General features: G+C 72.8%; 98 protein-coding genes and 1 riboswitch (2 of these 99 cut by a window edge). Of the genes, 47 read left to right on the top strand and 51 right to left on the bottom strand.

All coding sequences use genetic code 11. The features are described 5' to 3' along the window. From ABD332_RS02680 to ABD332_RS02645, 8 genes are all read right to left on the bottom strand, one after another. Positions 1 to 1,467: the 5' end (the start) of an ATP-binding protein gene (locus ABD332_RS02680; protein ID WP_344499098.1), read on the bottom strand. Its footprint begins 1,947 nt before the window's first position; only the first 1,467 of its 3,414 coding nucleotides appear in the window; its start codon is at positions 1,465 to 1,467; the stop codon falls past the left edge of the window. A gap of 46 nt (positions 1,468 to 1,513) precedes the next feature. After that, complete coding sequence (locus ABD332_RS02675; RefSeq protein ID WP_344499096.1) at positions 1,514 to 2,452, bottom strand: ribose-phosphate diphosphokinase; 939 nt, start codon at positions 2,450 to 2,452, stop codon at positions 1,514 to 1,516. A 197-nt stretch (positions 2,453 to 2,649) separates the two neighbouring features. After that, on the bottom strand, positions 2,650 to 3,891 hold the full coding sequence (locus tag ABD332_RS02670) for a glutamate-cysteine ligase family protein (RefSeq protein WP_344499094.1): 1,242 nt from the start codon (positions 3,889 to 3,891) through the stop codon (positions 2,650 to 2,652). Positions 3,892 to 4,705: 814 nt separating this feature from the next. Then, positions 4,706 to 5,185, bottom strand: a complete 480-nt coding sequence (locus tag ABD332_RS02665; RefSeq protein ID WP_344499092.1) for a CAP domain-containing protein — start codon at positions 5,183 to 5,185, stop codon at positions 4,706 to 4,708. Positions 5,186 to 5,346: 161 nt separating this feature from the next. Continuing rightward, on the bottom strand, positions 5,347 to 6,321 hold the full coding sequence (locus ABD332_RS02660; protein WP_344499090.1) for a hypothetical protein: 975 nt from the start codon (positions 6,319 to 6,321) through the stop codon (positions 5,347 to 5,349). A gap of 1,041 nt (positions 6,322 to 7,362) precedes the next feature. Next, on the bottom strand, positions 7,363 to 8,070 hold the full coding sequence (locus tag ABD332_RS02655; RefSeq protein ID WP_344499088.1) for a hypothetical protein: 708 nt from the start codon (positions 8,068 to 8,070) through the stop codon (positions 7,363 to 7,365). Further along, complete coding sequence (locus ABD332_RS02650; RefSeq protein WP_344499086.1) at positions 8,067 to 8,567, bottom strand: SigE family RNA polymerase sigma factor; 501 nt, start codon at positions 8,565 to 8,567, stop codon at positions 8,067 to 8,069. Before ABD332_RS02650 ends, ABD332_RS02655 begins: the two co-directional genes overlap by 4 nt. A 62-nt stretch (positions 8,568 to 8,629) precedes the next feature. Continuing rightward, the gene (locus ABD332_RS02645; RefSeq protein ID WP_344499082.1) at positions 8,630 to 8,890 is read right to left on the bottom strand and encodes a CBU_0592 family membrane protein; all 261 of its coding nucleotides are present in this window, start codon (positions 8,888 to 8,890) and stop codon (positions 8,630 to 8,632) included. 15 nt (positions 8,891 to 8,905) lie between these two features. Beyond that, positions 8,906 to 8,972: riboswitch (guanidine-III (ykkC-III) riboswitch) on the bottom strand. Between the two features lie 99 nt (positions 8,973 to 9,071). Between ABD332_RS02645 and ABD332_RS02640 the strand changes: the two genes are divergently transcribed. Further along, positions 9,072 to 10,304, top strand: coding sequence for an outer membrane protein assembly factor BamB family protein (locus tag ABD332_RS02640; RefSeq protein ID WP_344499080.1), 1,233 nt, complete (start codon positions 9,072 to 9,074; stop codon positions 10,302 to 10,304). 141 nt (positions 10,305 to 10,445) lie between these two features. Here the strand turns inward: ABD332_RS02640 and ABD332_RS02635 are convergent, their stop codons facing one another. Both ABD332_RS02635 and ABD332_RS02630 read right to left on the bottom strand, forming a co-directional pair. Then, the gene (locus tag ABD332_RS02635) at positions 10,446 to 11,786 is read right to left on the bottom strand and encodes an FAD-dependent oxidoreductase (RefSeq protein ID WP_344499078.1); all 1,341 of its coding nucleotides are present in this window, start codon (positions 11,784 to 11,786) and stop codon (positions 10,446 to 10,448) included. 58 nt (positions 11,787 to 11,844) lie between these two features. Beyond that, positions 11,845 to 13,305 (bottom strand): serine/threonine-protein kinase, encoded by a 1,461-nt coding sequence (locus ABD332_RS02630; protein WP_344499076.1) that lies wholly within the window; start codon positions 13,303 to 13,305, stop codon positions 11,845 to 11,847. A gap of 93 nt (positions 13,306 to 13,398) precedes the next feature. Between ABD332_RS02630 and ABD332_RS02625 the strand changes: the two genes are divergently transcribed. The 4 genes from ABD332_RS02625 to ABD332_RS02610 all read left to right on the top strand — a co-directional run bounded on the left by ABD332_RS02625 (position 13,399) and on the right by ABD332_RS02610 (position 17,304). After that, positions 13,399 to 14,406, top strand: coding sequence for a methyl-accepting chemotaxis protein (locus ABD332_RS02625; protein WP_344499074.1), 1,008 nt, complete (start codon positions 13,399 to 13,401; stop codon positions 14,404 to 14,406). Between the two features lie 207 nt (positions 14,407 to 14,613). Then, positions 14,614 to 14,760 carry a hypothetical protein gene (locus ABD332_RS02620; protein ID WP_344499072.1) on the top strand — a complete coding sequence of 49 codons (147 nt, stop codon included), beginning with the start codon at positions 14,614 to 14,616 and terminating at the stop codon, positions 14,758 to 14,760. A gap of 73 nt (positions 14,761 to 14,833) precedes the next feature. Further along, positions 14,834 to 16,234 carry a condensation domain-containing protein gene (locus ABD332_RS02615; RefSeq protein ID WP_344499070.1) on the top strand — a complete coding sequence of 467 codons (1,401 nt, stop codon included), beginning with the start codon at positions 14,834 to 14,836 and terminating at the stop codon, positions 16,232 to 16,234. 8 nt (positions 16,235 to 16,242) lie between these two features. Continuing rightward, positions 16,243 to 17,304, top strand: coding sequence for a carbohydrate kinase family protein (locus tag ABD332_RS02610; protein ID WP_344499068.1), 1,062 nt, complete (start codon positions 16,243 to 16,245; stop codon positions 17,302 to 17,304). On the opposite strand, the gene ABD332_RS02605 is transcribed toward ABD332_RS02610, so the two are convergent. After that, positions 17,285 to 18,100 (bottom strand): hypothetical protein, encoded by an 816-nt coding sequence (locus tag ABD332_RS02605; protein ID WP_344499066.1) that lies wholly within the window; start codon positions 18,098 to 18,100, stop codon positions 17,285 to 17,287. The genes ABD332_RS02610 and ABD332_RS02605 overlap by 20 nt on opposite strands. 238 nt (positions 18,101 to 18,338) lie before the next feature. Between ABD332_RS02605 and ABD332_RS02600 the strand changes: the two genes are divergently transcribed. The 3 genes from ABD332_RS02600 to ABD332_RS02590 are packed head-to-tail and all read left to right on the top strand — an operon-like array spanning position 18,339 to position 21,450. After that, entirely contained in the window at positions 18,339 to 19,646 is a 1,308-nt protein-coding gene (locus ABD332_RS02600; protein ID WP_344499064.1) for an ABC transporter substrate-binding protein, read from the top strand. Beyond that, on the top strand, positions 19,643 to 20,596 hold the full coding sequence (locus ABD332_RS02595) for a carbohydrate ABC transporter permease (protein ID WP_344499062.1): 954 nt from the start codon (positions 19,643 to 19,645) through the stop codon (positions 20,594 to 20,596). Before ABD332_RS02600 ends, ABD332_RS02595 begins: the two co-directional genes overlap by 4 nt. Then, positions 20,593 to 21,450, top strand: a complete 858-nt coding sequence (locus tag ABD332_RS02590; RefSeq protein WP_344499060.1) for a carbohydrate ABC transporter permease — start codon at positions 20,593 to 20,595, stop codon at positions 21,448 to 21,450. The genes ABD332_RS02595 and ABD332_RS02590 overlap by 4 nt, the downstream gene beginning before the upstream one ends. Here the strand turns inward: ABD332_RS02590 and ABD332_RS02585 are convergent. Together ABD332_RS02585 and ABD332_RS02580 are read right to left on the bottom strand one after the other, a co-directional pair. Further along, positions 21,397 to 22,077, bottom strand: a complete 681-nt coding sequence (locus tag ABD332_RS02585; protein WP_344499058.1) for a hypothetical protein — start codon at positions 22,075 to 22,077, stop codon at positions 21,397 to 21,399. The two genes, ABD332_RS02590 and ABD332_RS02585, sit on opposite strands and share 54 nt — an antisense overlap. Before the next feature lie 60 nt (positions 22,078 to 22,137). Continuing rightward, entirely contained in the window at positions 22,138 to 24,357 is a 2,220-nt protein-coding gene (locus tag ABD332_RS02580) for an MMPL family transporter (protein ID WP_344499056.1), read from the bottom strand. 130 nt (positions 24,358 to 24,487) lie between these two features. Here ABD332_RS02580 and ABD332_RS02575 point away from each other — a divergent pair, with 130 nt between their 5' ends. Continuing rightward, positions 24,488 to 25,201 (top strand): TetR/AcrR family transcriptional regulator, encoded by a 714-nt coding sequence (locus ABD332_RS02575; RefSeq protein WP_344499054.1) that lies wholly within the window; start codon positions 24,488 to 24,490, stop codon positions 25,199 to 25,201. A 45-nt stretch (positions 25,202 to 25,246) separates the two neighbouring features. On the opposite strand, the gene ABD332_RS02570 is transcribed toward ABD332_RS02575, so the two are convergent. Beyond that, complete coding sequence (locus ABD332_RS02570) at positions 25,247 to 26,692, bottom strand: fibronectin type III domain-containing protein (protein WP_344499052.1); 1,446 nt, start codon at positions 26,690 to 26,692, stop codon at positions 25,247 to 25,249. 173 nt (positions 26,693 to 26,865) lie between these two features. On the opposite strand from ABD332_RS02570, the gene ABD332_RS02565 reads away from it, so the two are divergent. The 12 genes from ABD332_RS02565 to ABD332_RS02510 all read left to right on the top strand — a co-directional run bounded on the left by ABD332_RS02565 (position 26,866) and on the right by ABD332_RS02510 (position 42,256). After that, positions 26,866 to 27,534, top strand: a complete 669-nt coding sequence (locus ABD332_RS02565; protein ID WP_344500690.1) for a VHL beta domain-containing protein — start codon at positions 26,866 to 26,868, stop codon at positions 27,532 to 27,534. A gap of 40 nt (positions 27,535 to 27,574) precedes the next feature. Then, the gene (locus tag ABD332_RS02560) at positions 27,575 to 28,375 is read left to right on the top strand and encodes an alpha/beta hydrolase (RefSeq protein WP_344499050.1); all 801 of its coding nucleotides are present in this window, start codon (positions 27,575 to 27,577) and stop codon (positions 28,373 to 28,375) included. A 67-nt stretch (positions 28,376 to 28,442) separates the two neighbouring features. Further along, positions 28,443 to 29,126, top strand: coding sequence for a hypothetical protein (locus ABD332_RS02555; RefSeq protein ID WP_344499048.1), 684 nt, complete (start codon positions 28,443 to 28,445; stop codon positions 29,124 to 29,126). 12 nt (positions 29,127 to 29,138) lie between these two features. Then, complete coding sequence (locus tag ABD332_RS02550; RefSeq protein ID WP_344499046.1) at positions 29,139 to 31,073, top strand: sensor histidine kinase; 1,935 nt, start codon at positions 29,139 to 29,141, stop codon at positions 31,071 to 31,073. A 173-nt stretch (positions 31,074 to 31,246) separates the two neighbouring features. Then, positions 31,247 to 31,894, top strand: coding sequence for a response regulator (locus ABD332_RS02545; RefSeq protein ID WP_344499044.1), 648 nt, complete (start codon positions 31,247 to 31,249; stop codon positions 31,892 to 31,894). Between the two features lie 103 nt (positions 31,895 to 31,997). Next, positions 31,998 to 33,794, top strand: a complete 1,797-nt coding sequence (locus ABD332_RS02540; RefSeq protein ID WP_344499042.1) for a GMC oxidoreductase — start codon at positions 31,998 to 32,000, stop codon at positions 33,792 to 33,794. Positions 33,795 to 33,812: 18 nt separating this feature from the next. After that, entirely contained in the window at positions 33,813 to 34,457 is a 645-nt protein-coding gene (locus ABD332_RS02535; protein ID WP_344499040.1) for a hypothetical protein, read from the top strand. A 265-nt stretch (positions 34,458 to 34,722) separates the two neighbouring features. Then, complete coding sequence (locus ABD332_RS02530) at positions 34,723 to 36,015, top strand: effector-associated domain EAD1-containing protein (RefSeq protein WP_344499038.1); 1,293 nt, start codon at positions 34,723 to 34,725, stop codon at positions 36,013 to 36,015. Positions 36,016 to 36,058: 43 nt separating this feature from the next. Then, entirely contained in the window at positions 36,059 to 37,177 is a 1,119-nt protein-coding gene (locus ABD332_RS02525) for an effector-associated domain EAD1-containing protein (protein WP_344499036.1), read from the top strand. Positions 37,178 to 37,179: 2 nt separating this feature from the next. Continuing rightward, positions 37,180 to 38,130 (top strand): AAA family ATPase, encoded by a 951-nt coding sequence (locus tag ABD332_RS02520; RefSeq protein WP_344499034.1) that lies wholly within the window; start codon positions 37,180 to 37,182, stop codon positions 38,128 to 38,130. An 8-nt stretch (positions 38,131 to 38,138) separates the two neighbouring features. Next, entirely contained in the window at positions 38,139 to 39,311 is a 1,173-nt protein-coding gene (locus tag ABD332_RS02515) for a VWA domain-containing protein (protein WP_344499032.1), read from the top strand. Next, entirely contained in the window at positions 39,308 to 42,256 is a 2,949-nt protein-coding gene (locus ABD332_RS02510) for an FtsK/SpoIIIE domain-containing protein (protein ID WP_344499030.1), read from the top strand. The genes ABD332_RS02515 and ABD332_RS02510 overlap by 4 nt, the downstream gene beginning before the upstream one ends. A gap of 69 nt (positions 42,257 to 42,325) precedes the next feature. Here ABD332_RS02510 and ABD332_RS02505 read toward each other — a convergent pair whose 3' ends face one another. Together ABD332_RS02505 and ABD332_RS02500 are read right to left on the bottom strand one after the other, a co-directional pair. Beyond that, positions 42,326 to 45,544 (bottom strand): GH92 family glycosyl hydrolase, encoded by a 3,219-nt coding sequence (locus ABD332_RS02505; RefSeq protein ID WP_344499027.1) that lies wholly within the window; start codon positions 45,542 to 45,544, stop codon positions 42,326 to 42,328. A gap of 225 nt (positions 45,545 to 45,769) precedes the next feature. Continuing rightward, positions 45,770 to 46,024: a YggT family protein gene (locus ABD332_RS02500; RefSeq protein WP_344499025.1), complete on the bottom strand. Its 255-nt coding sequence runs from the start codon at positions 46,022 to 46,024 to the stop codon at positions 45,770 to 45,772. 160 nt (positions 46,025 to 46,184) lie between these two features. Here ABD332_RS02500 and ABD332_RS02495 point away from each other — a divergent pair, with 160 nt between their 5' ends. Next, positions 46,185 to 48,494, top strand: a complete 2,310-nt coding sequence (locus ABD332_RS02495) for a putative bifunctional diguanylate cyclase/phosphodiesterase (RefSeq protein WP_344499023.1) — start codon at positions 46,185 to 46,187, stop codon at positions 48,492 to 48,494. Positions 48,495 to 48,508: 14 nt separating this feature from the next. Here the strand turns inward: ABD332_RS02495 and ABD332_RS02490 are convergent, their stop codons facing one another. The 5 genes from ABD332_RS02490 to ABD332_RS02470 are packed head-to-tail and all read right to left on the bottom strand — an operon-like array spanning position 48,509 to position 51,073. Beyond that, positions 48,509 to 49,006, bottom strand: coding sequence for a hypothetical protein (locus ABD332_RS02490; protein WP_344500688.1), 498 nt, complete (start codon positions 49,004 to 49,006; stop codon positions 48,509 to 48,511). Then, positions 49,006 to 49,242, bottom strand: coding sequence for a hypothetical protein (locus ABD332_RS02485; protein WP_344499021.1), 237 nt, complete (start codon positions 49,240 to 49,242; stop codon positions 49,006 to 49,008). The genes ABD332_RS02490 and ABD332_RS02485 overlap by 1 nt, the downstream gene beginning before the upstream one ends. 55 nt (positions 49,243 to 49,297) lie before the next feature. Then, a complete protein-coding gene (locus ABD332_RS02480) occupies positions 49,298 to 49,759 on the bottom strand; it encodes a hypothetical protein (RefSeq protein WP_344499019.1) in 462 nt (153 codons plus the stop codon). A gap of 53 nt (positions 49,760 to 49,812) precedes the next feature. After that, complete coding sequence (locus ABD332_RS02475; protein WP_344499017.1) at positions 49,813 to 50,220, bottom strand: hypothetical protein; 408 nt, start codon at positions 50,218 to 50,220, stop codon at positions 49,813 to 49,815. Between the two features lie 25 nt (positions 50,221 to 50,245). After that, the gene (locus ABD332_RS02470) at positions 50,246 to 51,073 is read right to left on the bottom strand and encodes an alpha/beta hydrolase (protein ID WP_344499015.1); all 828 of its coding nucleotides are present in this window, start codon (positions 51,071 to 51,073) and stop codon (positions 50,246 to 50,248) included. 133 nt (positions 51,074 to 51,206) lie between these two features. On the opposite strand from ABD332_RS02470, the gene ABD332_RS02465 reads away from it, so the two are divergent. Further along, complete coding sequence (locus ABD332_RS02465) at positions 51,207 to 53,138, top strand: Hsp70 family protein (protein ID WP_344499013.1); 1,932 nt, start codon at positions 51,207 to 51,209, stop codon at positions 53,136 to 53,138. Here ABD332_RS02465 and ABD332_RS02460 read toward each other — a convergent pair. Further along, a complete protein-coding gene (locus ABD332_RS02460; RefSeq protein ID WP_344499011.1) occupies positions 53,119 to 54,375 on the bottom strand; it encodes an SGNH/GDSL hydrolase family protein in 1,257 nt (418 codons plus the stop codon). The two genes, ABD332_RS02465 and ABD332_RS02460, sit on opposite strands and share 20 nt — an antisense overlap. Before the next feature lie 106 nt (positions 54,376 to 54,481). Then, on the bottom strand, positions 54,482 to 54,946 hold the full coding sequence (locus ABD332_RS02455) for an RrF2 family transcriptional regulator (RefSeq protein WP_344500686.1): 465 nt from the start codon (positions 54,944 to 54,946) through the stop codon (positions 54,482 to 54,484). Between the two features lie 105 nt (positions 54,947 to 55,051). On the opposite strand from ABD332_RS02455, the gene ABD332_RS02450 reads away from it, so the two are divergent. Beyond that, positions 55,052 to 55,804, top strand: coding sequence for an SDR family oxidoreductase (locus ABD332_RS02450; protein WP_344499009.1), 753 nt, complete (start codon positions 55,052 to 55,054; stop codon positions 55,802 to 55,804). Positions 55,805 to 55,869: 65 nt separating this feature from the next. Beyond that, entirely contained in the window at positions 55,870 to 57,063 is a 1,194-nt protein-coding gene (locus tag ABD332_RS02445; RefSeq protein ID WP_344499007.1) for a cytochrome P450 family protein, read from the top strand. A gap of 196 nt (positions 57,064 to 57,259) precedes the next feature. Here the strand turns inward: ABD332_RS02445 and ABD332_RS02440 are convergent, their stop codons facing one another. After that, positions 57,260 to 58,699 (bottom strand): glycosyl hydrolase family 18 protein, encoded by a 1,440-nt coding sequence (locus ABD332_RS02440; RefSeq protein ID WP_425552108.1) that lies wholly within the window; start codon positions 58,697 to 58,699, stop codon positions 57,260 to 57,262. Positions 58,700 to 58,863: 164 nt separating this feature from the next. Then, a complete protein-coding gene (locus tag ABD332_RS02435) occupies positions 58,864 to 59,703 on the bottom strand; it encodes a helix-turn-helix transcriptional regulator (RefSeq protein WP_344499005.1) in 840 nt (279 codons plus the stop codon). A gap of 114 nt (positions 59,704 to 59,817) precedes the next feature. Here ABD332_RS02435 and ABD332_RS02430 point away from each other — a divergent pair, with 114 nt between their 5' ends. The 6 genes from ABD332_RS02430 to ABD332_RS02405 all read left to right on the top strand — a co-directional run bounded on the left by ABD332_RS02430 (position 59,818) and on the right by ABD332_RS02405 (position 66,137). Next, complete coding sequence (locus tag ABD332_RS02430) at positions 59,818 to 60,777, top strand: aldo/keto reductase (protein ID WP_344499003.1); 960 nt, start codon at positions 59,818 to 59,820, stop codon at positions 60,775 to 60,777. Positions 60,778 to 60,870: 93 nt separating this feature from the next. Beyond that, positions 60,871 to 61,668, top strand: coding sequence for a hypothetical protein (locus tag ABD332_RS02425; protein WP_344499001.1), 798 nt, complete (start codon positions 60,871 to 60,873; stop codon positions 61,666 to 61,668). Positions 61,669 to 61,973: 305 nt separating this feature from the next. After that, positions 61,974 to 62,705, top strand: a complete 732-nt coding sequence (locus ABD332_RS02420) for a hypothetical protein (protein ID WP_344498999.1) — start codon at positions 61,974 to 61,976, stop codon at positions 62,703 to 62,705. A gap of 52 nt (positions 62,706 to 62,757) precedes the next feature. Next, positions 62,758 to 63,309 (top strand): RNA polymerase sigma factor, encoded by a 552-nt coding sequence (locus tag ABD332_RS02415; RefSeq protein WP_344498997.1) that lies wholly within the window; start codon positions 62,758 to 62,760, stop codon positions 63,307 to 63,309. Beyond that, entirely contained in the window at positions 63,302 to 64,063 is a 762-nt protein-coding gene (locus ABD332_RS02410; protein ID WP_344498995.1) for a hypothetical protein, read from the top strand. Before ABD332_RS02415 ends, ABD332_RS02410 begins: the two co-directional genes overlap by 8 nt. Positions 64,064 to 64,094: 31 nt before the next feature. Then, positions 64,095 to 66,137, top strand: a complete 2,043-nt coding sequence (locus tag ABD332_RS02405; protein WP_344498993.1) for a methyl-accepting chemotaxis protein — start codon at positions 64,095 to 64,097, stop codon at positions 66,135 to 66,137. 22 nt (positions 66,138 to 66,159) lie between these two features. Here the strand turns inward: ABD332_RS02405 and ABD332_RS02400 are convergent, their stop codons facing one another. From ABD332_RS02400 to ABD332_RS02390, 3 genes are all read right to left on the bottom strand, one after another. Then, entirely contained in the window at positions 66,160 to 66,768 is a 609-nt protein-coding gene (locus ABD332_RS02400; protein ID WP_344498991.1) for a nucleoside monophosphate kinase, read from the bottom strand. A gap of 352 nt (positions 66,769 to 67,120) precedes the next feature. Further along, positions 67,121 to 67,597, bottom strand: a complete 477-nt coding sequence (locus ABD332_RS02395) for a GNAT family N-acetyltransferase (RefSeq protein ID WP_344500682.1) — start codon at positions 67,595 to 67,597, stop codon at positions 67,121 to 67,123. A 68-nt stretch (positions 67,598 to 67,665) separates the two neighbouring features. Beyond that, entirely contained in the window at positions 67,666 to 68,547 is an 882-nt protein-coding gene (locus ABD332_RS02390) for an alpha/beta fold hydrolase (protein WP_344498989.1), read from the bottom strand. 81 nt (positions 68,548 to 68,628) lie between these two features. Between ABD332_RS02390 and ABD332_RS02385 the strand changes: the two genes are divergently transcribed. The 4 genes from ABD332_RS02385 to ABD332_RS02370 are packed head-to-tail and all read left to right on the top strand — an operon-like array spanning position 68,629 to position 72,786. Continuing rightward, positions 68,629 to 69,201 (top strand): PadR family transcriptional regulator, encoded by a 573-nt coding sequence (locus tag ABD332_RS02385; RefSeq protein WP_344498987.1) that lies wholly within the window; start codon positions 68,629 to 68,631, stop codon positions 69,199 to 69,201. Further along, entirely contained in the window at positions 69,198 to 69,917 is a 720-nt protein-coding gene (locus ABD332_RS02380) for an ABC transporter ATP-binding protein (protein ID WP_344498985.1), read from the top strand. The genes ABD332_RS02385 and ABD332_RS02380 overlap by 4 nt, the downstream gene beginning before the upstream one ends. After that, complete coding sequence (locus ABD332_RS02375; RefSeq protein ID WP_344498983.1) at positions 69,914 to 72,586, top strand: FtsX-like permease family protein; 2,673 nt, start codon at positions 69,914 to 69,916, stop codon at positions 72,584 to 72,586. Before ABD332_RS02380 ends, ABD332_RS02375 begins: the two co-directional genes overlap by 4 nt. A 59-nt stretch (positions 72,587 to 72,645) precedes the next feature. Continuing rightward, positions 72,646 to 72,786 (top strand): hypothetical protein, encoded by a 141-nt coding sequence (locus ABD332_RS02370; protein ID WP_344498981.1) that lies wholly within the window; start codon positions 72,646 to 72,648, stop codon positions 72,784 to 72,786. Between the two features lie 43 nt (positions 72,787 to 72,829). On the opposite strand, the gene fusA is transcribed toward ABD332_RS02370, so the two are convergent. The 5 genes from fusA to ABD332_RS02345 form a co-directional block, all read right to left on the bottom strand. Further along, positions 72,830 to 74,812 (bottom strand): elongation factor G, encoded by a 1,983-nt coding sequence (gene fusA, locus ABD332_RS02365; RefSeq protein WP_344498979.1) that lies wholly within the window; start codon positions 74,810 to 74,812, stop codon positions 72,830 to 72,832. A 203-nt stretch (positions 74,813 to 75,015) separates the two neighbouring features. After that, positions 75,016 to 76,311 (bottom strand): MFS transporter, encoded by a 1,296-nt coding sequence (locus ABD332_RS02360; protein WP_344498977.1) that lies wholly within the window; start codon positions 76,309 to 76,311, stop codon positions 75,016 to 75,018. Between the two features lie 259 nt (positions 76,312 to 76,570). Continuing rightward, complete coding sequence (locus ABD332_RS02355) at positions 76,571 to 77,074, bottom strand: YfbM family protein (RefSeq protein ID WP_344498975.1); 504 nt, start codon at positions 77,072 to 77,074, stop codon at positions 76,571 to 76,573. Between the two features lie 22 nt (positions 77,075 to 77,096). Beyond that, positions 77,097 to 78,755: a sensor histidine kinase gene (locus ABD332_RS02350; protein ID WP_344498973.1), complete on the bottom strand. Its 1,659-nt coding sequence runs from the start codon at positions 78,753 to 78,755 to the stop codon at positions 77,097 to 77,099. Beyond that, entirely contained in the window at positions 78,752 to 79,441 is a 690-nt protein-coding gene (locus tag ABD332_RS02345) for a response regulator transcription factor (RefSeq protein WP_344498971.1), read from the bottom strand. Before ABD332_RS02345 ends, ABD332_RS02350 begins: the two co-directional genes overlap by 4 nt. A gap of 114 nt (positions 79,442 to 79,555) precedes the next feature. On the opposite strand from ABD332_RS02345, the gene asnB reads away from it, so the two are divergent. Next, positions 79,556 to 81,418: an asparagine synthase (glutamine-hydrolyzing) gene (gene asnB, locus ABD332_RS02340; RefSeq protein ID WP_344498969.1), complete on the top strand. Its 1,863-nt coding sequence runs from the start codon at positions 79,556 to 79,558 to the stop codon at positions 81,416 to 81,418. 19 nt (positions 81,419 to 81,437) lie between these two features. Here the strand turns inward: asnB and ABD332_RS02335 are convergent, their stop codons facing one another. Further along, complete coding sequence (locus tag ABD332_RS02335) at positions 81,438 to 82,004, bottom strand: hypothetical protein (protein ID WP_344498967.1); 567 nt, start codon at positions 82,002 to 82,004, stop codon at positions 81,438 to 81,440. Positions 82,005 to 82,253: 249 nt separating this feature from the next. Between ABD332_RS02335 and ABD332_RS02330 the strand changes: the two genes are divergently transcribed. Together ABD332_RS02330 and ABD332_RS02325 are read left to right on the top strand one after the other, a co-directional pair. Beyond that, complete coding sequence (locus ABD332_RS02330) at positions 82,254 to 83,312, top strand: FIG domain-containing protein (RefSeq protein WP_344498965.1); 1,059 nt, start codon at positions 82,254 to 82,256, stop codon at positions 83,310 to 83,312. Beyond that, a complete protein-coding gene (locus ABD332_RS02325; protein ID WP_344498963.1) occupies positions 83,309 to 84,418 on the top strand; it encodes a toll/interleukin-1 receptor domain-containing protein in 1,110 nt (369 codons plus the stop codon). The genes ABD332_RS02330 and ABD332_RS02325 overlap by 4 nt, the downstream gene beginning before the upstream one ends. Positions 84,419 to 84,617: 199 nt before the next feature. On the opposite strand, the gene ABD332_RS02320 is transcribed toward ABD332_RS02325, so the two are convergent. The 10 genes from ABD332_RS02320 to ABD332_RS02275 all read right to left on the bottom strand — a co-directional run bounded on the left by ABD332_RS02320 (position 84,618) and on the right by ABD332_RS02275 (position 94,667). Then, positions 84,618 to 84,980, bottom strand: a complete 363-nt coding sequence (locus ABD332_RS02320; RefSeq protein ID WP_344498961.1) for a tetratricopeptide repeat protein — start codon at positions 84,978 to 84,980, stop codon at positions 84,618 to 84,620. A 36-nt stretch (positions 84,981 to 85,016) separates the two neighbouring features. After that, positions 85,017 to 85,844, bottom strand: coding sequence for an alpha/beta hydrolase (locus tag ABD332_RS02315; protein WP_344498959.1), 828 nt, complete (start codon positions 85,842 to 85,844; stop codon positions 85,017 to 85,019). A gap of 99 nt (positions 85,845 to 85,943) precedes the next feature. After that, a complete protein-coding gene (locus tag ABD332_RS02310; RefSeq protein WP_344498957.1) occupies positions 85,944 to 86,333 on the bottom strand; it encodes a VOC family protein in 390 nt (129 codons plus the stop codon). 42 nt (positions 86,334 to 86,375) lie between these two features. Continuing rightward, positions 86,376 to 87,869, bottom strand: coding sequence for an L-arabinose isomerase (gene araA / locus ABD332_RS02305; protein WP_344498955.1), 1,494 nt, complete (start codon positions 87,867 to 87,869; stop codon positions 86,376 to 86,378). Beyond that, the gene (locus tag ABD332_RS02300; RefSeq protein ID WP_344498953.1) at positions 87,866 to 88,540 is read right to left on the bottom strand and encodes an L-ribulose-5-phosphate 4-epimerase; all 675 of its coding nucleotides are present in this window, start codon (positions 88,538 to 88,540) and stop codon (positions 87,866 to 87,868) included. The genes araA and ABD332_RS02300 overlap by 4 nt, the downstream gene beginning before the upstream one ends. Then, a complete protein-coding gene (locus tag ABD332_RS02295) occupies positions 88,537 to 90,138 on the bottom strand; it encodes a ribulokinase (RefSeq protein ID WP_344498951.1) in 1,602 nt (533 codons plus the stop codon). The genes ABD332_RS02300 and ABD332_RS02295 overlap by 4 nt, the downstream gene beginning before the upstream one ends. Next, complete coding sequence (gene yjfF, locus ABD332_RS02290; RefSeq protein ID WP_344498949.1) at positions 90,135 to 91,121, bottom strand: galactofuranose ABC transporter, permease protein YjfF; 987 nt, start codon at positions 91,119 to 91,121, stop codon at positions 90,135 to 90,137. Before yjfF ends, ABD332_RS02295 begins: the two co-directional genes overlap by 4 nt. Beyond that, positions 91,118 to 92,158: an ABC transporter permease gene (locus ABD332_RS02285; protein ID WP_344498947.1), complete on the bottom strand. Its 1,041-nt coding sequence runs from the start codon at positions 92,156 to 92,158 to the stop codon at positions 91,118 to 91,120. Before ABD332_RS02285 ends, yjfF begins: the two co-directional genes overlap by 4 nt. After that, entirely contained in the window at positions 92,158 to 93,663 is a 1,506-nt protein-coding gene (locus ABD332_RS02280) for a sugar ABC transporter ATP-binding protein (protein ID WP_344498945.1), read from the bottom strand. The genes ABD332_RS02285 and ABD332_RS02280 overlap by 1 nt, the downstream gene beginning before the upstream one ends. An 11-nt stretch (positions 93,664 to 93,674) precedes the next feature. Next, entirely contained in the window at positions 93,675 to 94,667 is a 993-nt protein-coding gene (locus ABD332_RS02275; protein ID WP_344498943.1) for an ABC transporter substrate-binding protein, read from the bottom strand. A gap of 504 nt (positions 94,668 to 95,171) precedes the next feature. Here ABD332_RS02275 and ABD332_RS02270 point away from each other — a divergent pair. Beyond that, positions 95,172 to 96,287 carry a LacI family DNA-binding transcriptional regulator gene (locus ABD332_RS02270; RefSeq protein ID WP_344498941.1) on the top strand — a complete coding sequence of 372 codons (1,116 nt, stop codon included), beginning with the start codon at positions 95,172 to 95,174 and terminating at the stop codon, positions 96,285 to 96,287. Here the strand turns inward: ABD332_RS02270 and ABD332_RS02265 are convergent. The 4 genes from ABD332_RS02265 to ABD332_RS02250 form a co-directional block, all read right to left on the bottom strand. Continuing rightward, the gene (locus ABD332_RS02265; protein ID WP_344498939.1) at positions 96,284 to 97,366 is read right to left on the bottom strand and encodes a type III PLP-dependent enzyme; all 1,083 of its coding nucleotides are present in this window, start codon (positions 97,364 to 97,366) and stop codon (positions 96,284 to 96,286) included. The genes ABD332_RS02270 and ABD332_RS02265 overlap by 4 nt on opposite strands. Then, on the bottom strand, positions 97,363 to 97,977 hold the full coding sequence (locus ABD332_RS02260) for a GNAT family N-acetyltransferase (protein ID WP_344498937.1): 615 nt from the start codon (positions 97,975 to 97,977) through the stop codon (positions 97,363 to 97,365). Before ABD332_RS02260 ends, ABD332_RS02265 begins: the two co-directional genes overlap by 4 nt. Before the next feature lie 59 nt (positions 97,978 to 98,036). Next, the gene (locus ABD332_RS02255) at positions 98,037 to 99,566 is read right to left on the bottom strand and encodes an APC family permease (protein ID WP_344498935.1); all 1,530 of its coding nucleotides are present in this window, start codon (positions 99,564 to 99,566) and stop codon (positions 98,037 to 98,039) included. A gap of 77 nt (positions 99,567 to 99,643) precedes the next feature. Then, entirely contained in the window at positions 99,644 to 100,285 is a 642-nt protein-coding gene (locus ABD332_RS02250; protein ID WP_344500680.1) for a GOLPH3/VPS74 family protein, read from the bottom strand. A gap of 165 nt (positions 100,286 to 100,450) precedes the next feature. Between ABD332_RS02250 and ABD332_RS02245 the strand changes: the two genes are divergently transcribed. The 6 genes from ABD332_RS02245 (at position 100,451) to ABD332_RS02220 (ending at position 107,209) form a co-directional block, all read left to right on the top strand. After that, positions 100,451 to 101,308 carry a helix-turn-helix domain-containing protein gene (locus ABD332_RS02245; protein WP_344498933.1) on the top strand — a complete coding sequence of 286 codons (858 nt, stop codon included), beginning with the start codon at positions 100,451 to 100,453 and terminating at the stop codon, positions 101,306 to 101,308. 55 nt (positions 101,309 to 101,363) lie between these two features. Next, positions 101,364 to 101,576, top strand: a complete 213-nt coding sequence (locus ABD332_RS02240) for a DUF397 domain-containing protein (RefSeq protein ID WP_344500678.1) — start codon at positions 101,364 to 101,366, stop codon at positions 101,574 to 101,576. A 190-nt stretch (positions 101,577 to 101,766) separates the two neighbouring features. Then, positions 101,767 to 102,219 carry an effector-associated constant component EACC1 gene (locus ABD332_RS02235; RefSeq protein WP_344498931.1) on the top strand — a complete coding sequence of 151 codons (453 nt, stop codon included), beginning with the start codon at positions 101,767 to 101,769 and terminating at the stop codon, positions 102,217 to 102,219. Next, positions 102,206 to 105,433, top strand: a complete 3,228-nt coding sequence (locus tag ABD332_RS02230; protein ID WP_344498929.1) for a caspase, EACC1-associated type — start codon at positions 102,206 to 102,208, stop codon at positions 105,431 to 105,433. The genes ABD332_RS02235 and ABD332_RS02230 overlap by 14 nt, the downstream gene beginning before the upstream one ends. A gap of 82 nt (positions 105,434 to 105,515) precedes the next feature. Then, positions 105,516 to 106,019, top strand: a complete 504-nt coding sequence (locus ABD332_RS02225) for a SigE family RNA polymerase sigma factor (protein ID WP_344498927.1) — start codon at positions 105,516 to 105,518, stop codon at positions 106,017 to 106,019. Beyond that, entirely contained in the window at positions 106,016 to 107,209 is a 1,194-nt protein-coding gene (locus ABD332_RS02220; protein ID WP_344498925.1) for a hypothetical protein, read from the top strand. Before ABD332_RS02225 ends, ABD332_RS02220 begins: the two co-directional genes overlap by 4 nt. A 266-nt stretch (positions 107,210 to 107,475) precedes the next feature. On the opposite strand, the gene ABD332_RS02215 is transcribed toward ABD332_RS02220, so the two are convergent. Both ABD332_RS02215 and ABD332_RS02210 read right to left on the bottom strand, forming a co-directional pair. After that, positions 107,476 to 108,477 carry a LacI family DNA-binding transcriptional regulator gene (locus tag ABD332_RS02215; RefSeq protein ID WP_344498923.1) on the bottom strand — a complete coding sequence of 334 codons (1,002 nt, stop codon included), beginning with the start codon at positions 108,475 to 108,477 and terminating at the stop codon, positions 107,476 to 107,478. 152 nt (positions 108,478 to 108,629) lie between these two features. Further along, the gene (locus ABD332_RS02210; RefSeq protein WP_344498922.1) at positions 108,630 to 108,827 is read right to left on the bottom strand and encodes a VOC family protein; all 198 of its coding nucleotides are present in this window, start codon (positions 108,825 to 108,827) and stop codon (positions 108,630 to 108,632) included. 95 nt (positions 108,828 to 108,922) lie between these two features. On the opposite strand from ABD332_RS02210, the gene ligA reads away from it, so the two are divergent. Both ligA and ABD332_RS02200 read left to right on the top strand, forming a co-directional pair. Beyond that, entirely contained in the window at positions 108,923 to 111,064 is a 2,142-nt protein-coding gene (ligA, locus tag ABD332_RS02205; RefSeq protein ID WP_344498920.1) for an NAD-dependent DNA ligase LigA, read from the top strand. Between the two features lie 1,669 nt (positions 111,065 to 112,733). Further along, the gene (locus ABD332_RS02200; RefSeq protein ID WP_344498918.1) at positions 112,734 to 115,343 is read left to right on the top strand and encodes a putative Ig domain-containing protein; all 2,610 of its coding nucleotides are present in this window, start codon (positions 112,734 to 112,736) and stop codon (positions 115,341 to 115,343) included. Further along, positions 115,303 to 115,343 carry the 3' end of a pyridoxal-dependent decarboxylase gene (locus ABD332_RS02195; protein ID WP_344498916.1) on the bottom strand. 1,141 nt of this gene lie beyond the right edge of the window, so 41 of the gene's 1,182 nt are visible here — the last part of the coding sequence; the start codon falls outside the window, past its right edge — the gene reads right to left on this strand; the stop codon is at positions 115,303 to 115,305. The two genes, ABD332_RS02200 and ABD332_RS02195, sit on opposite strands and share 41 nt — an antisense overlap.

Below are 115,343 nucleotides of genomic sequence, written 5' to 3'. Positions count from 1 at the left end.
CCCGGCGAGCGCGGCCCGCACCGGGTCGAGGTCGGGCCGGGCCTCGCCGGGCCGGTGGGTGGCGACCAGCAGCAGCGGCCGGTCGGCGAACGCGACCGCCACGTGCCGCAGCACCTGCAGCGTCTCGCCGTCGGCCCGGTGGACGTCGTCGAGCACGACGAGCAGCGGCCCGAACCCGGCGAGGTGCTCCCCGACGGCCTGCGCGAGCGCGAACTGCCCGCCGCCGCCCCCGGTGCCCAGCAGCGGGGCCAGCCGCGCGTCGGGACGGTCCGCGGGCAGCGCGCCCAGCACCTCGCTCCACGCCCAGGCGGGCGGCGCCCCGTCGACCTCGGGGCACCGGCCCCACGCGACCTTCCAGCCGGAGCCGAGCCGCGCCGCGAACATCCGCAGCAGCGTCGTCTTCCCCGCTCCTGCCTCCCCGCCGACCCACACGACCCGCAGCCCGTCCCGCAGGACCTCCCCGGCGACGTGGTCGAGCGTGGCCAGCTCCTCCGACCGGCCGAACGTTCCTCTGTCCGCGTTTTCGGCAGATGTACGGCGTAACCCCCCGGACGGATGCGCTTGAGATGACGGCCCGGACGGAGAAGGTCCCAGCGGCGCCTCCCGCCTCGGCGAGTCCGGTGCTGCGGCGCCCGTGCCCGACGCACCCGCCCCGGCCGGCGACGGTTCCCCGGCCAAGCCGCCCGCCTGCCCGGGTGAAGCCGTGCCACCCGCCTGTTCGCGCGGAGCGGCGTCGAGGTGCGGGGCGTGCGCGAGGACGTCCGCCTCGAGCGCCCGCAGCGCCGGTCCCGGATCGACCCCCAGCTCCGCCGCCAGCCGGTCCCGGGCGGACCGCAGCACGGCGTGCGCGTCCCCCTGCCGGCCGGCCGCGTACAGCGCCGACGCGAGCAGGTGCACCGCCTCCTCCCGCAGCGGATGCGCGGACACGTGCCGCTCCAGCGACGGCACGGCCAGCGCCGCCCGGCCGAGCCGCACCGCGACCCGCCCGCCGACCTCCACGCAGACCAGCCGCAGCTCCTCCAGGCGCCCGGCCTCCGGGACGGCCCACGACTCGTCGGCGAACTCCGCGTACGCCGGACCCTCCCACGCGGACAGCGCATCCCGCAGCAGCCCGTCGGCCCGCCCGGGGTCGGCGCCCGCGACCGTGGTGCCCTCCCGCAGCAGCGCCTCGAACCGCCACGCGTCGACGGCGTCCGCGGGCAGGTGCAGCGCATACCCGGGCGCCGCCGTCACGAGCACGGTCGCGGGGGTGCGCGGCGGGCGGCCGGGCTCCAGGACCCGGCGCAGGTTCGACACGTACACCTGGAGCGCGGCGAGCGCCTTCGGCGGCGGCACGCCCTGCCACAGGTCGTCGATGAACCGGTCGGTCGGCACGACGTGCCCGCCGGCGACGACGAGCCGGGCGAGGACGGCCCGCTGGCGGGGGCCGCCGAGGTCGACGGGCCGCCCGCCGATCAGGCCCCGCATCGGCCCGAGCACCCCAAGGAAAGGCTGTTCCATGCGCATGTGGAGGTCAGTGGAACAGCGAGCTGACGGACTCGCCGTTGTGGATGCGGCGCATCGCCTCGGCCATCGCGGGCGCGATCGACAGCACCCGCAGCTTCGGCACCCACTTCCCCTTCGGGATGGGGACGCTGTTGGTGCAGACGATCTCGAGCACGTCGGGCTGGGCGGCGAGCCGGTCGAGGGCGCCATCGGTGAAGAGGCCGTGCGTGCAGGCGACGCGGATGCTGGCGACGCCGCGCTCGCGGAGCCGGTCGATCAGCTCGATGACGGTGCTGCCGCGGGCGATCTCGTCGTCCAGGACGATGACGTCCTTGCCTTCGATGTCGCCGATGACGGCGCTGATCACCACCCGGTCGTCGCTGAAGCGCTGCTTGGCGCCGGCGGCCACCGGTACACCCAGCAACCGCGCGAACGCGGATGCCACCTTCGCGTTGCCGAGGTCGGGCGAGACCACCACGCTGTTGGTGAGGTCGAGGCCGCGGAAGTGGGTGGCGAGCTCGCGCAGCGCGTGCAGGTGGTCGACGGGCACGCTGAAGAACCCGTGCACCTGCGGCGAGTGCAGGGTCAGCGTCAGCACCCGGGACGCGCCCGCGGCGCTGAGCAGGTCCGCGACGAGCCGGCCGCCGATGGAGATGCGCGGCTCGTCCTTCTTGTCGGAGCGGGCGTAGGCGTAGTGCGACATGACCACGGTCGTGCGCGCGGCGGAGGCGCCGCGGGCGGCGTCGAGCATCAGCAGCAGCTCGACGAGGTGCTCCTGGACGGGCGGGACCAGCGGCTGGATGAGGAACACGTCCCGCTCCCGGCAGTTGGCCTGCAGCTGCACCTCGAGGCAGTCGTTGGCGAACCGGTCGACCCGCACGGGCTGCAGCGGCACCTCGAGATGGGTGCAGATCTCCTCCGCCAGCTCCGGATGGGCGCTGCCACTGAACACGGCGATGTCCCGCACTGGTCCGGCTCCTCGGTGTGGTCGCGCGCGTGGGCGCTGGGGATCGTCACCCCGTTGATACCACACCCGGGGTGCCGCGCCACCGTCTCGTCCGCCCATGCCGGGGCCTCATCCGCCCGCGCCGGTCCGGACCTCCGCCACCCGCCCGCAGTGCGTCCGCGGGCGGGGGCCGGACCCTTCCCGGCGCTGCCAGCGGCTCATCCGCCGGCGCCGACCCGGACCTTGCGGCGCTGCTCTCGGCGGTCCTCGCCCGGGCAGGATCCGCGTGCCACATACCGGTCGGTGAACTCGGCGACCGCGTCCCGCACGGTGAGCGGGGCGCCCTGCCGGCGCAGGACTTCACCCGCGACGGTGAAACAGGTCAGGGCGGCGGCGGCGAGCGCCGGGTCGGCGAGGCCTTCGCGGGCTGCGCCGACCCAGTCGCGATGCCGGCGCAGCGGGGAGCGCAGCGGCTCGGCCGCGGCGGCGGCCGCCTCGGCGCCCTGCGGGTCGTCGAGCAGGGCGGTGACGACCGCGACCGGCACGACCCAGCCGTCGCCGGGCTGCTGGTCGATCATCCGCAGCTCCAGGTAGCCGCGGGGGCGCACCGGCGGGACGAGAGTGCCGAGGTGCCGCTCGAGGTCGTCGAGCGTGACGGGCCGAGGGCCGTGGCCGCGCAGCCAGGCGCGCATCGTCAGCCCGGCCGGCACGTGCCAGCGGCCGGGGCCGGCGACCATGGCGACGTTGGCGGCGAGGGCGTACCGGGACCAGGCGGCGCGCGGGTCGTCGGCGCGGCGCGGCGCGCGGGTGCGGCTGGCGTCGGTGCCGAAGCGCAGCCCCTGCCTGTGCGACACCCAGCGCCGGCCGGACTTCGAGCGGTGCGGCGAGTTCGCGAACGCGGCCATGACCACCGGGCCGATCGCGTCGGCGAGCCACCACCGGCGCCGGTAGTGGCCCCAGTCGTCGGGGTCGTCGGTGCCGGCGTCCAGGCAGACCTGGATCGAAGCGGAGTTGCACATGACCGCGAGCCCCTTCGGGCCCGACCGCTCGTGGTATTCGGCGAGCGCGACATACCGCGGGTGGTCGGTGACGAGCAGCGGCGCCCGCACGTCGTCGAGGCCGGTGCCGTCCAGGACGAGGCCGTGGCCGGCGAGGGCGGCGCGGACGAGGGCGAGGTCGGCGGCGAGCGCGGCGACGCAGTCGGCCATCGACGCGCCGACGGCGGAGGACAGCTCCAGCTGCCCGCCGGGCTCGATCGTGACGCCGCTACCGCCGGGCAGCGGGTTGCCGAGGTGGGCGAGCAGGTCGAGGAGGCGTTCCGGATCGGGCCGGTGCATCGGCTCACTCAGGTCGCGCACGCAGTACTCGAGCTCGACGCCGACGCGTCCGACAGGACCGACCCGGAACCCGGCGGCGGCCACGTAGGCGGCGGCGGTTGCCTCGGTGAGGATGTCGTTCACGGCGGCCTCCCGTTCAAGGGTGCGTGCTACCCAGGGTGGTGTTGCGGTTGACTTGAGTGACGCGTGCGGCGGCGGTTTCGGTTGTACTGCGGTTCTACGAGCCGTGCGGGCGCTGCTGCCGGTTCGGCGAATGCCGGATGAGCGGCGACGGCTGGATGAACGGCGGGGGTGGGGCAGGGTTGTCCCGGGTGCTCCGGCGACCACCGGGCTGCGGGTCCGGCGGGGTGCATTCCATTAGGCGGTCCGGCGCCCGATCTGTCCAGCCCACCCGGGCAACACGTGGTGAACCCTGGCTGTGAACTGGCTGAATGCCGCAAGATCTCCCGCGGCCCGCCGCCCCCGCCCTGAATCTTGCGGCCCGCGCCAATTCTGCCGGTCCACCAAAACAAGATCGACTGTTATGGTTTTCTCATCGCTTTCTCAACGACGATTCGGCGGCGTTTGGAGGAAAGTGCGTATTCCTATTCCCACGGAGAACGCCGGCTCCCCCGCCCCGGTCGGCGCGCCTGCTTGAAATGATCGCGAAATACGACGGGGACGAGATCACAATCGGCGCGCGACACCTCGCGCGCCTCGATTCGATCACCCGCATGGAGACGATCCGGGCTCCGTGCGCGGCCCCTTGAGGTCGACCGCGCCGAGTTGCTGCCGCATGTGTTCCGGATGCGGGCCGGCTACTTTTTCTGATCCGCGACGCGCTCCGCCGCCCGGCGCGCCCGTCGCCACCCGACGCGCTCCGCCGGCTGTCCGTGGACGCCGACCGGCGAGGTTCCCGCGGGCGGTCGTCGTGCCCGCGGGAACGCTCGTCCCACCCTCAGCGCGGACTGGCGAAGTCCTGGGTCCAGTAGGGCACGCCGCGTCCGTCGTACGCGACCGCGACCCCGACGTTGCGGAACCGGCAGTTGAGGATGTTGGCCCGGTGACCGGGGCTGTTCATCCAGTCGTTCATGACCTCGCGCGCGCTGCGCTGGCCCCAGGCGATGTTCTCGCCGTACGACGACCACCGGTAGCCCGCGGACGCCACTCTGCTTCCCGGGCCGCTACCGCGGGGCGACCCGTGGGAGAAGTAGCCGCGGTCGGCCATGTCCCTCGAGTGCTGCCACGCGGCGTAGCTCAGCCGCGGGCTCAACGTGACCGGGCCGCAGCCCGCCCGGGCACGTGCACTGTTGGTCAAGGCGACCACGCCGCGGACCACGCCGTAGTCGGCCGCGAACGCCGGCCCGGCATGGACGGCGGCTCCGGCCGCGACGACACCCGCCGCCACGGCGACGGCGACACCCTTCCGGATTCCCATCTCACCTCCACGAAGTAGGGCAGATGACCCGAAGCTAAACGACGATCATGACGTTGCCAGCAATCTGACAAAACTCGCATTTTTGGGCCGTTCGTACGCTACGACGCGCACGAACGGCCCATCGCACGCCCGCCCGTGTCACCCGTTCGGGTGATGCCGGCTCACCCGGCGGCGACCCGGACGTGGTCCTCGGGCACACCGGCGGCCACGACCCGGGCCCGCACCTGCGCGACAGCCGCCGGCTCGTCGGCGACGAACGCGTCGTGGCCGGTCCAGTCCTCGTCGTGCCCCGCGGGGAACCGGCCGCGGATCACGACGGTGCCCTCGGCGGCGACGTCGGCCAGGCGGTACAGGTCCCGCTCCACCGCCGCCGGCCAGAACACCGTCACCGCCCGCGGATCCCCCGTCGCGCGCAGCATCCCCAGCAGCGCCCGCACCGGCGCCACCGCGTCCCGCCCGGCGACGACGAGCAGCGGCCGGGCCGACATCGGGTCGGCGGCGGGCTGCCCGTACACCGGCCGCAACCGCAACACGTCACCGGCCGCGGTCCGCTCGACGAGCGCCGCCCCGACCGGATCGATGCCGTGCGGGACGACGTGCAGCTCGCCGACGTTGCCAGCGGCCGGGTCGGGCACGGCCCAGCAGTGCCGCCAGCGCCCCGGCAGCAGCACCGACTCGACGACCGCGAGCTGCCCGGGCAGGCACGGATACGGCAGGTACGTCCGCACCCGCAGCTCCGCCCCGACCTGCCCGCGCCGCTCGTGCGCGAGCACCGGCGCGCTCCACGACACCGGCTCGTGCGCGGCGGCGGCCGCCCCGTCCGCGAGCCACCGCGCCACGAGCCTGCCGGTCGTCGCCCACGCTTCTTCCTGGTCCCGCCGGACCGGCACCCCGGGCGGGTTGGCCCGCAACATGTCCACGAACAGCACCGCCAGGTTGTCCAGCCGCTGCGGCACCACCCCGAGCTGCGCCACGACCGGCCCGAGCTCCGCACACCGGGCCGCGAGGACCTGCGGCTGGTCGACGTGCTCCACCAGCCACCCGACCGCTTCCCGCAACACCTCCCGCTGCGCCGCCGGCTCACCCGGCAGCAACGCCCGAAGGTCCTCGAGCGGCTGCCGCCCACTTCCGGTCACGGGTGGCGCGGCCGTGTGCGACGAGGGAGGCGGCACACCCCCGGGCAACGCCGGCGCCCCCTCCTGCAACAACGGCAGCGGCACACCCCCAGCCGACGGAGCGGCACCAGGCTGCCGTGCAGGAGAACCAGGTTGTTGCGGCAACGCACCAGGAAGTTGTGCAACAGCACCAGGCTGTTGCGGAGAAGCACCCGTCGGCCGCACGGGAGCCCCAGGCGGTTGCACAGGAGAACCGGCCTGCTGCTGAGAAGCACCAGGCGGTTGCACACGAGCGTCAGGCGACTGCGCCGCAGGACCAGGCGAATGAGCGGGCGCACCAGGCGATTGAGCGGGACGACCAGGCTGTTGCGCGGGTTCACCGGGCGGTTGCGCAGGAGCATCAGGTGATTGCGGGGGAAGACCGGGCGGTTGTGCGGCGGGGCTGGGCTGTTGCGGAGGAGGTGCGGGCGGTTGCGGGCCTGGGCCGGGCGGTTGTGGAGGAAGGCCGGGCTGTGGCGGGGCTCCGGGTGGTGACGGTGGCCCGGGTCCTCCCGGGACCGAGGGCCATCGCCCCGCGACGATGCTTGGACGGATGGCGTCCCACAACGGCAGCGCGGGAAGCGGAGACGGCGCGGGAAGGGGCGAGGGTGCGGGAGCCTGGCCGGGTGTTGCTGGAGCAGCGCCCGCCCTTGGACGGGCAGGTAGACGCTGCAGGTGGGCGATCAGCTCGTCCACCACCGCCGACAGGGCACCCGGCCGGAGGGTCTCCGCGAGCAGCAGGCGCAGCGCCGGCATCGTCAGGAACGCGCCGGCCAACGGACCATCCGCGGCCCGCACCGTCCGCCCGGACACCGCCGCCGGGCCGGACGCGGAAGCCGGCCCAGAAGCGGACGCCGGGCCAGACGCGGGAGCCGGGCCAGACGCGGGAGCCGGAGCTGTGGCCGGCGCCGGGCGGGGCGACTGCGCCGGGTTGGCGGGGCGCGCCTGCGGTGCATCGGGGCCGATCGTCGTCACTCATCCGAGTGTGGCCCGCCACGGACGGTCGCGTCGCGAGTCGGCGTATCAGGGGGCCAGTTCCACGGCGAGGTGGGCGGCGAGCGGGACGAGCTGATCCGGCGGGAGCGGCAGGTCCTTCGGGGACGCCGCGGGCGCGCTGGACACCAGCATCGTCACGCGGGGACCGTGGTCGGGGACGGCGCAGCGGATCTGCGCGACCTTGGCGAAGCCGTCGGGCTCCGGGCGGTCCACGATGGCGTGGACGACGCAGGTGGCGTCGGTGCCCGAGCTGCTGGTGGTGCAGTCGGGCCCGCCGGCGCACAGGACCTTGGCCGTCACCGGCGGGTCCGCGGCCGAGCCTGCGGTCACGGTGATCTCCAGCACGCCGGGGTGGCCGTCGATGATGAAGCCGGTGGCGGCACCCCCGTCGCCGCCACCGGAGATCTCGAGGCGCGGCGCGCCGGCGGGGCCGGTCGCGCCCGGCAGGGAGCGCCACTGCAGGTCCGGCACGAGCGCGTGCACCTCGCGGTCGATCCACGCCGACCACTCGGCGGGGGTACGGTCGCGCGGCGCGGCGCCCGGCGCCGGCGGGGGCGCGGAGGGGCGCAGCACTGCGGCACCGAGGACGGCGGCCAGGCTCAGCACGAGCGCGCCGCCGATGGTGTACGCCCTGCGCCGCGCCGACGCCCGCTCCTCCGTCGCGATGATGCGGTCCAGGTCGACGGAGGTGGGCGGCGGCGTGCCGATGAAGTCGTCGAAGAGCTGGTGGGTCATCGCTGGTCCCCCGTCCCCGAGGCGGCCAGGTCGCGCAGGGCCTGCAGCGCCCGCGCCGACTGGCTCTTCACCGTGCCGGGGGCGATGCCGAGCAGCTCGGCGGTCTGTTCGACGGAGTGGTCGAGGTAGAACCGCAGGACGAGGACCGCGCGCTGGCCCTCGCCGAGGGTGGCGAGGAGGCGGCCGAGGCGTTCGCGTTCGGTGAACCCGTCGGGTGGGTCCCAGCCGCGGTCGGGCAGCACGTCCTGCGGCTGCTCCCGGGTCCACGGGCGGCGGCACTCGTCGAGCCAGGTGCGGGTCAGCATCCGCTGCGCGTACGCGTCCGGGTTGTCGGCGGACGCGACCCGGTGCCAGCTGCGGTACAGCTTGCCCAGCATGATCGAGACGAGGTCGTCGGCGCCGTGCCAGTCCTGGCAGAGCAGGAACGCCGTGCGCCGCCACCGGTCCATGCGGGCGGTGACGAACGCACGGAAGTCCTCCTGGTCCGGCTGTCGCATGCGGCGCCTCCTCGTCGTCCCCCGTACGACGGACGCACCGCCGCCGAAGGTTGCACGACGCGTCAGGTGCGGCTGGCGTCCTGAGCCGGCGCGGCGGTGTGACCGGAGCGGGACGTGAAGAGGGAGCGCAGGGAGACGAGCGCCCAGACGCCCTCCAGGAGCAGGAACCCCCAGTCGTGCCCCAGGGCGGCCTCGACGGCGAGGGCGGTGGAGCCGATGAGGTTGAGCCACACGTACCGGCGCGACGTGGACGTCCACACGCCGAGCTGGACCAGCACGAAGGGCAGCAGGACGCACAGGGAACCGAGGATCTGGACGAGCATGGCATACTCCCGGGCACCACGTCGTCTTGTCGGGCCGGGTACGACGTGACTCGTCCGGGACAGCGCGCCTACCGCGCCGCCACCCTCCGACTATCGCACGCCGTGACGCCCGCGGGCACACGGGCGGGTGGACTGCGACCGTTCTCACCGCCCTGCAACCTGCCGCTGGTTCGCTGACTCCATGATCAGCAGGATGGCGGCGGTCGTCGCCGTGTGTGTCGCCGGCGCGCTGCTCGCGGACCCCGCGGTGGCGGCGACCCCGGGCAACTGGCCGCAGCACGGCGGCGGCGCCGCCAACGACAACTACCAGAGCGGCACCGGCGGCCTCGATGTGCGGCGGCAGGTGTGGCAGCGGCAGGCCGGCGGCGACGACACCGTCGGCGGCGCGGCCGTCGCCGGCGGCAAGGTCACCGTCGCCTACGGCAAGGGCGCGCTGCGCCGCGTCGACGTGCGCTCCGGCGCCGTCACCGTCCTGGGCCGGCTCGCCGGCCGCCGCCCGCTGCAGCTCGCCGACGTCGACGGCGCCCTGTTCGTGCGCAGCCTCGAGGCCGACGGCACGCGTAGCCGGCTCGCGTCGTACACCCGCGACGGGGCGAAACGGTGGGAGGTGCCGCTGCCCGACGACGGGGCGATCCTGCCCTTCACCGTCGCGGGCGGGCACGTCCTGGTCACCAGCGGACCGAAATGCCGCGAGCTGTGCACCGGGTTCCACCTCCGCGCGTACCGCGTCCGCAACGGCACCCTGGCCTGGTCGGGCGCGGTGGACGGCGACGCGGCCGGCGCGCCGGCGGTGGTGGGCGACGTCGTCGTGCAGGGCGCCTACGGCCCGGTCCGCGGCACGGGCGACGGCAGCGGCGGGGCGAGCCTGCTGTTCGCGTTCAACCTGAAGACCGGGCTCCGGCTCTGGACCCGCATGCGGCCCGGGTTCTCGCTCGTCGGGCACCGCGGGTCGCTGCTCGCCTCCGGCGCCGGCCCCGAGGCGCTGTGCTCGCTCGCCCCGGCGACCGGCGCCGTCCGCTGGTGCCGCGGCACCGCCGCCGGCGACGAGTGGGTCGACGGCCTGTCCGCCGGCGACGGTGCCCTGTTCGGCTACGGCCTCACCGGCACCGTCCGCCGCTACGACCCGACCTCGGGCGCCGCCGCCTGGGCCACTCCCCTGGCGCTGCCGGGCTACCAGTACAACGCGCTGCACGCCGCGCTGGTCAGCGGCGGCGGGCACGTGTACGCCGCGGTGAAGCACGGCAACTTCACGCCGTCGTCGGAGTTCACGGAGATCGTCGTGCTGCGCGCCACGGACGGCGCCGTGGTGCGGCGGCTGCGGCTCGCCGCCTACGACGACACGTCCGCCGAGCTCATGCTCGCCTCCGGCCGCCTCCTGGTCGTCGGCGACCGGACCATCCGCGCGCTCGGCTGACGGCGCCACCGCCGCCATGAACGCCAGCACCACCGTCGACGCCAACGTCAACCGTCCGCGCCGCCGTCAACGCCAGCGAGGCGTCAGGGCCAGCGAGGCGTCAGGGCCAGCGAGGCGTCATCGCCAGCACCGGCGCCGGCCTCAGGGCCGGCCGAGGAAGACCCGCCGCAGGATCGCCGGGGCGAAGAGGCGCTCCGGCGGCGCGGTCAGGTTCACCGTGCGGTGGAAGGCGACCGCCACCTCCGGCGAGGTCTCCGCCGCGCGCAGCAGTTTCGCGATGTACCAGTTGAAGAACCGAATCTTCGCAGTGCGCCTGCCGGGCACGGACGGGAACGCGAGGTCGCCGCCGACGGCCATGTCCCACGGCGTGTCGATCACCTTCGACGCCCTGGCGTAGAAGCGCCGGGGCAGGCCGTCGAGCCCGCCGGCGACCGCGGCCCGCAGCTCCAGGGCCTCGAGCGCGGCGACGGTCATGCCCTGGCCGTAGATCGGGTTGAAGGCGCAGATGGCGTCGCCGAAGGCGAGGAAGCCCTCCGGGTGGCGGGGGATCCGCTCGTACCGCCGGCGCACGCTCGCCGGGACCCGGAACGGCCGCGCCGGCCCGAGCGGCCGGGCGCCGTGCACCACCTCGGCGAGGTCGCCGATCGGCAGGCGGGTCGCGTAGGCGGCGAAGCCGGCCTCGTCGGTGGGCGGGAGGTCGTCGCCGAGCCCGGCGAGGGTCAGGATCCAGCGGTCGCCCTCCATCGGCAGCAGCGCCGCGCCGTACGGGTACTCCGGCGTCACCCCGGTCAGCACGCCGAGCATGCCGCTGGCGAGGGGGCGGCGCTCGTACTCGCGGGTGGCGTACACGACGCCGGCCATGACGCTGTCCTGCTCCGGCGGCGCGTAGCCGAGCTCGCCGAGCCAGGTGGTGCCCCGGTTGCCCCGGCCGGTGGCGTCGACGACCAGGTCGGCCCGCAGCTCCTCGATGACGATGGCGGCCGCGCCGCCCGGCCCGGCGCCGGCGGGGACGACCCGTGCGCCGGTGACGGTGCCACCGCCCGTGGCCGGGTCGTGGAGCAGGCCGGTGGCTTCGAGGCCGCCGCGGAGGGCGACGTTGGGGAGCTTGCCGACGCGGGCCCGCAGGTAGTCCTCCAGGGCCGGCCGGCTGACGGCCAGGACGACGAGGTCGGAGGCGGCGCGGGCCATCGGGTTCGGGCCGTTGTGCCAGGCGAAGCCCGCCTGGACGTCGACGGTGAGCGCGCCGGCGGCGACGAGCTCGCCGGTGAGGCCGGGGAACAGGTCCTCGAGGACCTCGCGGCCCTTGGCGAAGAGCATGTGCGCGTGCCGGCCCTGCGGGACGCCCTTGCGGGGGCCGGTGCCGGTGAGGTCGTCGCGGTCGATGACGGTCACGGTGCCGAAGGTGTCGCTCAACGCGCGGGCGGCGAGGAGCCCGGCGATGCTGGCGCCGAGGATCACCGCGTGCGTGGAAGGTCTGGTCATCAGTCCAGCCGACCATTGATCAGCGACAATTCATAGGGAGAAGTACACGCAGCGCGAATCAGCGGGTGCTACGCGTCACATTCATGACAGGTTCGCCGGACGGGCAGGTGAACGTCATCCGGACGAGGGCGTTGCCGTGGCGGAGCTCGACGAACGCGGTCGCGGCCGGACCGTCCTGGCGGGTCTCCGTCTTGTACGGCTTGGTCACCGTCACGGTCACGATCCGGACCCGCCCGGCGCCGGTGCACGCGGCCTGGACGGTGCCGGCCTCGGTGGTGAACGCGACCGGCGCGGTCCCCTGCGGCGTCGGCCCGGCGGTGCGCGGCGGCGTCGTGCCCCCGGTGGGCGTCGTGGGTCCCGTGGGTGTCGTGGGCCCGGCCGGCGTGGTCGCGGGCGTGCCGCCCCACGGCTGCGGGGGCAGGCCCGGCCCAGGGCCCTGCGAACCGGTCGCGCCGGTCGACGCGGTGCCGCCCGGCCCGGCGCCACCTGGCAGCGTGCCGCGCTGGGCATCGGGATGCGCGGGGCCGCTGGTGGCCGCGCCGGCGGTGTCGCGCCGGTTGGCGCCGTCCAGCGCGGCCAGGATCCACGGGAAGGCGGCGGCGACGAGCAGGACGAGGGCGGCGAGGGCGAACCGGCGCCCCCGCCCCGCGCGGTCGGACCCGGCATCGCCGGCGGCGGTGGTGGTGGCGGCGGCCACGGCCGGTGTCGGGACGGCCACCGCGCCGGTCGGTGTCGTCCCGGTGGTGGCGGCCGCTGCCAGTACACCGGCGGCGGCGGAAGCGGAGGGGCGGCCGGCCGGGTCCTTCGCCAGGCTCGCCATGCACAGCCTGGTGACGGCGTCGGGCACCCCGGGCAGCGGCGGCAGCGGCAGCGGCGGCGTGAAGACGTGGTCGCGGATCAGCTGGGTGGTCGTCTCCGCCGTCCACGGCAGCTCCCCGGACAGGAGCCGGTAGAGCAGCACCCCGAGCGCGTAGACGTCCGACGGCGGCGCGACCTGCCCGGTCAGCCGCTCCGGGGCCAGGTACGCGGGCGTGCCGAGGACGTCGTCGGGCAGCCGCGAGCCGGCGGGCGTGGCGAGGCCGAAGTCGACGAGCTTCGCGCCGGCGGGGGTGACCATGATGTTCGCCGGCTTGACGTCCTGGTGGACGAGCCCGGCCTCGTGCGCGGCGGCGAGCCCGGCGGCGACGCCCGCGCAGATCCGGAACACCTCCGCCGGCGGCATCGGGCCGTCGTCCATGTGCTGCTGGAGGGTCCGGCCCTCGACCAGCTCCATGACCAGGAACGGGAAGCCGTCCTCGCCGAAGTCGTGCACCTGGGCGAGGTTGGGGTGCGACAGCGCGGCGGCGGCGCGCGCCTCCGCACGGATCCGGCCGTCCTGCCGGTCGTCGTTCAGGTGCAGCACCTTGACCGCGACCGCGCGGTGCAGGACCTCGTCACGGGCCCGCCACACCACCGACATGCCGCCCGAGCCGAGCAGCTCCTCGAGGTGATAGCGACCCCCCAGCAGCAGCTCACCCATCGGGGTCATCCTGCCTCATCGATGCGGGAAGTCCATCACCGGAACCTCTGGTTTCCTCACGTTCCCGGCCGATGGGAGGACCGGGAGGGCATCATGTCCACGTTTCTGATCGTGTTGGGCGGCGTCCTGGCCGGCGTCGCGGTCGGCTTCCTCGCGGGCCGCCGCGGTGCGGGCGGCGGGGACGAGGCGCTGCGGGTGCTGCGCAGGGCCGCCGCCGGCGACCTCACCGGGCGCGTGCCGGACGGCGCCTCGCCGCTGGCCGCCGCCGTGAACGGCACGCTCGACCGGGTCGCCGGCACGGTCCGCGACGTCGCCGCGTCGGCCGCCGCGCTCGGCGCCGCCGGCCGGCAGCTCGGCGGGATCGTCGAGGAGATGCTCACCTCGGCCGAGCGGTCCGTCGCCGCGTCGCAGCGCGTGCTGGAGGCGGCGCAGCACGTGCACACCCACGTCACCGGCGTCGCCGACGGCGCGCGGCAGCTGGACGCCAGCATCGGCGAGATCTCCCGCAGCAGCGGCGAGGCCGCGACCGTGGCCGCCGACGCCGTCCGGGTCACCGACGCCACCGGCAGGACGATGACCCGGCTCGGCGACTCCTCGTCGGAGATCGGCGCCGTGATCAAGGTCATCACGTCGATCGCGGAGCAGACGAACCTGCTCGCGCTGAACGCCACGATCGAGTCGGCCCGCGCGGGCGCCATGGGCAAGGGCTTCGCCGTCGTCGCCAGCGAGGTCAAGGACCTGGCGCAGGAGACGGCCACCGCGACCGAGGACATCACCCGCCGCATCGCCGCGCTGCAGGCCGACACCACCGGCGCCGTGCAGGCGATCGGCCGGATCACCGACGTCATCGGTCGGGTCAGCGGCTTCCAGACCACGATCGCCCGCGCGGTCGAGCAGCAGAGCAGCACCACCGCGGGCATGTCGGGCGGCATCGGCCGGGCCGCCGGCGGCGCCGCCGAGATCGCCGACACGATGACCGTCGTCGCCGGCAAGCGCAGGGAGGCGCACGCGACCGTGCTGCGCGCGAAGGAGCTCGCCGCGGAGCTCGACCGGCTCACCGCAGGCCTGACGACCACGGTGGCCGCCATCAAGGTGCCCTAAAAATCATCGATCGGGTGGTGCTGCGGCGGTTCGTGCCTCGTGCCGGACGGTTCCACTGAGACTGGTGTTACCGGAAGCGAAGCATGCGATCGCACAAGCTCACCGGAAGCGAGACGGCCGGCCCGGGTGGCCGCGGGCCGGCCGGCGCTCGCTCCGCATGATCATCCGGGGCATCGCGGCGGCCGGCGAACTGGCACACTTGGCGCCATGTCCTCGTTCATGTCCAACCTGACGCTGCACGACCTGACGATGATCGTCGCGGGTGTCGGCGTGTTCGGCGTCCTCCTGATCGTGGTCGGCGTCCTGGGCGTGCGCCGCTCGCGTGCCGCCCGCCGGGGCTCCATCACCCCCTGACCACCCGGGCCATTGACTTCTTCGGATGCGTGCAGAGAATTTCCCTGGGCGGTCCGAGAAAGGGAAATGGCGAATGGGCAGTAGCACACGTCGCATCCTCGTGCCGTTTCACGGTGAGGGGGCCGGGGAGGCCGACCTGACCTGGGCGCAGCTGGGGATCTGGCAGACCATGCGGGACACCGGGCTGAGCATGAACATCGGCGGGACCGTGGCGATGCCGCCGGGGACGCCGGTGGAGTCCATGCAGACCCTGCTGCGCTATCTGGTGAGCCGTCACCAGGCGCTGCGGACCAGGCTGCGGTTCGGCGACCCGGTCCGGCAGGTCGTGTCGGAGTCCGGCGAGGTGCCCTTGGACGTCATCGACGTCATCGACGTCGTCAGCACCGACGAGGAGCCGGAGGCCGTCGCCGAGGCGTTGCGGCTGCGGTACGAGGCGGCGCCGTTCGACTACGAGGCCGAGTGGCCCGTGCGGATGGGCGTCGTGTGCCGCGACGGTTCGGTGACGCATGTCGTCGTGCTGTACTGCCACGTCGCCGTGGACGGCTTCGGCATCGACGCGATCGTGCGGGACATGGCGCACCTCGACCCGGCGACCGGCACGACGGCGGCGCCGCTGCCCGGGCTGACGCCGCTGGAGATGGCGGCGAAGCAGGCGACGGCGTCCGGGCGGCGGCAGAGCGACAAGTCGCTGCGGCACTGGGAGCAGATCCTGCGGGCGATCCCGGCGCGGCGGTTCGGCGTCTCCGACGACCCGCGGGAGCCGCGGTACTGGGAGCTCACCCACCGCTCGCCGGCGATGCACCTGGCGATGCAGCTGGTCGCGCACCGCACCGGCGCCGGGGTCGGCTACGTGGTCCTCGCCGCCTACTCGGTCGCCCTGGCCAGACTCACGGGCCGTAACCCGAGCGTCGCGCAGCTGGTGGTGAGCAACCGCTTCCGCCCCGGCTGCGCCGACTCGGTGAGCCAGCTCGCCCAGCTGAGCATCTGCGCGGTCGACGTGGCCGGCGCGACGTTCGACGAGGTGGTCGGGCGGGCGTGGACGGCGGCGACGAACGCGTACATGCACGGCCACTTCGACCCGCTCGCGTTGACGGCGATGCTGGAGCGGGTCCGCGCGGACCGCGGCGACGTCGACTTCTCGATCATCGTGAACGACCGCCGCACCCGCGACGGCGCGCCGCCGCCCGCGGACGACCTGGCGACCCCAGTTCAGCTGGCCGACGCGATGCCGCTGTCGACGAGCTGGTGGAACCGGAAGGTCGACGTGCTGGACGCCGAGCTCAACATCAGCGTCGATGCCGCGCCCGGCGCGGTGGACGTCTCGATCTGCGCCGACACGCACCGGCTGTCCCCCGCCGACATCCAGGCGCTCGCCGCGGAGATGGAGCGGGTTACCGTGGAGGCGGCGTTCGACGCCGCGTCGCCGACCGGGGTCGCAGTCGGGGTCGGGGAGCATCAGACTGTGGCCGGCTGAGGAGTCAGGTGGGGTTCAGGTTCGACGTCGTCGGGGTCGGGGCCCTCAACCTCGACTCGATCGCCCCGGTGTCACCCGCCGCGAAGGCGCTGCTGCGCGGCTCCGTCGCCTGGGGCGCGGAGGGCAGGGTCGGCGCGGCGACGGTCGACGCCGCCATGCGCACGGTGCAGGGCGCGGCGGTCCGGGTCGCCGTCGGCGGGTCCGCGTACAACACGATCAACGCGCTGGCGCACATCGATGCCGGGCTCCGGCTCGGCTACGTCGGTGTCGCCGGCCGGCTGCCGGTGCCGGGCACCCCGCTCGCGGGGCGGCTGCGCGCGCTCGGCGTCGACACGGGGATGCTGCGTGACGAGCCGCGCGAGCTCAGCGGCGTGTGCCTGTCGCTGGTCGAGGACGGTGAGCGGACGCTGCTGGTCCACCCCGGCGCCAACGACCGCATGGCCGCGCACCTGGAGGTCGAGTTCGAGGCGGTGGTGGAGTACCTATCGGCGGCCAGGATCGTGCACGTGACGTCGTTCCTGGACCAGCTGACGCCGGTGGTGCTCGCCGACGTGCTCGCCGCGGTGCGGGAACGCAGCCCGGAGACGGTGCTGTCGTTCGACCCGGGGCACGTGTGGGCGGCGAGCGGGTCGGCGCCGGTCACCGCGCTCGCCACCCTGGCCGACCACGTCCTGCTCAACGAGCGGGAGCTGCAGGCCCTCGGCACGACCGGCGACGACACGTGGGCCGCGGACCGGATCCTGCGGGTCGGCCGGCCCGGGCGCTTCGTGCACGTCAAGCGCCCCGCCGGCGTCACGACGTTCACGCGGTCGGGGCCGCTGCTGCGGGCCCGCTTCCATCCGCAGCACCCGGTGCCGGTGGAGCGGGTCGTCGACGCGACCGGCGCCGGGGACGTCTACGCCGCCGGGCTCGTCGCGGCGCTGGCCGGCGGCGCCGGCCTGCACGACGGTGTCCGGCTCGGGATGGCGATGACCAGGCACAAGCTGGTGCACCTGGCCGACGCCGGTCACCCGGGGCTGCCGGCCGTCTTCCGCGCGTGGCAGGACGGGGCTACGCCGGATCCGTCCTGATCATCCGCACCAGGGCGCGGATGCCCGTCAGTAGTTCCTGGTGGTCGCTGATGCCGTCGAGGGTGCCCTCGACGCGGCGGGCCATCTGGTCGATGCGGGCCTTGAGCGCCTCGTCGCGGTCGCGGGCGGCGGCCCGGTCGGCGGCCTGCGCGTCCTCCAGGCGGGTCAGGTCGGCGCCCGCCTGCTTGCGCAGCCTGGCCAGGTCGTCGGCGGTGGCCGTCCGGGCCTCGTCGAGCTCCCGCTGCACCCGCTCCACGGCCTCCTTGAGCGACTCCACGTCGGCGTTGAGCGTGACGACGTCGTCGCGGGGGTGGGTGCTCTCCCGGCGCAGCGACGTGATCCGGTCGCGGAGGTGGCCGAAGTACGCGGCGGCCGGCCGCACGAGCGTGGACAGCAGGTAGAACCCGGCGAGGTAGTAGCCGGTCAGCTCGCCGGACACGGCCGCGAAGACCGCGGTGACGGCGGCGGTGGCGAGGTGCCCGCCGATCGCGAAGCGCAGCATCCACCGCGCGATCCGCCGCGCCTCGTCGTCGCGGGCCGGCGGGACGGCGATGCCCCGGGCGCGGGAGACCTCGTGCTCGGCGGTGACGTGCCGGGCGTCGAAGTACAGGTTCCACGGCCAGGTGACGAGCACGACCGTCCACATGAGCGCGGCGAGCCCGGCGCCGACGGTGAGCAGGGTCCGCAGGGACACGCCGGCGACCTTGCCGAGCCAGGCGAACAGCAGCGCGGCCGCGGCACCGACCACGACCGTCGCCCACCACCTGGCCATGCTGGCACCTCGATAGGAGCTCATGGCGACACTGTCCCGCCTGTCGCTCCTGTACGGCACCGTGCCGCTACTCACGTGCCGGCAGGTACACGTACTCAGCCCGTGCCGACCGGGTCCTCGGCGAGGCTCTGGGTGCGGGCCGGGAGATCGCGATGATGGTCAATGCTTGACAACTGTCACATCGACGGGCTTTGCTGTGATGGCTTATGAGCATCCGCGTTGGAACCTGTTGCCTTTTCGCCGAATCCGCCAGGAGGCGAACATGACGGACGCCCGGTTGTCCCGCCGCTCCGCGCTCAAAGGCCTCGCCGCCGCGTCCGCGCTCCTCGGAGCGCCCACGTTCCTCGCCGCCTGCGGCGATGACGACGACGGCAAGGCGCCCGACTCCGGCGCCCCCACCGACCCGATCACGTTCGGGTCCAACTACTCCGACGACGCCACCAAGCAGGCGTTCGCGGCGCTGTGCGCGGCCGCGACGTCGGCGACGAAGGTGCCGATCACGGTCAACACCACCGACCACAACACGTTCCAGAACAACATCAGCAGCTACCTGCAGGGCACGCCGGACTCCCTGGCCACCTGGTTCGCCGGCTACCGGCTGCAGTTCTTCGCCGCGCAGGGCCTGCTCACACCGATCGACGACGTGTGGGAGAAGATCGGCGGCACGTTCAACGACGCCGCCCGCAGCCTCTCCAAGGGCATCGACGGGCACTACTACCTGGTGCCGCTGTACAACTACCCGTGGGTCGTCTTCTACAACAAGAGCGTCTTCGCCGCGAAGGGCTACCAGGTCCCCACGACCTGGGACGCGTTCATCGCGCTGTGCCAGAAGATGAAGACCGACGGCCTCGTGCCGATCGCGTTCGCGGAGAAGGACGGCTGGCCGGCGCTGGGCACGTTCGACATCCTCAACCTGCGCATCAACGGCTACGACTTCCACATGCGGCTGATGAAGCACGAGGTGCCGTGGACCGATCCGAAGGTCGCGGCGGTGTTCGACCAGTGGCGGCAGCTCATGCCGTACGTGCAGAACGGCGCCAACGGCCGGACCTGGCAGGACGCGGCCAAGGCCCTGGAGAACAAGCAGGCCGGCATGATGTTCCAGGGCTCCAACCAGGTCGCCGCGAACTACTCCCCCGCGAACCTCGCCGACCTGGACTTCTTCCCCTACCCGGCGATCAACCCCGAGCACGGCCAGTACTACATGGACGCCCCGACCGACGGCTTCATCCTGCCGAAGAAGGGCAGGAACTCGGCCGCCGCGAAGGTGGTCCTGCAGTACATCGGCACCCCCGAGGCGGAGACCAGCTTCCTGCAGAACGACCACTGGGACGTCGGGCTCGCCAACGGTCTGGTCGCGCCGACCTACAACGAGATCCAGAAGAAGTCCGTCGCGGAGATCGCCAAGTGCAAGAACGTGTCGCAGTTCATGGACCGCGACACGGTCCCCGACATGGCCACCGCGATGATCAAGCTGATCCAGACGTTCATCGACGACCCGAGCCCGGGCACGGTCACCTCCATCCTGAAGAGCGCCGAGGACCAGGCCAAGACGATCTTCACCAAGTGAAGCGCCGGCGCCTGCTCACCCGCCGCGACGTCGCGGTCGTCGCGGTCATGCTCGGCATCCCGCTGCTGCTGGAGGCGTTCCTCATCTGGGGGCCGGCCCTGGCGTCGGTGGGGCTGTCGTTCACGAAGTGGACCGGCGTCGGCGGGGTGCAGCTGCAGTCCTGCGACTCGCTGCCGTCCGTGCCCGGCATCCCGCAGCCCGGTTGCCTGTACGGCGTCCGCAACTACGAGCAGGCGTTCACCACCTACCCCGACTTCTGGCCGGCCGTGCGGCACAACATCATCTGGCTGCTCGTGTTCGTGTGCTTCGCGACGCCGCTCGGGATGCTCTTCGCCGTCGTCATCGACCGGGGCATCCGCGGCTCCAGGATCTACCAGAGCATCCTGTTCCTGCCCGTGATGCTCTCCCTCGCCCTCATCGGGATCATCTGGGAGCTCATCTACTCACCCAACTTCGGACTGGTGAACTCGCTGCTGCACCGTACCGGCGACGACAACCTCATCGACTGGCTCGGCGACCCGTCACTCAACCTCTGGGCCCTCCTCGTCGAGGCCAGCTGGCGGCAGGCCGGCTACGTCATGATCCTCTACCTTGCCGGGCTGAAGGCGGTGGACCCGGCGCTGCGGGAGGCCGCGCTCATGGACGGCGCGTCGGCCTGGCAGACGTTCTGGCGCGTCGTCTTCCCCGCCATGCGCCCCATCAACATCGTGGTCATGGTGGTAACGGTGATCGAGTCGCTGCGCGCCTTCGACCTCGTGTACATCACCTCCGGCGGCAACCCGCTCAAAGGCCTCGAACTGCTGTCCGTCGCCGTCACCCAGAACATCGTCGGCGAGACCCAACGCATCGGCTTCGGCTCCACCCTCGGCGTCATCCTGCTCGTCATCTCGCTCGTGCCGATCACGCTGTTCCTGTATCAGGCGTTCCGCCGCGAGGAGGCCCGCTCATGACCCGCCGCCCGTGGCGCGTGGCGTCCCAGGCGTTCATGCTCGTGATGATCGCGCTGTGGCTGACGCCGATCCTGTTCGCGCTGTACGTGGCGCTGCGGCCGATCGCCGACACCAACGCGCACGGCTACGTCTCGCTGCCGTCCGGCCTGACGCTGTCCAACTTCCGCGCCGCGTGGACCCAGTCCGACATGTGGCGCTTCTTCCTCAACTCGCTGATCGTCACGGTGCCGGCCGTGGTGCTGACCCTGTTGCTGGCCTCGTCGTTCGCCTACGTCGTGGCCCGGCTGCGGCTGCGCTGGAACATCGCCCTGCTCATCCTGTTCACCGCCGGCAACCTGCTGCCGCAGCAGGTCATCATCACGCCGCTGTTCCGCCTGTACCTCGCCATCCCGCTGCCGCACTGGGTCAGCGAGAGCGGCCTGATGTACAACTCGTACGTCGGCCTGATCGCCATCAACGTCGCGTTCCAGCTCGGGTTCTGCGTCTTCGTCCTCAGCAACTACATGAAGACCCTGCCGCACGAGCTCGACGAGGCCGCCGTCGTCGACGGCGCCGGCGTCTGGACCCGCTTCTGGCGGCTGACCCTCCCCCTGTGCCGCCCGGCCCTCGCCGCCCTCGCAACGCTGCTGACCACCTGGATCTACAACGACTTCTTCTGGGCGATCACGCTGATCTCCACCGGCGACAAACGCCCCGTGACGTCGGCACTGGCCAACTTGCAGGGGCAGTTCGTCGCCAACCAGAACATGATCGCGGCGGCCGCACTGATCGCCGCGATCCCCACGCTCGTCGTCTACGCGTCACTGCAGAAGCACTTCATCGCCGGCCTGTCCCTCGGCTCGACCAAAGGCTGACAGCGGCGTCACTCGGCTCATGCCCGCATTGCCGGGCGTGACCGGCGCCGACCCGAGCGCATTCGCGTCGAGACCGTTGCGGACGTGCAGCCCGACGTCACCGGTGGCGAACCACAGGCCCTCGGTCAGCCAGCCGGCGACCTCCGGCAGCGGCGCGTCGTCGTTCGTGGTGCCGCCGGGAACCGGGCTTCCGGGCACCTCGACCTCCGTGTAGAGGATGTCGCCACCGCCGCTGAAGAACGGGCTCTCGGTCACGCCGATCTCTGTCACCACCCGGCCGACGATCGCCGCGACCAGCCCGGGTGCCGACGACCGCCATGCATAGGGCCCGCCGACACCGATGTCGAGCGGCGCCGCGAAGTCGATCGTGCCCCACGTGACCGACAGGTGGTCCCAGGTCTTCCATTGCAGCTCCAGCCGCGACCCGTCGTCGAAGACCAGCACGAGCGGGATGTCCTCGAACCACCGGTCCCGGGTGACGTCCCAGCCGGTCCAGCCCTCGGTGACCCGCCGTCCGACCAGCGCGAGGAGCCGGTCGCGCTGCCGGCCCAGCTGCACCGGCGCCGGCAGGTAGTCCGACCGCCAGCCGGACCGCCGCTCATCCCACGGCACTTCGTCGATGTCCATTGCCGACATTGTATGAACACCGGTGCGGCAGACGGGTCCGCCTGCCGCACCGGTCAGGTCTCAAACCGTGGTGGTCGCCAGTTCCTTCGGCTCGGCGGGGAGGTGGTCCTGGGCCTTGCCCTCGACGTGCAGCTCGGGCAGGAGACGGCCGAGCCAGGCCGGCATCCACCAGTTGACGCGGCCGAGGATGTGCATCGCGGCCGGGACGAGCAGGAGGCGGACGACCGTCGCGTCGAGGAGGATCGCGGACGCCATGCCCACGCCGATGACCTTCAGGACCAGGTCGGGGCTGGGGATGAAGGCGGCGAACACCGCGATCATGATGGCGGCCGCGGCGGTGATGACGCGGCCGGTGCCGGCGAGGCCGTCGGTGACGGCGCGGGCGTTTTCGCCGGTGCGGGTCCAGACCTCGCGCATGCGGCTGACGAGGAAGACCTCGTAGTCCATCGAGAGGCCGAACAGGACGGCGAACATCAGCACCGGCACGAACGCCGGCAGCGGCGTCTCGGTGTCGATGCCGACCAGCTTGCCGGCCCAGCCGCCCTGCAGGACGAGGGCGACCACGCCGTACGCGGCGGCGACCGACAGCAGGTTCATCACCGCCGCCTTCAGCGCCACCGCGACGCTGCGGAACGACACCAGGAGCAGCAGCATCGACAGCAGGACCACGCCGCCGATGAGCAGCGGGATCCGCCGGGCGATGTTGGCGGTGCTGTCGATCGCGGTGGCAGTCATCCCGCCGACGTGGACGTCGGCGCCGGTGCCGGCGACCGTCTGCGGCAGGATGTCGCGGAGCCGCTCGACGAGGTCCTCGGTGCGGGAGTCCTGCGGGCCGGTGCGCGGCAGCACCGTGATGACCGCGGCGGTGCCGTCCTGGTTGACCTGCGCGGGCATCGCGGCGGCCACCCCGTTGACGCCGGGGAGGGCGGCGGCGAGCTTGTCCAGCGCCGTGGTGTCGCCGGGGCGGGTCAGCTCGACGGCGAGCACGAGCGGGCCGTTGGCGCCCGGGCCGAAGCCCTCGGCGACCATGTCGTAGGCCTGGCGGGTGGTGGTCTCGGCGCGGTTGTTGCCCGCGTCCGGGAAGCCGAACCGGACGCCGAGGAACGGCGCGGCCAGCGCGAGCAGGATCGCCACGCCGAGGAACGCCGAGACGAAGCGGTGCCGCTGGATCAGCCCGCTCCAGCGCAGCCAGCCCTTGCCGGGCTCGACGTGCCCACCGGCGGCGACCGTCACGGCGCCCTGGCGCAGCAGCGGCAGGCGCAGCTTGTCGACGTGCCGGCCGAGGTACCCCAGCAGCGCCGGGAACAGGGTGACGCTCGCGACCAGCGTGACGAGGACGCCGAGGATCGTGACGAGCGCGGCGCCGCGCATGAACGACAGGCCCATCGCGAACAGGCCGAGCATGCTGACGATGACCGTGCTGCCGGCGACCATCACGGAGCGGCCGGCGGTGTCGAGCGTCGCGACGGTCGCCGCCTCGGGGTCGAGGCCGGCGGCGCGCCATTCGCGGAAGCGGGTGACCATCAGCAGCACGTAGTCGATGCCGATGCCGATGCCCATCATGGTCGCCAGCGACGTGGACCAGTCGGGCGCGTCGACGAAGCGGATGAGGACCCCGGTCAGCGTGGCGCTGACGGCGAGCCCGGCGACGGCGACCAGGACCGGCAGGCCGGCGGCGATCACGGAGCCGAACATCAGCAGCAGGATGACGATGGCGGCGGCGAGGCCGATCCCCTCGGAGCCGATCTCGCCCTGCTCGGCGCGCTGGATGCTCTGCCCGCCGAGGGCGACCGTCAGCCCGGCGCGGCTCGCCTCGGTGGCGATGTCCATCAGGCGCTGACTGCCCTCGACCGGCATGTCGTCGGGGTTGACCACGTCGAGGCGCAGGTCGGCGACCGCGGTCCGGCCGTCCTGCGAGATCCCGCCGGGCGCGGCGAACGGGTCGGCGACGCCTGCGACGTGGGGCGCGGCCGCGAGCTTCGCCAGGAGCGCCTGCACGTCGCCCTTCACGCCGGCGACGCCGTTGTCGGCCCGGACGACGACCGCGACGGTCGCGCCGGACTGGCTGGTGAAGCGCTCCTCGAGCAGCCGCGTCGCGGCCTTGGAGTCGGAGCCGGGCGCGGAGTAGTCGGCGGCGAAGTCGCCGCCGAAGAAGTTGGACAGCGCGAACGCCGCGGCGAGCGCGACGACCCACGCGACGACGGTCCGGCCACGCCGCCGGTACGCCACCCGGGCGAGCCGCCCGAGCGGGCCGAGCGCTGGGTTCGGGAGGTCGGTCATGATCCCTGCCTTCAGCAGTGAATAGGCGTCAGTTGCGTTATGCCTATTAACCAACATGACGACCCGTCGCTTGTCAAGCGCCTTCACTTCTGTAACGATGCTTAACGCAACGGTCATCAGGAGGACACCCATGAACACACCCAGGCGGGAGAAGGCGCGCGCGGCGACCATCGACGAGATCAAGCACACCGCCCTTACCCACATGCGGGAGCAGGGCACCGTCGACATCCGCTTCGCCGACATCGCCCGGGCCATGGAGATGACGCCGCCGGCGCTCTACCGCTACTTCGCCGACCGGGACGAGCTGCTCAGCGCCCTCATCGCCGACGCGTACGACGACCTCGGCCGCTGCGTCGCCGAGGCCCGCGACGCGGTCCCCGCCGACGACGTCGGCGCCCGGTTCATGGCGGTCGCCGGCTCGTACCGTCAATGGGCCCGGCAGGATCCGCAGCGCTTCGCCCTCATCCTCGGCATGCCCCTGCCCGGCTACGCCGCCCCAGTCGACGGCCCCACCACCGAGGCCGCCCAGCGGGCGATGTCACAGCTGTCGTCGCTCTTCCTCGAGGCCCAGGCGCAGGGCGTGCTCGGGCGCCCCCGGCTGCGCGACGTGCACCCCGCCATCGCCGCGTGCGCCGAGCAGAAGCACCAGCAGTCGGGTGTACCGGTCTCGGCGGAGACCTTCCAGGCCATGCTGCACGCCTGGTCGTCACTGCACGGCTTCGCCGCCCTGGAGGCCTACGGTCACTTCGACTGGATCACCGAGGAGGGCCGCGACGCCCTCTTCGACGGCCACGCCCGCCTCACCGCCGAGACCGCCGGCCTCCCCGCCCCCAGGACCCTCTGAGCTGGACGGTCTCCGACAGCGAACCTGACGCGGGCGGCGGGTGGGTCAGCCAGTGACGCGGCGGCCGCGGGTGACGGCGGCGGTGACGAGGCCGGCGAGGGCGAGGGCGCCGAGGCCCAGCAGGGCGAGGACGCCGGGCCGGGTCCGCCGGCCGTCGCGGGTTTCGGCGGTGGCCGTGACGACGGCGGTGTCAGTTGTACCGTTCGGCAGGCCGAGCAGTGCACCGAAGCCGTCGGTGGCGCCGTGGTCCTGGGCCGCCGTGCCGGCCTGGGCGGTGTCGCGGCCCTTGTCGGTGCCGGGGAGCCGGCGCGTCGAGTCCTGTGTGGTCCGGTGCTGCGCGGCGCGGTTCGCGTCCTGCGCGGCGCGGTTCGGGGTCCGGGCTGCGGCGTTCGAACCCGGCACGGCACCGTTCGCGGTCTGCGTCGCGCCGGTCGCACCCTGGGCAGCGCTCTGGGTCGTGCCGGTCGCGCCCTGGGCAGCGGCTTGCGTCGTGCCGGTCCCGCTCTGGGCGGCGGCCTGGGTCGTGCCCGTGCCCTGGGCAGCGGTCTGGCTCGTGCCGGTCGCGCCATGGGAAGCGGTCCGGGGCGTGCCGGTCGCGGTCTGCGCGGCGGGCCGGGTGGCGGGGTTCGTGCGGGCCGCGCCGGTCGAGGGCGGGGCGGCGTGGTGCGGGTCGCGGGCGGGTTCGGTGGCCGGCGCCTTGGCGGGGGTCGTCTGGGCGGCTGCGGGGGCGCCGACCGTGGCCGGGGCGGACAGGGCACTCAGGACCGAGCTGCGGGCGCCGGAGTCCGGGACGGCGATGGCGCGGACCGTGAACGAGTACGTCGCGCCCTGCGTCAGCGCCGGCACGACGCAGCTCGTCGCGGCGCTGGTCCTGGTGCGGCAGGTCTTGGTGGCGTCCTCGATCGCGGTGACCTCGAAGTGGTCGACGATGCCGGTCTCGCCGATGTTGACCTTCCACGAGACCTTCAGCGACGAAGGGGACTGGGCGGTGACCGTGACCGCGGTCGGGGCGGCGGCCACCTGCTGCACGGGGGTCGACAGGGCGGCGGCGCCGGGGGCGGACGAGCTGCCCGCGGGGGCCTTGCGCGGCGGCTTCGCGGCCGGCTTGTGCGCGGCCTTGCGAGGCTTGGTTTTCGCCTTGGCCTTGGCCTTCGTGGCGGGCTTCGAGGCGGCCTTGGTGGTGGTGTCGGCCTTCGCGGGCGCCTTCGGGTTCGGGGCGGCGGGGAGCTTGCCGGCCTTGCGGTCGTTGACCTCCCGGTCGCCGCCGGTCGCGTGTACGCCGTGGCTGCGCACCTCGGTGCCGCCGTCCGGGCTCGGGCGGTTGAACTGGCCGGGACCAGCGAACGCCGTGCCCCCGGTCGCGCCGACGACGACGATGCCCACGGCCGCCAGCGCGAGGCCGGCCCGGGCGGCGCGGGCGGCCTGAACGGCCCGGGCGGCACGGAAAGCACGGACGGCACGGCGAGCGGGGCGCGGCACGGATCTGGTCACCACGGTAACGGTCCCCTCTGGAGCATTCTGGACAAATGCCTACCGAAGGTAATGTAGCGACTACTCGGCGTGTCCGGGCGACATTCGCCGGTGGTGCTGTGACAGTTGATCGGATCCGGGGTGATCGGCCGATCCGGGCGGTGGCGGCCCGGCGATACGCTGCCGCCGTGACCATGCCCCCCGATGACCGGCGGCCACCCGCACCCTGGTCCCCGCCACCGGGTCCGCAGCCCTGGACACCCCCGCCGTCACCGCCGCAGGCGCAGCCGCATCCGTACCCGCCGCCGCACCACCTGCCGCGGCGGGGCAACCCGCCCCGGGGCGGCGGCCTCCTGCCCTGGGTCGTCGGCGCGGCGATCCTCGGCGTCCTCGCACTTCTCGTCGGCGCCGCCGTCATCGTGGTCCGCCTCGCGAGTGACGACGGCGACGACCCGTCCGTGGCGGCGCCCCCGGCGACCACCGCCGCATCCGCGACCACCGCGGCGGCGACGCCGGCGACGGGCGAGACCGTGCCGCCACGGCTGCCGGAGCGGCCCGAGACGTCGACGCCGCCGGCGCTGCCGGAGCTGGCGACCCGGCCGGTGACCGAGGAGGGCACGCTCAGGTCCGGGACCACGGGCGCCGCCACCGCGGTCACGTTCGTCAACACGCGCAAGGACGCGGTCACCGTCCACTGGCTCGACTTCGACGGCAAACGCGTGCGCTACCAGCAGATGCCGCACGACACGTCGTACACCCAGCAGACGTACGCGAGCCACGCGTGGCTGGTCTGCGGCTACGACGAGACGCCACTGCTCATCGCCGTCGCCGCCGCGCAGCCGGGGCTGGTCACGATCCGGTAGCGGCGGCAACCCGGGCCGCGCCCCGGCGGTCCACACCAGCATGAGACGCATCGGACTCGGACTGCTGGCGGTGGCCCTGCTCTCCGGCTGCGGCGGCGACCCAGCCGCGGCACCAACCGGGGCAGCGCCTGCGGCACCGTCGACGGAGGCGTCCGCGCCGCAGGCGGCGCCGAGCCCGACGGACCGGCGCTGCGCCGACCCCGAGCTCAACGACAAGCAGGTCGCGTTCCCGGGCAACGGCGGCTTCCTGACCGGCGTGCTGCTCGGCGCGGCCACGAGCAGGACCGTGCTCGTCCTCGCGCCGCAGGCCAGCGCCGACGCGTGCTCCTGGCTGTCCTGGGCCAGGCAGGAGGCCGCCGCCGGCTACCGCGTCCTCGCCCTCGACTTCGCCGGCGAGGGCCGCTCCCAGCGCGGCGACGGGAGCAAGCCGTCCGCCGACGTCCTGCGGGCCGTCGCGTACACGCGAACCCTCGGCGTCGAGAAGGTCGTCCTCATCGGCGCGTCCCGCGGCGGCACCGCCTCCCTCGTCGCGGCGGCCGCCGCCGAGCCGCCGGTGACCGCCACCGTGAGCCTGTCGGCGCCCGCCACCTACGCGGGCGAGGACGCCGCCGCCGCGGCCGCCCGGATCGCCGTGCCCGTCCTGTACGTCGCGGCCACCGGCGAGACCTCGTTCGCCGCCGACGCGCAGACGATGTACAGCGCGACCACCGACCCGCGCCGCCGCATCGCCCTCGTCCCGGGCCGGCTGCACGGCACGTCGCTGCTCACCGTCACCGCCGACGGCACCGCCGAGGCTACCGCGGCCGTCACCGAGTTCCTGAAGGCCAACGCGGCTCCCTAGTTGTCCCGGGTGGGTGGGATCAGCTGACCCATGCGGCCCGGGACACCGGACCGGCACGCTCACTGGCATGACGAACTCAACCGTGCCGGACCGCTCCGCGGCGGCCGTACAGACATACACCGCGCCCCGCCGGGGCTGGGCGCTCACCGGCGCCATCGGCGGGCTCGCCGGCGCCGTCGGCATCTTCCTCGGCGCGAATCTGACCGCCGACGTCGGCGACGGCATCAAGGACAACGCGCAGCTCGTCGCGGCGATCGTCGCGCACCGCGACCTCGTCTGGGTGTACCAGGTGAGCAGCGTGATCGCCGCCGTGAGCCTGATCGTGTTCGCGGCCGGGCTGCGCCGGCACCTCGCCGTGCAGGAGCCCGCCGGCAGCCTCGTGCCCGGGATCGCGGCCGCCGGGGTGGGGCTCGTCGCCGTGGCCGCGTTCATCGGCGGCGGCATCTGCACCGAGCTGTACTGGGCGCTCGGCGAACCCGACCGCTGGGACCCCGACACGATCGCCGCGCTGGTCGAGGTCTACAACACGATCGGCTGGCTGTGGGCGGGCGCCGGGCTCGCCGCCGCCGCGGTCGCCGTCGGCGGGTTCCGGCACGGCTCGGCCAGCAGGTGGCTGGCGGGTGCCAGCGCCGTCCTCGCGCTGCTCGTGGCCGCGACGCAGGCGTTCCCGGTGCAGTACGCGTCGCTGTTCCCCGGCGCGCTGTGGGTCCTCGTCGCAGGCCTGGGGTTCGGGCTCCGGAAAGCTCGTTAAGGTCGGTAGGCGATGCACCGTGCAGCCTGGGCCACCCTCGCCGTCGCGGGCGCGGCGGTGTGGCTGGCGATGGCCAACGGCGCCCCGCTCGCCGGCGTCAGCCATCTGTTCGCCGTCTCCGCCTGTACGGTCGCCGGCGGCCTCGTCCTGCGGCAGCGGCCGGCCAACCCGTTGGGCCGGCTGCTGCTGCTCGGCGCCGCGTGCTTCGTGTTCCTGGAGGCGTTCGGCCAGTACGCGATCCGCGGCCTGCCGGGCGCGACCGCGGCGGCGTGGCCGCAGACCTGGCTGTGGGCGCCCGCGAACCTCGCCCTGGCCGCGGTGCCCGCGTTCTTCCCCGACGGCCGCCCCGGCCGGTGGATGCGCCGGGCACTGTGGACGGTCACCGCCCTCGCCGCCGCCGCCGCGGTCACCGGCGCGCTGAAGCCGGGGCACAACGACCAGGTCGGGCCCGACGGCCTGCCCAACCCCCTGGGCGTGGCCGGGTTCGGCGGCGTCGCCCCGGTCGTAGAGTCCGTGTTCACCGTGGCGGCGGGCCTGCTGTTCGTCGCCGGCGCGGCCGGGGTCGTCGCCGAGGCCGTCACCGCGACGGGAGCCAGGCGCGCCCAGGCCCGCTGGCTGGCGTACTCGATCGGCCTCGTCGCGCTCGTCGTCGTCGGCCGGCTCGTCGCCGGGCTCACCGACAGCCACCGGGACAAGATCTGGCCGGCCGGAAACGTGTGGTGGGACCTCGCCGGCAGCGTCTCCCTCGCGCTCGTCCCCGCCGGGATCGGCGTCGCCGTGCTGCGGCACCGGCTCTTCGACATCGACCTGCTGATCAGCCGCACCGCCGTGTTCGTCGTGCTGACCGGCGGCGTCAGCTGCGCGTACCTCGTCATCGTCGGCTCCCTGGGCGCCTCGTCCGTGGTGGCCGCGGTCGCCGCCGCCCTGGTCTTCGGCACGGCCCGCACCTGGGTGCAACGCCGGGTGAATCTGCTGGTGTACGGCGAGCGCGACGACCCCTACACGGTGCTCGCCAGGCTCGGTGAACGGCTCGCACAGACCCAGGACCCCCTGGCCGTCCTGGCGACGAGCACCGCGACGGTCCGGGAGGCGTTGCAGCTGTCGTACATCCGCATCGACGCCGACGGAGGGCGCTCCTACGAGATCGGGACCCGACCGGCGGAGCCCGTCGAGCTGCCGCTCGTCGCCGGCGGCGTCACCGTCGGCACGCTGCTCATCGGCCCGCGGCCCGGCGAGCCGGCGCTCGGCCCCCGCGACCTGCGGCTGCTCACGGACGTGGCCAGGCACATCGGGCCGGCCGTGCAGGCCGGCCGGTTCGCCGCCGACCTGCAGCGCTCCCGCGAACAGCTCGTCCAGGCGCGGGAGGAGGAGCGCCGCCGGCTGCGCCGCGACCTGCACGACGGCCTCGGCCCCACCCTCGCCGGGCTCACGATGCGGGCGGAGACCGCCCTCGCGGTCGGCCCGGACGCGGCGGAGCGCCTCCTGGAGGAGATCGTCCGGGACGCGGAGACCGCCATGGCCGACGTGCGCCGGCTCGTGGAGGGCCTGCGCCCGCCGGCCCTGGACACGCTCGGGCTGCGCGGCGCGCTCGTCGGCCACCTCGCCGGCTGGCCGCCCGGCGGGCCGCGGGCCGGCGTGGACACCGCCGACGACCTGCCGGCGCTGCCCGCCGCGGTGGAGGTCGCGGCGTACCTGATCGCGGTCGAGGCGCTCAACAACGCCCGCCGCCACGCCGGCGCGACCACGGTCCGGCTAGCGTTGCGGGTGGACGGCGACCGGCTGTGGTTGTCGGTCACCGACGACGGCCGGTTCATGACCAGCGGGGCGGGGGTGGGCATGCATTCGATGCGCGAACGCGCCGACGAGCTCGGCGGCACCCTCGACGTGACGGCCACCGACGACGGCACCACCGTCACCGCCACCCTGCCGATCGGAGGCATCGCGTGAGCGGCCCGGAGCGCAGCGGAGGGCTGCGAACCAGCATGACAGGTTGGAGCTCAGGCCGGCGCCGGAGCGCAGCGGAGGTGACGGCGTGAGCGGGCCGGAGCGCAGCGGAGGGCTGCGAACCAGCATTGCAGCATTGGCTCAGGCCGGCGCCGGAGCGCAGCGGAGGTGACGGCGTGAGCGAGTCCGTCCGGGTGCTGATCGTCGACGACCACGCGCAGTTCCGGGCGGGGCTGCGGGCGTTGCTCGCCACCACCGGCGAGGTCGAGGTCTGCGGCGAGGCGGCCAGCGGCGAGGAGGCCCTCACCGCGCTCGCCCGCGCGCAGCCGGACGTCGTGCTGCTCGACCTCGCGATGCCCGGCATGGGCGGGATCGCCGCGACCCAGCGCATCCTGGAGGCCAGCCCGCACGTGCGCGTACTGGTGCTGAGCATGGCCGACGACGACGACTCGGTGTTCGCCGCGCTGCGTGCCGGGGCTCGCGGGTACGTGCTGAAGGGCGCCAGACGGTTGGAGATCATCCGTGCGGTGAAGGTGGTCGCCGACGGCGAGGCGATCTTCGGCCCGGCGATCGCGACCCGGCTGATGGGCTACTTCGCCAACGTCGACCGGGACCCGCCCACCCCGGCCATCCCCGGGCTGACCGCGCGGGAGCACGAGATCCTCGCGTTCGTCGCGCAGCACCTGACGAACCCGCAGATCGCGCAGCGGCTCGGGCTGAGCCAGAAGACGGTCCGCAACCACGTCTCCAACATCTTCGCGAAGCTGCAGGTCGCGGACCGCGCCCAGGCCATCGACCTGGCCCGCGAGGCCGGGCTGGGCTGATCGATTCCCAAGATCCGCGGCCGGTGGCGCCGGTAGGCTCGCTGGTGCCGGCCCCCTCCCTTGGTTTGGACCTCACCCCACCATCACGGAGGTCATCGAAGCCATGCACACCGCAGCATCGACCCCGAACGCCAACTACGGCTACCCGTCCCCCGGCCCGCAGCGGCCGACCGGCCAGGACGTGATGGACAACGTCTTCTTCGTCGGCGCCGGCGACTGGGAACGCATCCGCGCACAGGAACGCTTCGACCACATCGTCATCGGCACCGGGCACTGCGGGCTGGCGTTCGCCGAACAGGTCCTGCAGCGCCGCCCCGAGGCCAGGATCCTGATGCTGGAGCGCGGGACGTTCTTCCTCGCCGAACACTTCCAGAACCTGCCGCTGCCGTACGAGCAGACCCTCGGCGGGCTGTCGGAGACGTTTCCCTGGACGCTCTCGTCGCGGACCGTCAACGGCAAGCACATCCGCTGGCAGCACGGCATGGTGCCGTTCGTCGGCGGCCGGTCCATCATGTGGAGCGCATGGTGCCCACGGCCGACGGAGGCGGAGATGGCCGGCTGGCCACGGCCGGTCATCGACGTCGCACACGAGTACTTCCGCTCCGCGGAGCGGCTGCTCAACGTCGTGTCCGCCGGCGACATCGACAGCGGCCCGACGGCCCCGCCGCCCGGCTTCCGCCCCGTCTTCGGCGCGCTGCAGCACCGGCTCACCGACCGCCTCGCCGAGGACCTGCACCGGATCCCGGCCGCGACCCGGGTCATGCCCGCGCCCCTGGCGGTCGGCGCGCCGCAGCTGCACGGCCTGGACTTCGACAAGTTCGCCACGCCCGGCCCGCTGCTCGGCCTCGTCGACCGGCAGCGCCGGCTCGCCGTCGAGGGGCACGGCAGCCCGCTGCACATCCTCACCGACTGCACCGTGCGGCGGATCGTGTCACAGGACGGCCGGGCGACCGCGCTCGACACCAGCCGCGGCATGATCACCGTCGGCGACGCCGACGTGGTCCTCGCCATGGGCACGCTGCCGCCGACGACGTTGATGCTCAACTCGTTCCCGCAGCTGCGGCACGCCGGAGAGCGGTTCACCGCGCACTTCATCAGCGCCGTCGTCGCCCGGGTGCCGCGCCAGGACTACCCGTTCCACGGCGAGATCGCCGACCTGGAGCTCGGCGCCATCTACCTCGCCGGCCTCGACGAGGGCAGCCACGGCCAGTTCCACGTGCAGCTCACCGTCCTCGCCGACCGCGACCCGCAGGCCAACGCGCAGACCGCGGCCCGCCACATGCCGGACGTCGTCGCGACCGCCACCCCGGAGCAGCTGCGCACGTCGACCGACCACGTGGTCTTCGTGTGCGCGGTCCTCGGCGAGCTCGACGCCGACAACCCCGACAACTGGCTGCACCGCCACCCCGACGGGCCCGACGCCGAGGACCCCACCACCAACGTGCTGCTGCAGGTCGTGCAGAACGACCGGGACGGCGCCACCTGGGACACCATGGACACGGCGACGTTCGCGATGCTGGAGGAGGTCCTGTCCCCGAAGGGCGCCGAGCGGGTCGAGTACTGGCACGTCGACCCCGACGGCCGGCACGGCCGCTGGCTGCCGCACCGCCCGCCGACCGACCAGATCCGGGTCCCAGCCCTGGTCCATGAGGGCTCCACGATGTGGATCGGCGAGCACGACGACGCCCCCGTCGGCCTGGACTACCGCCCGCGCGGCGTCGACAACGTCTACGTCACCGGCGGGTCGCTGTGGCCGCGCGGCGGGTCGTGGAACCCGACGATGACGATGGTCGCGCTCGCCCAGCACCTCGCCGACCTGCGCACCGACGCGGCGAAGAACCGCTCCCGCGACCCTTACGGCTCCCTCGAACAGCGGCACACGCCGTACACCATGTCCTGAACCATCTATCCTGCACCGGTGGACTGGCTCGACTACCTCGGCTGGGCCGGCTCGGCGGTGCTCGTCTGGTCGCTGTCCCAGGCCCGTCTCCTGCGCCTGCGGGTGCTCAACCTGATCGGGTCCGTCGTCCTCGTCGTCTACAACGCCGCGTTGAGTGTCTGGCCGATGGTCGGCCTCAACGCGGCGATGACGGCCATCAACACCTACCACCTGTACAAGATGCTGCGGACCCGCCACGACGAGGCCACCTACACCGTCGTGCAGGTCGGCACCGACGACACGTTCCTCGCCCACGTCCTGCGCGTGCACTGGGCGGACCTGGCGAAGTTCAACCCGTCGTTCCGGTTCGACGACAACCCCGACCGCGCCGCCTTCCTCATCACCCGCGCCGACGAGGTCGTCGGCGTCCTCTTCCTGCGCCCCGCCGACGGCCCCGACGCCGAGGGCGTCGCCCAGATCGAGCTCGACTACGTCACGAAACGCTTCCGCGACCTCAGCCCCGGCGAGTTCGTCTTCCGCAGCAGCGGCCTGCTCACCGCCCGCGGCTTCCACCGCGTCCGCACCCCACCCGGCATGCTCGCCCCGTACTACGGCCGCCTGGGCTTCCACCGCGTCGGCGACCACTACGAACTGGAGCTGCCCGGCACGCCGTCACCGGCTTGAGCCGGACCACGTCGGCGGCGGGCAGCACGTCGACGTCGCCGCTGCCCGCGCGCCGGAGCCGAACCGCGCCGTCGGCCGCGAGCAAGTACGCGTCGATGGCGGCGGAAGCGTGGCGGTGACGCCCCACTCCCGACACGGAGGAGCCGCCGGACGGACAGATGTCGTACAGTGGCAGGCACTTCCGATCCCGATCGACGCGATCCGGCGGTGCCGCCGCCGGGCCTCACCGTGCGGCAGGTGGTGCCACATCGACCCGGAGCGCGCGATGCAGCGGCAGCTCATGGCGGCCATGTGCGACGCGTACACGAAACGGTCCGACCTGGACCAGATGGTGTACTTCGTCATGGAGAGGAACCTGCCCGCCATCGTCGGCGACCAGGGTCTGCAGGACGTGATCTTCGAGATGATCCGCGCCGCCGCGGCCGAGGGCTGGCTGGACGAGCTGATCGACGCCGTCATCGCCGACCGGCCCGGCAACCGCTTGGTCAAGCAGTTCGCGGCCGCGCACAGGCCTGCCGTGCCTGCCGTGCCGGCCATGCCGGCCATGCCGGTGATCCCGGTGCCCGCACCGCCGGCCGCGGTGCCGCACGTCCGCCCGCCCGAACCGGCCCGGCGGACAACGCGCCACCTCGCCACCCGGACAGCCGTCGGCGACGGGCCGCAGCCGCCGCAGCGGGAGATCGAGGCCGCCGGGGCAGGACCTGTTGCCGCGACGGACCCACCGATGGTGGTCGTCCACCGTGAGCCGTATCTGATGTCTCCGGCACTGGCTGAGGTCGTCAACGCGGCGATCGCCATCGGTCGGCCGCTGCTGCTGCAGGGCGAGCCCGGCGTCGGGAAGACCCGCCTGGCCCACGCCGTCGCGTACGAGTTCGGACTTCCGCTGGAGCAGATCCCCGTCGACTTCGGCACCCGCGGCCGCGACCTGCTGTACGAGTTCGACGCCGTCCGCCGCCTCGCCGACGCCCAGACGGGTCACCTCGCACCTCCGCACGCCTACGTCCAGTTCGGTCCGCTGGGCCGCACGATCGTCCGGGCCATGCACGGCCGCCGGTCCGTGCTCCTCATCGACGAGATCGACCGCTCGGGCCCCGACTTCCCCAGCGAGCTCCTACGCGTCCTCGAGAACCTGCGCTTCGAGATCGCCGAGGCGCCGGGCGAGTCGTACGGGGTGCCGGCCGACCGGCCTGACCTCCGCCCGATCGTGATCATCACGAACAACGAGGAGCGGGCACTCCCGAGCGGCTTCCTGCGCCGCTGCGTGACCCATATCGTCGAGCCGCCGGACGACCCGGCGACGCTCGACCAGATCCTCGCCCTGCACGGCATCGACGACCCGGACCTGCGATGGCACGCGATCCGCGTGTTCCTCCGCCTGCGGGCGATGAACCTCGAGCGCAAGCCCGGCCTCAGCGAGCTGCTCGACTGGGTCGCCTACCAGCAAACCGTCGGCGTCCGCCCGGCCAACCTGCCGTTGTTGCCGTCGCTCGGCATGCTGGTGAAGCGCCGCGCCGATCAGGTGGCCGCCGCCCGGGCGTTCGCGTTCGACGACGGGTGACGGTCGGAGGGCGATCCGCTTGTACGGCCGCCGGCGGGACGACATGTCACTGTGTCGACCGGTTGGGGGGATCTGGCACACGCAGCGTTGTCGTACAGTGACAGTCGCTCCGGCCAGTCGATCGAAGGTGGTGCCGCATCTCCAGTCCGTTGACCGGCCGGCGCGCCCTGCCGCCGGCCCTCGCCGCGTTCTGAGGAGGTGCGGCATCGAACGCCCGCAGGTCCTGCAGTTCGCCGCCGCGATGCGTGACGCGTACACCAGCTGGTCTCAGGTCGAAATGGTGGTGTACTACGCCGGACACGACCTGGCGGCGATCGTCGGTGACGTCGGGCTCGACGCGGTCGTGTTCCGGCTGCTGCGGCAGGCGAAGGCCGAGGGCTGGCTGGACGCGCTCGTCGACGCCGTGATCGAGGATCGGGCGGGCAACGCCCTCGTCAAGCGGTTCGCCGAACAGCACGGCCGGTCCGCCGAGGTCGCGTCCAGTCTGGCGGTGCCGCCGAACGTCCGCGTCCTGGACTCCACCTACTTCGACCTGGAGGCGATCAGGAAGACGGTCGTGCACCGGGTCGTCCGCCAGCCGCCGGGACTGCACGCCATCAGCCTGGCCTCGCGCGAGGACATCCTGGTCAGCAAGTTCAGCACCTGGCTGCAGCACCTTCTCGGCGAGGCCGAACACGTCGGCACATTGACGCTGCTGCCCGAGTTCGCGCAGCCGGATCTGCGGGTCAAGCAGGTCCTGCAGCAACTGCCGGACCCGGACGACGGCGGCCGGATCTGGTCGGTCCGCGTCGATCACGCGCCGCTGGCCGTGGTCCGCGACTTCTGGCAGGGGGTCCGCGACAACTGCCCCCAGCTCGACCAGTGGTTCGTGCTGATCCTCACCGGCGCACCCGGACCCCTGTGCCTCGACGGCGTCATCGACCTGGCCGAGCCGGTGTTCGGCAACGAGGACGTCTCGGCGTGGGTCTCCGACGCCCTGATGGAGATGCGATGGGACCGCCAGCTCCTCGCGCCGTGGAGCCGCTACGTCGAACAGGAGGCGACCGTCGCGGGGGTCCTCGACGTCCTGCTCACCTACGGCGCGCTCGACAAGAGCATCGGCGCGCTGCGCAAGGATCCGCACCCGCAACGATTCCGGCACTGGCTGGAGAAGGTGAGCTGACGTTGTACGTCCACACCGTCGACACCTCGATGCGCCTCAGGGCCGACCGGCCGGCACCGGAGGTGCAGGACATCGAGGACGTCGAGGTCCACCCGATCGCCGAACAGGATCCGCCGGTGCGGCAGATGCGTCCGGAGCCGTATCTGCTGACACCTCAGCTCTGCGAGGCGGTCAACGTCGCGATCACCCTCGGCCGGCCGCTGCTGCTGCAGGGCGACCCGGGCGTCGGCAAGACCCGGCTGGCGCACGCCGTCGCGTACCGGCTCGGGCTGCCGCTGGAGCAGGCGCACATCAAGTCGACCAGTCGCGGCCGGGACCTGCTGTACATCTTCGACGCCGTCCGTCGGCTCTCCGACGCACAGCTCGGCGGCGTCGGCGGCGCGCCCCTGCCGGACCAGGCGGCCTACGTGCGCTTCGGCGCCCTCGGCCGGGCCATCGTGCGGGCCTCCTACGGCCGCCGCTGTGTGCTGCTCATCGACGAGATCGACAAGGCCGACCTCGACTTCCCCAACGACCTGCTCCGCGAGCTCGACGAGCTGCGTTTCGACATCGACGAGGTCCCCGGCGCCCGGCACCTGGTCCCACCGGACCGCGCGGACCTGCGCCCGATCATCATCGTCACGAACAACGAGGAGAAGCAGCTGCCGGGCGCCTTCCTGCGCCGCTGCGTCTTCCACTTCGTGGAGTTCCCCGACGACAGCCTCGACGCGATCCTGCAGATGCACGGCATCCGCAGCCAAAGCCTGCGGCACAACGCGATCGAGGTGGTACGCCGCCTGCGGGGCATGGGCCTCAACCGCGCGCCCGGCCTCAGCGAGCTGCTCGACTGGGCCGACTGCCTGCAGGCCGACGACGCCGACCCCGCCAGGCTGCACACGCTGCCCAACGGCGGCGCGCTGATCAAACAGCGCGACGACCAGCTCAAGGCCAGGGAACGGCTCAGCGCACCGTGACCGCCCCGATGCCGTCGTTCGTCCGGGATCTCGTCACCCGGCTGCGCCGGCGTGGCCTGCCGCTCGGCGTCGACGACTGCGCCGCCCTGCGGACCGCCCTCGCCGCCGGGCACGGCCTCGACTCCCCCGCGAAGCTGCGGGCCCTGTGCGTCACGCTCTGGGCCAAGTCACCCCGCGACGCGGAGCTGATCAACGCCACGATGCATCTGGTACGGCTGCCGGACTGGCCCACCGCCGACACCCCTTCCCCGTCCAAGCCGGCCGACGTCGCCCTCGGTGAGCGGGCCGCACAGACCGCACCGGGCATCGATGCTCCCACCGCGGCACCCGCTCCCGAGCAGGTCGAGGAGGAGCTGACCGTCGTGGTACCGCCGCGCCACGCCGGCCCGGCCGAGCCGCCCCACTCCGGCATGACGTCGCCGTTCCTCGTCGTCCGGCCGCAGTACCCGGTCGCCGAGCGGGACGTCGCGCAGATCTGGCGGCGGCTGCGGCGCCCCGTCCGCCGCGGCCCGCTGACCGAGGTCGACGTCGACGCGACCGTCGACCGCTTCGCCCGCACCGGCCTCGCCGAAGGCCCGGTCCTGGTGCCCCGCCGGGTCAACGCGGCCCGGCTGCTGCTGCTCGTCGACCGCGACGGCTCCATGGCGCCCTACCACGGGTTCGTCGACCACGTCGTCGGCTCCGTCGTGCGCGCCGGGCGCCTCGACGACATCACCGTCGCCTACTTCCGCAACACCCCCGGCCGCAGCCGCGACCGCAGTGCCTTGGCGTCGCTGCCGGGCACGCTCGCCGCGGACCTCGACCCGATCCTCGACCGCGTCCCGCCGCTGAACACCGGCCGGGTGTACCGCGACCCCGAGATGCTCACCTCATGGCCCGTCGCCGACCTGCTCTCCGGCGTCACGCCCGCCACGGTGGTCGCCGCGATCAGCGACGCCGGGGCGCTGCGCGGCGCGTTCGTCACGACCCGGCTGTTCGACACCGTGGCCTTCGCCCTGTCGGTGCTGCGTCGCGGTGCCCGCCTCGCCTGGCTCAACCCCGTCGCCTCCGACCGCTGGCCCGGCACGACCGCCGGCCAGATCGCCCGGCACGTGCCGATGTACCCGCTGACCCGCGCCGGCATGTACAGCGCCGTCGACGCGTTACGCGGCCACCCCGTCCCGCTGGAGCGTCCGCTGTGACCGTCTTCGACCGGGTGTCGACGGCGGCCGCCAGGCTCGCCGAGGCCCGCGCGGCCCTCCCGCCGGGAGCCATCGAGCTGGCCTGCCACGCCGCCGTCCCCGTCGCCGTCGACCCGACCCTGCTCAACCTGCTGCGGATCAACTTCTTCGTCGACCCGCCGCACGACCTGCCGTGGTCGGTGGAGGCCGCGCTGCTGACGTCGCCGCTGTTCAAGGAGCTCGGCGGCGACCTGTACGAGATCGACGACGACCTGCGTCGCCACCTGCTCATCAGCCTGCGCACCACCTACGGCCCGGACCGCGCCGTGCAGGTGGCGCTGCTGCTCGAACGGTACTGCGACCGCCCCGGCGTCTGGGGCGCCCACCCGTTCCTGGAGCAGGCGCAGCGGCTCACCGCCATCGGCATCATCGACCCGCCGGCAGCGCTGCGGTGGCTGGACGACGCCGCCGCCGACTCCCGCACCGAGGCCGGCCTGTCGAAGGACTGGTTCGTCGCGATGCGGGGCCGCCTCGACCGCCAGCCGGACCCGGCCCTGCGCCTCGACACGGAGATGGACGAGGCGATCGCCCTCCTGCCGTCCAATGCGGCGGTCCAGCGCCTGGCCGAACTGGGCCAACTCCCCGGCGCCGACCTCGACGCCATCCGCAACGCACTCGGTTTCGTGCGCTCGGACGCGGCGGCGTCGGCCCTGGCGCTGCTGGACCGCCTGGCTGGCCCTGAGTCCTCGGACGCGGATCTGGAGGACGCACCGGTCCCGCTGACCGACCTCCTCGGCGCGTTCCCGATGTGGGACGAACACCTGGACGGCCGCCTCGTCCCAGTCCCGTTCGGCGTCGACAACGCCGGCAGGCCAGTCACGCTCGACCTGGAGCGGCACGGCCCGCACGGGTGGATCATCGCTCCCGCCTACACCGGCCGACGCCAGCTGCTGCGCACGATCGTCCTCGCGCTCGCCGCGGCCCACCCGCCGCACGAGCTGGAGCTGCTCCTCGTCGGCGCGTCCGGCGCACGGACGTTCGCCGGCCTGAAGGACCTGCCACACACCGTCGGCGTCATCCCCGGCCCGCTCACCCCGATCAGCGCCGGACGGCTCGCCGACGACATCGGCCGCGAACTGGACCGCCGCCTGCACATGCCCGCGAACCGGCCGAAGCTGGTCATCGTCATCGATAAATACCTGAACCTCCCACCACACCCGGACAGTCTTGTCGGCCGGCTCTTCAACGCCGACGACGCCGGTCTCCACGTCCTGCTGACGGACGGATCCCACGACTTCCGGTCGCCCGGGTTGCCGGAGCATCTGGGGTTCGAGATGCGACTCGAACCGAACGCGCTGCCCGGATTCGGCACCTTCACGACTCGCTCCAGCGAGCCGCAACAGTTCCGGGGCGCCGTGACGTTCCTGCCGCTCGCCCCTCCGAGGCGCGACACCGTCGCCGAATGGCTGGTCGCACGGATGTCCGGACTCGCCGGCCCGAGACCCTGGATCGCCGCGCCGGCCCCGTCCGCGCAGCCGGCGCTGCTGGACCTACTCGGCCCCCGCCGCGTCGTCGAGGGCCGCGGCCTCACCGCCGGCTCCCAGGCCCTCTGGGGCAAGGCCGCCGGCATCGCCGGCAGCGTGGCCCGCAAGGACGGCACCGGCTACGAGCCGCTGGAGCTCGACCTCACGACCGGCAACGTGGCGATCGTCGGCATGCCGTACACCGGGCGCGTCGACGTCCTGGTCTCGCTGGTGCTGTCCCTCGCTCTGACGAACACCCCGGACGAGGTGCAGGTCCTCCTCCTCGACCACGGCGGCGGCCTGGCCCCGCTCTTCGCACTGCCGCACGTCGGGCTCGCCGTCGACGACGAGGACGACCCGCAAGCCCGAAGCGAAGCGCTGCGTGCCGCGTTGTGGTTCATCGAACGGCACCGCAGCACGCGCCGGCTCTTCCTGGTGATGAACCGGTGGGGCCCGCCCGCCCTGGCTGAGCTGCTCACGCTGGCGGCTGCCTCGCACCACCCGTCACAGGGCTTCCACATCCTGGCGTCGGCCGAGTCGTGGGACGTCGGCGGCATCGAGTCGTTCACCACGAGGATGGAGACGAAGCTCGCGGACCCGTCGACCTCCCGCATCGACGCCGACCGCGCCGCGGAGCTGCACGCCGAACGACTCGACTACGGCCTCGCCCCGGACGGCAAACCCTTCGTCATCGGTCTCATCGGCGAGCACCGCGCGGACAACCGCGACAATGCCGCCGCGCTCGCCACCGACATCGCCATCCAGTGGACCGCCTCGGCGGCCGGCGGTCGGCGGCGGTTGGGCAGCGGACGGTTCGCGTTGGTGGTCGGCAACGTCGGGTCCGACGACGAGTGGTACGGCGACACCTTCGCCATGCGGGAGAACCTCGCCGCGATGTCGGAGGCGCTCGGCGATCCGTCGATCGGCGGGTTCGCCGTGACCAGCACGGTCGACCGTGACCCGCAACGGATCCGCCAGGCGATCGGCGAGTTCCTGTCCGATCGCACGTACACCGATCAGGTGGTCCTCTATCTGGCCGGTCACGTGCTGCGTGACCTCGACGGGCCGGACGCGGTCGCCGGGGTCGGCGTCCAGTGGCTGCGGACCCGGCTTGACGCGTGCCGGGCCCGGCGCCAGCTGGCGATCCTCGACGTCTGCACCACCGACGAAAGCGACGGCATGCGCCTCGCCGACCTGCTGAGCGTCGCCGTCGACGTTACCAGGACGTGGATGGTCGGTTCCTATCCGCCCGGCGGGCTCCCGAGGTTCACCCACGCGCTGATCAGCGGGCTCCACGACGGCTCGGCGGACAACGACGGCGACGGCGTCATCACCGCCCTCGAGGCGTTTCGACACGCGGTCGCCCACGGCGTGGCCGCTGACTCATGGACCCCGCGGCTACGGCACGGCGCCGGGCACGGGTTCGTCATCGCCGCCGCCTGAACAGCGAGGCGCCCCGGCGTGGTCTCCCGAACAGGATCACGCCGGGGCGGTTCCCCCGCCCCTGGGGGCTCAGCCGAACGCGCGCAGCTCGTAGATACGGGTTGCGGTGTCCGTGGTCTGGGTGGGGGTGGTGGTGTTGAGGCGGACGTAGCGGGCCGAGAGCGCCACCGGGTGGGTGGTGTTCGCGGCGGTGTTGTTCGTGACCGTCACCGGGGTGCTCCAGGTGGTGCCGTCGTTGGAGACCTGGATGGTGAAGGCCTTCGTGTTGTAGTCGGCGGGCTCGCCGCCGGCCTGGGCGTGGGCGACCTCGAAGCGGGTCAGGGCGCGGACCGAGCCGAGGTCGACCTGCAGCCAGGCGCCTGCGACGCCGGAGCAGAACTTGTCGGTGTTGCCGCCGGAGACGCTGCCGTTGACGGCCTTCTCGGGGCCTTCGGTGGCGGCGCACGCGGTGGAGCCCGTGGCCGGCCGGTTCAGGGCCAGATTCACCGGGACGGTCGCCGAGCCGTACGCCTCCAGCTCGTAGATGCGCGTCGCCCCGTCGGTGGTCTGCGTCGGGGTGGTGACGTTGAGCCGGACGTACCGGGCGGACGTCGACGCGAACTGGTGGATGGTGACCGGGTCGGCGTTGTTGGTGACGGTGACGGGGGTCGACCAGGTGCTGCCGTCGGTGGACAGCTGCAGGTTGAACGCCTTGGTGTTCAGGTTGGCCGTTTCCGCGCCGGCGCCGGCGTGCTTGACCACGATCTTGTTCAGCGACGCGGCGGACCCGAGGTCGACCTGCAGGTAGGCGCCGGCGACCGTGGAGCAGAACTTGTCGGTGTTGCCGCCGGTCACGCTGCTGTTGACGGCCTTCGACGGGGACTCGTCAGCGGCGCACGCGGTGGAGCCGGTGGCGGGCTTGCCGGCCGCCAGGTTCACCGCGGGGGCGGGAAGGGCGGTGTGGTTCGACGACGGCGGGGTGTCGCCGGCGCCGGTGCCCCACGAGCCGGGGGTGCCCGTCACCGTGTAGGCGAGGTTGCCGCCGTGCGCGATGTCCGCCTGCGACAGCCAGGTGCGGCTGAAGCCGGTGCCGTTCAGGGTGGCGGTGCCGATGTAGCGGTTGCTGTCGCTGACCGACGGGGCGGTGATGTTCAGGACCCCGCCCTGCTGGCTGCCGTACGAGCCGATCGTCACCTTCGCCGACGGGAACTGCGGCGTGCTCACCCCGTAGAAGTTGGCGCCGTTCATCAGCGGGTACAGGCCCAGCGACGAGAACACGTACCACGCCGACATCGTGCCGAGGTCGTCGTTGCCGGTGACGCCGTTGGGGCCGTTGGTGAAGAGGGTGTAGGCGGCCCGCAGCACCGTGGAGGTCTTGTACGGCTGCCCGGTCCACAGGTACGTGTACGGCGCGAGCAGGTCGGGCTCGTTGTTCGGGTTGTACGTGGTGAAGCTGTAGTAGTCGTAGGCGCCGTTGACCCAGGTGTTGTGCGCGGTCCCCGACGGGTCGGTCAGCAGGTTGTTGTAGGCGAAGAAGCTGTCGAGCCGGTTGTTCGCCGCGGTCTTGCCGCCCAGCAGGGAGACCAGGCCGTCGGGGTCCTGCGGGACGAGCCACTGGTACTGGTAGGCGCCCGCCTCGTGGAAGGTGTGCGAGCCGTCGGTCGGCGAGTACGGGGAGCCCCACACGCCGTTGGCGTTGCGCGGGCGGAAGAAGCCGATCGACGGGTCGAACAGGTTGCGGTAGTTCTGCCCGCGCGCCTCGAACATGGTGGCGTCGGCGGTGTTGCCGAGGCCGCGCGCCATGATGGCGAGGGAGGAGTCGGCGGCCGCGTACTCCAGGGTGGCGGAGCTCGGGAACTTGCAGTCGTGGTCCATCGGCAGCACCGGGCCGCACGTGACGCCGGTCGGGATGTAGCCCAGCGACGCGTAGTACGGGTTGCCGTTGCGGCCGTTGATGTTGGTGGGTACGCCGAGCGCGTTCTTGCGCAGCGCCGCGTACACCTGTGACTCGTAGCCGCCGAGCAGGCCGCGCGCCCACAGGTCGACGAGGAACGGGGTGACCGGGTCGCCGGTCATCGTGTTGGTCTCGGTGTTGGCGAGGGACCACTTCGGCAGCCAGCCGAGCTCGCGGTCCACGGCGAGCAGCGACAGCCCGTAGTCCCGGGCGACCTGCGGCTCGAGCAGCGCGACGAGCTGGTTCTGCGCGCGGTACGTGTCCCAGAGCGAGAACGTCTGGTAGGGCGTGAACCCGGACGCGGTCCGCACCACGTTGTCGAAGCCGCGGTAGGAGCCGTCGACGTCGCCGGACAGGTTGGGGTGCAGCAGCGAGTGGTACAGCGACGTGTAGAACGCCACCTGCCGGTCGGTCGTGCCGCCGTCGACCTCGGCCTTGTGCAGCTTCGCGTTCCACGTGTCGCGCGCGGCGTTGCGGATGGTGTCGAAGTTGAAGCCGGCGGCGCTGGTCTCGGCGCTGAGGTTGGCCTGGGCTCCGGCGATCCCGGTGTACGAGAGGCCGACCTTCGCCGTCACGACCCGGTCGGACGAGGTGTCGAAGCGGACCCAGCCGCCCTTCGCGCCGCTGCCGGACGAGGCGCGGCTGCCGCCGGTGAACGTGGTGCCGGACCAGGTGCCGAAGGAGGCGAACGGCCGGCTGAACTTGGCCGAGAAGTACACGGTGTGCGCGGGCGCCGAGGCGCAGAACCCGGCGGTCGTCACGGACCCTTCGACGGTGTCGCTGCCGACGATCGAGATCGACGACGACTGCGCGCCGGTGCCGCTGCCCCGCGCCTGCGCGGTGTTGAACAGCACGTTGGCCTGGGTGCTCGACGGGAAGGTGTACCGCTGCCAGCCGCTGCGCAGCGTCGCCGTCAGCTCGGTGGTGACGCCGTTGGGGGTGGCGAGCCGGTAGTAGCCGGCGGTCGCCTGCTCCTGGGCGTGGTTGAGCGTCTGGCCGTAGGCGTTGGGGTCGGCGGAGTTGACCGCGCCGATCGTCGGCATGAGCGGCACCTCACCCATCACGGGGCAGCCGACGCCGGACAGGTGGGTGTTGGAGAAGCCCCACACCTTGCCGTGGTCGTAGTTGTACCCCGTGCCGTGGCCGGTGTCCGGGCTGACCTGCACCATGCCGAACGGCAGCGCCGCACCCGGGAAGGTGTTGCCCTCCTTCTGGGTGCCGATCATCGGGTTGACCAGCGTGGTCAGGTCCGCCGGCACGGCCGCCTGAGCCGGCGGCGCGGGCAGGCCGGCGACGGCCGTGGTGACCGCCGCGGTGACCGCCACCAGCAGTGCGCTGAACCGCAGTCTTCTCACAAACGCTCCGTTCGGATGCCACGGCACAGCCGCGGTGAGTGTCCCTGTGACCGCGGCGCGCCGATCGCCGAGGGAAGGAAGCTGGCGGGCTTCCTGCTGGAGAGGTTGGTCGCTGCCCCGAGTTCTGTCAATACTTGACATTTGCTACGGCCGTCGATCCGGCCCATCCACGGACACGAAAACGCCCGCCGCGCCGGAAGGCGGGCGGGCGTCGTGCGGTGCGAGTCAGATCATGCCGATGACCGCTCGCAGGACGATGATCGACAGGAAGACGACGATGAACGCGAGGTCGATCCCGACCCCGCCGAGGCGCAGCGGCGGCAGCACGCGCCGGACCGGCGCCAGGATCGGCTCGGTGACCGCGAACACGCCCGCGGACACCCGCGAGCGGATCGAGCCTTGCGCCGACGGACCGGCCAGGACCACACTCCAGTCGAGGATGGCGCGCGCTATCAGCAACAGCTGCACCACCAGCAGCACCAGACTCACGATGCCGAGAACGAGACCCATCGGATGCCTCCAGTGACCGGGCGGGACGTTCCTCCAACTGTGCGTCACGAATCTGTGGATCCGCTGAGCGCCGGCTGAGATTTGGTTCATGATCCCGGTCACCCGGCCGATGCCGACCTGTGTGAGAGGTGTGGCGGTCTGGCGTCCGACCGGTCTGCTGATCGGCGCGGCCGTCGTGCTGGTCGTCGCGGAGGCGTGGTTCCTGGTGGGGCTGGCGCGGACGACGCCGGCCCTGGTGAGCTGGCTCGCGGTCCCCCTGGCCGTCGGGTGCGCGGTGTGGGCCTGCTGGACGACGAGCGCGGCGGAGGGGATGGCGCCCGGCGCTCGCCGCTTCTGGCGGCACGTGGGGCTCGGCATGGTCTTCATCGGCCTCGGCGGCGCCAGCAACGGCGTCGACATGCTCCTGCGCCTGGTCGCGCCCCAGCACGTGAGTGGCCTCACCGCGGCGGTGTACCTGATGGGCCTGGTGGTGATGCTGTGGGGCCTGTTGCGGATCCCGGGCGCCCACCGCAGCCGGGGCGAGTGGCTGCGCTTCGGCCTCGACACCGCGACCGTCCTCGTCACGGTGATCACCTTCGCCTGGCACTTCATCTTCCGGCACTGGGAGACGTGGTCCGGCGGCAACACCAGCGGCACGTGGGCCGTCATCGCGATCGTCGCGACCGGGTCGGTGTGCGTGTTCGCGTTCATCAAGGTGGCGTTCACCGGCACCGGCCCGCTCGACCGCAAGGCCCTCTACCTGCTCGCCCTCGCCGGCGGTGGCGGCGCGACCGGCGGCGCCCTGACGCCGCTGCTGACCGACCGCCCGCACCTCAACGGCACGCCGGTCGTGCTGCCCCTGACCTGCTTCATCCTGTGCCTGGCCGCGGACCGGCAGCGGCGGGCGGCCGGGGTCGAGCCGCCGGCGGCGGTGCGGCGGGAGCGCCGGCCGCTGGTGCCCTACCTGGCGGTCTTCGCCACCGGGGTGCTGCTGCTCGCCGACGCGGCCGCCGGTGGCGACGACGTGCTCGGGGTCGCCCTGGGCACCGTCGTGCTGGTCCTGCTCGTCGCGGCCCGGCAGGCGGCGGCGCTGCGCGACAACGCCGTCCTCGTCGACACGCTCGACAGCCGGCTGCGGGAGCTGGAGGAGTACCAGCAGACCCTCGCCTGGCAGGCGACCCACGACGCACTCACCGGGCTGGCGAACCGTCGGCTGCTCATGCAGTACACCGGCGAGATCCTCGACGCGGGTCAGGACGCGGTCGCGGTCGCGCTGGTCGACGTGGACGACTTCAAGGGCATCAACGACGACCTGGGGCACGCCGTCGGCGACGCGCTGCTGACCGCGGTCGCGGCGCGGCTGGAGTGCCTGCAACTGGACGGCGGCCTGGTCGCCCGGCTCGGCGGCGACGAGTACGCGCTGGTCTTCCCCACCGCCGGCGAGCAGCACGCGCTGCACGTCCTGGACACCGTGGCGGCCGAGCTGCGCCGCCCACTCGACGCCGCCGGCCACGCCCTCGTCGTCGAGGCGAGCATCGGCCTGGCCCTGCACGCCGGCGACGCGACCGCGGAGGAGCTGCTGCGGCGCGCGGACGTCGCCATGTACGAGGCGAAGGCGCAGGGCAAGGGGCGGCGCGTCACGTATGCGCCGTGCCTGGACCAGCACAGCGCCGAGCAGGCCCGCACCGCCGCCGACCTGCGGGTCGCGCTGGACACCGGGCAGTTGCGCCTGCACTACCAGCCGATCGTGCGGCTGTCGGACGCCCGCACCGTCGCCGTGGAGGCGCTCGTGCGGTGGCAGCACCCGGAGCGCGGCATGGTGCGCCCCGACCTGTTCATCCCCGCCGCAGAACGCACCGGCCTCATCGTCCCCGTCGGCCAGTGGGTCCTCACCGAGGCGTGCCGGCAGGCCGCCAGGTGGCGCGACGAGCTCGGCCCCGACGGGCTGGAGTACGTGTCGGTGAACGTGTCACCGCGGCAGCTGCGCGAGGCCGGCTTCGCCGCGCAGGTCCAGGCGACCCTGCACAGCGTCGGCCTGCACCCCCGCCACCTCACCGTCGAGGTCACCGAGACGGCCGTGTTCGACGGCGGGTCCGGCCTGGAGGAGCTGCACCAGCTCAAGCGCCTCGGCGTCAACGTCGCCCTCGACGACTTCGGCACCGGCCACTCGTCCCTCGGCCTGCTGCGCACCTGCCCCGTCGACCTGCTGAAGGTCGACAAGTCGTTCGTCGACAACATCACCGACCGGGGCGACCGTTCGGTGATCGCGGAGGCCCTCATCGGCATCAGCGACGGCCTGCGCCTGCGCGCCGTCGCCGAGGGCGTCGAGACCGAGGCCCAGGCGGGGGTGCTGCGCCGGCTCGGCTACCGCTACGCGCAGGGCTACCACTTCGGCCGCCCCATGCCGGCCGCGGACCTCGCCGCCCACGTGCGGGCCGCCCACCCCGCCACGGTCGGCTGACCGCCCCGGCGGCGTCACCCGTCGACCGGGAGCGGGGCGTCGCAGACGGCGCAGGCGAAGTCGCCGTCGTGCACGATGTTGCGCTGGCCGCAGCTCGTACAGCGGCGGAAGAGCACGGCGTCGGTGAACCCGCCCGGGTGGGGCGTGCCGGCCGCGTCGAGGGCGGCCGCGACGGCCGGCCAGCATTCCGGGTCGGGGCAGTAGCCGGTGGACTGGTTGCTCACCCGGTCGACGCGCCAGCCCGCCGCGGACCCCGGCTCCCCCGTGGCGAATCCCATCTCTCCCGCGGCGAGGACGGGCCGGCCGACGGCGCAGGCGACGTGCTCGCTGCGCCGCGGGGCGAGCCGGAGCGTGCCGCCGAGGTCGACGACGAACGTGAACGGCTCGGCGAGCTCCCCGCGCGGGCGGGTCGCGAGCCACGCGGCGAGGTCGTCGCGGGACCGGATCCCGGCGACGTCCACGGGTGGCAGGTCACGCAGCTCGGCGGGCCCGACGTACTCGTACCGCCGCATCACGCGGCCAGGCGGGTCGTGGCGGCGGGACGGAGCCGGTCCGCGGCCACGGGCAGCAGGTCGTCCCACAGCTCGGCGGGCCACGCCGTGGCCATCTCCTCCAGCGCGTCGACCCGGTCCGCCCCGTGCCGGACGTACTCCCGGAGCCCGTCGATCGCGACCCGGTCGCCGCCGAGGCCGCGCTGCAGCGCCCCGGCGACCGTGGACGGGCTGTCGTAGTACCACTCGCTGCTCAAGCACCACATGCTCCGCCCGCCGCGCCCGGGCCGCGAGCGAATTGCCGCCTGCCGCTCAGTAGGTGCGGTGGTGGCACCAGGAGCGGGCGGCGCGGGTGTTGAGCAGGATCAGGAACAGGGCCGGGAAGGCGGCGCTGACGATCGTCGACACGGTGAGCAGCGACGTGGAGTAGGCCTGCCACGCGACCGAGGCGAGGCTCAGGACGTTGAGCACGGTGAGCAGGATCCGGGCCCAGTTGCGGCCGCGCTGGACCTTGCGGCCGAGGATGATGGCGATCAGGCCGACCCCGGCGAAGACGGCGACGACGACCGCGACGGCGGAGGTGACGGACGCGTCGTAGGTGCCGAGGCGACCGCCGAGCTGCTTGGTCATCTCCGAGGCGGCCAGGGCGAAGAGCGCGGCGATCCCCAGCATGAGGAGGCCGCCGAGGTACTGGAAGATCGCGACGACGTGCAGCGAGGCGGGTGCGGTGGTGCGCATCGCGTACGCCTGCTGCGGCGGGTATGCGTAAGCCATACCGAGGAGCATGGCCCGGCGCCGCCGCGGGCGACTCGCACGTTCATGCCACTTCAGTCCGGTGGGCCCCGGCGGAGGTACGGCAGGGCGGCCCCGTCGTCGGCGCGGACCACCCGGCGGTCGCCGAGCGGCTTGGACAGCGTCAGCGAGTCCCAGGCCGTCTGACCGTCGGAGCCGAGGCCGGCGCAGGCCCCGCCGGCGCGTGGCGTCCTGCTGACGACGTCGCCGACGCGGACCTCGGTCGACGTCTCCGCGGCGGCGATGGTGAACTGGCCGGAGCACCAGCCCTCGTGCGGCCAGTCGAAGCGGATCATGATGGTGTTGGGGTCGCCGCCCCGGCCGAGGTCCGAGTACGCGGTCGGCCGGTGCCGCGTCTCTGCCGGCCCGGCGGAGCCGCCGTAGAAGAGCGCGGTCACGACCAGGCCCGCGAAGGCCAGCAGGACGATCCACCAGTGCCGCACGCGCCGATGGTACGGTCGCGGCGCGCTACGTGAGGGCCCGCAGCGCGGCGGCGATCTGGGCGACGGCGACCGCGGCGTCCTTCGTCAGCGCCAGCTTCCTCGGGAAGTTGTGGAAGGTTCCCTGGAACCGGGTGGCGATGACCGGCACGCCCGCGGACGCGAGGAAGGCGGCGTACCGCTCGGCCTCGTCGCGCAGGATGTCCAGCTCGGCGGTGACGACGACCGCCGGCGGCAGGCCGGCCGGGTCGGCGAGGAACGGGTCGAGGTCCGGCTGGTGCCGGTCCACGCCCGGCGGGCAGAACAGGTCCCAGAACTCGGCCATCTCCTGCGGCCACAGCCCGTCGTTGCCGAGGTCCGGGTAGTCCATGGCGGGGCTCAGTGCCGGGCAGATCAGCACCTGCGCCAGCAGCCCCTGGCCGGCGTCGCGTTCCCGCCGGGCGGTGACCGCCGCGAGCAGCCCGCCGGCGGAGTCACCGGCGACCGCGACGGCCGTGGGGTCCAGTCCGTGCTGGCGCCCGTACACCCGCAGCCACCCGCAGACGGTGTCGATGTCCTCGAACGCGGCCGGGAACGGCGACTCGGGCGCCCGCCGGTAGTCCACGGCGAGCACCGCCCAGCCGGTCTCGGCGGCGAGGAGCCGGCACAGCCCGTCGTGCGTGGTGAGGTCGCCGAGGACCCAGCCGCCGCCGTGCGCGTAGACGATCACCGGCGGCTCCGCCGCGTCACCGTCCTGATAGAGCCGGACGGGCACCCCGTCCGCGTCGAGGTCCCGCACGGTCCGGACGGCCCGGCCGGGCCCGACCTGCTCGCCGACCGCGTCGACCATCACCTGCCGCTGCGCCACATGATCCACGGCAGCAGTATGCCGCAGCGCCGCGCATCCTGAGCCTGTGCGCCCAGCGGTCGTGCAGCTCGAAGCCCCGCGGCCTGCCGGCGATCCCGGGCCGATGTCGCCGGAACGGGTGGATGCGTTACTGTGCCGCGCCATGACGCGTGCGCGGTCCCGGCTGGGCATCGACTTCGGCACGTCCACGACGATCGCGGTGCTGCAACGGGCCGACGGGCGCGTCCAGCAGCTGCTCTTCGACGGCTCGCCGCTGCTGTCCTCCGCCGTGCTGCTCGGGCCCGACGGGCGCCTGCACACCGGGCGCGACGCGGCCCACCTGTCGCACAGCTTCCCGGAGCGGCTCGAACCCAACCCGAAGCGCCGCATCACGGACACCGCCGTCCTGCTCGGCGACGCGGAGGTCGGCGTCCGGGACCTGGTCGCCGCGGTCCTGCGGCGGGTCGCGGCCGAGGCGGCCAGGGTCGCCGGCCCCCAGGTCGTACAACAGGGTGACGTCACGCTCACCCACCCCGCCGACTGGGGCGCGGGCCGCCGGGCGCTGCTCACCGACGCGGCGCTGCTCGCCGGGTTCGACCCCGGCGGGGTGCGGCTGGTGCCCGAGCCCGTGGCCGCCGCGACCTTCCTCGCGGAGGCGCAGGAGGTGCCAGTGGGTGCCGTCGTCATGGTGTACGACCTGGGCGCCGGCACCTGTGACGCCACGCTGCTGCGCCGCCGGGCGGACGGGTTCGAGCCCTTCGCGTCCGCGGGCCTCAACGACCTCGGCGGCCTCGACGTGGACGCGGCGGTCGTCGGCTTCCTGCAGGCGACGTACGGCACCCTCTGGACCGACGCGGCGACCCGGCGCCGGCTGTGGGACCAGGTGCGGGCCGCGAAGGAGATGCTGTCGCGCGCCAGCGGCACCGTGATCATGGTGCCGGCGCTCGGGCGGGAGGTGCCGCTCGGGCGGGAGCAGCTGGAAGGCCTGATGCGGCCGGTGCTGCGGCCGAGCGTGGCGATGGTGCAGTCGCTGCTCGCCGAGGACGGGCTGCGGCCTGCCGAGCTCGCCGGGCTGTTCCTCGTCGGCGGCTCCAGCCGGATTCCCCTGGTGGCGACGATGCTGCACGAGGCGCTCGGGATCGCGCCGGTCGTCGCCGAGCAGCCCGAGCTGGTGGTGGCCGAGGGCGCGCTGACCGTCTCACGACCGGCCCCTGCCACGACGGACACGACCACCGGCTCCCCCACCGCCCCGCCGCATCCCGGCGCCCCACCGGCCGGCTCCACGCCGCACCCCGGCGCCACGCAGAGCACCGGCGCAGCGCGGGATGCCGGCGCCGCGCGGGATGCCGGCGCCGCGCGGGATGCCGGCGCCGCGCGGGATGCCGGCGCCGCGCCTGTCGAGACGGTGGCCGCCGCGCGGTCCGGGGCACGCGGGCGGGGGTCGCGGAAGCGGCTGCTCGCCGGGGTCGCCGCGGCCGTCGTCGTCCTCGCCGGTGCCGCCGTCCTCCTGGCCAACCTGCCGGACGACTCCGCCGGAGCGTCCGACGGCGCCTCGCCGACCGCCGTCGCCGCCCGCTACGACCTGAGGAAGGTCCCCGACGATCTGTGCGCCAGCATCGACCTGGCGCCGTTCGCCGGGCTGTACGAGAAGGCGGACTCCCCACCGGCGTCCCGGCTCGACGTCGGCGCGGCCGGCGGCAACGCGTCGTGCATCGCGGTCCGGCTGCACGACAACGGGGTCGGGCGCGCCTCCTTCGCCGCCGAGCTCCGGATCACCCCCGAAGAGGCGACCGCCGCGTACGACTACAAGCAGCGCATCGCCGGCGACGCCGCCCTCAACCTGCAGCCCGTCCAGCTGACGGGTCTCGGCGAGGAGGCCGTCGTCTTCGAGATGGCCGGCGCCAGCGCGCAGGCGAAGACGATGCTGACCCTGCGCATCGGTGTCCGCGACGGCAACCTGGTGTGGCAGATGCGGATCTCCGTCGACCGTCAGGACAAGGCCGGCTGGACGGCCGCGCAGAAGCAGGACCTCCGCGACCGTCTCGTCACCGTCACCCGGGCGGCGCTGCCGAAGGTCACGGCTGCGGTGCGTTGACGATCTGGATGTCGTCGACGTAGCCGCGGAACGTGCCCGTGGCGCCGGGCTGGTCGTAGCCGATGCGGATCTGGTCGACGGTGCCGCCCGCCAGGCCGGCGAGGCTGACCTGCACCAGGTTCCACTGGTTGACCACCAGGCGCCGGCCCTCGCCCTGGAACTGCGGGTGTGCCCTGACCCCGGACTGGTCCACGGCGCCCGAGTCGCGCAGCGACCGGCCGTCGGTGAGCGCGAGGTCGAGCGCCACGAAGGTGCCGTTGACGGACTGCGGATAGATCCAGTAGGTGAGCGTGGTGCCCGCGGTCAGCGGCAGGTGCACGTCGAAGACCCGGTTGTAGGAGTACGACCCCGCGGCGCTGGTGTCGGTGCCGGAGTACATGAGCGCGTAGGTGCCGCCGTGCGCGACCTCCGCCCGGCGGCCCGACTCCATCGCCGTGAGGCCGCAGCAGTACCCGGTGACGTTGCGCGCCGCCTGCACCGTGTCGGTCCACGTGAGCGGCGGCGCGGCGGCCCCGAAGTCGGTCTTGAACAGCGGCCACGGCCGGCCGGCGCCGAGCACCGGCTGGAGCGCGGAGAACCACACGTCGGCGAGCTTGGCGTAGCCGCCGTCCGTCGGGTGGATCCGGTCGGGGCCGATGTCCGCCAGGGTCAGGTTGGCGTGGAAGTCGGCCAGGCGGACCTTCTTGCCCGCCGCGGCCTTGGCCTGGACGATGCCCGGGATCTGGCCGTTGTACGCGCGGACCCTCGCCTCCACCGCCGCGTCCGGGTTCGGCACGAGCGTCGAGACGACGACCGTCGCGGTCGGGGCGGCCCGCAGGATCTGGTCGACGAGGGCGCTCAGGCGCGCCGGCGCGTTGGGCAGGTCGTAGCTCTGCAGCATGTCGTTGGTGCCGACGTTGAGCAGCACGACGTCGGGCCGGGCCGCCGCGATCCAGGCGTCGGCGCCGGCCGCGACCTGGTCGACGCGGTACCCGGGATGCCCCTCGTTGTCGTTGTCCGCGGCGGTGCCGGAGCGCTGCGAGCCGACCATGTCGAGCGCGACCCCGGCGTCGTCGGCGAGGTGCCGGCGCAGCGCCTCCCGGTAGCCGTTGCCGTCGGTGGAGCTGGTGCCCCACGTGATCGACGCACCCAGCGGCATGATCCGGGCGGGCGTCGCCGCCTGGGACGCGGCCGCGGGAACCACGGCGCACGCCGCGGCGGCCAGCACCATCGTCAGGGCACGGACGGACGCGCGCACAGCAGCTCCTCGATCGACCGGGATGTCGCCGTACAGCTAAGAGCATCGATACGAGTTGTGTCAACGATGTCAGATCACTGGATCGCCCCCGCCGCGCGTGGCGGCGTCAGCGCAGCCAGGCGCGGATGCCGTCGAAGACGGCCGGGCCGTAGTCGCCGGTGACGCTCTCGGCGAGGTCGGCGATGGTGACCGCCCGCAGCGCCTCCCGCCAGGCGTGCTCGGCGGCGGCCATCGCGCGGCTGATCGCGCACGGCGCCGTGCACATCTCCGCCGGGGTCGCGAGGGGCCCCCGCTGGCGGATCTCCGTGCACACGAACGCCGGCTGCGGCCCGTCCACGGCCACCACCACGTCCAGCACGGTGATCTCGCCCGCCGGGCGGGTGAGCCGGTAGCCGCCGGCGTGCCCCTGCACCGAGTGGACCAGGCCGGCCCGGGACAGGCTCTGCAGCTGCTTGGCCAGATAGCTGCCGGAGACGTCGTGCAGCTCGGCGAGTCGCCCCGCCGGCACGGGCGCGGGCGCCGCGGTGAGCACCACGCAGCAGTGCAGCGCCCACTCGACCCCGCCCGACATCTTCACCCCGCCATCCTACTTGACTCGGACACTTCATGTCCGGGTATGGTGGTGGCATCATCCCGGACAAGATTTGTCCGAGTTGGATCTGTGGAGGAGACCCTCATGAAGTTCGTCATCATCGGCGGCACGGGCCTGATCGGCGGCAAGCTCACCCACCTGCTGCGCACCGCCGGCCACGAGGTCGTCCCGGCCTCCCCGGCCACCGGCGTCAACACCGTCACCGGCGAGGGCCTGCCGGAGGTCCTGGCCGGCGCCCAGGTCGTGGTCGACGTGTCGAACTCGCCGTCGTTCGAGGACGCGGCGGTCCTCGAGTTCTTCCGCACCTCGGCCCGCAACCTCCTCGCCGCCGCCCGCACCGCCGGCGTCTCCCACGTCGTCGCCCTGTCGGTCGTCGGCGCCGACCGCCTGCCCGACAGCGGATACCTGCGGGCCAAGGTCGCCCAGGAGGCCGCGATCACCGGGTCCGGGCTGCCGTTCACGATCCTGCGGGCCACCCAGTTCTTCGAGTTCACGCAGGCGATCGCCCAGTCCTCGGTCGTCGACGGCGCCATCCACCTCCCGCCGGCGCTCTACCAGCCGGTCGCCGCCGACGACGTCGCCGCCACCCTCGCCGACGTCGCGCAGGCCGCCCCGGTCGACGGGATCGTCGAGCTCGGCGGCCCGGAGCCGGTGCGCATGGACGAGCACGTCCGCCGCTTCCTCGCCGCCCAGGAAGGCGCCGAGCCGGTCCAGGAGGTGACGACCGACCCGCACGCCCGCTACTTCGGCACCGAGCTCGACGACACCTCCCTGACCCCCGGCCCGGGCGCCCGCATCGGCACCATCCACTTCGTCGACTGGCTCGGCAAGCCCTGACCGCACATTCATCACTCACGGTGACCGGGGCACCGAATCGCGTGATGATTGGCTACCGTGGATGGGTGACTACCGCGCCGAGCACGCCGCTGTTCACGCAGGACTTCTGGGACGACCCGCATCCGGTGTACGCCGCGATGCGGGAGCAGGCGCCGGTGCACCGGCTGCAGCTGCCGACCGGCATGGAGATGTGGCTGGTCACCAGGTATGCCGACGCCAGGTCGGCGCTCGGCGACCCGCGGCTGTCGAAGCGGGTCGGCGCGACCGCGAACGCCGCGGCCCTCGCCCGGGAGGTCAGTGCCCCGCTGACCAGGCACCTGCTGGCGAACGACCCGCCGGACCACACCCGGCTGCGGCGGCTCGTCGCGAAGGCGTTCACCGCCCGCCGGGTGGAGCAGCTGCGCGGCCGGGTCGAGGAGCTCAGCGCCGCCCTGATCGCCGGCATGGCCGAGCGGGAGCGCGGCGACGTCATCGACGACTACGCCGTGCAGCTGCCGATCCAGGTCATCTGCGAGCTGCTGGGCATCCCGCAGGAGGACCAGACGGAGTTCCGGCGCTGGACCGGCGTCCTGGTGGCCGGGTCAGTGGAGCGGTCCGGCGTGCCGGAGGCCGCCGCGAGCTTCCTCGCCTACCTGCGGACCCTGATCGCGACGAAGCGCGCCGAGCCGGCCGACGACCTGCTCAGCGCGCTCATCGCGACCACCGACGAAGGCGACCGCCTCGACGAGGACGAGCTCACGTCGATGGTGTTCCTGCTGCTGATCGCCGGGCACGAGACCACGGTCAACCTGATCGGCAACGGCATGTGGACCCTGCTGACCCGCCCGGAGGAGCACCGGCGCCTCCTCGCCGACCCGGCGCTGATCCCGCAGGCCGTCGAGGAGTTCCTGCGCCTGGAGTCACCGGTGGAGACGGCGACGTTCCGGGTGGCGATGGAGCCCGTCACGTACGGCGGCATCACCATCCCGGCGGGCGCCGTCGTCGCCATCTCGCTGCTCAGCGCGGACCGCGACCCGGACCGCTTCCCCGACCCGGCCGCGGTCGACCTGGACCGCCCCGACAACCAGCACCTGGCCTTCGGCCACGGCATCCACTACTGCCTCGGCGCTCCCCTGGCCCGGCTGGAGGCGCAGATCGCCTTCCGCGACCTCCTCGCCGCGTTCCCGGCGATGCGCCTGGCCGTCCCCGCCTCGGAGCTCATCTGGCGCCCCGGCGTCCTCATCCACGGCACCACGACCCTGCCGGTCCACCTCGGCTGAACACCAAGCCACCCGGCCACCGCGGCTGAACACCAAGCCACCCGGCCACCGCGGCTGGATACCAAGGCGCCCGGCCAGCTCGGCTGGACACCAAGGCGCCCGGCCAGCTCGGCTGGACACCAAGGCGCCCGGCCAGCTCGGCTGAACACCGAAGTGGCCGGGCACGAAGGCCCGGCCACCGGTTGCGCGAGAATTGCTAGGGCAGGACCCAGCGCTGGTTCGCGCCGGCGAAGCAGTCCCAGATCTGCAGGCGGGTGCCGTCGGTGGACACGTTGCCGGTCACGTCGAGGCACCTGCCGGAGACGGGGTTACGCAGCGTGCCGTCGGACTGCGACTGCCAGACCTGGGCGCCCGTGCCGTTGCAGTCCCAGAGCTGGATCTTCGTGCCGTTGGCGGTGCCGGCGCTGGTGACGTCCATGCACTTGCCGAGGGCCCGCAGCGTGCCGTCACCCGCGACGGTCCAGTTCTGCGCGGTGGTGCCGTTGCAGGTGTACAGCTGGACCGCGGTGCCGTTGGCGGAGGAGGCGGCGGCGACGTCGACGCACTTGCCGGCGATCCCGGTGATGCGGCCGGTGCGGCCACCCGGGTTCGTCGTCGGGCCGCCGGTCGGCTGGGTGCCGCCGGTGGCCGTGGTGTAGATCGCGCTGACCAGCGAGGTGCTGGTGTTGGTGTCCTGGGACAGCTCCCAGTTCATGATGCCGCCGGCGTTGGCCATGGCCCACGTGGTCTTGCGCTTGATCGTCGGGATGCCGTTGTAGCACTCCTGGACGCCGTTGATCGTGGTGCAGTCCCGGTTGGCGTTCGCCGGGTCGCGGGCCACGAGGTCGCTGTACGTGTAGTAGCCGGGCCGCGAGTAGAACGGCACGCCGAGGACCGCCTTCGAGGCCGGCAGGCCGCGGCCCTTCCAGAAGTTCACGGCCGCGATCGACCAGTCGTAGTTCGCGTGCGGGCTGCCGCCGTCGTAGGCCATGATGTTGAGCCAGTCGACGTAGCCGAACACGGCCGGCTGCACGCCGTTGGCGGTGCCGCCCTCGGACACGACGGCGGCGGTGAGGAGCTTGCCGCGGCTGTGCATGGCGGTGCTCAGCTGCGACATGAGCGCGGTGTAGTTGTTGCCGGAGGTGCCCGGGTCGGGGTACTCCCAGTCGATGTCGACGCCGTCGAGGTTGTACTGGTTGACCAGGTTCACGATGTTGTTGACGAACGCGGTCCGGGCGGTCGCGTTGCCGGCCAGGCCCTCGAAACCGGAGTCGTTGCCGTCGTTCCAGCCGCCGACGGCGATGGAGACCTTGACGCCCGCGGCGTGGCCGAGCGACACGATCGACTGCAGCTTCGACGGGTTGTCGAGGCCCTGCAGGCTGCCGTTGCTGTTGGGCAGCACGAACGCGTAGTTGATGTGGGTCAGCTTGCTGTACTGGATGCTGTTGGCGCTGCCGGCCCACGACGGCATGTAGCCGACGCTCTTGAACCCGTTGGGCAGCGTGGCGGCATCGGCGGCACCCTGGTTGACCAGGGCGAAGACGCCACCCGCGGCGGCGGTGGCGATGGCGAGCGCGCCGGCGGCGAAGGCCGACCGGCGGGCCCGGTGGCGTCCGGGACGGGCGGTCCCGGGCTCCAGTTCGGACGAGGAGGACAACGGGTGCTCCTTCGGATGGTCGGCCGGCGGCGAACGGGCAGGGTGGGATACCCGCAACCACTGAAGGAGGTGCCACCGGCGCGATGACAGGTGGCTGAAACGATAGGAAAGTTAACTGTCGGATGTCAATCAAAGTCGCGAAGAAAGTCGGTACCAGCGGGTATTCATGCGCTGAAATGTGTCAACCCGACCACTGAGAGCAACGCCAGCTTCTCCGCGGCGTCGGTGCCGGGCTGCGGCGTCAGCACGAGCAGCTTCTGCCCCAGGTCCGGCGTCACCAGCGTCTCGCAGTCCAGGTGGATGACCCCGACCTGCCGGTTGACGATCCGCTTGCGGTCGGAGCGGCGGACCGCGACCTCGTGCTCGCCCCACAGGGCCGCGAACTGCGGGCTCGCCGCGAGCAGCCGGTGCACCAGCCCGTCGACGTCCGAGTCGCCGTGCCGCCGGGCGGCGGTCGCCCGCAGGTCCGCCACCGTGACCCGGCTGTGGTGCTCGGCGTCCTCCTGCGGGTACGCCTGCCGCCACTCCGGATCGGTGAACCACCGCCACGCGTGGAAGCGCCGGTCGCCGCGGAAGCGGGTCTGGTCGCCGAACAGCAGCGTCGCCATCCGGTTCTGCGCCAGGGTCTCCCCCAGGTCGCTCGCCACCGTCGCGGGCGTGTCGCCGAGCAGGTCGAGCATCCGCAGCAGGCCCGCCCGCGCGTGCGTGGCCCCGCCCGGCGACCGCGGCGGCTGCTGCCCGGCCAGGTGATACAGGTGGTCCCGCTCGTCCTCGGTCAGCCGCAGCGCCCTGGCGAGGGCCGACAGCATCTGCGCCGACGGCTGCGCGCTGCGGCCCTGCTCCAGGCGCACCACGTAGTCGGTGGACATGCCGGCGAGCAGGGCGACCTCCTCGCGGCGCAGCCCGGCGGTGCGCCTTCGCGGCCCCTCCGCGAGCCCGACGTCCGCCGGGCGGATCGCTTCGCGCCGGCGGCGCAGGAAGTCGGCGAGGTCGTCACGCTGCATGCCTTCATCCTCGCCGCTCGCGGGGGCGCGCAGCCAGGGACCGCCGCTCCTACGAAAAGCGCTCCGCTGTGTGTTGTCCTCCATCAGGGGCAGTGTCGAGGCATGGAGCAAAACATGAACGGCCCTGTGATCGGGCTGGGCGCGATGGGCATGTCGGGCATGTACGGCCCGGCGGACCGCGCCGAGAGCATCGCCACCATCCACGCCGCGATCGACGCCGGCGTGACCCTGATCGACACCGGCGACTTCTACGGGATGGGCCACAACGAGCTGCTCATCCGCGACGCGCTGCGCCCCGGCGACCGCGACAAGGTCCGGCTCAGCGTCAAGTTCGGCGCGCTGCGCGGCCCCGACAACGCGTGGGGCGGCATGGACACCCGCCCGGCCGCGATCCGCAACTTCCTCGCGTACACCCTGGTCCGCCTCGGCGTCGACCACATCGACGTCTACCGCCCCGCCCGCCTCGACCCCGCGGTGCCGATCGAGGAGACCATCGGCGCCATCGCGGACCTGGTCAAGGAGGGGTACGTCCGGGAGATCGGCCTCTCGGAGGTCGGCGCCGACGTCATCCGCCGCGCGCACGCCGTGCACCCGATCGCGGACCTGCAGATCGAGTACTCGCTGCTGTCCCGCGGTGTGGAGGACGAGGTGCTGCCGGTGCTGCGCGAGCTGGGCATCGGCATGACCGCCTACGGGGTGCTGTCCCGGGGCCTGCTGTCCGGCCACTGGCGCGCCGACCGCCCGCTCGCGGCGGGGGACTTCCGGGCGCACGGCCCGCGCTTCGCACCCGAGAACGTGGGCCACAACCTGGCCCTGGTCGAGGCGCTGCGGTCCGTCGCGGCCGCGAAGGGCGTCACGGTCGCGCAGCTGGCGATCGGCTGGGTCGCCGCGCAGGGCGCCGACATCGTGCCGCTGGTCGGCGCGCGGACCCGCGAGCGGCTCGCCGAGGCCCTGGTCCCGGTCGCGCTCACCGCCGCGGATCTCGCGGCGATCGAGGCCGCCGTGCCGGCGGACTCGGCCCACGGCTCGCGCTACCCGGCGCCGATGATGGCCCACCTGGGCACCGACCGATAGCTGACCGACGATGCGTGACTGACCGTTCGCCCTGTGTACACCTGTCGATCCCATCCTTACCGTCGAGGTAAGCCTGACGGGTGGGAGGCGAAGATGGTGGGTGGGGCCCGGGGCGCGGCGGTCATGGCGGTGACGGTCGCGCTGGTGGGGGTGCTGGGGGCGTGCGGCGGCGCTCCACCGGGTCCCGGCCCCGCCACCACCCCGGCATCCCCCGCGCCCACCGCCCAGGCGACGGCGGCGCCGACGACGGACCGCCCTGCCTCGACGAAGACGCCGGCCTCGACCTCGACGAAGACGCCGTCGGTGAAGCGGACCACCGCAGCGGCCCGGCCGTCGCTCACCGAGAGCCAGCTGAAGAAGGCGCTGATCGCCGCCGACGACATCGGGCCGGGCTGGAAGACCATGAGCGGCGGCGGCAGCGGGGTCTGGCCGTGCAACGAGGAGCCGGACACCACAGCCGACGCGACCGCGGTCCGCAAGTTCGACCACCCCGGCAGCCCGGAGACGCAGGCGTCGGTGTCGCTCGCCGCGTACGAGGACTCCGACGCGGCCGCCGACTTCCTCGACGAGCTCCGCGACAACATCGGCGACTGCGAGGACGAGCCGGTCGACCTCGGCGGCGGGATCGAGCTGTCCTTCAAGGAGATCGAGCTGCTGCGGTCCAACGGCAACACCACCGACTCCGAGGTGCTGTCGGTCGCGATCCGGCAGGAGCAGGACGGCCGCTTCGCCGCCGACGGCGTCATCATCTTCATCCGCATCGAGGACGTGGTGGGCTCGGCGCAGGTGATCGCCCCGGCGCGGCGCAGCACGGCGATGGACCAGGTCGCGATCCAGATCGCCCGGCTGCAGCTGGAGCGGGCGGCCGACAAGCTGGGACGGTCGGCATGACCACCACGCCGCCCGTGCTGACCGATCCGCCGCCGGGTCCGGAGCCCGACCCCACGCCTTCTCCTGCGCCTTCGCCTGTACCCGTACCTTCGCCTTCGCCCGTACCCGCACCCGTACCTTCGCCTGTACCCGTACCTTCGCCTTCGCCCGTACCCGCACCTTCGCCCGCGCCGTCGCCCGCACCTTCGCCCGCGCCGTCGCCTGAGCCCGCGCCCGATCCCGAGCCTTCGCCGGATCCGGAGCCGGAGCCGGAGCCGGAGCCCGATCCCGGCCCGGATCCGGTGCCGCGGGACGAGGCGCGCTCGGTGTGGCCGCGCGCCGAGAAGATCCTCACGATCGGCTCGGCCGTCGTCGCCGTGCTGGCCGTGGTCGTCTCCCTGTGGGCGGCGAACGCCGGCAACAACCGCGTCGACCAGGGCCGCGAGGACGACCTGCGGGCCAGGCTGCGCGACGACATCACGAAGCTCGGCGAGCTGGACAGCACCCTGCGCGGCGACGCCGGTGACCGGCAGGCGGCGTCGCTGCAGCTCGGCGTCCACGCGATCGAGGCCTGGGAGCTCATCAAGGAGCTCGGCCCGCAGCACGTCTCGCCGGTCGACCTGGCGCTCACGGCGCAGGCCCTGGCGGCGTCCGGGATCATCGCCGACGCGCGGACGGCGATCGACCTGGCGCTGGGCCGGCCCGCGCCCGAGGACGTGCGGGTCATCCTGCTGACCAGCGCGGTGTCCGTACACCACCAGACGGGCGACCTCAGGCAGCTGCGCGAGGAGTCGCAGGAGCTGGTCACCATCTACACGGCACGGCTCGCGCGGCAGCGGACCGAGGGCAACGCCTACGCCAACCTCGGCGAGGTCTACATCGCGCGCGTCCGCTACGTGTGGGGCTCGTCGGAGGCGTCGTACCGCAACTGCGACCTCGCCCGGGCGCAGATCGACGAGGCCGACCGCCTCGCCGGGGGCGTCGACCCGCCGGTGGCCGGCATCGAGGACTTCCGCCGCTCGGCGGGGCAGCTGCTGAAGGCGAACTGCCCGGCGTAGCGGTTGGACGGATTCCGGCGTCCGTTGCTCTCCCTGAAGGAGGGAGGATCGGATGATCGATACGACGCACGAACTCGGGGTGGCACCCCCGGACTTCGCCGAGTTCTACCGGCGGGATGCGCCGGGGGTGCAGCGGTTCATGTGCGCGTTCGCCGGTCGGGAGCTCGGTGTCGAGGCGACCGCGGAGAGCTTCGCCAGGATGCTGGAGCGCTGGCCGCAGCTGCGGCGGCTCGCCGACGCGCAACGACGCGCGTATGCGCTGACGACCGCGAAGAACTACGTGCGCCGGGTGGCGGTGCTCGACGCCCGGTTCGAGCTGCTCGACGACCAGCACGACGTCGGACGGGCCGACAGCGACCTGGACCGGGTCACGGACAGCACGGGGCTGGTGCAGGCGGTGCGGCGCGTGATCGACGCGCAGCCGACCCGCCGCCGGCAGGTGGCGCTGCTGTTCTTCCTGCACGACGACACCACGGCGGACATCGCGCGGCTGCTCGACATGAGCGAGTCGACGGTCCGCAGCCACGTGTCGGCGTTGCGCAAGCTCCTTCAACCGTACGTGCAGCGGTTCCAGCAGTTCACGGAGGCGAACGGCGATGCCTGACCAGACCGACCCGACCAGAGAGCTGATCCGGCGCGCGTACGCCGATCTCTCGTACAGTGGCGACAACGACTTCGACGGTGACCTCGCGGACGTGGTCCAGCGCGCCGGCCGCCCCCGCGTGCAGGACGACACCGCCGACGTGATCACGCTGGCGCCCCGCCGGTCGCGGCGCCGGTTCGCGGCCGTGGCCACGTTCGCGGCGGCGGTCGTCACGATCCTCGGCGTCTACGCGGCGTCGGCGGGAGTACGGCCCGGACAGAGCGTCGGCGCGCCGACGCCGAACGGCAGCCTCACGGCGACGCCTGGTGCCACCGAGGAGCCGGGCGGGACACCGACGCCGGCCAGCGCGACGCCACCCGTGTCGGTGCCCTCCGTTCCCCAGGTCCTGCCGTCCTCGTGCGCGTCGTCGTGGGTGATGGAGCTGGCCGGCACCACGTTCAAGGTCACGGAGGCGCGGGGCAGCTGCCCGGCCCTGTCCCTGGACCGGATCTGGCTGCTGGACGCGCGGAGCGGCAACGGGCGGGTCGCCCCCGGCGACGCCGTCCTCTGGACGATCGTGCCGGTGGACGGCGGCAAGGGGTCGGTGCAGCCGCCCTTCACGTTCCGTCCGCGCGGCTGGCCCGGCCCGGTGGCCGGCCACACCTACGAGGTGATCTACGTGTCCCAGGATCTGGCGCCCCAGCTGAAGCCCGGCGACGACGCCGCCGCCGCCTACGAGACCGCGCTCAGCATCTCCAGGACCGTGATCGCATAAGGTCCGGACGCCCGGTGCCGAACTGGTCATCGTGGGTCCCAACGTACGCCGGTCGACCCGCCTGCTGCTTCCTGTAGCGGGCGGGCTCGCCGGTCTCGCGGTCGCGTTCCTGGTGATGCAGCTGATCACCACCGGAGCGTTCGAACGGCTCGAGGCGCGCCAGGTCGCCCAGGACGCCGACCGGATCCGGATCGGGCTGAACTCGCAGGCGGCGCTGCTCACGGCGTTCGGCGCCACGAACGCCGTGTGGGACAACGCCTACCACGACGTCGGCAACAGCGACAAGGCCGGCTTCGCCGCCGACTTCCCGCCCGAGGCGCAGAGCTCGGCCAACGACATCGACGGCATGTTCGGCATCGGCGCCGACGGCACGCTGCGGGTCGGCGGCATGACCACCGACCAGCCGACGCACGGGACCCCGCCCCCGCAGCTGCGCGACCCGGCGGTGCTCAAGCAGCTGTTCGACCCGTCCGCCGCGCCCGGCGTGTCGCGGTGCGGCGTGGTGTCGGCGGACGCGCCGTACCTCTTCTGCGGCGTCGGCACGTTCCTGAGCAGCGGCGAGGGCGCCCCGTCCGGTGGCATGATCATGCTCAAGCGCCTCGACGACGCCCGGGTGGCGCGCCTCTCCGAGGCCCTCGACCTGCCGCTGCGGCTCGCCCCGCGGGCCCGCTCCGGCGCCGACCCGCAGCCGGCGCTGCACAGCGAGCTCGGCGACCTGCGCATCACCACCAAGGTCCTCGGCGCCGACCACATCGCGGTCGACGCCGTCATCGACTCTGTGAACGGCGACAGCATCGTGCTGGAGGTCGTCGCGGCCCGGCCGATCCACGCCGCGGCGAGCGCGACCGCGGTGAAGCTGTTCGCGTTCGTCGCGGTCGCGACCGTGCTGCTCGTGATCGGGATGCTGTGGGGGGTACGGGCGGCGCTGCGCAGACGGGTCGGGCCGCTGCGGCGCACGACCGAGCAGATCATCGCCTCCGGCGACCACCAGCTGCGGATCAACCCGACCGGCACCGACGACATCGCCGTCCTCGGCAGGGCCGTCGACGCCATGCTCGACTCGTTGCAGGAGCAGGAGCGCAGCCTGGCGGAGGAGCGCGCGACGAAGGAGGCGCAGCTGCTGACGACGAACGTGCGGCAGCAGCTGGCCGAGCAGACCGTCCGCCGCCGCGCCGGCGAGGTCATCGACGAGACCAGCGCGTCGGCGCTCGCCGAGCTGCGCACCGTGATGAGCGACGCCGCCGACGTGCTCACCGCCGCCGACGCGATCGAGCAGCAGGCGACCACCGCGGACCGGGTCACCCGCACCGTCGTGAACCGCGCCGCGGACGCCGACGCCGTGATCCAAGCCGTCACGACCAGCCTCGGCCGGGTCGACGGGATCGCGAACCTGATCGCGGGCGTCGCCGGCCAGACGAACCTCCTCGCCCTCAACGCCACCATCGAGGCGGCCCGCGCCGGCGAGGCGGGCCGCGGCTTCAGCGTCGTGGCGGGCGAGGTGAAGAACCTCGCGACGAAGACGAAGGAGTCGACGGGCGACATCACCAGCACCGTCGAGGCCCTCGGCGCCAATGCGACCGCCATGGCCGGCGTGATCACCGACATGAGCCAGGGCGTCAACGCCGTCGGCGGCGCCACCGCCGAGCTCACCGCGGTCGCCGCCCGCCAGCGCGCGTCGGTCGAGCAGCTCGTCGGCGCGGTGCGCGCCGCGATCTCCCGCATCGAGAGCCTGGCGCAGGTCACCGACCGCCTGGAGCGCCGCCGCCACAACCGCGCCGCCGTCGAGGGCACCGTCCTGCTCGGCCACGGCACCATGCAGGCCGAGGCGGACCTGCTGGACCTGAGCGTCTCCGGGCTGCGCTGCGCGGCGAAGTCAGGCTGGCGGCCGCCGCTGGAGTCCGTGGTCGACCTGACCCTGACGCTCGGCACCGAACGGCTCCGCCTGCAGGGCCGCGCGGTGCGGCACCTGGACACAGACACCGCGGGCGAGGTCGGCATCGAGTTCGTGAAACCGCCACCGCAGACCGTCGCCACGATCGCCCGCTACATCACCACGTTGCTCGGCGAGGAGTGACCCCGGCGGCGGGCACTGTCCATCAACGGCAGCATCCAAGTCGCCGGGCAGAAGATCCGAGTCGGCGTCGTGCACGCCCGCAAGCACCGGACACGATCGTGATCAGCCTGGCCGCTACGTCTTCATAGTCACCAAAGCCACTCGTCGTCTGGAACATGCCGCGGGCTTGGTAGTAGGCGCGCAACGGCTCGGCCCGCTCCTGGTAGAGCGAGTGCCGCAGCATGATCTCTTCCTGTCGCTCGGCCTGCTGTGGGTCGAGCTCCATCCAGCGACGCATGACGAAGCCGTATTCGTCCTCAGTCAGGACCAACTCGATCACCGCGTCGGGCTGATGCCCGCGCCGCGTCAGGCACTCCGCCTGACCAACGGTGGTCGGGTAACCGGACAACACCCAGCCACCGTCCACTCCGGCGAGAGCGTCGGCGATGGCAGTCGCCGTCAATTCCTCAGGGACGAGATTCCCAGCGCGAATGTACTGGTCCATCTGTTCACCTGTCGCCGTCCGGTGCTGCACGTGTCCTCGGAGCAGGTCGCCCGCACTGATGAACGTCAGGTCGTAAGCTTCGGCCAGGACCTGGGCCGGACCCGACCGGTCGATTCCCGGCCCACCGACGAGGGCTACCTTCCGCATGCATTGCTCCTAACCGGGTGACCCACCCCCACCGAACCCGTCGCCGCAGGACTGGCAGCGGCCTGACATTCAAACAACTGGATCAACGCTGGCCGTTCCTGCACCACGCCGGCGGACGCCACCAATCGGGCAGCCACGCACGGACGGCACCCTGGTGCGCGCAACGAGGCTGGCGGGGCGCGCACGATGCCCCGGTGCGCGTAGTGGCCCTCTGGGTGAGGCTCATCCGGGCGCCCCGGTGCGCGTCGTGGCCTTTGGGTGGGGCGCGTCCGGCCACGGTCTTCGCGGTGAGTCGGAGGGTGGCGTTACGGGCGTGGGGGGAGGCTCGAGTCGTACATCGGCGGCAAACGATTCACGGGGAAGGCTGGTCATCCGGGAGGGCGGCGAGGATGGCGTCGCGGGTGGGGCGGCGGTCGATCTCCATGAAGCGGCCGGGGCCGGCGACGGGTTCGAAGCCTGAGCGGCGGTAGACCTCGTGGGCGTCCCGGGTGGCGAGCAGGAAGCGTTGCAGGCCGGCGGCGGACAGGTCCTCGACGATGCTGTCGACGAGCCACTGGCCGAGACCGCGGCCGCGGTGGGCGGTGTCGACGAACACGTCGCAGATCCACGCGAAGGTGGCGCCGTCCGTGACGGTCCTGGCGAAGGCCACCTGGGTGTCGTCGTGCCAGACGCTGTACGGCAGCGAGCCGGCGATCGAGCGGGCGATGACGTCGCGATCGCGGCCGAGGGCCCAGTAGGACTCCTCCGACAGCCACCGGTGCACGCGGACGATGTCGACGCGGGTGGCGTCGCCGGTCAGGACGTAGCCCTGGCGGGTGCGGTCGGTCACGCCCTGGCGGGTCCGGTCGGTCACGCCCTGGCGGGTCTCGTCGGTCACGCCCTGGCGGGTCTGGTCGGTCACGGGGTGGCCTCCGATCGCAGCCAGTGCAGCGCGGTGTGGGCGTGGCGCATGACGGTGATGTGGCCTTCCGACGCGATGATGCGCACGGTGGCGCCCGGGGCGGCCGGGGCACCCGGAGCGGCCGGAGCACCCGGAGCGGCCGGCAGGGCGGCGGCGAGGCGGGTCGCGTGGACGCTGGGCACCATCCGGTCGGCGGCGCCGTGCATGAGCAGGACCGGGGCGGTGACGGCGGCGAGCGGGAAGCCCCACGGTCGCACGTACGCCAGGTCGTCGTCGACGAGCGGCGCCGGGCCGTGCGCCACGCCGGCCGCTACGACCTGCTGGAACCAGGACCAGTCGGTGTCCAGCGCGGTCCAGTCGGCGGGGTTGAAGCCGATGTCGGCGCCGTCGCCGGGGCGGGCCGCGTGCGCCTCCTTGGCGGCGCGGCCGTCGAGGGCGGCCCGCAGCGAGGCGACTCCCCCGTCGGCCATGCCGTCGAAGTAGTCCGAGTCCGCCGTATACGGGCTGAGCGACGCGATGCTCGCGACGGCCGTGACCCGGTCGGGCAGCAGGGCCGCGCAGGCGAGGGCGTGCGGGCCGCCGCCGGAGTGCCCCATGACCGCGAACCGTGAGACCCCGAGCGCGTCGGCGACCGCGGCGGCGTCACCGGCGGCGGAGGCGACGCTGCGGTCGGGCCGCGGGGTGGATCCGCCGTAGCCGGGCCGGTCGTAGGCGATCCAGCGGATGCCGAGCGGCTCGGACACGTCGAACAGCGGCGACGGCGGCGCCCCGGTGTTGGGTGTGCCGTGGTGCCACAGGACCACGAGGTCGCCCTTGCCGGTGTCGTACGCGTGGAGTGTGCGCCCGTCGTCGAGCCGGATGTCGATCTCTTCCCCCATGTGCACCGACCCTAGCCGTCCGCCCAGGCCCGCGGCGAACGGGTTGCGGGAAGGCATACCGGGTATGCATACTCCGTATTCATGTCCATCAAGTACGGTCTGCTGGCGCTGCTGCAGCGCGGCACGATGTACGGCTACCAGCTGCGGACCTCGTTCGAGGAGTCCACCGGCGGGACGTGGCCGCTGAACATCGGACAGGTGTACACGACCCTGTCGCGGCTGGAACGCGACGAGCTCGTCCGGTCGCTGCCGGAGCACGACGGGGGGCAGCGGCCGTACGAGATCACCGACGCCGGGCGCGCCGAGCTCGCCGCGTGGTTCGCCACTCCGATCGGCCGCGGCGACCGCCCCCGCGACGAGCTGGCGATCAAGCTGGCGCTCGCGCTGACCACGCCGGGCGTCGACGTGCCCGGCATCATCCAGAAGCAGCGGACCGCCACGGTGCGGATGCTGCAGGAGTACACGCGGATGAAGCAGCGCGCGAGCGGCCCGGCCGACCTGTCGTGGCGGCTCGTCCTCGAGTCGATGATCTTCCAGGCGGAGGCCGAGGTCCGGTGGCTGGACCACTGCGAGGCCAGCCTCGCCCGGCACGCACCCCTTCCCACGCCGGCCCCGCAGGCGGCACCCGTTCCGGAGAAGGAGACGACGACATGAGCGTGTTGGAGCTTCGGGACGTGCACCGCACCCACGGGCAGGGGGAGGCGACGGTCCACGCGGTCCGCGGCGTGTCCCTGACGGTCCGGCCGGGTGAGCTGATCGCGGTGATGGGGCCGTCCGGGTCGGGCAAGTCGACGCTGCTCAACCTCGCCGGCGGGCTCGACTCGCCGACCCGGGGCGAGGTCGCCGTCGAGGGGACCGTCCTGGGCGGGCTCGGCCGCAAGGCCCTGGCCGCGCTGCGCCGGCGCCGGATCGGCTACGTGTTCCAGGACCTCAACCTGCTGCCGAGCCTCACCGCGGCGGAGAACATCTCGCTGCCGCTGGAGCTGGACGGCGTCGGGGTCCGGCGGGCCCGGCGGGCCGCGTTGACGTCCCTGGCGGAGGTGGAGCTCGAGGGGTACGCCCAGCGTTTCCCCGACGAGATGTCCGGCGGGCAGCAGCAGCGGGTCGCGATCGCCCGGGCGCTCGTCGGCGAGCGGCGGCTCATCCTCGCCGACGAGCCGACCGGCGCCCTCGACTCGACCACCGGCGAGGCGGTGCTGCGGCTGCTGCGCGCGAAGGTCGACGCCGGCGCCGCCGGGGTGCTCGTCACCCACGAGGCCCGGCACGCGGCCTGGGCCGACCGGGTGGTGTTCCTGCGCGACGGCGTCGTCGTCGACACCTCCGGTCCCCTCGCCGAGCCTGAGCAGCTCCTGGACGGGGCCGCATCGTGAGCGGTTTGCTGGTGTCGTTGCGGATCGCCCGGCGGGAGGCGCGCCGGGCGAAGGGGCGCACCGCGCTCGTGCTGTCGCTGATCCTGCTGCCGGTCCTGGGGCTGTCGTTCGCCGCCGTCACGTACGACATGTTCACCCTCACCCCGGCCGAGCAGCTGGACCGGGACCTGGGCCGGTTCGACGCGTCGGTGCACTGGCCGTTCGCGGGCACGATCACCCAGGACGTCCAGGGCTACGGCATGATGAGCGCGGGCGACGGTGGCCCGTCGAACCCGACCGCCGAGGGGCTGCTGGCGCTGCTGCCCGCCGGGTCCCGCCTCGCCCGGATCGACGAGCGCGAGGTGCACCTGACCGGCTCGACCGGTGAGCAGAAGCTGCGGGGGCACCAGCTCGACCTCGCCGACGCCTCGTACGGCGGCAAGGTGTCGGTCCTGCGCGGCGCGCCGCCCGCCACAAGCGCCGAGATCGCCCTGAACGCGGCCGCCATGGAGCTGCTCGGCGCGCGGCTCGGCGGGACCGTGCGGCTGCGGGACCGGGGCGACGTCAGGGTCGCCGCCGAGTTCGAGTTCCCCGACAACCTCCATCCGCTCGCCGTGCTGCGCCCCGGCACCCTGCCCGTGGAGCCGCCGGGCAGCAGCACGACGTGGCTGGTCGACGCGCCCGCCCCGGTCACCTGGGAGCAGGTGAAGGCGCTGAACCAGCACGGGATCGTGGTGCGGTCCAGGGCCGTCGTGCTCGACCCGCCGCCGGGCGCGCCGTCGTGGAACACCAGCGACGGCGAGGTGTTCCGGCTCGGCATCCTCGTCTTCGGCCTCGGCGTCCTGGAGGTCGTGCTGCTCGCGGGGCCGGCGTTCGCGGTCGGCGCCCGCCGCCGACGGCGCGAGCTGGCCCTCGTCGCCGCGAACGGCGGCACCCCGGCGCAGCTGCGCCGCATCGTCCTCGCCGACGGGGTGCTCCTCGGCGTGGCCGCCGGGGTGGCCGGCACGGCCGTCGCGATCGTCGCGGCGTTCGCGCTGCGGGGCGTGTTCGAGGAGCACGTCTCCCACGCGCGGGCCGGCGGCTACCGGGTCTACCCGCAGGCGCTGCTCGGCATCGCCGCGCTCGCGTTCGTCGCCGGGGTCGGCGCGGCGCTCGTCCCGGCGTTCACGGCCGCCCGCACCGACGTGGTCGCCGCCCTCGCCGGCCGGCGCAACCGGACCGGGCCCGGCCGCCGCTGGCTGGTCGTCGGGGCGTGCACCATCGCCGCCGGGGCGGGCGTCGCCGCGTACGGGGTCGCCGCGATCGACTCGACCGTCGTCATGGCCGGCCTCGTCCTCGCCGAGCTGGGCCTGGTCGTGTGCACGCCGTCGCTGGTCGGGCTGCTCGCCCGGCTGGGCCGGCGGCTGCCGCTGGCGCCCCGCATCGCGGTGCGGGACCTGGCCCGCAACCGGTCCTCGACCGCGCCGGCCATCTCCGCGGTCATGGCCGCCGTGCTCGGCGCGGTCACCATCGGCGTGTACCTCGCCAGCGACGTGCAGCGGCAGCTCGACATGCAGGTCAAGGCGCTGCCCGACGGGTACGCGGACATCACCCGCGGGTGGGGCAACCACGGCGAGCGGGCCGAGCCGCTGCCGACGCCGCGGCTGGTCGAGGCGGCGACGTCGACGCTGCCGGTCACGCGGACCGTCGAGCTGCGGGGGCCCGGGTGCGCCCCGCCGGCCACGGCCGACGCCTCGTGCTGGATCACCCCGGTCAAGCCGGTGCACCGGCGCTGCCCGTACCGGCCGGGCGAGACGACCAAGGAGCAGGAGCGCAAGGCGGCCCGCGACCCGCGCTGCCGCCAGGACTCGTACGTGATGAGCGGCGGCGCCAACGCGACCACGATCGTCGACGACGGCTCGACGTTGGGCGTGGTCTCCGCCGCGACCGGTGACGACCTCGCCCGGGCCGAGGCGACCCTGCGCGCCGGCGGCGTCGTCGTCGCCGACCCCGACCTGGTCGAGGACGGCAAGATCATCCTGGCCGTGCCGGGCAAGGACGACCCCGCCGGGGAACTGCACACCGTCACCGTCCCCGGCTACGTCAGCACGACCGCCGTCTCCCGGCTCTTCGTCGCGCTCTCGCCGGAGGCCGTCGCCAAGGCCGGGCTGACCGTGGAGGTCAAGGGCATCGTCGTGGCCACCAGCCGGATGCCGACCAGGGCCGAGATGGGCGCGTTCAACGCCGCCGCCGAGGCCCTCGGCAACAACTACCACGGGTCGGTGGCGGCGCCGTACCAGCCGGACTCGACGGTCACCCTGATCGTGCTCGCGATCGTCGCGGGAGTCATCGCGCTCGGCGCGGCGGGCATCGCGACCGGCCTGGCGGCCGTGGACAGCCGCCCGGACCTCGCCACGCTCGGCGCCGTCGGGGCCTCACCGGGGGTCCGCCGCCGGTTGACGCTGAGCCAGGCCGGGGTGATTGCCGGGGTGGGCTCACTGTTGGGGGCCGTGGCCGGGTTCGGCGCCGGGTGGGCGGTGCTCGCCGCGCTCAACCGCAAGGCGCTGACCGAGTGGCCCAGCGACGCACTGTTTCCGCTGGTGGTGCCCTGGTTGAACGTGCTGGTGGCGGTGCTGGTCGTGCCGCTGGTCGCGATGGCGGGCACCGGCCTGCTCACCAGGGCCCGGCTGCCGATCGAACGGAGGGTCTGATCTCCTGGAGGTCGCCGGGCCACGCTAGGATGTCCCGCAAGTCCGAATAGGGAGATCCCGTGACTTCCGACGAAGAGCCCGAAACGTCCGAGTTCCAGGACGGCGGCGCCAGCGCCAACGGTTCCGGAGCGCTGATCCTCTTCGGGGTGATCGGTGTGCTGGTGATCGTCGGCTTTCTGTACTCGGTGATGAGCCGCTGACGTCGTGGGGCGCCCGCCATACGGTGGGCGCCCCACTTGGCGTTCAGCCGGTGCCGTCGGGCGCCTGCTGGTAGCCGGCCGGCCGGGTGGTGAACGTGCCCCGGCCCTGGGTGCGGCTGCGGAGCCGGGTCGCGTAGCCGAACAGTTCGGCCAGCGGCACCGTCGCCGTCACCACGACGGTCCCGGCCCGGGTGGTCGAGTCGGTGACCCGGCCACGGCGGGCCGCGAGATCGCCGAGGACCGCGCCCACGGTGTCGTCGGGGGTGGTCACGGTGACCTCGGCGACCGGTTCGAGCACCGCGAGGGTGCTCTGCCCCAGCGCCTGCCGCAGGGCGAGCCGGCCGGCGGTGCGGAAGGCCAGCTCGGAGGAGTCCTTCGGGTGGGTCTGGCCGTCCACGAGCGTCACGTGCACGCCCGTCACCGGGTGACCGCCGAGCGGGCCTTCGAGCAGCGCGTCGCGGCAGCCGGCCTCGACCGCCTTCACGTACTCCTTCGGGACCCGCCCGCCGACGACCGCCGACGTGAACCCGAACGGCTCGTCCGACGGGGCAACGTCGATGAGCACGTGCGCGTACTGGCCGGCGCCGCCGTCCTGCTTGACGTGGCGGAACAGCACGCCACCGACACCCGACACGACGGTCTCGCGGTAGGAGACCTGGGGGCGGCCGACGTTGACCGTCACGCCGGCCGTCTGGCGCAGCTTCTCCACGGCCACCTCCAGGTGCAGCTCGCCGAGGCCGGACAGCACCGTCTGGCCGGTCTCCGGGTCGCTGCGCACCGACAGGGACGGGTCCTCGTCGACGAGCCGGGCCAGCGCCACCGACAGCCGGTCCGTGTCGCCGGCGACGCGGGCCTCGACCGCCACGGACACGACGGGCTCCGCGGTCGAGGCGGCCTCCAGTACCAGCGGCGCATCCGGCGAACAGAGGGTGGCGCCCACGCCTGCGTGCTTGACGCCGACGAGCGCGACGATGTCGCCCGCGGCCGCGCCGTCCAGGTCGGTGTGCCGGTCCGCCTGGACGTGCAGGATCCGGCCGACGCGTTCGGCGCGGCCGGTGCCGGTGTCCAGCACGGTGGCTCCCTTCGTGATCTGGCCGGAGTACACGCGGACGTACGTGAGGCGCCCGGTCGGCGCGGCGTGCACCTTGAACACCAGGCCGGCGAACGGGGCGTCCGGGGTCGCCGGGCGCTCCGGGTGGACGGGCGGGACGTCCAGCGGTGACGGCAGGTAGGCCACGACCGCGTCGAGCAACGGTTCGACGCCCCAGTTCTTGTACGCGGACCCGCACAGCACGACGACACCGGCCCTGGTGTTCGTCAGGTCGCGGAGCGCGTCGCGCAGCGTGGCGTCCTTGAGGGCGCCGTCGGCCACGAACTCCTCCATCGCCGTGTCGTGCAGGTCGGCGACGGCCTCCTCCAGCGCCCGCCGGTGCCGGTCGGCGCCGGCCGGGACGCCGGTCTCGGCCATCACGCCGTCCACCCACCTGAAGGCGCGGCGCGTCACGAGGTCGACGACGCCGTCGCCCGTCGCGAGGGGCAGCTGCACGACCAGCGGCGTCACCCCGAGCCGCGTCCGGATGGACCCGACGGCGGCGTCGAGGTCGGCGCCGGCCCGGTCGAGCTTGTTCACGAACGCGATCCGCGGCACGCGGTGCAGGTCGGCCTGCCGCCACACCGACTCGGTCTGCGGCTCGACCCCGGCGACCCCGTCGAACACGACGACGGCGCCGTCGAGGACGCGCAGCGAGCGCTCCACCTCGGCGGAGAAGTCGACGTGGCCGGGCGTGTCGATGAGGTTGATCCGGTGGCCGTCCCAGGTGCAGCTGACCGCCGCGGCGAAGATCGTGATGCCGCGCTTGCGCTCCTGGGCGTCGAAGTCGGTGACGGTGGTGCCGTCGTGGACCTCGCCCTGCTTGTACGTGGCGCCGGTGCGGAACAGGATCCGCTCGGTGGTGGTCGTCTTGCCGGCGTCGACGTGGGCGAGGATGCCGATGTTGCGGGTCTGGTCCAGGCTTCTGGTGTGCACGGCTCTGCGGCCTTTCAGGGAATCTGAACAGGGCAGCGCGATTACCCCGCCTCGATACGGGCAGGGTCCGGCCGGTGCAGCCGCGCGGGCTTACACCAGCGGGCGGGAAGACACCAGGATCACCTCGTGCCGGGACTGGGGACGACGACGCGGTAACGCATGGCGGTCTCCTCCCCCTTCCTCAGCACGGTCCGGCGATCATCTCAGACGGTCGTGGCGACCGGAACCGATTTTCCGCCCCGCAACGCGTACACGCCGGCGAGCGCCGTGCCGACGCAGAGCGCGGCGGCGCTGAGCCCGAGCGACCAGTGCACGCCGATCGCGGCGCCGAGCAGCCCGACGGTGAAGCCGCTGCCGGCCCGCAGCCCCTGCGCGGACACGCCGTAGACGCCGATGACCCTGCCCCGGTCGGCGGGCGGCGCGAGCAGCTGCACGACGGTCTGCCCGATCGACATCGACGCGAGGTTGGCCACGCCGCCGAGCAGCAGCAGCGCCACCGCCACGGGGTAGCTGGTGGTGATCGCGAAGCACAGGCTGGTGACGCCGTAGACGGCGGTGCTGATCACCGCGGCGAGGACCGTGGGCCTGATCCTGCCGGTCGCCTCGAGGAGGATCCCGCCGATGACCCCGCCGGCGCCGTTGGCGAAGAGCAGCACCCCGTACGCGAGGCTGGCCCCGTCGATGCCTTCGCCGCTGGCAGCGCTCGCTGTCCCGGCCGCTGCCCCGAGGTCGTGGGCGAAGATGGGCATCGCGGACTGCATCGACGCGCCGACGAAGAACGACCCCAGCCCGCCCAGGATGATCATGCTGACCAGCGTGTGGTTGCCGCCGACGGCCTTCAGCACCCGCACCGACTCCGTGAGCCCGACCCGCGCCCGCGGCACCCCGTGGTCGCGGGTGTGCCCGGTGAACTTGGTGCGGAACAGGAACAGCGTCAGCGGCAGGAAGAACAGCACGTTGACGAAGATCCCGGCGGTCGCCCCGAGCCCGAGCAGCAGCGCCGACCCGACGACCGGCCCGAACAGCACCCCGAGGCTGCGGAACGTGGCGTTGAGCCGGACCGCGCTGGGCAGGTCCTCGTCGCCGACGAAGTCGTGCAGCATCAGCTGCTCCCCCGGCCCCCACAGCGACCCGGCCAGCCCGTGCAGCACCAGCAGCACGCACGCGTGCCACACCTGCAGCGTCCCGGTCACGAACAGCACGCCCCACGCCACCGACACCGAGGCGAAGAGCAGCTGCGCGGCCTGGATGACCCGCCGGCAGTCGAACCGGTCCGCGAGCGACCCGAAGTACACGGAGAACAGCAGGAACGGCACCCAGTGACTGATCACCTGGAACCCCGACAACGCGGGCGAATGGAACTTCTCCCACAGCACCCAGTACGTGATGACGTGCTCGATGTTGTCGGCCATCATGGCCAGCGCGGCCCCGAACAGGTACGGCCGGCAGTCCTTGTTCCGCAACGCGGCGAACTTGCGCGGCGTCTGGACTGTGCTCATGCCCCTCAGCCTGTACCCGCCGCCCCCGGCCGATCCGCTCCGCTCACCCCGAAGTGATCACCGCCACGATGCTCCGCGTCGTCGCCGCCGTGCTCCCTGAGCGCCACCAGCAGCTCCGCGACCTCCCGGACCCGCTCCGCCTGGTCAGGCCCACCGACCAGTTCCACACTCGTCCGTATTTCGCGGTAGCCCACGAGGCAAGCATGGTGGCTCACGTCCGGAGCTTGCCATCACCACGCCGGTCCCGGGTCCCGGCGCGTCACACGATGGCCAGGAGGACCGCCTGGCCGGCCGCGGCGGCGTCCGAGTAGAACGCCCGCAGCGCCGACAGCTGCGGCCCGACGAACCCGGCGAACTCCTCCGGGGCGATCCTCAAGTGATCCGGGTAGATGTCGGCGGCGGCCATCGCGGCCGGGTCGTAGCGGGCCACCAGCGCCCCGTCGTCGAGGTCGTCGAGGGCCGCGGACACCCTGCGGACCGTCGCCGCGTCGAGCAGCCTGGCGGGCCCGTACCCGCCGTCGCCGCCGATCTCGGTGCCGCCGAGGATCGCCTCGCCGACGCCCTCCGTGACCTGCCAGGCGGTGCCGGTGAGCGCGAAGTGCAGGACGTGCCAGGACCTGTCGAGATCAAGGTCGGGCTCGGGCATCTCCGCGTCGCCGTCGTCGAGGTCGCCGTAGAGCAGCTCGTCGACGGCCGCCGGATCGTTCAGCACGGCCCGCAGCTCCTGCACCGTGAGGTGCCGCCCGATCAGTTCCATCCCCATGCCGCCGATTCTGGCACTTCGGTCAATTCGTGGTCGGGAGGGTGAAGCGGAAGGTCGAGCCCTCGCCGAGGGCGCTCTCGACGGTGAGGTCGCCGGTGTGGTCGCGGACGATCTGGCGGGCGATGGTCAGGCCGAGGCCGCTGCCGCCGGTGGCGCGGTCGCGGGCGGGGTCGGCGCGCCAGAAGCGCTGGAAGACGAAGGGCAGGTCGGCGGGGGCGATGCCGCAGCCGGTGTCGCGGACCTCGACGGTGATGTGGTCGGCGTCGGGGAAGGCGCGCAGTGCCACGTGGCCGCCGCGGTCGGTGTACCGGATGGCGTTGCCGATCAGGTTGCCGAGGACCTGGCGGAGACGGTCGTGGTCGGCGTGCACGGGCAGCGGGCCGGCGGTCTCCGCGGTCAGGCGGACGCCGGCGGCCTCGGCGACCGCGAGGTGCGCCACCCGGGCGGTGTCGACCAGGTCGGCCAGGTCGAAGTCGCAGCGGCGGTACGTGAGGTGCCCCGCCTCGGCCAGGGTCAGGTCCTGCAGGTCGTCGAGGATGCGGCGCTGCAGCTCGGCCTCGTCGTGCAGGGAGGCGAACAGCTCGCGGCTCGGCGGGACCAGGCCGTCCTGCAGCGCCTCGAGGTAGCCGAGCAGGTTGGACAGCGGGGTGCGCAGCTCGTGCGCGACGCTGGCGACGAGCCGGCGCTGGGCCTGCTCGGACGCCTCCAGCGCGGCCGCCATCCGGTTGAACGAGTCCGACAGCTGCCCGAGCTCGTCGCGGCCGCCCGAGGGCACGCGCGTGTCGAGGTGCCCGTCGGCGAGGCGCCGGGACGCGACGGTGAGGTCGCGGACGGGCAGGCTCACGTGCCGGGCGATGACGGCGGTGCCGAGGATGACGAGGATCAGCACGCCGCTGCCGGCGACGAGGCCGGGGCGGCTGATGAGGTTGGTCGCGTCGTCGGTGACGGCGCCGAGGTAGAGCTGCAGCGGCTCCGGGGTGAACGTCGCGACCCGCTCGCCGAACGCCTTGATCAGGCACTTCGCCTGGTCCTTCTCGGCTCGGCACTGCTTCACCGGCAGCTCGTCGTAGGGCTGCTCCGCCGCGCCGACGTCGCCGACCCGGGTGCCGCAGTCGTGGCTGTCCTCGACGCCGGTGGTGGCGTACGGGACGCCGAACTCGTTGAGGGTCACCGGCGGCGGGTCGACGTGCAGGTCGGTGAGGCAGCGCGCGAAGACGACCGTGCCGCGGAACAGGGCGATCTGCAGCAGCGTCTTCGTCTCGAGCTCGGTGATGCCGGTCTTCTGCTCCATGGGCGTCCGCGGGGCCCCGAGCATCTCCGGCGGGAACTTGAGCGTCGGGCGGGAGTCGACGAGGGCTGGCGGGCTGACGACGGCCCGGGCGGCGCGGTTGGCGAGGTGGTCGCTGTCGACGGTGACCTGGCCGTACAGGTTGGTGAGCCGGATCCGCTGGTGGTTGGCGATCGACAGCCGCTGCACGGTCTTGTCGACGCCCGCCCAGGTGCCGTGGCGCAGCGCGTACGCCTGGATCTCCGCGACCGTCGTGACCTCGTTGCGGGTCGAGGTCTCCTGCGACTGCGCGATCTCCAGGGCGGTCAGCCGGATGCTCAGCCACGCGGTGACCCCGATCGCGATCACCGCGACCAGCAGCACCAGCCCGAACACCCGGAAACGAAAGCTCATGCGGACTCGTTCAGCCGGTAGCCGCGGCCGTACACCGTCTGCACGTAGCGCGGCTCGGCCGGGTCGGACTCGATCTTGCGGCGCAGGTTGACGACGTGGGCGTCGACGGTGCGTTCGGAGACGTCGCGCTCGAAGCCGAAGACCCGGTTGATGATCTCGCCGCGGGTGAAGACACGGCCGGGCTCGCCGGCGAGCAGTTCCAGGATGCCGAACTCCTTCGCGGTCAGCACGACCACGGTGCCGTCGACACGGACCTCGAACCGGCCGGCGTCCACGACCAGGTCGCCGACCCGCAGCACCTGCTGGTGGCCGGGGCTGCCGATGCCGGAGCGGCGCAGCAGCGCCCGGACCCGGGCGGCGAGCTCCCGCGGGCTGACCGGCTTCGTCATGTAGTCGTCGGCGCCGAGGTCCAGGCCGAGCAGCAGGTCGTCCTCGGTCGAGCGGGCCGTGACCAGCAGGATCGCGACCGTCGACTCGGCCCGGATGATCCGGCACACGTCGAGGCCGTCGACCAGCGGCATCATGACGTCGAGGACCAACAGGTCGGGCCGCCGCGACCGGCACTGTTCCAGGGCGAGCCGCCCGTTGGGGACGGTCAGGACGCTGTGGCCGTCCCGCTCCAGGTACAGGCGGATCAGTTCGGCCTGCTTCGGGTCGTCTTCGGCGACCAGGATCCGTGCGCTCATCGCCGATCATTGTCGCGCGCAGGATGTGAAGAACCTGCGAAACCTCGTTCGGGTTTCGATCCGGCGCACACTTCTTCATCAGTTCCCAACGACCGGCTCCGCACCATCACCGGCATGTGTGGATTCCTGGTCTTCATCAGCGCCTCCGGTGAGGTCGAGACCGACCGGCTCGCCGAGGCCCTCGACCTGCTGCGCCACCGCGGGCCCGACGAGACGACGCTGCACGTGGAGGACGGTGCCGCGTTCGGCTTCCAGCGGCTCGCCATCGTCGACGTCGCGCACGGCCGGCAGCCGGCGGTGTGGGGCTCGTGGACGGTCGTGTTCAACGGCGAGATCTACAACTACCTGGAGCTGCGCGCGGAGCTGGCCCGCGACCACGCGGCGGTCTTCGCCACCGAGGGGGAGGCGGAGGTCCTCGCGGCGGCGCTGCACCACTGGGGGCCGTCGGCGGTGCGCCGGCTGCGCGGGATGTTCGCGATCGTGGCGCTGGACCGGGCGACCGGCACGGTGCACGCGTTCCGGGACCCGTTCGGCATCAAGCCGCTGTACCACCTGACGACGCCCGACGGTCTCTACCTGGCGAGCGAGAAGAAGGCGCTGCTGCCCTTCGCCGGCACCGGGACCCGCGTCGACACGGCGGCCCTGTCGCATTACCTGACCCTGCAGTACGTTCCGGAGCCGGAGACGCTGCACCCGTCGGTGCGCCGGCTGCCCGCTGGCCATGCTTTGACAGTACATGCGAAAAAAACGGAAATAAGCGCATACTTTCGGCACTCGCTGCGGCCGGTGCAGCGGCCGGACGCGATCACGGCCGTCCGCGACGCGCTCAGGGACAGTGTGCACGCCCACCTGCAGGCGGAGGTGCCGCTGGGCGCGTTCCTGTCCAGCGGCATCGACTCCACCGCCGTCGTCGCGCTCGCCCGCGAGAAGCACCCGGACATCCACACGTACACCGTGGGCTTCGACGACGAACGCTACAGCGAGATCGAGGCGGCGTCGGAGACCGCGGCCGCGCTCGGCGTCCAGCTGACCGCGACCGTGGTCCACGACGCCGACGTGATCGCCGAGCTGCCGCGCATCGTCTGGCACCTCGACGACCCCGTCGCCGACCCCGCGATCGTGCCGCTGTGGTTCCTGGCCCGCACCGCCGCCCGCGACGTCACCGTCGTGCTGTCCGGGGAGGGCGCCGACGAGCTCTTCGCCGGCTACGAGATCTACCGGGAGCCGGCCGCGCTCGCCGGCGTCGCCGGGCTGCCCGCCCCGCTGCGCCGCGGCCTGCGCGCCGTGTCGGCGGCGCTGCCGGAAGGGGTGCGCGGCAAGAGCTTCCTGGAGCGGGCCACCACCCCGATCGACGAGCGCTACTACGGCAACGCCCGCATCTTCGGCACCGCGGAGAAGGCCCGCCTCATGCGCGGGCCGGCCGACCCGCACACGACGGTCACGGCGCCGCTGTACGAGGCTGCCGCCCACCTCGACGACGTGGCCACCATGCAGTACGTCGACCTGCACACCTGGCTGCCCGGCGACATCCTCACCAAGGCCGACCGGATGTCGATGGCGCACTCGCTGGAGCTGCGGGTGCCGTTCCTGGACCGGGCCGTCTACGCCGCCGCCGCGCAGCTGCCGACGGCGTTGAAGCTGGCGAGGACGACGAAGTTCGCGCTGCGGGAGGCGATGCGCGGCATCGTGCCGGACGCGGTCGTCGACCGCCGCAAGCTCGGCTTCCCCACGCCGACCCGGGTCTGGCTGCGCGGCGAGATCGGCGTGTGGGCCGGCGACGTGTTCGCCGACGCCGCCGTCGACCACCTGCTCGACCTCAGCCACGTCCAGCGCCTCCTCGCGGCCCACCGCCGCGGCGACGCCGACCACTCCCGCAAGATCTGGACCGTGTTGATGTTCTGCCTCTGGTACGGCCAGCAGAACGCTCCGTCGCCCCGGCCCTGCTCCCGCTCTGAGCGCATCCGGCCCACGGTGTGAACCCGCGGCGTGCTGCGCGCTACAGCGTGTCGCCGACGGCGGCGGCGACGGCGCGCAGCCGCTCCTCGGTCAGCGGCACCGGCGGCGCGCCCGAAGAGCCGGTCAGTGTGAAGCCGAACAGGGTGCCGTTCGACTGCTTGGCCGCGGTCAGCACGCCGTCGGTGCCGTCCACGGAATACACGGTCTGCTTGGTCACGGACATGAGCAGGAGCGGATCGTCGGCCCGCGCCCTGCCGTGCTGGACGCTCAGGTCGAGCCGGAGCCGCAGCCCCGGGTCGGACTCCACCAGGCAGCTGTAGGTCACGACCCCGCCCGCCTCCGCGCGTGGCCGTTCCGTGACCGCCGGCAACGGCGTCTCGAACAGCGTGGCGAGGGCCTGCCCGTCGACATGGCCGCAGGCGTCGCGCACCTCGGCGGCCGGCTTCGACGGGCGGGCCGCGTTGTCGTCCACGCTCAGGTTGTAGCTGCACGCGAACCCGAGCACGACCGCCGCGACCGTGAAGAGGACCTTCTGCCACGTCGGCCGCGCCCTCCGGCGCTCGCGCGCCGCCGCGATCCGCTCGGTGAGCAGTTCCCTGTCGATCACCGGTTCCTCCGCCGCGCCGTACCCCACCCAGACCCGGGCCGCGACCACTATGCGGTCATGACCGCCGCCCGTCAACGCGGTCCGCGAGAACCATGATCCGCATTCCGCCCATCGGCCACGCTTGAAGACCCATCGTGCGGCTCGACGAGGTCGCATCAACCGTTCGGATCTGCCGCCCGCCAGATCGACGAAGAACGACACCACAAGGGGATGAAATTCGGAGGGTCGGGAGGTGTCATACTCGCCGACGTGGATGCCGTCTCACAACCGCAGCACTTTGACACTCCGCGGCTGTCCGCCGCCGGGCGCGACGAACTCGCGCGACGATGGGCACTCACGTATGCCGCTTCAACCATGCATTTCGTGCGATGGAAAACGGTTCAATTCGAACGCTTCGAGGGCTCGGGTGAGTGGCGCCAGAAGCAGTTCGTCACGTATCACGGCCACCCGGGTAAACCACCGCTGAACATCGACGCGGCGGCACAGGAGCGGTTCGTCGAGCTCGTCGCACGGCAGCCCCCGCCGGACGACGCGGACAACGGCCTGGGCGAGCTGCTGATTCTCGGCGAGGAGGCGACCGTCACCGGCTGGGATCCGGATCGACCGGGTCGCACCACCATACTGAGGGCCGATCCGATCGACGGCACCAGCAGCCTGGCCCATTGCGGTGACGGATTCGCCACCGTGGTGACCGTCGAATCACGTAGGCAGCCCGGCGCGGATTGGAAGCACCTGGGCGGCGCCATCGTCCGCAGCGACGGCTTGACGGTTTCATGGTCACGCACCCAGGTCCAGGCACATCACGTGGTCCTGGACCTGTCGCGGCTGGACGCAGACAAGCGGCCCAACATCATCGACCTGGGCCCGATCCCACCGTTTGCCGCCGTCGAGCTCGACGAGGACGTCCGGCAAGCCGTCGCGACGTCGGGCGCCAGCGTGGCCGCCCACAGCTCCAAACGCCGGGAGGCGCTGCGGGCCAAGTTCCCAGATCTCCAGGTGCTGTCGAACCACCTGGACTATCGGGCAGGAACGACGGCGGCCTGGCAACTCTGCAACGGAATGCTGGGATTCATTGTCGAGCTCAATGCGACGACGATCCATGACTCCGCCCACCTGCTTCCGTACACCCTCCTCGGTGGCAACATAGTGACGCACGAATACGAGCCGGTCCGGATCATAGAGCTCATTCAGGATCACGCGGACCCGACCAATTTGGAGAAGGTCGTCCCACCGTACATCGCGTTCACCGACCGTGAGTCGCTGGAGATCGTCAAGGCCGCGGCGAGAGCGGACGGCCGCTCGCGATGAACGCCCCGGGAACAGATGCGCCGAGCACAAGGATCTTCTGCAGCTACCGACGGGCGGATGACGCGGACCTGTTCAACGGTGTCGTGCGCAACCTCGTACGCGATCTACGGTCCTACTACAAGGCCGACACGGGCCAGACCTTGGAGATTTTCCTCGATCGCGACGAGCTGCGATGGGGTGACGATTTCGAGTCTGCGATATCGCAGGCGGTGCAGGACGCGGCGTTCTTCATGCCGATCATCACCGCGAACTACTTCGAGAGCGAGTGGTGCCGCAAAGAATTCTACGGGTTCTACAGCAAGGCCCAGTCGCTCGGCGTCGCCGAACTGATCCTCCCGGTGGTGCTCGCAGGCTCGCACCTGATCTCTTCGAGCGGATCCGACTCCATCGCCCGCATCATCGCGACCATCCAGCATTTCGACTGGTCGGACCCCTGGCAACAGGGAGCAGACTCGGCCGCTTGGCGGACGGCGATCACGCGAATGGTTCAACGCATCCGCGAACTTCAGGACAGCGCCGAAGCCCGCCTCACCGCGAACCTGCTCTCAGACAGCACAGCCGATTCCGCCGACCCGACGGACCATCAGGCCGGCGGCCGTCCCGCGGAGGGAGCGCGCGACCGCGAAACCGGTCAGGTGCTGAGCGAAGTCGTGGTCAGCTTCGCCGATGTCAGCAAGCTCGCCTCGGATGCGGTCGCACTGCTCGCCGCCATGGACGAGGGGCTGCGGCAGATTCCGAGCGACTCCGCGAACAGCCGCCTCGAGCGGGCACGGTTCAGCGCCGACTTCGGACCCAAGGCTGTCGCGTTGGACCGGCGAGCGGCAGACGCGGTGGGCCAGGCGCTCGACATCGATGTCCGCCTGCGGCGCATGTACTCGGAAGCGTCGGCCAACGGCCGGAGCTGGGGTTCCGAAGACCTGAAGCGAGAGATCCGTCAGGGCTCGCAGGCGGTCGGCTCGGCGATGGACGACCTCGTCCCGGTCAGTTCGGCCGCCAATCGCCTGCGAGGGCCCGGACTCAAGACGGTCAGCATCCCGGTCAGCCGCCTGATCCAGTCCTTGCGAGACCTTTCGCTGCTCATCGACCGATGGGAGACATGGCTGTGAGCAGCGGACGGCCTTGCCCGCCGATCGGGCGGGATCCGGTCCCGGCCTGGCTGCGCGGGTGGCACGACGGCAATGATGCCGCTGGAGCCGGACCGCGTGCCCACGGCACGCGATCCGACCACGGCAGGTAGGTGGATGCCGCGCAGGAGGTCTACCGGAGGCCGGACAGCACCCGCCGCACCGTCAATCGGTGACGGGGTCAGGGGGAGCAGGCGGACTCGACGCGGCGGACGGCGTCGGCGTAGTCGGGGACGGTGGACATCGCCGCGGCCAGGCGCAGGTAGGGCAGGGCCTCGCGGGGCTTGTTCTGCCGCTCCAGGGTGCGGCCCAGCAGGTGGTGGGCGTAGTGGTCGGTCGGGTCGCGGTCGACCAGGGCGCGCAGGTGCGTCTCGGCGCGGTGCAGCTGGGCCGAGGCGAAGTAGGCGCGGGCCAGCCACAGCCGGACCTCGGCGTTGCCCGGCTCCTGGTCCAGGACGGTGGCGAGGATCTTCGCGGCTTCGATCGGGTCGCCGGCGTCGAAGTAGAGGACTCCCCTGCGGTACTCGGTCATGACGTCGTCCATGGCAGGGATCAACTGCGCGAGGGCCCGGCGCATTCCTCAGTGGGTCTTCAGCCACCCGATCAGGTCGTCGAGGACGCGGTCCTGCTCGGGCTCGTTGAAGACCTCGTGGTGCAGGTCGTCGTAGATGTGCAGGGTGAGGTCCCGGGAGCCGGCCCGGTCCGCGATGAGGCGGCTGCCGGCCGGGTCGACGAGCTTGTCCGAGGCGCCGTGCATGACCAGGGTCGGCAGGGTGAGCGACGGCAGGCGGCGCTGGAACACGGCCATCTGGGTGAGCATGGCTCCGCCGATGCCCGCGGGGACCTTGCCGTGGTAGACGAGCGGGTCGGCGTCGTAGGCGGCCACGACCGCCGGGTCCTTCGAGATGTACGCGGAGTTCAGCGCCTGGACGGGGGTCGCCGGCGCGATCCGGCCGAGGACCTTCGCGACGGCGATCGCCGGCTTGCCGATCCCGGAGCCGGGGACGACGGGCGTGCCGGACAGAGCGAGCGCGCGCAGCGACGCCTGGTGGTCCAGGGCGTAGGCGAGCGCGATCATGGCGCCCATGCTGTGCCCGACGAGGAACGGCGCCTGGCCGGGGTGACGGGCGGCGACCTCGCCGAAGAGCAGGTGCAGGTCGGCGGTGTACTCGTCGATGCTGCGCAGGTACATCCGCTTCCCGCCGGAGCGGCCGTGGCCGCGGTGGTCGGGCGCGTAGACGGCCAGGCCGAGCTCGCCGAGGCGGGCCACGACGTGGTCATACCGCCGGGCGTGCTCCCCCATGCCGTGGGAGAGCACGACGACCCCCTCGACGTTCGATGGCGTCCATGCGTCGTAGACGATGCGGACCCCGCCGCCTCCGGTGAGGCTGTGCTCCTCGCGCTGCATTGCTGCATCGTCCGCCGAGCAAAGCCCTGAAGCAAGGGCGAACGCAACCCGCGAGTAACAAAGTCCCTGCGCCGCCCGCAAGAAACGGCGCAGGGACGATCAGGCGGCGGCGCGCTCGGCGGCGCTGCGCTCCACGCAGAACTCGTTGCCCTCGGGGTCGGCCAGGGTGACCCAGCCGGTGCCGTCGTCCTTGCGGAAGTCGGCGACCAGCGTGGCGCCCAGGCCGAGGATGCGCTGGACCTCCTCGTCCCTGGAGACGTCGGTGGGCTGCAGGTCGAGGTGGATGCGGTTCTTGCCGGTCTTGCCCTCCGGCACCTGGACGAACAGCATCCCCGTCGAGCCGTCCGGGGCGTTCAGCGCCGCCTCGGTGTGCTCCGGCAGGTTCGGGTCGTCGGGGTCCTCGCGGAACCCTGTGACGGCGGCCCAGAACAGGGACAGGTCGTAGCACTTGGCGCAGTCGACGGTGATGTGCCTGATTCGTACGGTCATGCACCCACCTCACCAGTTCCGTAAACGGAACGCACCCGTATTTCAGAACCCTCTCGCGAGGCGATGGTACGCCTGGTTCCAGCGGACCTCCTTGGCGAACTGCCGAACCGTCGTGTCCGCGTCGATGACGAGCAGCTCCGTGCCGGTCATGTCCGCCAGGTCCGCCAGCTCCTCGGTGCCGACGGCGAACGACAGCACCGTGTGGTGCGGGCCGCCGGCCGTCAGCCAGGACTCCGCCGACGTCGACAGGTCCGGCCGCGGCTTCCAGACCGCCCGCGCCACGGGCAGCTTGGGCAGCGGCGCGGTCGGCGTGACCACGTCGATCTCGTTGGCGACGAGCCGGAAGCGCTCGCCGAGGTCGGCCAGGCCGAGCACGACGGCGGGGCCGGGCGTGGCGTCGAAGACGAGCCGCACCGGGTCCTCGCGGCCGCCGATGCCGAGCGGGTGGATCTCGCACGACGGCGTGTCGAAGGCGATGCTGGGGCACACCTCGAGCATGTGCGCGCCGAGGATGACCTCGTTGCCGGGCGTGAGGTCGTACGTGTAGTCCTCCATGAACGAGGTGCCGCCACCGGGAGCCATCGCCTTCAGGGTGCGCACGAGGACCGAGGTCTTCCAGTCGCCCTCGCCGCCGAAGCCGTAGCCGTCGGCCATGAGCCGCTGCACCGCGAGGCCCGGCAGCTGGCGCAGCCCGCCGAGGTCCTCGAAGTTGGTGGTGAAGGCCTTGAACCCGCCGGCGGTGAGGAACGCGCGCAGGCCGAGCTCGATGCGGGCCGCGTAGCGCAGCGACTCGGCCCGGTCCTCCTTCAGGGCGGCGGACACCCGGTAGGTGTCGTGGTACTCCTTGACCAGGTTGTCCACGTCCGCGTCGGATGTCGCGTCCACCGAGGAAACGAGGTCGTTCACGCCGTACGTGTTGACGGAGACCCCGAAGCGCAGCTGCGCCTCGACCTTGTCGCCCTCGGTGACGGCGACGTCGCGCATGTTGTCGCCGAAGCGGGCCAGCTTCAGCGACCGCATCTCCGTGAAGCCGGCGGCCGCGCGGGCCCACGCGCCGATGCGGGCGGTGACCCGCGGGTCGGTGACGTGCCCGGCGACGGTCTTGCGGGCCACGCCGAGCCGGGACTGGATGTAGCCGAACTCGCGGTCGCCGTGGGCGGCCTGGTTCAGGTTCATGAAGTCCATGTCGATCTCGGCCCACGGCAGCGCCACGTTGGCCTGCGTGTGCAGGTGCAGCAGCGGGGTACGCAGCGCGTCGAGCCCGGAGATCCACATCTTGGCCGGCGAGAACGTGTGCATCCACGCGACCACGCCGACGACCGACGGGTCGGCGTTCGCCGCTGCGTTAGCTTCAAGGCAGACCCGCAGGATGTCGCCGGCGCTGGTGAGCACCGGCTTCCACACCACGCGCACCGCGATGTCCGGCGACTCGTCCAGCGTCGCGGCGATCTGCCTCGACTGGGCCGCGACCTGGTCGAGCGTCTCGGGGCCGTAGAGCCCCTGGCTGCCGGTCAGGAACCAGACCTCGTGCGTCATGTTGTGCTCCTCTGCCCGCCCTGCGGCTGGCCGTAGACGTTCTGGTAGCGGTCGTGCAGCGAGGCGACGGCCTGATCCGGCAGCCGCTCGACGGCGCCCAACTGCCGGGCGAAGTGCATGGTCCTGGCGACGTCCTCACACATGACCGCCGCCTTCACGGCGGCCTTCGCGGTGGCGCCGATGGTGAAGGGGCCGTGCTGCAGCATCAGCACCGCCGGTGACGGGTGCCCGGTGAGCGTCTCGACGATGCCGCGGCCGATCGCGTCGGAGCCGATCAGCGCGAACGGCCCGACCGGGATGTCGCCGCCGAACTCGTCGGCCATCGCGGTGATCGAGCACGGGATCGGCTCGCCGCGGGCGGCCCACGCCGTCGCGTACGGGCTGTGCGTGTGCACGACCCCGCCGACGTGCGGCATGTGCCGGTACACGTACGCGTGCGCCGCGGTGTCCGACGACGGGGCGCGGTCCCCCTCGACGAGCTTGCCGTCCAGGTCGCAGACCACCATGGCCTCGGGGGTCAGGTCGTCGTAGGAGACCCCCGACGGCTTGATCACCAGCAGGTCCGAGCCCGGGACGCGGGCGGACACGTTGCCCGACGTCCAGGTGACCAGGCCCCAGCGAATCAGCTCGGCGTGCAGGTCGCAGACTTCCCGCCGGAGCTTCGAGATCACTGGGCCACCTCCTCGCGCAGCGCGCGGAGGCGGTGCAGGACCTCGTTGCCGCCGGGGCGGCCGAAGTAGTCATGCAGCTGCCGGTATTCGGCGTAGAGTCGGTCGTAGACGTCGGCGGCGGCGTCGTCGGGCGTGTAGACGGCCCGCTTCACCTTGCCCATCGCCGCCGCGGCGGCCCGCACGTCCGGGTATTCGCCGGCGGCGACCGCGGCGTGGATCGCCGAGCCCAGCGCCGGCCCCTGCTCGGAGTCGATGACGCTGATCGGGCGGCGCAGCACGTCGCTGTAGAGCTGCATGAGGAACGTGTTCTTGAGCAGCCCGCCGGCGGCGATGAACTCGGTCACCGGCACCCCGGCGGTCTCGAGGGTCTCGACGATGGTGCGGGTGCCGTAGGCGGTCGCCTCGATCAGCGCCCGGTAGACGTCCTCGGGGCGGGTGGCGAGGGTCTGCCCGACGATGACGCCCGACAGGTGGTGGTCGACGAGCACGGAGCGGTTGCCGTTGTGCCAGTCCAGCGCGACCAGGCCGTGCTGCCCGGGGCGCTGCGCGGCGGCCGCGGCCGTGAGCTGGTCGTGGTCCGCGGACGCGAACCCGGCGAACCAGCCGAAGATGTCGCCGACGCCGGACTGTCCGGCCTCGTAGCCGTACAGGCCGGGGATGATGCCGTCGGCGACGACCCCGCACATGCCGGGCACGTCGGCCAGGGTCGCGCCACTCATCACGTGGCACGTGGAGGTGCCCATGATGGCGACGAGCTGCCCGGCGTCGACGGCCTGCGCGGCCGGGGCGGTCACGTGCGCGTCGACATTGCCGACCGCGACCGCGATCCCCTCCGGCAGCCCGGTCCACCCGGCGGCCTCGGCCGTCAGCCGGCCGGCGAGCCCGCCGAGCGGCGACAGCGGCCCGTCGGTCTTGTCGAGGAACGCGCCGAAGCCGGTGTGCAGCGCCTCGAAGTAGTCCCGGGGCGGGTAGCCGCCGTCCTGGTGGGCGCCCTTGTAGCCGGCGGTGCACGCGTTGCGGGTCTCGACCCCGGCCAGCTGCCACACGATCCAGTCGGCGGCCTCGATGAAGCGCTCGGCCCGGGCGAAGACGTCGGGGTCCTCCTCCAGGACCTGCAGCGCCTTCGCCAGCTGCCATTCGGAGGAGAGCTTCCCGCCGTACCGCGGCAGCCACGCCTCGCCACGCGATGCGGCGAGCGCGTTGATCTGGTCGGCCTGCCGTTGTGCGGCGTGGTGCTTCCACAGCTTCGGGTAGGCGTGCGGCCGGTCCGGCAGGACGTCGCTCAGCGGCGTGCCGTCGGCGAGCACCGGCAGGAACGTGCACGCCGTGAAGTCGGTCGCGATGCCGACCACCTGCGTGGCGTCGATCCCGGTGAGCGCGGCCGGGACGGCGTGCCGCAGCACGTCGACCCAGTCGGACGGCATCTGCAGCGCCCAGTGCGGGGGCAGCGCCTCGCCGGTCGCCGGGAGGGTCCGCTCGACCGCGCCGTGCCGGTACTCGTGGACGGCGGTGCCCACCTCCGCCCCGTCGGCCACGCGGACCACGACGGCGCGGCCGGACAGGGTCCCGAAGTCGACCCCGACTACATATCTCGTCATTGTGATCTCCGCGCCACGGCCCGCTGCAACACGATGAACGCGAACAGCAGCGCACCGATGACGATCTTGGTCCACCACGAGCTGAGGGTGCCCTCGAACGTGATGATGGTCTGGATGAGGCCGAGCACGAGGACCCCGAGCACGGTGCCGAACAGGAAGCCGGATCCGCCGGTGAGGACGGTCCCGCCGATGACCACGGCCGCGATGGCGTCGAGCTCCATGCCGAGGGCATGCAGGCCGTAACCGGAGGACGTGTAGAAGGTCAGCAGCACGCCGCCGAGGGCGGAGCAGACGCCGCTGATCGTGTAGACGGCGATCTTCGTGCGCCCGACGGGCAGGCCCATGAGGAGCGCCGACTGCTGGTTGCCGCCGATGGCGTAGATGTTGCGGCCGATTCTGGTGTACGCCAGGACGTACGCGCCGACGAGCACCACGACGAGCGAGATGACGACGCTCCACGAGATGTGGAACCCGCCGAAGCGGATCTTGTAGTCGGCCAGCTCGGTCCACAGCGCGTTGTCGATGCGGATCGCCTCGGTGCTGATGACGTAGCACAGGCCGCGGGCCAGGAACATGCCGGCGAGCGTGGCGATGAAGGGCTGGATGTCGAAGAAGTGGATGATGCAGCCCATCGCGAGGCCGATCAGGGCGCCGACGAGCAGCACCACGGGCAGCACCGCGATCGGTGACCAGCCGGCCCGCACCAGCGACGCGAAGATCATCGTGGTGAGCGCGACGACCGCGCCGACCGACAGGTCGATGCCGCCGGTCAGGATCACGAACGTCATGCCGACGCCGACGACGAGCAGGAAGCCGTTGTCGATGAAGACGTTCAGGACGATCTGGGTGTCGTCGAAGCCGGTGTACCGCACGACGCCCGCGCCGTACATGAGACACAGCAGCGCCAACGTGGCCAGGACCGGGATGTGCCGCTGCTGCGGCCTGCGGATGACCCGCTTCTGCAACGACTCGAACGTCGTCATGCCGTGACCTCCACCTTCTGCGGCGCCTTCGGGGCGGGCGCGGACGGCCGGCGGCGCTGGAACTTCTCGCGGAACTTCGGCGCCTGGGCGAGGCACAGGACGACCACGACGACCGCCTTGAACAGCAGCGTCACCTCGGGCGGGATGCCGACGGTGTAGATCGTGATGTCGAGGGTCTTAATGATGACCGCGCCGAGGATGGTGCCGGCGATCGAGAACCGGCCGCCGGCCAGCGAGGTGCCGCCGATGACCACGGCGAGGATCGCGTCGAGCTCGATGAGCAGGCCGGCGTTGTTGCCGTCGGCGCTGGACACGTTGGAGCTGATCATCAGCCCGGCGACGCCGGCGCAGAGCCCGGCGAACACGTAGACGATGAGGATCAGCCAGCGCGACTTGATGCCGGCCAGCCGGGACGCCTCGGCGTTGCCGCCGACGGACTCCAGCAGCAGCCCGAGCGCCGAGCGGCGCACGATCAGGCCGGCGATGACCGCGACGCCGACGGCGATGATGACGCTGAGCGGCAGGCCCAGCCAGTAGCCCGCGCCGATCATCTTGTACGGGCCGCTGTTGATCGTGATGATCTGCCCGTCGGTGATGAGCTGGGCGAGGCCGCGGCCGGCGACCATGAGGATCAGCGTGGCGATGATCGGCTGGATGCCGACCGTGGCGACGAGGAACCCGTTCCAGACGCCGAGCACCAGCGACAGCACCAGCGCGAGCCCGACGGCGGCCAGGACGCCGCCGACGCTGTTCTGGTCGTCCAGCTCGCTGATGCGCAGGCAGGCGAGCGCGCCGGCGATCGCGACGACGGCGCCGACCGACAGGTCGATGCCTCCCGTGGCGATGACCAGCGTCATGCCCAGCGCCACGAGCCCCAGCGGCGCGCTGGCCCGCAGGATGTCGATGATGCTGCCGTACAGGTGACCGTCGCGGAGCTCGATCTTGAAGAACCCGCCGGAGAAGAACACGTTCGTGACGAGCAGCAGCACGAGGATCGCCGCCGGCCAGAACAGCCTGTGCTTGGTGATCGCCGCCATCAGGTGCCGCTCGCAATCGTCTCGGTGAGGCGGTCGAGGTCGACCGCGTCGGTGTTCTCCAGCTGGGTGACCAGCCTCCGGTCGCGCAGGACGCCGATGCGGTGGCTGAGGCGCAGCACCTCCTCCAGCTCGGCGGAGATGAACAGCACGGCCATGCCTCCGTCGGAGAGCTCGACGACCAGCCGCTGGATCTCGGCCTTGGCGCCGATGTCGATGCCGCGGGTCGGCTCGTCGAGGATCAGCAGCCGCGGCTCGGTGATGAGCCACCGGGCCAGGAGGACCTTCTGCTGGTTGCCGCCGCTGAGGTTGCGGACCGGCAGCTCGGGGTCCTTCGGGTTGATGTTCAGCGCGTCGATGTACTTCTGGACCAGCTCGTCCTGCCGCCGGCGGGGCAGCGGGCGGGTCCAGCCGCGGGCCGCCTGCAGGGCGAGGATGATGTTCTCGCGGACCGACAGCTCCTCGACCAGGCCTTCGGTCTTGCGGTTCTCGGAGCAGTACGCGATGTCGTGGTCCATGGCGGTGCGCGGGCCGTGCAGGTTGACCGGCTTGCCGTCGATCTCGAGGCGGCCGCTGTCGGCCTTGTCGGCGCCGAAGAACAGCCGGGCGAGCTCGGTGCGGCCGGAGCCCAGCAGCCCGGCGAGGCCGACGACCTCGCCCTTGTGGATGGTGAGACTGAACGGCTCGACGGCGCCGGACCGGCCGAGCTCGTGCGCCCGGGCGACGGCCTCGACGCCCGAGAACGAGCGCTTGCCGGCGTCCTCGAGCCGCTCCAGCAGCGCCAGCTCCTTGCCGATCATGAGGCTGACGAGCTGGACCTGGCTGATGTCGGCGACGAGGTGCTCGCCGACCAGCCGGCCGTTGCGCAGGATCGTCATCCGGTCGCAGATCTCGTAGATCTGGTCGAGGAAGTGCGACACGAACACGATCGCGATGCCCTGCGCCTTGAGCTGCCGCATGATGCGGAACAGCTGAGCGACCTCGCCGGCGTCGAGGCTGGAGGTCGGCTCGTCGAGGACGAGGACCTTCGCGTCGACGTCGATGGCGCGGGCGATCGCGACCAGTTGCTGCACGGCGAGGGAGTAGGTCGACAGCTGTGCGGTGACGTCGAGGTCGAGCTCCATGCGCTGGAGCAGCTCGGTCGCGCGGCGCCGCATGACGCCCCACTGGATCCGGCCGAACTTCGTCGGCTCGCGCCCGATGAAGATGTTCTCCGCGACCGAGAGGTTCGCGCAGAGGTTGACCTCTTGGTACACGGTGCTGATGCCGGCCTCGGTGGCCTGGTGCGGGCCGGCGAACCGGACCGGGCGGCCCTCGAGGGTGATCTCACCCTCGTCGATGTCGTAGACGCCGGTCAGCACCTTGATGAGCGTCGACTTCCCGGCGCCGTTCTCGCCCATGAGGGCGTGGATCTCCCCTTGGTACAGGCGGAAATCCACACCCTCAAGAGCCTTGACGCCGGGGAACTGCTTGCTGATGCCGCTCATGCTCAGCAGTGCGGTCCCCATGGTTGCGCCTCTCAGTACTTGCGGTTCGGCAGCGCGGCCTTGGCCTGCTCGGGGGTGAACGCGGACTCCTCCGTCAGCACCCGCTGCGGGATGGTCTCGCCGGCGACGACCTTCTTGGCCAGGTCCATGAGCTGGGGGCCAAGCAACGGCGAGCACTCCACGATGTAGTTGATCTTGCCCTCGGACAGGGCCGTCATGCCGTCCTTGACCGCGTCGACGGTGATGATCTTGATGTCGACACCGGGCTTCTTGCCGGCCGCGACGATCGCCTCGATGGCGCCCAGGCCCATGTCGTCGTTGTGCGCGTACAGCACGTCGATCTTCGGGTTGGCCTTCAGGAAGGCCTCCATGACCTCCTTGCCCTTGGCGCGGGTGAAGTCACCGGTCTGCGAGGCGATGACCTTGAACTTCGGGTCGGCCTTGATGACGTCGGCGAAGCCGGACTTGCGGTCGTTGGCCGGCGCGGAGCCGGTCGTGCCCTGCAGCTCGACGATGTTCACCGTGTCGGTCTTGCCCTGGTACTCCTTGACCAGCCACTCGCCGGCCTTCTTGCCCTCCAGGACGAAGTCGGAGCCGATGAACGTCTTGTAGAGCGAGGTGTCCTTCGAGTCGACCGCGCGGTCGGTCAGGATCACCGGGATCTTGGCGTCCTTGGCCTCCTTGAGCACGGTGTCCCAGCCCGACTCGACGACCGGCGAGAAGGCGATGATGTCCACCTTCTGCGCGATGTAGCTGCGGATCGCCTTGATCTGGTTCTCCTGCTTCTGCTGCGCGTCGGAGAACTTCAGGTCGATACCGGCTGCGGTGGCGGCCTCCTGGATCGACTTGGTGTTCGCCGTCCGCCAGCCGGACTCGGCACCGACCTGGGCGAAGCCCATCGTGATCTTGCCGTCGTCCTTCTTCGTGCCGCTGCCGGCGTCGCCTTCCTTCTCGCCGCCGCACGCGCTGAGCGCGCCTACGACCAGCAGACCGCCGAGCACGGCCGCGGACCACTTCTTCAGCACTACGCCTCTCCTCACGGGGTGTCTTGCGCCAGAGCTAGTGAACGTTCACATTCAAGGGCGGGCCGCCCCACCGCCGGGGTGTGTGGCAGTGGGGGTACCTCGCTCCGGCCTGGATTACATTGGCCGTCGCGCTTGTATGTCGAGAGTGTTAGCGTTCTCATCCCCGACGTCAAGTCCGTGACGTCGATTCGTGACCGGAGGTGCTCGTTGGCCCATCCCGCGCGCTCCGGGCGGGACCGCGCAGCCTCCGCTCGCGCCGCCTCCACCGCCCCCGCTTCCACCGAACGTGCCCCCACTCCTACGGAACGTAGTGCTTCCGCCGCTCACGGCGGTCCAGGTTCGACGGACCGTGACGCACGGGCTGCTTCGCGTGATGTTCCGGCTCACGGCCAGGTGTCCCTGGGCAACCTGGCGCAGTCCTCGGACATCGAAGGCCGTGCGCTGGGACAAACCGGACCCATGCCCGCCGGTCGCCCGCCGCGCGGCGATGGGATTTTCACGGCGGTGCCGGTCCGGCGGCCCGGGTTCCCCTCCCCCACCGGGCCCGACCGCAGCCGGCGGGGGCCGGTCGCGCACGCCGGCGGCGCGGCGCCCGACGCGGTGCCGGCGCCGCCGCCGCGCAAGGTCGGGATGCGCGACGTGGCGCGGCTCGCGGGGGTGTCGCACCAGACCGTGTCGCGGGTGCTCAACGACCTGCCGAACGTCAGCGACGGCACCCGCAGCCGGGTCCTGGACGCCGTGCGCATCCTCAACTACCGGCGCAACCTCGCGGCGCGGACGCTCGTGACGAGCAGGTCGCGCACGATCGGGCTGATCGGCTTCGAGACCACCCTCGCCGGGCCCGCGTCGATGATCTACGGGATCGAGAAGGCCGCCCGGGAGGCCGGCTACTACGTCAGCATCGCCACCGTCCGGTCGCTGGACCGGCACGCCGTCCTCGACGCCGTCGAGCAGCTGTGCGCCCAGGCGGTCGAGGGGATCATCGCGATCGCCCCGAAGAACTCCGTCGCCGACGCCCTCGCGCAGGCGCCGCCGGGCACGCCGGCCGTCGGGGTGGGCGGCGCCGACGACGGCGCCGTGCCGATGCTGCGGGTCGACAACGTCCGCGGCGCGTGCCTGGCGACCCGGCACCTGCTCGATCTGGGCCACCGCACCGTCCACCACGTCCCGGGCCCCGCCGACTGGCCGGAGGGCAGGGACCGGATCGACGGCTGGCGGCAGACGCTGCACGCCGCCGGGGCGCCCGTGCCGCCGGTCGCGGCCGGCGACTGGTCGGCCCGGTCCGGCTACCTGCGCGGGCAGCTGCTCGCCGCCGACCCCGCCGTCACCGCCGTCTTCTGCGGCAACGACCACATCGCCCTGGGCGTGCTGCGCGCGTTTCACGAGGCGGGCCGCACGGTCCCCGACGACGTGAGCATCGTGGGCTTCGACGACATGCCCGAGTCGGGCTATTTCCTGCCCCCGCTCACCACCGTCCACCAGGACTTCGCCGAGCTCGGGCGGCGCAGCGTCGACCTGCTCGTCGCGCGCCTCGACGGCACGGCACTGCCCACGACCCCCGTGCACCTGACGCCGTCGCTGGTCGTGCGCGCCAGCGCCGCCCGCACCGCCGGCGCCTAGGAACCCCGCGTGCAGCGGACCGAGGGGGGCGGGAAGCCGTTGAACGACGAGGCGTAGACGCTGGTGTACGCGCCGGCATTGCCGATGTACACCTCGTCGCCGGCCCGCAACCCGGCGGAGAGCTCCACGTCGAACAGGATGGTGTCCTGGCTGTCGCAGGTCGGGCCGGTGAGATGGCAGCGCTCGCGGGCCCCGGCCCGGCGCGAGTCGGTGACCGGGAAGCGCAGCTCGTTGCCCGTCTCGAGGCTCTCCATCAGCCCGTTGAACGCGCCGACGTCGAGATGGACCCAGCGCCGGCCGTGGCGTAGCGCGGTGCCGATGACCGAGGCCCGCAACGTGCCCGCCGCGGCGACGACGGCCCGGCCCGGCTCGATCACGACCGGGACGTCGTAGGGCAGCCCGGCCAGGCCCGTGCTGATCGCCGCCGCGTAGTCCGGCAACGGCGGCACCGGGCCGGCGTAGCGGGCCGGGAAGCCGCCGCCGACGTCCACCATCTCCAGCATCACCTGCTCGGCGGCGAGCTTGTCCATGACCTGTGCGACGGCGCGCAGCGGCGCCCGCCACGCCTGCGGGAGCAGCATCTGCGAGCCGACGTGGAAGGCGACGCCGAAGGGGCGCAGGCCCCGGTCGCGGGCGCCGAGCAGCAGGGCGGTGGCGGTGGCGACGTCGACGCCGAACTTGCCCTCGCTGGGCACGCCGCTGCGGATCTGGTGCGCGGCGAGCCGGACGAACACGGCCGCGCCGGGTGCGGCGGCGGCGAGCTTGTCCAGCTCCTCCTCGGAGTCGAACGCGAAGCGCCACAGGCCTCCCGCGTGCGCGCGGGCGATGTGGGCGACGGGCTTGACCGGGTTGCTGTACAGCACGCCGGCCGGGTCGACGCCGACGGTGGTCAGCAGGTCGAGCTCCGGCGCGGACGCGACCTCGAAGCGGCAGCCGAGGCCGTGCAGCTCCGCGAGGACCTCCGGGTGCGGGTTGCACTTCATGGCGTAGTGCACCGTCATGCCCGGCAGTCCCGCGGTCACGGCACGGTACCCGGCCGCCACCTTGTCCAGGTCGATCAGCAGCTCGGGCGTGTTCACGCGCTCGGCGGGCGCCACATCGGCCAGACCGGCGGGCCGTCCGGCAGCAGGATCGGCGGGCGGCTCTCGTAGCCGTGGCGCAGGTACAGCGCCCGGTTGCGCGGGTCGTTGGCCTCCAGGTAGGCGGGGATGCCGGCCCGGTCGAGCCGGCGGTGGTGCCGGGCGAGCAGCGAGCTGCCGATGCCGAGGTTCTGCCGCTCCGGCCGCACGGCTAAGAACGCCAGGTAGTGGTGCGGGACGATCGGGTGCTCCTCCTCCAGCATCGCGTCGAGCTGGCAGGCCCGGTCGAACGCGGGGCCGGCCGCCTCCTTGAGCCGCCGGTCGTAGTCGACCGGGGGCGGGATCGCGTGCGTCAGCGGGAACCACAGCGCGACGCCGGAAGGCCTGCCGTCGAACGGGTCGACGGTCGCGTACACCTCGCCGTGCCGCACCGCGTGCTCGGCGAAGATCGAGAAGTACTCGGGGCTGTGCTCGCGCCGGTCGTCGGCGTCCGGCGCCATCCACTGGGCGACCAGGCCGTCGCTCATGGCGGCGACGAGGACCTCGGTGATGGCGTCGGTGTCGACCGGTTCGATGTCGCGGACGACGACATCCTGTATGGCATGCGTCATGACCGTCCTCTTTCGATGTCCACGGTGGAGCCGGTGGTGGGAGCTGCGAGCGGTGGGAGCTATGAGTGGCGGACGACGTCGGCGGTGCGCGGCAGCGCGTGCGAGACGGGCAGCCCGGCGCCCTCCGGGATGACCCGCTGCTCGGCGCCGCGGCCGATGCCGGCGTAGGCGTCCGGCCGGGCGGCGCGCATGACCAGCGCCCAGATGATGCCGACGATCGCGAAGACGACGTAGGCGGCGGAGAAGACCCAGTTGAAGACCGAGTCGTTGTTGACCTGCAGCAGGTCGCCCAGCCCGATGACGGTCGCCGCGAGCACCGCGCTGAGCAGCAGGAACGCCAGCAGCGGCGCGAGCTGCGCCCGCCAGAAGTTCTCCCGCCGGCGGTGCCTGAGGAAGAACGCGATGACCGCGGCGGACGCGCCCCACATGAGCATCAGCACGCCGAGACCGCCGACGACGGTGCCCCAGGCGAACAGGTGGATCAGCGGGTCGATGCCGGTCACCTGGAACACGATCAGCACCCCGAGCGCGAGCAGGCTCTGCGTGATCGACCCCAGCAGCGGCGCGCCGGTGCGCGGGTGCGCCACCCCCCACAGCCGGGGCAGCACCCGCTCCCGCCCCAGGGCGAACTGGTAGCGGGCGACCGCGGCGTGAAACGCCAGGGCCGCGGCGAAGACGCTGGTCAGGAACAGCACGTACCCGACGTTGATCAGCGCCTCGGGCACGTACGGCGAGACGAGCGCGAAGACCAGGTCGGTCTCCTGGTCCTTGGCCGCCTGCACGATGTTGCCGGAGCCGGTGTTCACCGACATCGCCCACGCCGAGACGCCGCACAGCAGGCCCGGCAGCAGGACCGCCCAGTGGGTGGCCCGGGCGATCGTGCGCTTGGGGTCCTTGGCCTCCTCGGACAGCACGACGGTCGCCTCGAAGCCGACGAAGCCGGCGATCGCGAGCACCAGCATCGCCGCGACCTCGGGGGTCAGCAGCTGCGCCGGGTCGAGCGCCTCGGTGCTCACCCTGCCGCCGGCCGGGTGGGCGACCATGATCGCGTCGTAGATGAGCACGATGGTGATCTCGGCGGTGAGCAGCACGGCGAGGACCTTGCCGCTGAGGTCGACCCACAGCACGCCGAGCACGGCGATGAGGAACCAGCCGACCAGCGAGCAGACGAACCAGCTGGTGTGGATCCCGCTGGCCTCCAGCACGCCCTTCGCCACGACGCCGAGCAGGCCGAACAGGCCGATCTGCATCGCCGCGTAGGCCGGCAGCGCGATGAACGCCGCCGCCACGCCGGTGACCCGGCCCAGCCCGTGGCTGATGTAGGAGTAGAACGCGCCGGAGTTGACGATGTGCCGGCTCATCGCCACGAACCCGACCGTGAACAGCGACAGGATCAGCGCCGCGACGAAGTACACCAGCGGCACGGCGATGTTGCCGACCACGGCGTAGATCGTCGAGATCGCGCCGAGGATCACGGTCAGCGGCGCCGCTCCCGCGACGCCGAAGAACACGATGGACGGCACGCCGAGACGGTTGCTGGCCAGACCCCGGGTCACGATGTCGGGCCCGCTCGGTGCGAAACGCGCCATGTTCGGTCTCCTCACGCGGTCGGCCGTGCTGGTGCGCAGCTTCCCGCGGTGATAGTGGTGTCGGCCCACCGTGCGCGTCACCGGCGGCCGACAGCGAGCGCGGAGCCCACCGCCGCCTCTGTGTACTGGACGAGCTGGACCAGGTCGTCCGGCAGTGACGCCATGATCGCGGGCAGCTGCCGCATGCACTCGCGCTGCTCCTGGACGCCGGCGAAGACGTGCCTGGTCAGCCCGGTCGCGACGACCAGCGCGATGAGCGACCGGTCGTGCAGCCCCATGGACCGCCGGTGCGCGAGTGCCTCGGACAGCCGGATCGACTCCCACGCGGCGGTGTTGCGCTGCTCGGCGGTCTGCGGCAGGTACAGCGTCTGCGACGCGCTGAGCAGCTTGCGCCGGGTGACCGGCTCGACCACGCCGGCGCGCAGCAGCCGCTCGCCGACCTGGTCGGTCGCGTCGGCCGCGAGGTACGCCAGCCAGGTGCGGATCTCGCGGTGCTGCGGCTGCGCGATCAGCAGGTCGAGCACGGTGTGGGCCAGGGAGTCCCCGGGCGGCTCCTGGCTGACGACATACAGGTCGCCGGTCATGGCGCGCAGCCGTCCGTACAGCATCAGCTCACCCAGCAGGGCGGAGGCCAGCCCGAGCCCGGCGGCACGTGGGTGCAGCCTGGACCGGCCGGTTCGATCGTCGTGGGCAATCAGGTAATAGCTGTTGGCAAGCATCGCGACCACGGCTCCCTCGAGATCTGCCCCGAGCACGTCAGCGAACAACCAGCAGCATGTGCTGGCTTCGATGTCCCCGAGCATCATGTACCAGACACGGCGCGTAGTGCAACGAGTACTAGACTCGGGGTATGCGCATCACGCAAATTGCATATGATCAATACCGTGGACATTGACGCCGCAAAGGACGAGGGCCCGACGCTTCGCCGCCGTCGACTGGCCGCGGAACTGAAGAAAAGTCGCGAAGAAGCCGGATTCACGCAGGAATCCGTGTCCCGGCACTTCGAGTGGCACTCGGCCAAGGTCACCAGAATTGAGAACGCACGCGTGCCGGTCAACGCCCGGGACGTCAACGACCTGCTGACCCTCTACGGGGTCAGCGACCCGGCCTACCGGGAGGCGCTGCTGGCCCTGGCCCGGCAGAGCAAGCAACGCACGTGGTGGACCGACTACCGCGACGTCATGCGGCCGGGGAACTTCGTCGGCATGGAGGCGGACGCGTCGATCACCCGCGTGTGGGAGCCCATCGTGCTGCCGGGCCTGCTGCAGTGCGAGGACTACATGCGGGCGCTGATCGGCATCGGCCGTCGCAACGACACCAGGGAGTCGATCGAGCGGCGGGTCTCCCTGCGCCGGCTGCGCCAGGAGCGCCTCACCGCGGCCAGCCCGCTGCAGCTCGTGGCCCTCTTCGACGAGTCGGTGATCCACCGGGTCGTCGGCGGCCCGGCGGTGATGCAGGAGCAGTACCGCAAGATCATCGACGTCGCGGCGCTGCCGAACGTGTCGGTGCGGATCGTGCCGTTCACCGCCGGCGAGCACCCGTTCATGGGCGGACCGATCACGTTCCTGGAGTTCCCGGACGTCGCCCACTTGGATGTCATCTACCTCGAGGGCCTTGCCGGGGACTACTACGAGGAGCAGCCTGCGGAGGTCAAGCGCTACCGCGACGAGTTCGAGCGGCTCGAGACGAAGGCCCTCAGCGAGGCGTCGACGGTGCGCCTGATCGAACGCCTGCTCGCCTGAGCCGGCGGCCGCTCCCGCGCGGCCGGCTCAGCTCACGAGAAAGGAGGTGAACGTTTTGCCCGCTCAATTCACCGGCGCCGGCTGGCGTAAAAGCAGTCACAGCAACGGCAACGGCGGCAACAACTGTGTGGAAGTCACAGTCGCTGCCTCCGCTGTCGGTGTGCGCGACAGCAAGAATCCGGACGGAGCCGTTCTACGGTTCAGTCCAGCCGCTTGGAAGTCGTTCCTGTCCGACGCCAAGCACGGCAATTTTGATGTGATCAGCTGACGCTTTTCCCGATTCCTCGATCCCGTGCATGAATGATCGCGCCTGGGCTGGTGTGTCATTTGCATCAGCCCATGCGTGAAGATACCGGCCGATGCTATTCCCGCCGGTTCGCCGGCGCTACCATCGACTTTCGCAGTATCTGTAACGGCACCGTCACCCGTTGATCTTCGGGAGGTGCTTGAATCGCCGGGTGCGCCTGTCGTTGACCACCCCCTCCGTGTCCGACGCCCACGCGGTGCAGACCCTGCACGGCTGGCTCCTGCGCGATCCCGGCCTGGCCGCCGACGCCGACATCAGCCAGCGCAGCTCCGCGGGCGGGCACATGGGCGCGCTCGACGTCATCGACCTCGTGCTGACGCACGCGGTGGCGGTCGGGGGGCTCGTCCTGGCGTTCGCGTCGTGGCGGCGGGCCCGGCCGGACGCGCCGCCGATCGTGTTCACCGTCGAGGGGATCTCGGTGACCGCTTCGGACTCCTCACCCGAGACGCTCGAACGGATCCGGGCGACCCTGCTCGCCGCGCTGCCACCCGCGCCGTCGCCTGCTCCCGGGCCTGCGCCCGCGCCCGCGCCTTCTCCGGGGCCGCCGGCGCCGCCTGTACCGTCGCCACCGCCGCCCACACAGGACGACGATGCGGCTGCCTGACCCGCTCGCCTCCAGGGCGGTCCTCGTGGGTGCCGGCGCGTTCGACGTCCTGGAGCCGCTGCCCGCGGTCCCCAACAACCTGCGGCACCTCGCCGCGCTGCTCACCGACCCCGACATCTGGGGGCTGCCCGCGGCGCACTGCACGGTCGTGCAGGACCCGGCATCCGCCGACGACATCCTCGACGCGCTGCACGACGCCGCCCGGGACGCGCGCGACGCGCTGGTGTTCTACTACGCGGGGCACGGGCTCATCGAGCCGGACACGTTCGAGCTGTACCTGACGCTCCCCCGCACCACGCCGTCGCCCATCCACGGTGCCGTGCGGTTCGAGGACGTGCGCCGCCTCATCGCCGGGGCGCGCCGCTGCCGCTCCAAGGTCGTGCTGCTGGACTGCTGCTACAGCGGCCTGGCCCTGGCCGGCGCGATGGGCGACCCGGCGACCGTCGCCGACCGGGTCGTGGTCGGCAACAGCTACGTGCTGACCGCCGCCGCCGAGACCGCGCTCGCCTACGCGCCGCCCGACGAGGAGTTCACCGCCTTCACCGGCGAGCTCGTCACCGTCCTGCGCGACGGGCTGCCCAACGGCGCCGACGTGCTGGAGATGGAGGCGGTGTACTGGCAGCTCGCCGCCGAGCTGTCCGCGAAGCGCCGGCCGATGCCGCAGGCCCGCGCCCGCAACGACGGCCACGCCATCGCGCTCGCCCGGAACCGGGCCGGCCGGGCGCCCCTGTCGGCACCGCCACCGCAGCCGGTCGCCCCGGCGTACACCACCGCCGGCCGCGGACTGAACCCCTCCCGGCTCATCGCGCTGCTCGCCGACCCGCCCGGCGGCGTGACCGCCACCGACCTGCTCGTCGCGGCCGGCTCCACGCGGCCGACGCAGGAGGTGGCCGCGCTCGCGTACGCCATGCGCACCGACCCCTCGGTGGGCGTCCTGCTCGACGCCGCCGCCCGCCGCTCCCCCGGGACCGTCGCGGGGCTCGTCGCGGACCTCGAGGAGCTCGGTCTCGGCCCGATCGCCGACGACGTCGTGCGGTCCGCCGCGGCCGGCGACGGGCGGCGGATCGTCGCGCTCGGCCCGCTGCTCGGCGACCGGCAGGCGCCCCTGCTCGACGCCGCCGTCCGCGACCGCATCGGCCGGCCCGCGGCGATGATCGCGCTCGTCGGCGCCCTGTGGACGTCGGGGCTGCGGGACGCGGCCGAGGCGGCGCTGCGCCGGGTCAGCGCGTCCATGCCCGCCGCCGACGCCGCCGCCCTCGCCGACGCCCTGCGCGACGGCGGGCACGAGGAGCCGGCGTTCCACCTGTACGAGGTGGCCGCCGACGTCATCGTCGAGCGGCCACCGGCAGCCGTCGTCGACCTGGCCGCGGCGATGGTCCGCGCCGGCCACGGGGCGCAGGGCACCGCGCTGGTCGACGGCGCCGCCCGGGCGTGCGCGAACCCCTCCGCCGCGGCGGAGCTGCTCGACGCGCTGCGGCACGCGGAGCTGCCGGCCGGCGACGCCATGGCGCGGCTCGCCGGGCGGTTGCCGGACCCCGACCTGCTCGCCCTCACCGACCTGCTCCGCGACGGTCGCAGCCCCGGCGACGCCCTGACCGTCCTGCAGCTGGCCGCGGCGGGGCGGCCGGTCGAGAGCACGATCGCGTACATCAGGCACCTGCACGACGCGGGCCGCCCGATCGACGCCAACCGGCTCCTGGAGCAGCGGGCCACCGCGACGGCCGGCTGGTCTCCCCCCACCGCGGACCCGCCGCCACCCGCCCCCGCCATCGCATCCGGTGCCTTGCTGCTGAAGGCCTTCTCCGGTGCGTCGGTCGAGGAGCTGCGCGCCGCCCTGGCGGACCCGCCGCCTGGCGCACCGTCCGGGTCCGCGGCGCAGACCGCTCCCGGGTCGGCGGGCGGCGCCGGGCCGGTGGTGTTCGCGTTGTCCGGCTGGGATCTGGCCGCGGTCGCGGTCGCGGCGGCTGCCGCCGGGCCGGACGTCGCGGTCCGGCGGGTCCTGACCACCGCCGCGGCCGGGTCGCCCGAGCGGGTCGCCGCGCTCGTCGCCGGCCTGCACCGCGCGACCGGCGGGGGCGACCTGGCCCGGCACACCGGCGCCGCCGTCGCGGCCCGCCCCGTCGCCGAGGTCGCCGAGATCGCGGTACACCTCATCGGGCACGGAGAGACGGTGGCCGCCGCCGACCTGCTGCGGGCGCGGCAGCCCAGGCTGTTCAGCGAGCCGCTCGCCGCGCTCGACGCGCTGCTGCACGGGCGGCGGGCGCTGTCGCGCTCCGACCCGCTCGTCGGCGGCGTCGCCGGGGTGGTCGTCGCGTACGTCTGCGCCGACCCGGACGCCGACGCCGACGGGTTCGTGTCGGCGTTCCTGGCCGACGACCGCGCGTTCCGGTGGGACCTCGCCGAGCGGCTCGCCCGCGCCCCGGTCGCCACCGCCGCGGCGTTCTTCGCCCGTCTCTCCCCGCACGTGCGCTCCGGCTGCCACCGCGACTACGCCCAGGTCGCGGCGCGGGGCCGGCCGCCGGACCTGCTGGCGGCGTTCACCGGGATCCGGGACCTGCTGCCGGGGCACGTGCTGTTCGACTTCCTCGCCGCGGCCGGCGCGCAGTGCCCGATCGACGACCTGACGTCGTTCGTCGACGACCTCGTCGCCTGCGGCACCGCGCCCGAGCACTTCCGCCCCCTGCTGCGCGGGCCGGCCACGCCCGCCTCCTACGTGCTCGCCGCCTGGGTCGCCGCCAACCATCCGCACCTCACGGAGGCGCTGCCGTTCCCGGTGTCCGGCACGCGGCCGACCGCCGCGCGGATCGCCGCGCTGCAGAGCATCCGGGCGACGCTGGGCTCGACGCTGCAGGCGGCGATGTCACACCCGGTGCCAGGGCTGGAGGACGACGAGACGCTCCTGCTCGTCTGGCCGCTGGCGCGCGACGGGGTGCTCGCCTTCACCGACCGCGCCGTGCACCACGTGTGGGGCGTGCACTCGCGGCTGCGCTACGACGACCTGCACGCCGCGCAGGTGCGCAGCGTCGAGCGCTACGAGATGCGGGTCGTCACGCAGTCCGACACCGGGCCGACCGTCCAGGACTGGCGGCTCGACCCGCCCGGGCGCATGTCCGGCGGGGCCGCCCTCACCGCGGAACGGCTGGCCGAGGCGCTGCGGCGGGCCCGGGTCGCGGTGAACGAGGCGCTCGCCGTGCGCACCGGCGAGGCACCCTGAAACTTGTCGCGCCGCGCAGTCAACCACCGGGGCACCGGGTCGCATCAATGGGGTGGAACGTCCAGGGAAGGGACCCATCACGGTGCGCGCGGACCGCGAACATGACTTCAGCCTGTATGTGCAGGCGCGGATACCGCGCCTGCACCGGCTCGCATTCCAGCTGCTCGGTGACCGCCACAAGGCCGACGACGCGGTGCAGAACGCCCTGACCGTCCTCTACCAGCGCTGGTCCCGGATGCGCGACGTGGAGAACCTCGACGCCTACGTGCACACCATGGTCGTGCGGTCCTGCCTCTCCGACCGGCGGCGCTGGTGGGCGAGGGTCCAGCTGCGCGCGACCACCCCGGACGTGCCCGTCGCGGCCGACGACCCGCTCGTCGAGCAGCGGATGGTGCTGCGGGCGGCGCTGCGGCGGCTGCCGGAAGGGCAGCGCACGGTCGTCGTCCTGCGCTACCTGTGCGACCTGCCGGTCGCCGAGGTGGCGCGGATCCTCGGCCGCTCCGAGGGCACGGTGAAACGGCAGACCTTCAGCGGCCTGGGCAACCTGCGCCGCATGCTCGACGAGCGCACGAGGAGCGCGGCATGAACGACAACCCGTTCGCGATCCTGACCGACGAGCCCGTGCCGGACAGCCGGGTCGGGGTCGGCGACGTCATCGCCGCCGGGCGTGCCCGGGTGCGGCGGCGCCGCGGCGTGGTCACCGGCGTGTGCGCGGCACTCGTCGTCCTCATCGTCTCCGTCGGCGTCGCGGCCGCGGTACGGGCACCGCAGGGCACTCCCTCGGATCCCGCGCCGACGCCGTCGCCGACGGTCAGCGCCGACCCGTCCGGTTGTGTGGCCACCCGCCTGCCCGTCGGGGAGGAGGACATCGGCTCCGCGCACACCGACCCGAGCGGGCACTACCTGGTGTTCAACCGGGCACCCGATCCCGGCCTGATCGTCGTGTACCGCGACGGCGTGGAGGTCCAGCGGTTCAGCGACGGCCAGCGGCTGCAGGTCACGGCGGTGAGCTCGGCCGGCACCGCCGTCGGCAGGCAGGGCGGGTCGCCCGACGGGGCCGCCTTCCGCACCACCGCACAGGGGACGCTCGCCTTGCTGCCGAAGCCGTCCGGTGCCCTGTCGGTCAGCGCGCAGGGCATCAACGCCGCCGGCGACATCGTCGGCGAGGCCACCATGCCGGGCAAGAAGTTCCGCGCCGTCCTGTGGCGGCACAGCGCACCCGACGTCGCGGTGCTGCTGCCCACCCCGTCCGGCAGTTCCTCGGCCGCCCACGACATCGCCGACGACGGGCGCATCGTCGGCGACTTCAACCAGGGCGAGCAGCCGGTGCTGTGGAACGCCGACCTCTCCACCACGGTCCTGCCGACCCCGCCCGGCCGGCCCGGCGGCGTCGCGCAGCGCATCGCCGGCGACTGGGTCATCGGCCCGGTGAACTTCCTGGCGATGAACGGCTTCGACGCCGCGACCGGGCGCCGTACGGGCGCCGGCGACATCCCACCGGCCCGCTGGCACCTGTCGGCCGGCACCGTCGAGCCGCTGGTCGCCCCGGACATCTTCGCCGGCGGCAACAGCGTCACCGCCGACGGGACCGTCCTCGTCAACCGCTTCGACGGCGTCGTGCGCTGGACCGGCGCCACGGTGACCCCGGTGCCGGCTCCTCGCGGGTACAACCACGCGCAGATCGAATCCGTCAGCGCCGACGGCAGGCTCCTGGCCGGCGCGGCCACGAAGAGCACGGGCGGCTCCATCGAACCGTTCGCCTGGACCTGCCGCTGAGCCGCCTCGCTGATCGCATAGCGGATCCGGTCGTCATGGCGACCGGATCCGCTACTTGATCATGTCGGCCGTGCCGGGCGGGGTGTTCACGGCCGCAGGCCGTGTCGCGGCCTTGGCCGGACGGGGCGCGGAGGCGCCCCGGCCGGCGCCGCGGTCTGCGCAACTACACGCGGACGTGCAGGGAGGGCCGCCAAGGCCCGACCGTTGGCTGCGGGAGCAACGGTCGCGGCCACGGCGGACCGGAGCCATGACCTTGTTCTTGTTCTTCAGCTTTTCGGGGCGGCTGTGCTGCGACGCAGGACGAGGGTGGGGGCGACGCGGGGGTCGGGCTCGGGGCGGTCGGGGCCTTCGGGGAGGTCGGCCTCGATGGCGCGGAGCAGGGCGGCGATGCAGCGGCGACCGACCTCGTCGAAGTCCTGCCGGATCGTGGTCAGCGGCGGGGACAGGAACTCGGCCTCCGGGATGTCGTCGAAGCCGACGATGCTGATGTCGTCGGGGACGCGGATGCCGTGCTCGTGGAACGCGCGCATCATGCCGAGGGCCATCTGGTCGTTGCCGGCGAAGACGGCGGTGACGTCGTCGCGGCGGGCCAGCTCGAGGCCGGCCTGGTAGCCGGAGCGGGCGGACCAGTCGCCGGTCATGAGCGGCGGGGCGGGCAGGCCGGCGTCCTCGAGCGTGCCGCGCCAGCCCTCGATGCGGCCGTGGGTCTCCAGCCAGTCGCGGGGGCCGGACAGGTGCCAGACCTTGCGGTGGCCGAGGCCCAGCAGGTGCTGCACGGCGAGACGGGCGCCGGTGACCTGGTCGACGGAGATCGCGGGGATCTCGCCGCCGACGACCGCCTCGACGGCCACGGCGGCGACGCCGAGCGGGAGGCTGTGCAGCGCCGCGGCGGCCGCGGTCTGCGGGGCGATGACGACGACGCCGGCGACGGACTGGTCGGCGAGGGCCTCCAGGGCGGACACCATGCCGCTGTGGTCGACCTGCTCCAGCGTGACGATGCTGACGCCATAGCCGGCGGCGCGGGCGGCACGCTCGATGCCCAGCAGCGTCGAGGCGGGGCCGTAGAGAATCGTGTCGAAGCTGACGACGCCGATCACCCGCGAACGCCGCCCCGCGAGGCCCCGGGCCATCGCGTTGGGGCGGTAGTTGAGCTGCCGGACCGCCTCGAGCACCCGCTCACGCGTGGCGGGGCTGACGCTCGGGTGCTGGTTGAGGACCCGGGACACGGTCTGGTGGGACACGCCGGCGAGTCGCGCGACGTCGTTCATGACCGCTGCCCGGCCCTGGCTCGTTGGACGCATCGCCCTCCCCCCATGTTGATGTTAGCGCTGCCACGGTACGCCGTGCCGGCCGGTATACCGCGTGCTGGGGGTCCTTGCGGGGACGGAAATGGCCGTTCGGATGACCCTGGGCTTTCTGCCTATTCGACGCAGAACTCGTTGCCCTCCGGCACGCGCGCGAACCAGATGTTCGGGCCGCCCCAGCCCGCCGCCTCGACGAACGCCTTGTCCGATGTGGACTCCTCGGCGACGTCGGCGCCGAGCGCCGCGGCCCAGAACCGGGCCAGTACCAGCGCGTCCACGCTGTCGAACGTGACCGACTTGATGTAGGCGGGCATGGGCGCAAGGTAGCACCGTTGTTGGTGCCCCGTTTGTCGTGCCGTTTTTTGTCGTACCCGGTGGCTAGGCTGCTGGCATCTGGAGAGGGGATGCCGTGGTGCAGGAAGCTGGTGCAGGGCTGGTCGTCGACGCCGCGCGGGCGGAGCCGTTCGCGAGCGCCGAGGAGTATCGGGCCGCCGTCGGTGAGGTCCGGGAGGCGGCCGCCGCCTACTACAGCGGGCCCGACCTCGCCATGGACGACGCGCTGTATGACGCGCTGCTGGCCCGGGTCGCGGCGACGGAGGCGGCCCATCCGGACTGGAAGGCCGACGAGTCCCCGACCGAGGTCGTCGGCGCCGGCGGCGGGGTCGTCGGCGACGTCGTGCACAGCACCCCGATGCTCAGCCTCGACAACGTGTTCGACGAGGACACGCTGCACAAGTGGGCGGCCCGCCTGGAGAAGCTCGTGGGGCGGCCGGTCGGTGGGTTCACCGTCGAGCCGAAGATCGACGGGCTGGCGATCGCCGCCCGCTATGTCGACGGCCGGCTCGTGCAGGTCGCGACCCGCGGCGACGGCCGCGCCGGCGAGGACGTCACCGGGCAGGCCCGGCGGGCGGCGGCGGGGCTGCCGGAGCGGCTCGCCGCGCCGTTGACGCTCGAGGTGCGCGGCGAGGTCTTCATGACCGACGCCGACTTCGAGGTGGCCAATGCGATGCGCACGGGCACGGGCGAGCAGGCGTTCGCGCACCCGCGCAGCGCCGCCGCCGGCACGCTGCGCGCGCAGGACCGCACCTATGACGCGCCGCTGTCGTTCTTCGCCTATTCCGTGCACCGCGACGAGCCGCCGGCCGGCCCGCACTCCGAGGCGATGGCGGAGCTGGAGCGGCTGGGGGTCGCCACGACCGGCGGCTCGGTCGCCGGGACGCCCGTGTGCCAGACCATCGACGAGATCCTCACCGCGGTGCACGCCCTGAGCGCGAGCCGGGGCACGCTCGGGTTCGGCATCGACGGCGCGGTCATCAAGGCCGACCTGCCCGCCGACCGCGACGCCGCCGGCTCGTCCAGCCGGGCGCCGCGGTGGGGCGTGGCGTTCAAGTTCCCCGCCGACACGCGCATGACCCGGCTGCTGGAGATCAAGGTGCAGATCGGCCGGACCGGCGTGATCACCCCGGTCGCGGTGCTGGAGCCGGTGCAGGTCGACGGCGTGACCGTCACGTTCGCCACGCTGCACAACTTCGACGACCTCGTCCGGCGCAACGTGCGCCCGGGCGACATGGTGTTCGTCCGCCGCGCCGGCGACGTCATCCCGGAGATCACCGGCGCCAAGCTCGACGAGCGCCCGGCGGACTCGGTGCCGTTCGAGCCACCGGCCACGTGCCCCCGCTGCGACGGCGAGATCGACCGCACCCAGAAGCGCTGGCGCTGCACCCGCGGCCGGGTCTGCGGCGCCCACGAGTCCCTGGCGTACTACGCCGCCCGCCACTCCATGGACATCGAAGGCCTCGGCGGCAAGATCATCGACATGGTCGTCGCCGCGGGCCTCGTCACCGACCCGGCGGACCTCTACGACCTCGACGTCCCGACGGTCGCCGGCCTGGACCGGATGGGCGAGGTCTCCGCGACGAAGCTCGTCGCCGCCATCGAGGCCTCCAAGAGCCAGCCGCTCGCCCGCGTGCTGACGGGCCTCGGCGTGCGCATGACGGGCCGCTCCATGTCCCGCCGCCTGGCCCGCCACTTCGGCACGATGCAGGCCCTGCTGGACGCGTCCGTCGAGGACCTGAAGCAGGTCGAGGGCGTCGGCCCGGAGCGCGCCGTGACCGTCGCCGCCGAGCTGGTCGACCTGGCCCCGGTCATCGAGAAGCTCGTCGCCCACGGCGTCAACATGACCGAGCCCGACCTGCCCGCACCGCCCGCCGCCACCACCGACGACTCCGACGCCGATTCTCCCGCGGCCGGCGCCACCATCGCCCTACCGCTGCGCCGCCCCGACGGCACCCCGATGACCGTCGTCGTCACGGGCTCCGTCCCCGGCCTCACCCGCGACGAGGGCAACGAGGCCGTCGAACGCCTCGGCGGCAAGTCCTCCGGCTCCGTCTCGAAGCGCACCGACCTGGTCGTCGTCGGCGACGGCGCCGGCTCCAAGGCCGACAAGGCCGAGCAGCTCGGCATCCGCATCCTGCCAGCGGACCAGTTCGCCGCACTGCTCACAGCGTTCACCTCAGGCGACGAGCCCACCATCACCACCATCCTGTCCTGACCCACCACCATCCCCACCGCCCACCGGCCGCCGGCCGCTGCGCCCGCGCCCCGCCAGACAACCTGGCCCGCCGAGCGCAGCGGTCCGTCGCGCGCATGTGGGCCGTCGGGCACACCGGGACGCCGCGCGCATCTGGCCCGTCGGGCGCACGGGGACACCGCGCGCTCCGGGGTGCCACTCGCCGCGTACGCCTGTCCACCGGGCGCATCCTTTCCCGTCGCACCCTGAGGAGGCACGCACACACGGAGGTAGCAGCTGGGCCGCGCTCGCCGCAGTGGCGTACGAGCTTCAAGTCCCCCGGCCCCGGCATCCCCAGAGCCCAGCGCGCCCGCGGTCCGGTGCGAACAGGGCCGGTGGCCCCCGATGTCCCGCATGCCCGATACCCGGCGCCCGAGGTGATCTGGGCCCAACACGCCCAGAACCCGACGCGACCAGAGCCCGGATGCCCGCGGCCCGGATGCCCTCACAGCTCGGCGTGACCGGAGCCCAACTCGACCCAGGGCCGACGCGAGCAAGCCCGGCACGACCAGAACCCGGGCCTGACCCAAGGCCGGCGTGGCCCGAGGCCGACACGAGACGAGGCGGGCGTGGCAGGGCGGTGGTCGTGCCGTATTGCCATACCCGGGATGCGTCAGGTGATCCGGGCACCGGCCTGGGTGCCACCATGCGGGGTGCGCGGCGACTCCGGTGCCACTGCAGACTTCGCCCGCAAGCCTCACCGGACACCGAGAGCCGGGCACCACGCTCGCAGGTCCGACACTGACGCACCGGCATGATCCAAGGACCGATCTGGCCACCAGCACGACCGGACCCGTCCTTCGATCATCATGCTGCACGGCACCGTCGCCGGACGCGGACACGACCGCGCCGACGCTGCGACGCTGGACAGGTCGGGACGCGTCAGGCCATCGGTGCACCGGCCTCGGTGGCCACGACGCGGGCTGCGCGCCGCGACTCCGGAGCCACCGCCGGCCTCGCCCGCGAGCATCGCCGGTCACCGAGAGCCGGGCACCACGCTCACGGGTCCGACACTGATGCACCGGCATGATCCAAGGACCGATCTGGCCACCAGCACGACCAGGTCCGTCCTTCGATCATCAGGCTGGTCAACGCTGCGGCATTGGACAGATCGGGACGCGGCAGATGGTTGAGGTCCCAGCCTGGGTGGCCATTGTGCGGCTGCGCGCTGCGACTGCGGTGCCACCGGAAGGCTTCGTCCGCGAGCGTCGCGGGCATCGAGGGGCGGGTGCCAGGATCGCAGGTTTGACGCTGATGGGCCGGCGTGATCCACGGAGCGGTCTGGCTGCCAGGACGGCCGGGGTTGGCCTTCGATCATCAGCGGTGGCGATGCGGTGGGGGCGGAGCGCGGGGCTCGTGGAGGTTGGCGGCGTGGGTGGTTCTCATGACCGGCGCGGCGGCTGCCGTGCTGCGGAGGGCGGTGGTCCCTGCGGGATGCACCTGCCGCCACGCCGACCATCAGACCCCCGTTAGGGCGAACCTAGCGCTCCGATGGGGATTCATTCATCGGACTTGTTGGATTCCGGACAGCTGTCTCGACAGGAGTGCGCTGTCGGTATGGAACTGATTTGCCGGAAAAAGGGGGATTGGGTTACTAGCGTGTGCATGGCTGGTCCTACTTGTGGGGGATTTCGTGCGCGGCGGGAATGTGATGGGGCTCAGGTTGCTGGTGGTCGGCGTGGTGCTCGGCGTCACCTCGGTGGTGGTCGTGGACGCCGCATCAGCCGCATCAGCCGCATCAGCCGCATCAGCCGCATCAGCGGCGTCGGGCCGGGCGGAGGTCGCGTCGGGCCGGTCGAAAGTCGCGTCGGCGCGGGCTGAGACCGCCGTGCCGCGAGGGCGCGTCGAGTCGACGGTGCTGCGGGCCATGGTGAGCAACTACGTCGACGACACGCTGTCGCTGGTGGACGTGGCGGCCGGGACGGTGACCGGCACGATCTCCGGGATCGACGGGCCGGCGTGGCTGGCGGCGTCCGGTGATGGCCAGACGATGTACGTCGCGGCGTACAACGGCGACCGGCTCTACAAGGTGAACGCCGCCACCCGGGCCAAGACGTACGTCGACGTCGGCACCACGCCGGGCATCATCGCGCTGACGCCCGACGAGTCGAAGGTGTACGTGGCCAACTTCGGCAGCGACAACGTGTCGGTGGTGGACACGGCCACGTTCACGGTGTCGACGACGATCACCGTCGGCACCGATCCGACCGGCGTCGCGGTCACGCCGGACGGCGCCAGCGCGTACGTGGCGAACAGCGGCAACAACACGGTCAGCGTCATCGACACCGCGACCAACGCCGTCACCATCGCGGTGGGCGTCAACCCGCTCGGCGTGGCCATCACCCCGGACGGGTCGAAGGTGCTGGTGAGCAACCGGGGCGCCGCGACGCTCTCCGTCATCGCCACCAGCACGAACACCGTGACGGCCACGGTACCGGTCGGCTCCACGCCGTACGGTGTGGCGATCTCGGCCAGCGGCACGACCGCGTACGTCGCGTGCGCCGGCGCCGGGTCGGTGAGCGTGGTGAACCTGACCACCAACACGGCGGGCGCGCCGATCACGGTCGGGGCCATGCCGGTCGGCCTGTCGTTCACGCCCGGCGGCGGCACGCTCGTCGTCACGAACGCCATGAGCGGCACGGTCAGCGTCGTGGACACCGGCACCGCCACGGTGACCTCGACGGTGCCCGTGGGCGCGCAGCCGCTGTACGTGACCGCCGCCTACATCGAGGAGCAGTCGCTCGCGGTGACGACCGGTTCGCTGCCGGCCCCCACGGTCGGCACGGCGTACTCCGGCACGCCCGCGGTGACGGGCGGGACGGGACCGTTCACGTGGGCGGTCAGCGCCGGCTCGCTGCCGGCCGGGCTGAGCCTCAACGCCAGCACCGGCGAGGTCAGCGGCACGCCGACGGCGGCGGGGCCCGCGTCGTTCACGCTGCAGGTGACCGACTCGGCCGGCACGACCGCGTCGAAGGCGTACACGTTCACGGTCAGCCAGGCCGCGCCGCCCACGCCACCGCCATCACCGGCGAACCTGGCCGTGACCGTGGCACCGCCGCCGGTCGGGGTCGTCGGCGCGCCGTACACCGCCATGATGACGGCGACCGGCGGCACCGGACCCTACACATGGGCGGTGACCGGGGGGACGCTGCCGGGCGGACTGACGCTGAACGCGGCCACCGGTGTCATCACCGGCACGCCGGCCGCGGCGGCCGAGCGGCAGGTGACACTGACGGTCACCGACGCGAACCAGGCGACCGCGTCCGCCACCCGCACGTTCACGGTCAAGGCGGCGCTGACGATCGCCGAGCCCACCGGCACGGAGGCAGTGGCCGGCGCACCGTACGAGACCACGCTCGCGGCCGAGGGAGGCGTCGCGCCCTACACGTGGTCGGTGGTCGAAGGCACGCTGCCGGCCGGGCTGACCCTGAACGCCGCCACCGGAAAGATCAGCGGCACCGCCACGACCGCCGGCACGACGACGGTCACCGTCAGGGTCACGGACGCCGGCGGCCGCACCGGGGAGCGCGAGCTCTCGTTCACCGTCCGCCACCCCGCCCCGGCCGGTGTCACGGCCAAGGGCCGGGTCTCCTCGGTGCTGGCGGAGTGGACCGCCGCGAGCGACCCCGGCGTCACCGGGTACACCGCGTCCGCCGTCCCGGGGCCGGCCACCTGCACCACCGATTCGCGCACCACCACCAGCTGCGTGCTCGGCGCGGTCGCCGGCCAGTCCTACACGGTGACGGTCGTCGCCCACTCCGCCGCCGGCGACTCGGTGGTCAGCACCGCCTCGGCGCCGGCAACGGCGATCGCCCCGGCCGCCCCGCCGGCCCCGCCGCGGACGCCGCTCAAGCTGACCACCGACCGGGGGGCGATCACCTCGATCGCGCCCGCGCAGACGCTGACGTTCATCGGCAGCGGCTTCGCCCCGTTCTCGACCGTGGTCGTCAGCATCTACAGCACCCCGGCGACCCTCGCCACCGTCACCACCGACGCGAGCGGCGGGTTCAGCGCCCCGGTGACCATCCCGGCGGACCTCGCCGAGGGCAGCCACACCATGCTCGCCCAGGGCAGCGCCCCGGACGGCACCGCCCGCGCCATGGCCGTCGCCGTCACCACCACGGGCTTGGCGTCGCTGCCCGTGACCGGCGTCGACACCATGACCCTGACGGCGCTCGGCCTGCTCCTGATCACGGCCGGCGCCTCGCTCGTGACCCCGGTCAGCAGGCCATCGAGTTCGGCAGAGCGGCGACGCCCTTGA

The sequence above is a fragment of the Dactylosporangium maewongense genome, assembly GCF_039531485.1.
Classification (GTDB): domain Bacteria; phylum Actinomycetota; class Actinomycetes; order Mycobacteriales; family Micromonosporaceae; genus Dactylosporangium; species Dactylosporangium maewongense.
Note: the sequence above shows the minus strand (reverse complement) of the source record. Positions and strands in the feature narration are given on the sequence as shown.

Bases quoted from the DNA above. Each gene is read 5' to 3' on its own strand.
- ABD332_RS02665 (WP_344499092.1), bottom strand. From the start codon at position 5,185: ATGGGAATCCGGAAGGGTGTCGCCGTCGCCGTGGCGGCGGGTGTCGTC.
- ABD332_RS02655 (WP_344499088.1), bottom strand. From the start codon at position 8,070: ATGACCCACCAGCTCTTCGACGACTTCATCGGCACGCCGCCGCCCACC.
- ABD332_RS02650 (WP_344499086.1), bottom strand. From the start codon at position 8,567: ATGCGACAGCCGGACCAGGAGGACTTCCGTGCGTTCGTCACCGCCCGC.
- ABD332_RS02645 (WP_344499082.1), bottom strand. From the start codon at position 8,890: ATGCTCGTCCAGATCCTCGGTTCCCTGTGCGTCCTGCTGCCCTTCGTG.
- ABD332_RS02640 (WP_344499080.1), top strand. From the start codon at position 9,072: ATGATCAGCAGGATGGCGGCGGTCGTCGCCGTGTGTGTCGCCGGCGCG.
- ABD332_RS02635 (WP_344499078.1), bottom strand. From the start codon at position 11,786: ATGACCAGACCTTCCACGCACGCGGTGATCCTCGGCGCCAGCATCGCC.
- ABD332_RS02630 (WP_344499076.1), bottom strand. From the start codon at position 13,305: ATGGGTGAGCTGCTGCTGGGGGGTCGCTATCACCTCGAGGAGCTGCTC.
- ABD332_RS02625 (WP_344499074.1), top strand. From the start codon at position 13,399: ATGTCCACGTTTCTGATCGTGTTGGGCGGCGTCCTGGCCGGCGTCGCG.
- ABD332_RS02620 (WP_344499072.1), top strand. From the start codon at position 14,614: ATGTCCTCGTTCATGTCCAACCTGACGCTGCACGACCTGACGATGATC.
- ABD332_RS02615 (WP_344499070.1), top strand. From the start codon at position 14,834: ATGGGCAGTAGCACACGTCGCATCCTCGTGCCGTTTCACGGTGAGGGG.
- ABD332_RS02605 (WP_344499066.1), bottom strand. From the start codon at position 18,100: ATGAGCTCCTATCGAGGTGCCAGCATGGCCAGGTGGTGGGCGACGGTC.
- ABD332_RS02600 (WP_344499064.1), top strand. From the start codon at position 18,339: ATGACGGACGCCCGGTTGTCCCGCCGCTCCGCGCTCAAAGGCCTCGCC.
- ABD332_RS02590 (WP_344499060.1), top strand. From the start codon at position 20,593: ATGACCCGCCGCCCGTGGCGCGTGGCGTCCCAGGCGTTCATGCTCGTG.
- ABD332_RS02585 (WP_344499058.1), bottom strand. From the start codon at position 22,077: ATGGACATCGACGAAGTGCCGTGGGATGAGCGGCGGTCCGGCTGGCGG.
- ABD332_RS02580 (WP_344499056.1), bottom strand. From the start codon at position 24,357: ATGACCGACCTCCCGAACCCAGCGCTCGGCCCGCTCGGGCGGCTCGCC.
- ABD332_RS02575 (WP_344499054.1), top strand. From the start codon at position 24,488: ATGAACACACCCAGGCGGGAGAAGGCGCGCGCGGCGACCATCGACGAG.
- ABD332_RS02565 (WP_344500690.1), top strand. From the start codon at position 26,866: ATGCCCCCCGATGACCGGCGGCCACCCGCACCCTGGTCCCCGCCACCG.
- ABD332_RS02560 (WP_344499050.1), top strand. From the start codon at position 27,575: ATGAGACGCATCGGACTCGGACTGCTGGCGGTGGCCCTGCTCTCCGGC.
- ABD332_RS02555 (WP_344499048.1), top strand. From the start codon at position 28,443: ATGACGAACTCAACCGTGCCGGACCGCTCCGCGGCGGCCGTACAGACA.
- ABD332_RS02550 (WP_344499046.1), top strand. From the start codon at position 29,139: ATGCACCGTGCAGCCTGGGCCACCCTCGCCGTCGCGGGCGCGGCGGTG.
- ABD332_RS02540 (WP_344499042.1), top strand. From the start codon at position 31,998: ATGCACACCGCAGCATCGACCCCGAACGCCAACTACGGCTACCCGTCC.
- ABD332_RS02530 (WP_344499038.1), top strand. From the start codon at position 34,723: ATGCAGCGGCAGCTCATGGCGGCCATGTGCGACGCGTACACGAAACGG.
- ABD332_RS02525 (WP_344499036.1), top strand. From the start codon at position 36,059: ATGTCACTGTGTCGACCGGTTGGGGGGATCTGGCACACGCAGCGTTGT.
- ABD332_RS02515 (WP_344499032.1), top strand. From the start codon at position 38,139: ATGCCGTCGTTCGTCCGGGATCTCGTCACCCGGCTGCGCCGGCGTGGC.
- ABD332_RS02490 (WP_344500688.1), bottom strand. From the start codon at position 49,006: ATGCGGCGGTACGAGTACGTCGGGCCCGCCGAGCTGCGTGACCTGCCA.
- ABD332_RS02480 (WP_344499019.1), bottom strand. From the start codon at position 49,759: ATGGCTTACGCATACCCGCCGCAGCAGGCGTACGCGATGCGCACCACC.
- ABD332_RS02465 (WP_344499013.1), top strand. From the start codon at position 51,207: ATGACGCGTGCGCGGTCCCGGCTGGGCATCGACTTCGGCACGTCCACG.
- ABD332_RS02455 (WP_344500686.1), bottom strand. From the start codon at position 54,946: ATGTCGGGCGGGGTCGAGTGGGCGCTGCACTGCTGCGTGGTGCTCACC.
- ABD332_RS02450 (WP_344499009.1), top strand. From the start codon at position 55,052: ATGAAGTTCGTCATCATCGGCGGCACGGGCCTGATCGGCGGCAAGCTC.
- ABD332_RS02435 (WP_344499005.1), bottom strand. From the start codon at position 59,703: ATGCAGCGTGACGACCTCGCCGACTTCCTGCGCCGCCGGCGCGAAGCG.
- ABD332_RS02430 (WP_344499003.1), top strand. From the start codon at position 59,818: ATGAACGGCCCTGTGATCGGGCTGGGCGCGATGGGCATGTCGGGCATG.
- ABD332_RS02425 (WP_344499001.1), top strand. From the start codon at position 60,871: ATGGTGGGTGGGGCCCGGGGCGCGGCGGTCATGGCGGTGACGGTCGCG.
- ABD332_RS02415 (WP_344498997.1), top strand. From the start codon at position 62,758: ATGATCGATACGACGCACGAACTCGGGGTGGCACCCCCGGACTTCGCC.
- ABD332_RS02410 (WP_344498995.1), top strand. From the start codon at position 63,302: ATGCCTGACCAGACCGACCCGACCAGAGAGCTGATCCGGCGCGCGTAC.
- ABD332_RS02400 (WP_344498991.1), bottom strand. From the start codon at position 66,768: ATGCGGAAGGTAGCCCTCGTCGGTGGGCCGGGAATCGACCGGTCGGGT.
- ABD332_RS02390 (WP_344498989.1), bottom strand. From the start codon at position 68,547: ATGGGGGAAGAGATCGACATCCGGCTCGACGACGGGCGCACACTCCAC.
- ABD332_RS02385 (WP_344498987.1), top strand. From the start codon at position 68,629: ATGTCCATCAAGTACGGTCTGCTGGCGCTGCTGCAGCGCGGCACGATG.
- ABD332_RS02380 (WP_344498985.1), top strand. From the start codon at position 69,198: ATGAGCGTGTTGGAGCTTCGGGACGTGCACCGCACCCACGGGCAGGGG.
- ABD332_RS02360 (WP_344498977.1), bottom strand. From the start codon at position 76,311: ATGAGCACAGTCCAGACGCCGCGCAAGTTCGCCGCGTTGCGGAACAAG.
- ABD332_RS02355 (WP_344498975.1), bottom strand. From the start codon at position 77,074: ATGGGGATGGAACTGATCGGGCGGCACCTCACGGTGCAGGAGCTGCGG.
- ABD332_RS02350 (WP_344498973.1), bottom strand. From the start codon at position 78,755: ATGAGCTTTCGTTTCCGGGTGTTCGGGCTGGTGCTGCTGGTCGCGGTG.
- ABD332_RS02345 (WP_344498971.1), bottom strand. From the start codon at position 79,441: ATGAGCGCACGGATCCTGGTCGCCGAAGACGACCCGAAGCAGGCCGAA.
- asnB (WP_344498969.1), top strand. From the start codon at position 79,556: ATGTGTGGATTCCTGGTCTTCATCAGCGCCTCCGGTGAGGTCGAGACC.
- ABD332_RS02325 (WP_344498963.1), top strand. From the start codon at position 83,309: ATGAACGCCCCGGGAACAGATGCGCCGAGCACAAGGATCTTCTGCAGC.
- ABD332_RS02320 (WP_344498961.1), bottom strand. From the start codon at position 84,980: ATGGACGACGTCATGACCGAGTACCGCAGGGGAGTCCTCTACTTCGAC.
- ABD332_RS02315 (WP_344498959.1), bottom strand. From the start codon at position 85,844: ATGCAGCGCGAGGAGCACAGCCTCACCGGAGGCGGCGGGGTCCGCATC.
- ABD332_RS02310 (WP_344498957.1), bottom strand. From the start codon at position 86,333: ATGACCGTACGAATCAGGCACATCACCGTCGACTGCGCCAAGTGCTAC.
- araA (WP_344498955.1), bottom strand. From the start codon at position 87,869: ATGACGCACGAGGTCTGGTTCCTGACCGGCAGCCAGGGGCTCTACGGC.
- ABD332_RS02295 (WP_344498951.1), bottom strand. From the start codon at position 90,138: ATGACGAGATATGTAGTCGGGGTCGACTTCGGGACCCTGTCCGGCCGC.
- yjfF (WP_344498949.1), bottom strand. From the start codon at position 91,121: ATGACGACGTTCGAGTCGTTGCAGAAGCGGGTCATCCGCAGGCCGCAG.
- ABD332_RS02285 (WP_344498947.1), bottom strand. From the start codon at position 92,158: ATGGCGGCGATCACCAAGCACAGGCTGTTCTGGCCGGCGGCGATCCTC.
- ABD332_RS02280 (WP_344498945.1), bottom strand. From the start codon at position 93,663: ATGGGGACCGCACTGCTGAGCATGAGCGGCATCAGCAAGCAGTTCCCC.
- ABD332_RS02260 (WP_344498937.1), bottom strand. From the start codon at position 97,977: ATGACGCATGCCATACAGGATGTCGTCGTCCGCGACATCGAACCGGTC.
- ABD332_RS02255 (WP_344498935.1), bottom strand. From the start codon at position 99,566: ATGGCGCGTTTCGCACCGAGCGGGCCCGACATCGTGACCCGGGGTCTG.
- ABD332_RS02250 (WP_344500680.1), bottom strand. From the start codon at position 100,285: ATGCTTGCCAACAGCTATTACCTGATTGCCCACGACGATCGAACCGGC.
- ABD332_RS02230 (WP_344498929.1), top strand. From the start codon at position 102,206: ATGCGGCTGCCTGACCCGCTCGCCTCCAGGGCGGTCCTCGTGGGTGCC.
- ABD332_RS02220 (WP_344498925.1), top strand. From the start codon at position 106,016: ATGAACGACAACCCGTTCGCGATCCTGACCGACGAGCCCGTGCCGGAC.
- ABD332_RS02215 (WP_344498923.1), bottom strand. From the start codon at position 108,477: ATGAACGACGTCGCGCGACTCGCCGGCGTGTCCCACCAGACCGTGTCC.
- ABD332_RS02210 (WP_344498922.1), bottom strand. From the start codon at position 108,827: ATGCCCGCCTACATCAAGTCGGTCACGTTCGACAGCGTGGACGCGCTG.
- ABD332_RS02200 (WP_344498918.1), top strand. From the start codon at position 112,734: ATGGGGCTCAGGTTGCTGGTGGTCGGCGTGGTGCTCGGCGTCACCTCG.